Source organism: Nostoc sp. FACHB-110 (assembly GCF_014697425.1).
In the GTDB taxonomy this organism is placed as follows: Bacteria; Cyanobacteriota; Cyanobacteriia; order Cyanobacteriales; family Nostocaceae; genus Nostoc_B.
On record NZ_JACJRU010000031.1, the window covers coordinates 1 to 89,571 of the forward strand.

71 protein-coding genes, 2 tRNA genes and 1 pseudogene are annotated in these 89,571 nt (G+C 40.8%); 39 read left to right on the plus strand and 35 right to left on the minus strand.

Annotated features, from left to right (window positions below; all coding sequences use genetic code 11):
• Positions 1-248: 248 nt before the first annotated feature.
• Positions 249-431, plus strand: coding sequence for a hypothetical protein (locus H6G69_RS23310; RefSeq protein WP_190691511.1), 183 nt, complete (start codon positions 249-251; stop codon positions 429-431).
• A 149-nt stretch (positions 432-580) separates the two neighbouring features.
• On the opposite strand, the gene H6G69_RS23315 is transcribed toward H6G69_RS23310, so the two are convergent.
• The 6 genes from H6G69_RS23315 to H6G69_RS23340 all read right to left on the minus strand — a co-directional run bounded on the left by H6G69_RS23315 (position 581) and on the right by H6G69_RS23340 (position 9,015).
• The gene (locus tag H6G69_RS23315) at positions 581-2,152 is read right to left on the minus strand and encodes a metallophosphoesterase (RefSeq protein ID WP_190691512.1); all 1,572 of its coding nucleotides are present in this window, start codon (positions 2,150-2,152) and stop codon (positions 581-583) included.
• Between the two features lie 504 nt (positions 2,153-2,656).
• Positions 2,657-3,907, minus strand: coding sequence for an ABC transporter substrate-binding protein (locus H6G69_RS23320; protein ID WP_190691513.1), 1,251 nt, complete (start codon positions 3,905-3,907; stop codon positions 2,657-2,659).
• Between the two features lie 37 nt (positions 3,908-3,944).
• On the minus strand, positions 3,945-4,373 hold the full coding sequence (locus H6G69_RS23325; protein WP_190691514.1) for a GFA family protein: 429 nt from the start codon (positions 4,371-4,373) through the stop codon (positions 3,945-3,947).
• Positions 4,374-4,625: 252 nt separating this feature from the next.
• Positions 4,626-5,153 carry a cytochrome C gene (locus H6G69_RS23330; protein WP_190691515.1) on the minus strand — a complete coding sequence of 176 codons (528 nt, stop codon included), beginning with the start codon at positions 5,151-5,153 and terminating at the stop codon, positions 4,626-4,628.
• A 188-nt stretch (positions 5,154-5,341) separates the two neighbouring features.
• Positions 5,342-6,286, minus strand: coding sequence for a DUF4351 domain-containing protein (locus tag H6G69_RS23335; RefSeq protein ID WP_190691516.1), 945 nt, complete (start codon positions 6,284-6,286; stop codon positions 5,342-5,344).
• 83 nt (positions 6,287-6,369) lie between these two features.
• Entirely contained in the window at positions 6,370-9,015 is a 2,646-nt protein-coding gene (locus tag H6G69_RS23340; protein ID WP_190691517.1) for a chloride channel protein, read from the minus strand.
• Positions 9,016-9,286: 271 nt separating this feature from the next.
• Here H6G69_RS23340 and H6G69_RS23345 point away from each other — a divergent pair, with 271 nt between their 5' ends.
• Together H6G69_RS23345 and H6G69_RS23350 are read left to right on the plus strand one after the other, a co-directional pair.
• Complete coding sequence (locus tag H6G69_RS23345) at positions 9,287-11,236, plus strand: protein phosphatase 2C domain-containing protein (protein ID WP_190691574.1); 1,950 nt, start codon at positions 9,287-9,289, stop codon at positions 11,234-11,236.
• Positions 11,237-11,779: 543 nt separating this feature from the next.
• On the plus strand, positions 11,780-12,052 hold the full coding sequence (locus tag H6G69_RS23350; protein WP_190691518.1) for a ferredoxin-thioredoxin reductase variable chain: 273 nt from the start codon (positions 11,780-11,782) through the stop codon (positions 12,050-12,052).
• 5 nt (positions 12,053-12,057) lie between these two features.
• Here H6G69_RS23350 and H6G69_RS23355 read toward each other — a convergent pair whose 3' ends face one another.
• The 8 genes from H6G69_RS23355 to ruvB form a co-directional block, all read right to left on the minus strand.
• Complete coding sequence (locus H6G69_RS23355) at positions 12,058-12,279, minus strand: hypothetical protein (protein WP_190691519.1); 222 nt, start codon at positions 12,277-12,279, stop codon at positions 12,058-12,060.
• A 175-nt stretch (positions 12,280-12,454) separates the two neighbouring features.
• Positions 12,455-13,246 carry a YdcF family protein gene (locus H6G69_RS23360; RefSeq protein ID WP_190691520.1) on the minus strand — a complete coding sequence of 264 codons (792 nt, stop codon included), beginning with the start codon at positions 13,244-13,246 and terminating at the stop codon, positions 12,455-12,457.
• Between the two features lie 216 nt (positions 13,247-13,462).
• Positions 13,463-13,957: a hypothetical protein gene (locus H6G69_RS23365; protein ID WP_190691521.1), complete on the minus strand. Its 495-nt coding sequence runs from the start codon at positions 13,955-13,957 to the stop codon at positions 13,463-13,465.
• 128 nt (positions 13,958-14,085) lie between these two features.
• On the minus strand, positions 14,086-15,636 hold the full coding sequence (locus H6G69_RS23370) for an AAA family ATPase (RefSeq protein WP_190691522.1): 1,551 nt from the start codon (positions 15,634-15,636) through the stop codon (positions 14,086-14,088).
• Between the two features lie 266 nt (positions 15,637-15,902).
• Positions 15,903-16,202 (minus strand): 50S ribosomal protein L25, encoded by a 300-nt coding sequence (gene rplY / locus H6G69_RS23375; protein WP_190691523.1) that lies wholly within the window; start codon positions 16,200-16,202, stop codon positions 15,903-15,905.
• Between the two features lie 64 nt (positions 16,203-16,266).
• A complete protein-coding gene (locus tag H6G69_RS23380; protein ID WP_190691524.1) occupies positions 16,267-17,610 on the minus strand; it encodes an adenylosuccinate synthase in 1,344 nt (447 codons plus the stop codon).
• Positions 17,611-17,684: 74 nt separating this feature from the next.
• Positions 17,685-17,825, minus strand: a complete 141-nt coding sequence (locus H6G69_RS23385) for a hypothetical protein (RefSeq protein WP_190691525.1) — start codon at positions 17,823-17,825, stop codon at positions 17,685-17,687.
• Positions 17,822-18,922: a Holliday junction branch migration DNA helicase RuvB gene (gene ruvB / locus H6G69_RS23390; protein WP_190691526.1), complete on the minus strand. Its 1,101-nt coding sequence runs from the start codon at positions 18,920-18,922 to the stop codon at positions 17,822-17,824. The genes H6G69_RS23385 and ruvB overlap by 4 nt, the downstream gene beginning before the upstream one ends.
• Positions 18,923-19,079: 157 nt before the next feature.
• On the opposite strand from ruvB, the gene hisF reads away from it, so the two are divergent.
• The 3 genes from hisF (at position 19,080) to H6G69_RS23405 (ending at position 20,327) form a co-directional block, all read left to right on the plus strand.
• Positions 19,080-19,853 carry an imidazole glycerol phosphate synthase subunit HisF gene (gene hisF / locus H6G69_RS23395; protein WP_190589180.1) on the plus strand — a complete coding sequence of 258 codons (774 nt, stop codon included), beginning with the start codon at positions 19,080-19,082 and terminating at the stop codon, positions 19,851-19,853.
• Between the two features lie 105 nt (positions 19,854-19,958).
• On the plus strand, positions 19,959-20,150 hold the full coding sequence (locus tag H6G69_RS23400) for a hypothetical protein (protein ID WP_015113328.1): 192 nt from the start codon (positions 19,959-19,961) through the stop codon (positions 20,148-20,150).
• A 104-nt stretch (positions 20,151-20,254) separates the two neighbouring features.
• Positions 20,255-20,327: transfer RNA gene (locus H6G69_RS23405), tRNA-Ala, on the plus strand.
• A 69-nt stretch (positions 20,328-20,396) separates the two neighbouring features.
• Here the strand turns inward: H6G69_RS23405 and H6G69_RS23410 are convergent.
• From H6G69_RS23410 to H6G69_RS23420, 3 genes and pseudogenes are all read right to left on the minus strand, one after another.
• Positions 20,397-20,591 (minus strand): hypothetical protein, encoded by a 195-nt coding sequence (locus H6G69_RS23410; protein WP_199336251.1) that lies wholly within the window; start codon positions 20,589-20,591, stop codon positions 20,397-20,399.
• 309 nt (positions 20,592-20,900) lie between these two features.
• Positions 20,901-21,059: pseudogene (locus tag H6G69_RS34050) on the minus strand (IS630 family transposase); the annotation flags it as partial.
• Between the two features lie 114 nt (positions 21,060-21,173).
• Positions 21,174-24,716 (minus strand): CHAT domain-containing protein, encoded by a 3,543-nt coding sequence (locus H6G69_RS23420; RefSeq protein ID WP_242072155.1) that lies wholly within the window; start codon positions 24,714-24,716, stop codon positions 21,174-21,176.
• Between the two features lie 267 nt (positions 24,717-24,983).
• On the opposite strand from H6G69_RS23420, the gene H6G69_RS23425 reads away from it, so the two are divergent.
• The 5 genes from H6G69_RS23425 to H6G69_RS34840 all read left to right on the plus strand — a co-directional run bounded on the left by H6G69_RS23425 (position 24,984) and on the right by H6G69_RS34840 (position 30,880).
• Positions 24,984-25,307, plus strand: a complete 324-nt coding sequence (locus H6G69_RS23425) for a hypothetical protein (RefSeq protein WP_190691529.1) — start codon at positions 24,984-24,986, stop codon at positions 25,305-25,307.
• Positions 25,308-25,586: 279 nt separating this feature from the next.
• On the plus strand, positions 25,587-25,913 hold the full coding sequence (locus H6G69_RS23430; RefSeq protein WP_190691530.1) for a hypothetical protein: 327 nt from the start codon (positions 25,587-25,589) through the stop codon (positions 25,911-25,913).
• Positions 25,914-26,296: 383 nt separating this feature from the next.
• The gene (locus tag H6G69_RS23435) at positions 26,297-27,196 is read left to right on the plus strand and encodes a hypothetical protein (protein ID WP_190691531.1); all 900 of its coding nucleotides are present in this window, start codon (positions 26,297-26,299) and stop codon (positions 27,194-27,196) included.
• Entirely contained in the window at positions 27,193-29,139 is a 1,947-nt protein-coding gene (locus H6G69_RS23440; RefSeq protein WP_190691532.1) for an Hsp70 family protein, read from the plus strand. The genes H6G69_RS23435 and H6G69_RS23440 overlap by 4 nt, the downstream gene beginning before the upstream one ends.
• A gap of 970 nt (positions 29,140-30,109) precedes the next feature.
• Positions 30,110-30,880: a WGxxGxxG-CTERM domain-containing protein gene (locus H6G69_RS34840; protein WP_190691533.1), complete on the plus strand. Its 771-nt coding sequence runs from the start codon at positions 30,110-30,112 to the stop codon at positions 30,878-30,880.
• A 245-nt stretch (positions 30,881-31,125) separates the two neighbouring features.
• Here H6G69_RS34840 and H6G69_RS23450 read toward each other — a convergent pair whose 3' ends face one another.
• The 4 genes from H6G69_RS23450 to H6G69_RS23465 form a co-directional block, all read right to left on the minus strand.
• Positions 31,126-31,491 carry a phage holin family protein gene (locus H6G69_RS23450; RefSeq protein ID WP_190691534.1) on the minus strand — a complete coding sequence of 122 codons (366 nt, stop codon included), beginning with the start codon at positions 31,489-31,491 and terminating at the stop codon, positions 31,126-31,128.
• Between the two features lie 234 nt (positions 31,492-31,725).
• Positions 31,726-32,376, minus strand: coding sequence for a biopolymer transporter ExbD (locus H6G69_RS23455; RefSeq protein WP_190691535.1), 651 nt, complete (start codon positions 32,374-32,376; stop codon positions 31,726-31,728).
• 17 nt (positions 32,377-32,393) lie between these two features.
• Positions 32,394-33,146 carry a MotA/TolQ/ExbB proton channel family protein gene (locus H6G69_RS23460; protein ID WP_190691536.1) on the minus strand — a complete coding sequence of 251 codons (753 nt, stop codon included), beginning with the start codon at positions 33,144-33,146 and terminating at the stop codon, positions 32,394-32,396.
• 194 nt (positions 33,147-33,340) lie between these two features.
• Positions 33,341-35,530 carry an ATP-binding protein gene (locus tag H6G69_RS23465; protein ID WP_190691537.1) on the minus strand — a complete coding sequence of 730 codons (2,190 nt, stop codon included), beginning with the start codon at positions 35,528-35,530 and terminating at the stop codon, positions 33,341-33,343.
• A gap of 219 nt (positions 35,531-35,749) precedes the next feature.
• On the opposite strand from H6G69_RS23465, the gene H6G69_RS23470 reads away from it, so the two are divergent.
• Both H6G69_RS23470 and H6G69_RS23475 read left to right on the plus strand, forming a co-directional pair.
• Complete coding sequence (locus H6G69_RS23470; RefSeq protein ID WP_190691538.1) at positions 35,750-36,064, plus strand: YkvA family protein; 315 nt, start codon at positions 35,750-35,752, stop codon at positions 36,062-36,064.
• A 579-nt stretch (positions 36,065-36,643) separates the two neighbouring features.
• Positions 36,644-37,435 (plus strand): triacylglycerol lipase, encoded by a 792-nt coding sequence (locus H6G69_RS23475; RefSeq protein WP_190691539.1) that lies wholly within the window; start codon positions 36,644-36,646, stop codon positions 37,433-37,435.
• A 198-nt stretch (positions 37,436-37,633) separates the two neighbouring features.
• On the opposite strand, the gene H6G69_RS23480 is transcribed toward H6G69_RS23475, so the two are convergent.
• Complete coding sequence (locus H6G69_RS23480; RefSeq protein ID WP_190691540.1) at positions 37,634-40,846, minus strand: glycoside hydrolase family 15 protein; 3,213 nt, start codon at positions 40,844-40,846, stop codon at positions 37,634-37,636.
• Positions 40,847-41,169: 323 nt separating this feature from the next.
• Between H6G69_RS23480 and H6G69_RS34465 the strand changes: the two genes are divergently transcribed.
• From H6G69_RS34465 to H6G69_RS23505, 6 genes are all read left to right on the plus strand, one after another.
• Positions 41,170-41,304, plus strand: coding sequence for a hypothetical protein (locus tag H6G69_RS34465; RefSeq protein ID WP_277883442.1), 135 nt, complete (start codon positions 41,170-41,172; stop codon positions 41,302-41,304).
• A gap of 342 nt (positions 41,305-41,646) precedes the next feature.
• Entirely contained in the window at positions 41,647-41,919 is a 273-nt protein-coding gene (locus H6G69_RS23485) for a ribbon-helix-helix domain-containing protein (RefSeq protein ID WP_190691541.1), read from the plus strand.
• Complete coding sequence (locus H6G69_RS23490) at positions 41,919-42,275, plus strand: type II toxin-antitoxin system PemK/MazF family toxin (RefSeq protein ID WP_190691542.1); 357 nt, start codon at positions 41,919-41,921, stop codon at positions 42,273-42,275. The genes H6G69_RS23485 and H6G69_RS23490 overlap by 1 nt, the downstream gene beginning before the upstream one ends.
• Positions 42,276-42,757: 482 nt before the next feature.
• Positions 42,758-44,110, plus strand: a complete 1,353-nt coding sequence (mgtE, locus tag H6G69_RS23495) for a magnesium transporter (protein ID WP_190691543.1) — start codon at positions 42,758-42,760, stop codon at positions 44,108-44,110.
• Between the two features lie 1,065 nt (positions 44,111-45,175).
• Positions 45,176-47,581 (plus strand): di-heme oxidoredictase family protein, encoded by a 2,406-nt coding sequence (locus tag H6G69_RS23500; RefSeq protein WP_190691544.1) that lies wholly within the window; start codon positions 45,176-45,178, stop codon positions 47,579-47,581.
• Positions 47,582-47,772: 191 nt separating this feature from the next.
• Positions 47,773-48,777, plus strand: a complete 1,005-nt coding sequence (locus H6G69_RS23505; RefSeq protein WP_190691545.1) for an aspartate carbamoyltransferase catalytic subunit — start codon at positions 47,773-47,775, stop codon at positions 48,775-48,777.
• A gap of 21 nt (positions 48,778-48,798) precedes the next feature.
• On the opposite strand, the gene H6G69_RS23510 is transcribed toward H6G69_RS23505, so the two are convergent.
• The 4 genes from H6G69_RS23510 to hisG all read right to left on the minus strand — a co-directional run bounded on the left by H6G69_RS23510 (position 48,799) and on the right by hisG (position 54,612).
• Entirely contained in the window at positions 48,799-51,066 is a 2,268-nt protein-coding gene (locus H6G69_RS23510; RefSeq protein ID WP_190691546.1) for a response regulator, read from the minus strand.
• A gap of 5 nt (positions 51,067-51,071) precedes the next feature.
• Complete coding sequence (locus tag H6G69_RS23515; RefSeq protein ID WP_190691547.1) at positions 51,072-51,497, minus strand: response regulator; 426 nt, start codon at positions 51,495-51,497, stop codon at positions 51,072-51,074.
• Between the two features lie 17 nt (positions 51,498-51,514).
• Positions 51,515-53,722: a GAF domain-containing protein gene (locus H6G69_RS23520; RefSeq protein WP_190691548.1), complete on the minus strand. Its 2,208-nt coding sequence runs from the start codon at positions 53,720-53,722 to the stop codon at positions 51,515-51,517.
• Between the two features lie 245 nt (positions 53,723-53,967).
• On the minus strand, positions 53,968-54,612 hold the full coding sequence (gene hisG, locus H6G69_RS23525) for an ATP phosphoribosyltransferase (protein ID WP_190691549.1): 645 nt from the start codon (positions 54,610-54,612) through the stop codon (positions 53,968-53,970).
• Between the two features lie 76 nt (positions 54,613-54,688).
• Here hisG and rppA point away from each other — a divergent pair, with 76 nt between their 5' ends.
• Together rppA and H6G69_RS23535 are read left to right on the plus strand one after the other, a co-directional pair.
• The gene (rppA, locus tag H6G69_RS23530; RefSeq protein ID WP_190691550.1) at positions 54,689-55,387 is read left to right on the plus strand and encodes a two-component system response regulator RppA; all 699 of its coding nucleotides are present in this window, start codon (positions 54,689-54,691) and stop codon (positions 55,385-55,387) included.
• 124 nt (positions 55,388-55,511) lie between these two features.
• On the plus strand, positions 55,512-56,636 hold the full coding sequence (locus tag H6G69_RS23535) for a quinone-dependent dihydroorotate dehydrogenase (RefSeq protein ID WP_190691551.1): 1,125 nt from the start codon (positions 55,512-55,514) through the stop codon (positions 56,634-56,636).
• A 280-nt stretch (positions 56,637-56,916) separates the two neighbouring features.
• Here the strand turns inward: H6G69_RS23535 and H6G69_RS23540 are convergent, their stop codons facing one another.
• Positions 56,917-57,642 (minus strand): hypothetical protein, encoded by a 726-nt coding sequence (locus H6G69_RS23540; protein WP_190691552.1) that lies wholly within the window; start codon positions 57,640-57,642, stop codon positions 56,917-56,919.
• Positions 57,643-58,244: 602 nt separating this feature from the next.
• On the opposite strand from H6G69_RS23540, the gene H6G69_RS23545 reads away from it, so the two are divergent.
• The 3 genes from H6G69_RS23545 (at position 58,245) to H6G69_RS23555 (ending at position 60,640) form a co-directional block, all read left to right on the plus strand.
• Positions 58,245-58,367, plus strand: a tRNA-OTHER gene (locus H6G69_RS23545).
• A gap of 37 nt (positions 58,368-58,404) precedes the next feature.
• Entirely contained in the window at positions 58,405-60,006 is a 1,602-nt protein-coding gene (locus H6G69_RS23550) for a TROVE domain-containing protein (RefSeq protein ID WP_190691553.1), read from the plus strand.
• Between the two features lie 298 nt (positions 60,007-60,304).
• Positions 60,305-60,640, plus strand: coding sequence for a XisI protein (locus H6G69_RS23555; RefSeq protein ID WP_190691554.1), 336 nt, complete (start codon positions 60,305-60,307; stop codon positions 60,638-60,640).
• A gap of 250 nt (positions 60,641-60,890) precedes the next feature.
• Here H6G69_RS23555 and H6G69_RS23560 read toward each other — a convergent pair whose 3' ends face one another.
• Positions 60,891-63,218 carry a CHASE2 domain-containing serine/threonine-protein kinase gene (locus H6G69_RS23560; RefSeq protein ID WP_190691555.1) on the minus strand — a complete coding sequence of 776 codons (2,328 nt, stop codon included), beginning with the start codon at positions 63,216-63,218 and terminating at the stop codon, positions 60,891-60,893.
• 824 nt (positions 63,219-64,042) lie between these two features.
• On the opposite strand from H6G69_RS23560, the gene H6G69_RS23565 reads away from it, so the two are divergent.
• The 4 genes from H6G69_RS23565 (at position 64,043) to H6G69_RS23580 (ending at position 68,658) form a co-directional block, all read left to right on the plus strand.
• Positions 64,043-64,573 carry an NYN domain-containing protein gene (locus H6G69_RS23565; protein ID WP_015114631.1) on the plus strand — a complete coding sequence of 177 codons (531 nt, stop codon included), beginning with the start codon at positions 64,043-64,045 and terminating at the stop codon, positions 64,571-64,573.
• A gap of 91 nt (positions 64,574-64,664) precedes the next feature.
• Entirely contained in the window at positions 64,665-66,257 is a 1,593-nt protein-coding gene (locus H6G69_RS23570) for a 2-isopropylmalate synthase (protein ID WP_190691556.1), read from the plus strand.
• A gap of 109 nt (positions 66,258-66,366) precedes the next feature.
• Entirely contained in the window at positions 66,367-67,068 is a 702-nt protein-coding gene (locus tag H6G69_RS23575; RefSeq protein WP_190691557.1) for a Uma2 family endonuclease, read from the plus strand.
• Between the two features lie 147 nt (positions 67,069-67,215).
• Complete coding sequence (locus tag H6G69_RS23580) at positions 67,216-68,658, plus strand: ATP-dependent DNA helicase RecQ (protein WP_190691558.1); 1,443 nt, start codon at positions 67,216-67,218, stop codon at positions 68,656-68,658.
• Between the two features lie 287 nt (positions 68,659-68,945).
• Here H6G69_RS23580 and H6G69_RS23585 read toward each other — a convergent pair whose 3' ends face one another.
• Together H6G69_RS23585 and pheS are read right to left on the minus strand one after the other, a co-directional pair.
• Complete coding sequence (locus H6G69_RS23585) at positions 68,946-69,521, minus strand: Uma2 family endonuclease (protein ID WP_190691559.1); 576 nt, start codon at positions 69,519-69,521, stop codon at positions 68,946-68,948.
• A 123-nt stretch (positions 69,522-69,644) separates the two neighbouring features.
• Positions 69,645-70,637, minus strand: coding sequence for a phenylalanine--tRNA ligase subunit alpha (gene pheS / locus H6G69_RS23590; protein WP_190691560.1), 993 nt, complete (start codon positions 70,635-70,637; stop codon positions 69,645-69,647).
• Positions 70,638-71,022: 385 nt separating this feature from the next.
• On the opposite strand from pheS, the gene surE reads away from it, so the two are divergent.
• The 5 genes from surE (at position 71,023) to H6G69_RS33670 (ending at position 75,612) form a co-directional block, all read left to right on the plus strand.
• On the plus strand, positions 71,023-71,820 hold the full coding sequence (gene surE, locus H6G69_RS23595) for a 5'/3'-nucleotidase SurE (protein WP_190691561.1): 798 nt from the start codon (positions 71,023-71,025) through the stop codon (positions 71,818-71,820).
• Between the two features lie 363 nt (positions 71,821-72,183).
• On the plus strand, positions 72,184-73,080 hold the full coding sequence (locus H6G69_RS23600; protein ID WP_190691562.1) for an MBL fold metallo-hydrolase: 897 nt from the start codon (positions 72,184-72,186) through the stop codon (positions 73,078-73,080).
• 249 nt (positions 73,081-73,329) lie between these two features.
• Positions 73,330-74,403 (plus strand): bifunctional riboflavin kinase/FAD synthetase, encoded by a 1,074-nt coding sequence (locus H6G69_RS23605; RefSeq protein WP_190691563.1) that lies wholly within the window; start codon positions 73,330-73,332, stop codon positions 74,401-74,403.
• Positions 74,404-74,496: 93 nt separating this feature from the next.
• Positions 74,497-75,402: a MoxR family ATPase gene (locus H6G69_RS23610; RefSeq protein WP_190691564.1), complete on the plus strand. Its 906-nt coding sequence runs from the start codon at positions 74,497-74,499 to the stop codon at positions 75,400-75,402.
• A gap of 9 nt (positions 75,403-75,411) precedes the next feature.
• Positions 75,412-75,612, plus strand: a complete 201-nt coding sequence (locus H6G69_RS33670) for a hypothetical protein (RefSeq protein WP_206757649.1) — start codon at positions 75,412-75,414, stop codon at positions 75,610-75,612.
• Here the strand turns inward: H6G69_RS33670 and H6G69_RS23615 are convergent.
• Positions 75,609-76,655 (minus strand): hypothetical protein, encoded by a 1,047-nt coding sequence (locus H6G69_RS23615; RefSeq protein WP_190691575.1) that lies wholly within the window; start codon positions 76,653-76,655, stop codon positions 75,609-75,611. The genes H6G69_RS33670 and H6G69_RS23615 overlap by 4 nt on opposite strands.
• Positions 76,656-77,687: 1,032 nt before the next feature.
• On the opposite strand from H6G69_RS23615, the gene H6G69_RS23620 reads away from it, so the two are divergent.
• The 3 genes from H6G69_RS23620 (at position 77,688) to H6G69_RS23630 (ending at position 82,084) form a co-directional block, all read left to right on the plus strand.
• Positions 77,688-79,616 (plus strand): alpha-amylase family glycosyl hydrolase, encoded by a 1,929-nt coding sequence (locus H6G69_RS23620; protein WP_190691565.1) that lies wholly within the window; start codon positions 77,688-77,690, stop codon positions 79,614-79,616.
• Between the two features lie 377 nt (positions 79,617-79,993).
• Positions 79,994-81,478 carry a site-2 protease family protein gene (locus tag H6G69_RS23625; RefSeq protein ID WP_190691566.1) on the plus strand — a complete coding sequence of 495 codons (1,485 nt, stop codon included), beginning with the start codon at positions 79,994-79,996 and terminating at the stop codon, positions 81,476-81,478.
• A 162-nt stretch (positions 81,479-81,640) separates the two neighbouring features.
• On the plus strand, positions 81,641-82,084 hold the full coding sequence (locus tag H6G69_RS23630) for an aspartyl protease family protein (protein ID WP_190691567.1): 444 nt from the start codon (positions 81,641-81,643) through the stop codon (positions 82,082-82,084).
• A 50-nt stretch (positions 82,085-82,134) separates the two neighbouring features.
• Here H6G69_RS23630 and H6G69_RS23635 read toward each other — a convergent pair whose 3' ends face one another.
• Positions 82,135-84,120 (minus strand): TrkA family potassium uptake protein, encoded by a 1,986-nt coding sequence (locus tag H6G69_RS23635; protein ID WP_190691568.1) that lies wholly within the window; start codon positions 84,118-84,120, stop codon positions 82,135-82,137.
• Between the two features lie 144 nt (positions 84,121-84,264).
• Positions 84,265-85,515 (minus strand): glycoside hydrolase family 10 protein, encoded by a 1,251-nt coding sequence (locus H6G69_RS23640; RefSeq protein ID WP_190691569.1) that lies wholly within the window; start codon positions 85,513-85,515, stop codon positions 84,265-84,267.
• A 382-nt stretch (positions 85,516-85,897) separates the two neighbouring features.
• On the opposite strand from H6G69_RS23640, the gene H6G69_RS23645 reads away from it, so the two are divergent.
• The 3 genes from H6G69_RS23645 (at position 85,898) to H6G69_RS23655 (ending at position 88,107) form a co-directional block, all read left to right on the plus strand.
• Positions 85,898-86,386 carry a hypothetical protein gene (locus H6G69_RS23645; RefSeq protein ID WP_190691570.1) on the plus strand — a complete coding sequence of 163 codons (489 nt, stop codon included), beginning with the start codon at positions 85,898-85,900 and terminating at the stop codon, positions 86,384-86,386.
• Between the two features lie 410 nt (positions 86,387-86,796).
• Complete coding sequence (locus tag H6G69_RS23650) at positions 86,797-87,918, plus strand: hypothetical protein (RefSeq protein WP_190691571.1); 1,122 nt, start codon at positions 86,797-86,799, stop codon at positions 87,916-87,918.
• A gap of 3 nt (positions 87,919-87,921) precedes the next feature.
• Positions 87,922-88,107: a hypothetical protein gene (locus tag H6G69_RS23655; protein ID WP_190691572.1), complete on the plus strand. Its 186-nt coding sequence runs from the start codon at positions 87,922-87,924 to the stop codon at positions 88,105-88,107.
• A 64-nt stretch (positions 88,108-88,171) separates the two neighbouring features.
• Here the strand turns inward: H6G69_RS23655 and H6G69_RS23660 are convergent, their stop codons facing one another.
• Both H6G69_RS23660 and H6G69_RS23665 read right to left on the minus strand, forming a co-directional pair.
• Positions 88,172-88,936 (minus strand): group II intron maturase-specific domain-containing protein, encoded by a 765-nt coding sequence (locus H6G69_RS23660; protein ID WP_190691573.1) that lies wholly within the window; start codon positions 88,934-88,936, stop codon positions 88,172-88,174.
• A 533-nt stretch (positions 88,937-89,469) separates the two neighbouring features.
• The coding region (locus tag H6G69_RS23665) for a transposase (RefSeq protein ID WP_190686431.1) at positions 89,470-89,571 on the minus strand (102 nt) is incomplete at its 5' end.

The window sequence follows — 89,571 nt, forward strand, 5'->3', positions numbered from 1 at the left end:
CGAAATGCCTACTAAATTACCAAACTCCGATACTTTCCACATCAACTTCCTCACAATAGCTAGCTATGAGTAAGTTTAGACAAGAGTTTGGCTACTTAGTCAAGCTCCTGGAGTTGTAGAGAAGTGCGATCGCTAGCCCTGTCCCAAAAATGAGAAAATTGGTTAATCTTGCTGCTGATTTCAAAGTGCTAATGGGGAACAGAAAAACATGAGATAACCTGTTAAAAACCTATTATGTTTACTTTGACATGAAAGTAGGGCAAAGTATGATTGCTTTTAGATATTTTGCATTCTTTGTACTACTATTAGCAGCACTTTTATCAGCAATTAAGCAAATGAGTCTTGCTTTAGATGACGGAAATCTTGAGCAATTCACTCTTTGGACAAGTGTTGCCTCTTTTCTTGCGGGTTTACCACTGATCTTGTGGTAAAAATCATAGCCAGGAGTAGGAAATAGGAAACAGATTGAACTAACAATTATGCTTCCCTTCCACACTACCCTTCTCCCCAATGGAGACGCTACGCGAACGGGAAGCCGCGCAAAGCCCGTATACACACTTCACACTTCACACTTCACACTTCACACTTCACACTTCTCCATCTCATATCGATACCATTGTTGAGCAACTCGTTCAGCGATTAATGGTCTAACAATAAATTTGGGTGGACAGCCATCACGAACATCAACTCGCACGCAAGAATAAGGTAAGCGAGTTTGAGAACCGTAACCATACCTACCAACATAAAGTAGGGAGTCTGCAACTTTGCGCGTTGGACTATTGGGAAGGTTTGTAAAAGTCTCCATTAATTCTCTTCCCTCACTGCGCTGACGGCGGGGACGGCGACCACTACCACCAGAGACAATGCAAGGAATATGAGAATCAGCATAGCCTGTATCTACGGTGCGGATATATTCTAAACAGTGCGCGTGACCGTTAAAGATTAAATCAACAATAGGACGGTCTTGTACTAAAGAACCGAGGCTTGCTTTAACTTGTTCTAATACCCAACGCAGGCGGTGACGTACTGCTAAAGTTTGGGCTTGACTCCATTTTGTGGCTTCGGTGACGTAGGGAGGATGGTGAAAAAACAGAATGCGTCCTCGAATTTCGGAAGTATGCCAAGATTCAATCAGCTTGTCGCGCAACCATTCTAGTTGTTCAATGTCAATGGTTGGCGGTTGGTGGGAGGCTAATTGTTTTTCGATGTCAATTTTGACTTCGTTAATTTGGTCTAATTTAGCACTGAGGTCATCGAGTTGTTCCGCATCTTCTGGGTTATCGGGATTGAGGCGATCGCTGATTGCCAAAATCTCTTCTTCTTCTCTATCTATTTCCTGGCGGCGTTTTTGCAGTTCTCGACGATAATTATCTCCGGCTTTTGTGGTCGGTAAAGGTGAGGGCGCATTAAAGGTGTTAGAATCAAGTGCAAAAAAATCTATACCACCATACTGAAATGTGTAATAACGATTGGGTATACGGGTAAACTCGCCTGGGATATAACGCAAACAGCGGCCCGCGTCAGTTTTTCCGGTATAGTGCTGGTCTAAATGATACTGCAACTCTTCTGGGGCATTAATGCTGGCAAGATAATCTAAAAAAGCTCGCGCATAAGCATCACCTTGGTTAGAACCATGCCAACCAATTTCAAAATCTTTGTAACGCAGCATTCGCCGCAATCGTAACGTACTACCAGTAATTAACCGATACATTAACGGCACATCATAATAATCATGATTGCCGAGAACTGGTAAAAACGGTAAATTAAAAGTCATGCGATCGTAAGCAATATTTTTTGGCTTTTCACCACCAAGCAAAAACTCACGATAAGGTTCAATAAAATTGGCTGGGTAATATTCATGCGAACCCACCACATAAATGACATCGCCAGTGTGCAACACAAAACGGCAATCATCTTTATGTTCCAGCATTAATTGGGCTACTTCGCGTTGCGGGTGATGTCCGTAATGAGATTTTGTCCCACTATCGCCGATAACCAAAAATGAAAAGTCGGGAGTTTCATTTTTACCATCATCTATAATCATGCTGGTTTGGTCGATGCCAGACTGCACAATATTGTTGTGTCTCCACCGTACCCTTTCTTTCATTTTTTGAATTTTGACAGGAATTGGTGGTTCAGAAATCAATCTCATAACTGCTTGATGGGAGATTCGTAACTTGCTTAAAATGCCTTCCTACCGCATCCCAATTGTAGCGATTTGTTTTGGTTAATAGAAAAAAATCAGGACTGCCAGATATCCCGCTTCTTTGAGGAAGTCGAGGAGCTAATGAATCACAAATGTTTTAGCACTGACAAATGAATTTCTACCTACTGAATAATGAATGATGAATTGGATGTTCAATCTCAACTTCTTTACTCCGTCTGATAATTTGCTTGCGGATTTCATCGGCAACTAAAATTAAGGTTGGACATATCAGTAACACTAACCATTGAATAGGATGTAAACTTACTAAAGTTAGAGTATGAACAAAGAGTTTCCGAATCTGTAGAGAAGTTACAATGCAACGTCTCTAATAATTATCTTATTTGAACTGTATTGGATGATAAAATCATAAATATTGGCAACTGGGCATTAGATGAAGAAATACCAACACCAAATTTTTATTCATAGTTCTATATCTGGTTCATACTACAGTTATTTTATATTTAAAAATGCAAATTTTCCCTTGACACCGTTGGGTTCCATCTTCAATTGAGCAACATAAAACTCTTTTTGAATTACATCACCCACAGGTGTAAAAGCAATTTCACCGAGAGGAGTTTGATAAGTTAATCCTAATATTTCTTTATTCAATTCTTGACGTAACTGGCGTAAAGCTAAATCATTAATTCGTCTTTTCTGATCTAAAGATTTCAGTGCTTCCACATATATCTGCAAAGCTGCAAAAGCTTGCGCGCTGACTTGGGGTGGTTCTCTGTTATATTGCTGAATATAAGCTTGACGAAATGCAGCATTAATTTCATTTTTATATTCAGGGCTATAAGCTTGAGCAATAATCACACCTTCACACAATGCTCTACATACTGAAAATATATGAGATGTATTAAAACCATTTCCCCCCACAATTAAACCTTTATAACCAAGTTCGCGCAGTTGTTTGACTAAATTACCACCATCAACCGCTAACCCAGATATAATCGCTAAATCTGGTTTTAAATTAATAGCACTACTGGCTTGAGTTTGAAAATCTGTATCTGTAGTTTGAAATTTTTGGACAGTAACTAAATCTAAACCTAAGTCTTTAACTGTTTTCTGAAAAATTTCGGTTTCTGACTTATTAAATGCATCATTTTGAGCATAGAATACCGCCACTCTTTTGAGTTGAGGATTTTGTTTTATTGCGGCTTTGACTGCATAAGGAGCGACGACAGCCACAGATGAAGATACACGCGCAACATAATCACCAATTTCTGGAATACCTTTAGCAGTATTAGACGCTCCAATTACTGGAACTTGATGACGTTCTGCGATGGGGTCAGCACTAAAAGCTTGTTGTGATAAAGTAGGGCCAATAATCCCCACAACGTTATTTTGATTAATTAAAGTTTGAAAGGCATTAATCGCTCCAACTTCATCACCACCAGTATCTTGAAAGATTAATTTAATTTGTTTGCCATTAATCCCTCCTTTGCTATTAAAATACTTTTCAGCAATTTTTACTCCATCAGTTCCCTCTTGGCCAAGTAATGCCACATTACTAGTTTGGGCAAAGGCAATACCAATAGGAATAGTATTAGTTGTACTTGTTGAGGTTGGGGTATTATTAGCAGATACTCCAAGGTTGTTACTTTTACCACAGGCTGTAAGTATTAAAGTGCAGACAAATAATAATTTTGTGCTACGAAAGATATCAACGCACAGCCTAATTGTGAGCGGATTTTTCATAGATTTTACTGGTGAAAAGATAATGTGAGAGTTAGCGTTAATTAGTTGGGGGAGCAAACTGAGCAAAAAATTCGGCTCCTGTCATATTATGTGTTTCATTAGCAAAGCAATAATAGGCTGGTTTTTCATCAATAAATATCTGATGCTCGAAAACAAAATCTTGCGGCTGTTCAAATAGCCCAACAGGGATGAAGTATTGCTGGTTTTCTTTCAGTCTATAAAATAAGTGAGTGCCACATTGATGACAAAAGCCACGTTCAGCCCATGCGGATGAATTAAAAGCAGTAATATTTTCTTCACCTGCAAATGTAACATCATTACCGCAATCTACTACTAATAAAGGGCCACCTCCCCATTTTCTACATATTTGACAATGACATCCGCCAATATTTTTATTCATTGTTTTGACAAATATATGCGTTTCTCCACAAAGGCAGCTACCTTTTCCTTCATATTGATTTGACATATTGCCTCGCAATTTTGATGAGATGAAATACGCTGAAAGCAACTTTTTTAATATTCACCTTTAAATTAGCGATAAATGAGAGTTTTGGTTACAATAATTAATAAATTCAGGTTAATGCAAAAGGAATCTAGTATCCAATGGGCGCACAAGATGTCCAACCCATAAGAGTTTGATGTAATTGCCAGATGCAAACTAGAAGTTTTTTAGCTTAGTAGACAGAGAAAGAGTTGGACTTTTCTTTCCTGTATGTGCTTACTCTGAAGAAAGGCGACGAAAATTAAACTCACTAGCACTGGGATGACAACTCACACAGCTATCAAGTTGCACTGGACGCGGTAATTTCACTTTGGGATGTAAAGCACTGAAGAATCGTGATTTGTTGAGGCGATAAGGCGTTTCTTCATCTTGAAGTTGAGTGCGAGAGAAAGTAGAAAGATATCTCCACACTAAAATGCGACCAGGATCAACTAGTGGTTGGACTTGAGTACCATAGTGTTGCGAGTCTTCTAGAAGATTTTTCCAGGTTTGGGTAGGTAGAACTTCTGGCGGAATGGCAATGTGACAAGTCCCACAATTTTCTCTGTAAATTTCTTGTCCTAGTTGATACTGCGACGGTACTACATCAACTGTCCCCACTTCGGAATTAGGTGTTGCGCTGTAGACGCTGGTTGCAGAAGCAAATAGCCAACCCATTACTAGACTCCAAGCCACAATGATGAGCATAAAACCAAATGGTTGGCGTTTGAGTCTGCGGGATTTGCGCTTAAACAGATTTAACATTCGTGCCATTCCCAAATACTTAGTTCCAGAGCTTGTAGCTAATCATAAGACTTAGGCAACCCTGGTGATGTTGCATATTTCCCCTAAGTATTTTAATTTTTCCGAGCGCCTGGGTTAGGGAATGTTATCTATAATTTGCGGCAGTACACTGAGTTATTGTATTGAGGCGATCGCACATCAATCACAATTTACTGATTTTTTGTGACTTGTTGTTGATTTAACCATACTTCTAAATCGGCAACAGTTAAAAAATCTAACAATGCTTCCCCCAGTGATTCTAACTGTTCAATAGACAACCCTTGAACTTGCTCAATTAAAGATGCATCTATTTGTCCCAACCGCCGATTCAATTGGCGTAGAATTAACTGTTGTTCTCCTTGTTGTAAACCTTGTTGTAAGCCTTGTTGCACACCTTGTTGTAAACCTTCTTGTCTAGCTTGTTCTCTATCTTGTTGATATAGTGGTGCTAACCTCATCACTAACTCCCGATCTTCTGGTTCTATATTCTGATTTATTTGCAGATTTTGTTGCAAATTATAAAGTAATTCTAGCGTTACTTTCACAAATGGATGAGTTGCTGGAAGTGCTGTTAATTCATCAATTGCTTGGCGTTGTACTCTTCCACGTCCCAATATTCTCAGCCACAGTGTTTCTGGCGTTGATGGTAACTGGTGTATTGCAACTATGGCTGTGCAGAAATGTTTTGGTAAAAAGTATACTCCCGTTATCCAGCCTAATTTTTGCTGTCCACCAAACCCGGAGATTATATTTTTTGATGCTGTAGGTGTGAGTATCCACAGTTGGGGAATTTCTGAGGCTGTTATTTTAATTTTATTGCGCTTGGCTTCTCGCTGCATTGCGCTTTTAACTTCTGATAATTTTGATATACAGTCGTTAATTTCTTCTATTGATGCTGGATTGCGGAATGGTTCAAATATAGCTGGGGTTGTCGCCATTTTCCCTAATAATCCTAATGTTTCTAAGTTGGCTGTTGGTGTGGGAATCGGCGAAAATAATACGTCTATTTCTTTTACTTCGGCGGCGACTCGGCTTGGTGCTTGAACTGTTCCAAATGGTTTTAGTAGTTCTTCTAAATAGTCTTTGGAGAATTGGTCATGGATGAATCGCGTCATTCAGTTGGCTTAGACAAGGAGAATTGATGATATTTTACCAAAGCGATCGCCCTGGGATATCTTTGGAGGAGTTTAATTCTTCTTTACTTATTAATTGCGCCCCTGACTAAAATTACTGTACTCTCTACACCAGAAGCGATCGCTTCGGGAATATTACCTTGAATTGCTTGTTGTAATAATCCTTCCCGGGTAGCACCTACCACGACAACATCAAAGCGTTGTGTTTTGACTAAGTTAATTACCCCCTCAGCCACCGAATCAGCTTGGACTGGCGTAGCGACAAATACTGTATTAGACAATGGACGACGGCGCATAAGTTGGTGAATAGCTTGTTCTAAAATTTTCAGGTCTGGCTTTAAATCTGATGGTTTAAATACCTGAGTCAAATGAATTTCTGGCTGATTTCCTAAACTCAACAATGCAGGTAACAATTTAATTGCAACTCTAGAATTAGGGCCACCAGCCATTGGTATTAGCCAACGGTTAAATTGAGGAGTGGGGGTAATTGTGGACAATTGACTATTGACTACTGACTCTGGAGTATTACCTAATTTCACTAGCACTACATCACAGCTGGCTTGACGAATAATAGTATCAACGATGTTGCCAAAAATGCGTCCAGGCGTTGAGGTGTTGCCTTTCCAGCCCATTAAAATGAGGTCTATATGGCGTTCTTGGATAGTTTCTAAGATTGCTTGGGCGGAATCATGGGCGACGCGAATTTGTGTATGTAGGGGAATGCGCCACTTTTTGGCCATAACTTCGGCTTGTCGCAATAAGCGCCGACTTTTGGCTGTTCTGACTGGGGTTTCGCATGGGGAACTGTGGCGCGAAATCAACATGATTTGGACGCACTCAATTTCGTAGTGACGATCGCGGGCAATCGCCGCCGCCATTTGTAGTAAAGTAGTAGCAGTTTCGGGGTTCGCTATTGGTACTAATAATCTGCCTCTGCCCACACTCGGCGATCGCGTTTGATAAACTACATAAGATGGTTCCGGTTGTGGCCCTGGGGTGGTATTTCGACCATTGAGATGATCTGCTTCAGCACGGATAATATCTGCACGGGTAATAATCCCAATTAATTTTCTGCCTTCCACCACTGGCAAACGACTGATTTGATAGCGGTCAAGTAAATACAACACGTTACTTAAATTGTGTATGGGTGTCACCGTCATGGGGGCGGAGGTCATGATTTCTTTTAATAAAGTATCTTTTGGTAGGTGACTATGAGAGATTTTTGTCAAATCTGATTGTGTAATAATGCCTACTAATTTGTTATTTTTCACTACAGGAAAACCGCGATGATGGGAATTAGAAAATGCTTGTTTAGTTTCTTCTAAAGTCATATCTGCATCTAAAGTTTCTACCTGCTGCTGCATAACATCTTTAGCAGTTAAGGTTGATAAAATTCCTTCCGAAGATACTGTTTTGCTAAGAGTAATACCTTTTAATTGCAAAAGTTTATCGTACAGTGATCCAGGCATGACCTTATCAGCAACTAGGTAAGCGACTACAGCCACAATCATCAAAGGTAAAACGAGATTGAAATCTGTAGTCATTTCAAACACAATGACAATAGCGGTGATGGGGACTTTAGAAACGGCACTAAAAAATCCCCCCATTCCAGCTAAAGCATAGGTAGGTAGAGAACCTACACCTAATAGATGGGATTCCCAAATCCCTACAAAATGTCCTAAGCAAGAACCTAAAATGAGACTAGGGGCAAATAATCCTCCCGGCGCACCAGAACCAAATGCTATTAACGTGAGAATAAACTGGGCAATAAAAGCGATCGCGGCAACTGAAGCACTAGATTCACTCGTAATAATATATTCTCTTAAACCAGTATTATTACGATAATATTCTGGTAGCATAGCAACTATCACACCAGAAATAAATCCGGCTAAAGCCACTTTTAGCGGCAAACTTATATGTAAATTTTGATAAGATTTGATACTAAAAACTATCCCGCGATTAAATAACGCACCTAATAACCCAGCCAAGATTCCTAATATGACAAAAAAGGGAATCTCCGGCAGAGAAAATTGACTAGCAGAATGGATCAATTGCAGATTTAAATGCAGACTGCGACCACCTAATAACCGCGATACGACTCCGCCAATAAATGAAGCAATAATCGCAGTGCCTAAAGTTATCCCTGATAAATCTTGCAGTAATTCTTCGACAATAAATATGACACCCGCCAAGGGAGCATTAAAGGCAGCTGCTAACCCAGCACCAGCACCAGCCGCAATCATTTGTCGCCGATGATCTGGCGAAGTCGGCACTAAACGACTCATCCCTGCAGCTAAACTTGCCCCTACTTGGACAGTCGGCCCTTGTCTACCTAAAGTTAGCCCTGAACCAATGACAATCATGGCACTAAGTAACTTCACTGCCGCCACTCGCCAAGACAATTTCATTGGTACATTAGCCAGAGTCGCCTTGACTTGCGGAATACCACTACCAGAAGCTTCTGGTGCTAATCGCTGTACTAACCAACCAGCCAAGTAGCCAAAAACTAAACCAACTACAGGCAAAGCTATCCAGGCAGGGAAAATATGGGAAGTATGAACACGCCACGCCCCCAACCATCCCGAACCAACTTTCAAAAATACCGCAGATAAAGCAGCTACAAGACCGATAATAGAAGCTTCAGCGATCGCTAAACCTTTCCTAGGCTGCCACCAATGGCGCAAGCTCTGATTCAGAACAGGAAGCGACATAAGATAAATTTCACAATTTATTTATAATTCCTGTTCCAGTTATACCTTGAAAAGAGGCGTTAGAGGTTAGGGGTTAGGGGCTAGTCCTATTTGTAAAACTTACAGCATTTTTGATATGGATGATACCGTTTCACTTTAAATTTGATACAAATGAGTCGCAGGGGGGCAGGGAGATGTAATTACGAATTAAGAATTACAAATTAGTATGAGTCCTATAATGATTGCCAATATCTCGACAAAATTTTTTGTCAATGCGTAAGTTTTATTTATGATGCTTTCTACTGAGCGAATAATTTACTGCATAAATCCAACATGCGATCGCCCGGCTAACTTTATAGGCGAACGAATTTGTGCTAATTGTCAAGCTCCCTTAATTTATCGTTACCTCTGGGCTACTGGTACTTTAGCTACTACTATTCCACCAGAAACAATAGTGGCAGAGCGATACGAGGTTATCACGCAGCAAATCTGGTTAGATACGCAACCAGGTCTACCACCAGCAGCCCCACAAAATTTACCACCAGAAGTCACACCCTACTTAAAACTATATCAACAGCATTTACATCTTCCCCAAGCCTATGGGTTTGTTTCTTCCCCCACAGAGGACGGCGATATTTTTTTACTAGAAAATGTCCCTGTAGATGAAACAGGTAATCTTTACCCAACCATAGCCAGTACTTGGGAACAAGCCACAGCCGTTAGACAAGTTTATTGGTTATGGCAAATTCTCCAACTTTGGCAACCTTTATCGGAATTAGCGGTTGCCCAAAGTTTACTCATTCCCGATAACTTACGTGTTCAAGGTTGGTGTGTGCGTTTATTAGAACTTCATCCCACCCCACCTGAGGAAAAAATCAGTTTGCGTGAATTAGGGCAATTTTGGCAACCTTGGATAGCCTCAGCCCAACCACAAGTAGCTCAAGGCTTGCAAAATATAATTGAGCAAATGTGTGATGATGCCGCAGATTTCGAGACCATTACTACCCAACTGAATACTTTTTTACTTTCCGCCGCCGCAGAATTACCCCTCAGCTTGAGAGTTGCCGGAAGTACCGATACAGGGACAGAACTTGCCCAAAATGAGGATACTTGTTACCCCAATACAAATGAACCCTACGACCCACTAATACCTCGGTTGTCAATGGTTTGCGATGGTATTGGTGGACACCAAGGTGGTGAAGTAGCAAGTCAAATGGCCGTACAATCGCTCAAATTGCAGACGCGTGCTTTATTAGCTGAAGTTGCCGAACAAACTGAACCTGTATTGCCAAACTTATTACGAGAACAACTAGAAGCCAGCTTACGAGTAGTTAATAACTTAATTTGCGCCCGCAATGATGAACAAAAACGCCAAGGAAGAGAAAGGATGGCAACTACCTTGGTAATGGCACTGCAACTACCGCAACGAGTTGTCACACTGTCTGGATGGCCTTCCCACAATGCCCATGAACTTTATTTAGTCAACATTGGTGATAGCCGGGCTTACTGGATAACACGCAACTACTGTCAGCTATTAACAGTAGATGATGATGTTGCATGGCGAGAAGTTCGCCATCTCAGGAGTTTGTATCGGCAAGCACTCCAAAGACCGGATGCTACCGCTTTAACGCAAGCCTTGGGAACAAAAGATGCTGATTCTTTGCGCGTCACAATCCAACGCTTGATTATTGATGAAGAGGGTTTACTATTACTATGTTCTGATGGTTTAAGTGACAATAATTGGGTAGAACACTCTTGGCAGGATTTTGCCACACCTTTGCTCACAGGGGAAATTTCCGTGGAAGAAGTGGTCGAAAATTTAATTAATCTAGCCAACCAAAAAAATGGTCACGATAACACCTCAGTTGTTCTCACTCTTTGCCAACTGTCTAAAGAATATTTGGTTCCAGTGATTTCTACCCCGCCGCCAGTCGAGATCATAGAAGTCGCAACACCAGAAATAGAAATCGAAGAACCAGCTTTCGCCCAAAGCAGTCAAGCTTTGCTAGATATCACTCTCACAGATGACCCAACCCCATCAACACACAGCCCATCACCAGTTCAAAAACCCAGCAAACAGCAGCGTCAACCATTAGTTTTCCTTGGGGGATTATTAGCGGTGTTAGTTGGAACTACAGGTTTGGGATGGTTTGCCTTATGGCAATTAAACCCCCAAGCATTACAACAGATATGTCAGAAATTACCGCAAACGTTACAATCTCTTTGTCCTCAACCTAAATAAGTAGTTATACACAGTTAAATTGTTGGTGTATTTCGACAACAGACAAATAGCTGTCAAATCATTTTTTTTTAGGTACTTAATACTAGTTAACTTTTAGGTAATTACAAAAAATAGATTGTCAATAAGTAATATATAGCTGAGATTCAAAGAATAAGTTTATTTTGCATCATTTATTGATTTTGATATCACCTAACTAAATAATCGTCACTATAAGACATCGCATATAGGAACAGGTTATCCATTTGATGTAGAATTGGAACTGTTGTTAAATAGCACAGCAAAATTGTGACGGGTTTTTTTAGCCCGTTAGCCTACTAGTCCTCAAAAATCGCTGATGAGACAAATCTAAGCTTAAGCAGTTGCATTTGAGGAGGTAAAAGCAGTGAGGCATTTGTCGCTGATTAACCATTATCAAAGCCTGCATGGGCAGGCTTTGTTTGTATTACAGTTGCAGATGCCTAAAACATAGCGTGTGTCTAGATTAAATATGAAAAATTAACTGTTATTGACAGTTGATTTTTCAGCAAGTAAGTTCGATGAGGGATGGCTGTGGAGATTGTTGTAGAACCGCAAAAGCTAGGTGTAAATGTTGTTATGAAAGTTGGCGATCGCGTCCGTGTTAATAAATCGGTTGTAGTTTATCATCATCCTGAACATCGCGGTCAAGCTTTTGACCTCAAAGGCTCAGAAGGCGACATTGTGGAATTGGTGACACAATGGCAAGGTAGACCTGTAAGTGCGAACTTGCCGATATTAGTGCAGTTTAGTAAAAAGTTTAAAGCCCATTTACGTGAAAATGAGTTAGAAATCATTTAACTTTTTTAGAAGCGGCGAAACCATCTCAAAATATTTAGTTCGCCGCGCATTTTTTGTAATTCTTGCCGGTGATGTGCTGCTGTTGTGTAATACCATTCACAATAACGTTGAAATTCTAGCCGCGCCTGCACTTCGTGATAAAATTCATGAGTTGTTTGATAAACACTAAAATTATCTTCAGTTTCAGGTTGCGGTGATGGAATAATATGCGGTAATTCTTGAGACATAATTAATCAAAAATTAGTTTTTATGATCTGAGGATTGCCAGCAAAATTCTGATGGCTATTTCTCATGATGACAACATCAATCAACGATTAAACTTATACAATACAAGGCTTTTCAGCCTGTAAGCTAGCAAATATTTGCGGACATATCATTTATTTAGCCAGAAAATTATACGTTTTATAGCCAACCTCGTAAACGATAAATAAAATTACCCAGATATTCTTTTAAGGCTAACGTAAATTGATGCAGATTGTTGGTATCAGGCAATAAATTCAGTAAAGCACCTTTAGGTGTACTAGAAAGTTCTTGCAATTCGCCTTTAGTTACCAAAAAGTCGGTAGGTGCAGGAATTACATCAATACCCAGACGCTGGAAAATTTTGAGCGATCGCGGCATATGCATCGCAGATGTAACTAATAATACTTGTTGAATGCCCCGGGTCTGCAAAATTTTCTTCACATTCACTGCATTCTGATAGGTATTCAGAGAATCTGGTTCTTCAATAATTGCCTCAGACGGTATTCCAAGCGAGGTCAAAATACTGGCCATATCCGCCGATTCTGATGCGCCGCTACCACGCCAATCAATGCGCCCACCACTGAGAATAATTTTAGGAGCTTTTTTTTGCCGATATAATTGTGCCGCATAAATGACGCGATCGCCTGTTTCGCTTAAATCTACACCAGGGCGAGGATAAAACGCTGATTTAGTCGCCCCACCTAAAACTACAATTGCTTCGGCATTAGGTATTGGCCCTGAAGGAATATTTTGCCATTCTAGGGAGCGTACCAGTAATTTAGCTGTCCAAGCATTACTGCAAACTAGTAATAAAAATAAGGATAAGGCGATCGCTGCCATTGCAATACGCGGTCTTTTACGCAGAGTCACCAATGCTACTACTAAACTGACACTAGCTAAACCCAAAGGGTAAAAAAATAGTGGTAGCAACTTGGAAAGATATAAAAACATATTCAGCTAGGACTATCAGTTAAAAGTTTGGGACTTACGCAAAAACTCTCCAATCCTCATTTCTCCATGAACTCTGTGCGTAAGTCCTCAAGTTAAAAAATGTAAGTCAAAAATTTTTAACGGGGGAGAGGGAACGAACAGACAAACTGTTTCCCTCTCCCGTTAGCGCAGCCTCTCGTAGAGAAGGGAGTTGACTTTTGACTTTTAACTTTTTGACTATCTTTGCCAAAATCGAAAATTAAAACCTCTCTCACGGCGAAAACGGCGATTAGTCCTTCTTTTTTGTTGTTTAGTAATTCTCGTACTAGGTCTTTCCTCACCTTCTGGTATAACTTCAACTGGTAGCTGAGTTCTCGTTTCTTCTTTGCTACCCCACCAAGCAATAATCCAGCCTGCACCAATAGCCCCCATACCACCTAGCAAGATACTCAACGGTGCAGAATATCCCAACCATACAAAGCCTAACAAGAAAAATAACCAGTATTTTAGTCCAGCATCAATACCATCATTAGAGGCAACACTTGGTGCTTGAGGACTATTTTTATTAACATTAGTTAGCCAGCCTAAAGTAAAACCAGCCAGAATTCCCAAAAAGATACTTAAAGATATTGGAGAACCCGCAATAATTAAAATGAATGTGAGAAATGAGCCAAATATTAGCTGAGAAATAAACTCAGAAGAGAAATTGAATAAGTTGTTATTGTTTGACATGATTTCACTGGTTAAAGGTTTAGGGTAACAAAGGTCAGGACTTACGCACAAAGGTTAGTTGTGGAGATTTGGTGTCAATGTTCTTCACACCTACGCCCCTCCACCCCTAAACCCCTACACCCTTTCCTTCACACCCTTTTCTCACTCAAAGATTGTAATTGTGTCTCTGGCGGTTGAGTGGTATCCCACGTAATAACATAGGGTTTTTCCGACTCAGCAAAAGATTCAGCGTGCTTGAGTTGAGATGCTAATAAATCTACAGTAGCGTCAGCAATATCACCAGTACGCTTCACAAGCCGTTGTTGAATTACTTCTATCGGTGCAGTGCAATGGATAATCTGCACAGGAAGTTGGTAATTTTGGGCTTGGGAAATTGCCGCTTGTCGCAGTTTTTCTTGGTCATACTTAGCATCTAATATCACGGTAAAGCCTTGATTAGCTAGTATAGTTCCCAAGTTTAATAACCGTGCATAAGTTTTTTGCGTCATTTCCGGCGTATACAAATCATCACCACCACGTTCTGATAGTAGGATACCGCCTAAATGTTTCCGCACTGCATCTGAACGGATATGAATTGCATTAAATTGGCGGGCTAAATATTTAGCAGTCGTACTCTTCCCGGAACCTGACAACCCCGACATTAAAATTAGTCGGCCTTGTTTGGGTTGCGTATATTGCCAAGCCAGTTGGTAATATTTGGCTGCGGTTTTGGCAGCTTCTTCTTTCACATCTGCTGGTACACCAGGATCATCTAGCAAAAATGAAGTTACCTTGGCTCTTACATAAGACTGCCGATTTAAATATATGGGCAGTACTTCTAAGCCTTCCCAGTCACCAGTCTGTTCTAGATAAGTATTTAAATAAGCATTACTTAAGTCTGGACGCTCTTGTGCTTCCAAATCCATTACCGCATAAGCAATATCGAACATGACATCGACAAAGCGAAATGGCTCGTTAAATTCTATGCAATCAAATAACAAAATTTTCTCTTGCCACCGACAAATATTGCGTAGGTGTAAATCTCCGTGACATTCTCGAATATAGTTGTTTTCAATTCTTTTTTGAAATAACTCTGCTTTTTCCGCAAAGAATTTGTCTGTATAGGCTTTAGTTTCATCAAATTGCTGCTGTGTTTGCGGGCCACCAATATATTTTTCAGTTTGCTCGTAGTTTTCATCAAACGCAGCACGCACTTGCGGTACTTCACCAAAACTACGAATGTAATCATTAGTTTCAGTTTTTGTATGGTACTGAGCTACAACCTTACCCAGTTCTTCCAAATGAACCTCATTTAACTTGCCTTGGGCAAACAAGTTGCTCAATAATGTGTCTTGGGGAAACTCACGCATTTTGACTACATACTCGGCAGGCTCAACCGTTCCCCCTAAATGATATTGTTCTCCTTCTAGCGTCACTGGCAGAACTTCTAAATACAGTTCTGCTGCACCTCGTCGGTTGAGTCTTAACTCTTCTTGGCAAAAATGCTGGCGTTTTTCTAAAGTAGAAAAATCCAAAAAGCCAAAATTCACTGGTTTTTTTAACTTATAGGCGTAATCTCCTGTAAGCAGCACATAAGAAATGTGAGTTTGACTTAATTTAATTGGTTCTGTTACAGCGTGAGGGTAAAATCCTGGCTGTAACATCTGCTGAATTAAAGCTGGAAGAGTGACTTCTGTCATGTTTTTTATTTAGAGACTAAAGACTAGGAGTTAGGGGCTAGGAAAGAAGGATGTTTTTATGTTTAGAGACTAGCAATTAGGTGCTAGGGAATAGAACAAAGGAAAAAGATATTTTTATGTTTGTGAAAAATACTAGCCTCTCGCCTCTAGTCCTTAGCCCCTTTTTCATCTTTAGTAGCTTACCAAAAAACCAGGGTTTTACCCCTGGCATGATCAGCAATTATTCCAAAATTCCAGTATTAATCAACACAGACGATTAGTCTGTTCTAGCCTTTGGCAGTGGCATAGAAACTGAGGTGGTAAGGTGTACCTTTTGCTGGATGAACTTGAACTTCCTTGAGGACAGTTTTACCAGTCCATTGCAAATCAGGAATGTTGAGTTCTATTTCTGTTTGATTAACAGCAGCCTTTTTTAGTAGGCGTTCAACGACTTTGGCATCAACTACCAAAGAAATAGATTCGGCTCCATTGTGGCCATACAAATTAGCGGGGATTAAACCAGAACGACGCAAAGCATTGGGCTTACTGCCTTCTGGTCGCTTGTGAGATTCAACTGTCACAGTCATGTTGATTGTCCTTTGTCATTTGTTTTTGGTCATTGGTCATTTACTAATCACCAATGACTAATTATTAAGCACTCAGCAAGGAGGCAGGTGTGCCGTCTGCGTGCAGTAATGCACGTTTGGGGCCGTGAATGGGGTCTTCTACAATTATGGTTTGATCGCGGCTGGCTCCTAAGGAAACGATCGCAATCGGGACTTCCATCAATTCTGCTAAGAATTTTAGGTAGTCTAGTGCTTGCTGTGGCAAGTCTTCTAGGGTGCGGCAGTCGCTTGTTGACTTCTGCCATCCTGGTAAGGTTTTGTAGATGGGGCGACAACGGGCAAACTGACGAGCGCTAGTGGGAAAGTGTTCGCAACGTTCGCCATCTATTTCGTAGGCGACACAAACTTGAATTTCTGCTAATTCATCCAGAACGTCGAGTTTGGTAATCGCCATACAGTCCATACCATTAATCCGGACAGCATAACGACCGATGACCGCATCAAACCAACCGCAACGCCGTTTTCGTCCGGTGGTTGTGCCAAATTCCGCACCGCGATCGCACAAATGTTCGCCTAGTTCCCCGTCTAACTCTGTGGGAAAAGGCCCTTCGCCCACACGGGTTGTGTAGGCTTTTGACACCCCAATTACCCGATCTATCATTGTCGGCCCTAATCCTGTACCTACGCAAGCTCCACCCGCAACAGGGTTAGACGAGGTAACATAAGGATAAGTCCCATGATCTAAATCCAGAAGTGTACCTTGCGCTCCTTCAAATAAGATGTTGCGCCGCTTTTGAATTGAATCGTATATTTTTAACGATGTATCAACAACATAAGGACGCAGGCGCTCGGCATACCCCAAATACTGCTCTATTACTTCTTTGGGGTCTAGGGGTGGCAAGTTGTAAAGTTTTTCTAAAATGACGTTTTTATAATTGATTGTCCACTCTAACTGGTCGCGCAGACCGTTTGAGTCCATCAAATCTAATACCCTGATGCCTGTGCGCTCTGATTTATCAGCATAAGTCGGGCCAATTCCTCGCCCAGTTGTGCCGATTTTATGGTTTCCCCGCCGTTCTTCTGATGCCTTATCAATCAATCGATGGTATGGCATCGTGACATGTGCTGTCTCAGAAATCAACAGTTTGGCAGTGGAAATATTGAGTTCTTCTAGTTGGTCGAGTTCTGCTATCAAAACCTGTGGATCAATGACTGTCCCACAGCCGATGATGCACTCGGTATCTGGATACAAAATACCAGAGGGAATCAGGTGAAGTTTAAAAGTTTGACCCTGGACTACGATTGTATGTCCAGCATTCACCCCCCCTTGATAACGTACCACTACATCTGCGGAGCGGCTGAGTAAGTCAGTTATTTTACCTTTCCCTTCGTCGCCCCACTGGGCACCTATGACAATGACGTTAGCCAAGCGTTTATATTAAGAGGTAAAGTTTCCACAAACTATTATTTTATACATATATTGAAAAATATGTCAATAAAATATTAAAAAATGAAGAATTCTGGTTGCGCAAGCGATCGCGTCATCTCCAGATATTCATCAATATTATTGATAGCTAAGAAAATTAAAGCCAGATAATTGCGATCGCTATTAATATAGTCTGCGATCGCACTCTTTCCCTTCACAAAAGAGACAACTGCTCATTTGGTGGCATAAAATTCATGTGCTTATATGCAGCTTTAGTCGCAATCCGACCTCGTGGTGTGCGGCTTAAATAACCAATCTGCATCAGATAAGGTTCATAAACTTCTTCAATAGTTTGCGGATCTTCACCTGTGGCGGCGGCGATAGTTTCTAAACCCACCGGGCCACCATTAAACTGCTCAATAATCACACTGAGCATTTTCCGGTCTGTCCAATCTAAGCCGCACGGGTCTACTTGGAATAGTTCTAGGGCTTCGGCGGCAACACTCTCGGTAACTTCTGGCTGTTTTTTCACTTCCGCAAAATCACGTACTCGCTTGAGTAATCTATTCGCAATCCGTGGTGTACCTCGGGAACGACGGGCAATTTCTGTTGCTCCATCGGGTGTAACGTTAGTTTGTAGTAGCTGAGAACTGCGGAGAACGATTTGACTCAGTTCCTCTACTTCATAAAAGCGTAACTTCTGCACCAAGCCAAAGCGATCGCGTAATGGTGAAGTTAAAGCACCCACACGGGTTGTTGCTCCCACCAAGGTAAATTTCGCCAAAGGCAAACTTCTAATCCGGGCGCTCGTACCCTTGCCAATGGTAATATCTAAGCGATAATCCTCCATAGCTGGATAGAGAATTTCCTCAGTCATCCGCGAAAGACGGTGAATTTCGTCGATGAAGATGATATCTCCGGGTTTTAAGTTAACTAATAACCCAACAATATCTCTAGGGCGTTCTAACGCTGGCGCACTCGTAATTTTATAGTTGACACCCATTTCTGATGCTAAAATCATTGCCATTGTCGTTTTCCCCAAACCTGGTGGGCCGTATAACAACAAGTGATCTAGCACTTCCCCCCGTGATTTTGCGGCTTTGATGGCAATTTCTAGCACATCCTTTAAGTCTTTCTGCCCAATATAATCGGCAAATCGCTGCGGTCTGATACTCTCTTCTTGCTTACCTTGCTCGTCAAACGCCGCTTCGGGTTGCAAAATTTTTTCTTGGTCAGATGCTTTGACTGATTCTTGTTGCTCCTTGGGTTTTTTATTGGGTTCTGGAGGCTGTTTTTTTGAGGAGATTATCGCCATAATTCAGCTATTAATGTGACTTGAGGAATGATTGAGTGCCATCAATATCGCAATCCTTGAGAATAAACCTCGAGATGCGAAAATTTGCGTTTGAGAATACACGTACCAATTTAAAATTTAAATTCCGGGCAATGAAGGAAGGAGTTGAGAATTTATTATGTTGTCTAAAAGAATCTTACCTTGCTTGGATGTGAAGGCGGGACGGGTTGTAAAAGGAGTTAACTTTGTTGATCTCAAAGATGCCGGTGATCCTGTGGAGTTGGCAAAGGTTTACAACGATGCTGGGGCAGATGAGTTAGTATTTCTGGATATTACAGCCACTCATGAAGACCGAGGCATAATTCTGGATGTTGTTTACCGGACTGCTGAACAGGTCTTTATTCCACTCACTGTAGGCGGTGGCATTCAAACCTTAGAAAATGTTAAAGCTTTGTTACGAGCTGGAGCAGACAAGGTTAGTATTAACTCTGCGGCAGTACGCGACCCAGACTTGATCAATCGGGCAAGCGATCGCTTTGGTAATCAGTGCATAGTAGTTGCCATTGATGCCAGACGCAGAGTAGACCCCCAAAATCCCGGCTGGGATGTGTATGTGCGTGGCGGCAGGGAAAACACGGGTTTAGATGCCCTCAAATGGGCTGTCGAAGTTGAGCAACGTGGTGCAGGAGAACTTTTAGTTACAAGTATGGACGCAGATGGAACTCAAGCCGGCTACGACTTAGAGTTAACCAAAGCGATCGCTCAATTAGTCCAAATTCCAGTTATTGCCTCCGGTGGAGCAGGCAATTGTGAACATATCTATCAAGCTGTAACTGAAGGCAAAGCCGAAGCTGCATTATTAGCTTCGTTACTGCACTATGGGCAATTAAGCGTTTCAGAAATTAAACATTATTTGCGCGATCGCTCCATACCAGTACGTTTGTACTCTTAACGCCAAAGATAACATTAAAATCCCACTACCTGCCACCGAAATTAACTACACTTCTGAAAATCGATGTTAATATTAGTTTATAAGTATTAATAAATATTAAGAAATATGTTGATTCCTATTTTATTATTTGATGTAGCACTGGTGGCATGGTCACTGCATTTAATGGAAAAAGCCTATGAAAATAAAGAATTCTCACTCATGCTGGCTGGCACATTGGTAGCTCTTGCTGCTGCTGCCATGTTAGTAGTTTACTTTCTTATGGGTCACTGTATGACCTACTTGTTACAAGTCTCGTAGAAATTACGATGTATTAGATTAGGTTTTGACAACCATTTAATATAGATAATTCATCCGACTTGACAAACGATAAATTATTTAGCCATAATATAAAATGGCTTTATGGGGTTATAGCTCAGTTGGTAGAGCGCTGCAATGGCATTGCAGAGGTCAGCGGTTCGAACCCGCTTAGCTCCATTTGTACATTAAATAATTATTGTCAGTTTTAAATGTCACTGGAGGCATAATATCTCCGTGACGGAAAGCTTATGCTTCCAATTTTTTGGATTTGACAAAAACATTGTACAGTATAATTCTTTGGTAAGGTAATCCAGAAGCGCGGCTACTGGCTTGTCCACCTAACCAATGATAGGTGGTGGATTTTGAGATAGAGCAGATTTTGGCAAGTTCTTCATAACCTAATCCCCAACGGTAGCTAAAGTCTTGGGGGGATATGAACATTTGATTGTGGAGTTCTAGTAACTACTGATGTTGAGCTTCAGGCATGATTGCCTCTGAGCCGTTCCCAGGATGGCTGGTCTAAGGGTTCGATATCTTCCTCAAAGGCAAAGTCGCAGGAGCAGATTTCACGGGAGGGACTGCGCTTATCTAAAAGAACTAAGTAGTGTAAGCCAGTGGCGATACAACTGGCTTGGTGGGTGTAGATAACGCCAATAATACGACCAAAGTCGCCGTTAGGGACTTAAAACCAGCGCACCCATTCACCAAGGCTGAATTTCTGTTGGGGTAAGTGTTGAGGGATTCAGAAATTTGAAAGTGAGCAGCTATTTTTTCCACGTACCAACCATGTGCGCTTAACCTAATTATTTCTGCTCGGTCTTTGACTTTCTGTGGTACGTCCGCTTTTCTCAAATTTCAAAGGTTTTGGTCTTGTTTACTAGTCAGGAATACTGTTAAACGAGTGCCCATATACAAGTTCCCTTGGTAGTTGCATTCCCCGTATTTACTTATCTTTACATAGTTGGGTTTTTTCGTACCTACTTACTTAAAAAAGGAAATTCACTCAGTGAAGTAGCGAAAACTTTATTGCCATTCTCCCTGCAACGTAAATGCAGCCCAATAATAAGGTGCAGCATAATTTTGCTGACGAGACATTTCTATTTGTGCGGCTCTTAAGGCTGCCGCAGGTTTTAAATTTTTCTGCAACATATTGGTATAAAATTTCTTCATTAATTCTGCTGTCGCCTCGTCATCCACACTCCACAAACTCACAACCACACGCGGGCTTCCCGCATACATAAATCCTCTCGTCAAACCAACTAATCCCTCTCCTTTAACTTCTTCACCCAAACCTGTTTCACAAGCACTCAGAACTACCAACTCTGCTGGCAAACTCAGGTTAAAAATATCGTGGAGGCGGAGAAAACCATTTTGGGGTATGCCTTGATTATCAAACAGCGACAGCACTACCCCAGATAATTCTGGATTCGTACTATTCAGGATGCCGTGGGTAGCAAAATGTACAATTTGATATTTACCTAATTCGGGACTAGTAGCAATATCCCGGCTAGCACTAAAATCTAAGGCTTGCTTGCGTTCTTGGCTGGGTACGAGAGCAAGAATTTGTTCGGCTTCTTTGCGGGTAAACCGCAGGCGTTCAAAACTAATATCTGCTTCTCTGGCAGAACGAGCTAATTGTTTTTGGTCGAAGGTATCTAAATCTGGGATAATCGATAGTCGATTTGAGCGTTGACCTTGCAAGCGTTCATCATCTCGGGAAAATACCGGATCTGCTAATACGGCTATGGTTTTGGGGGCTTTGGGGCGATTTTTGAATTCTTGGCGTAAGAGTGCCAATGTTGAGGCTGAGGGTAAAGAGATAATTTCGTGTTCTGTAATTAATGGTTGATAATTTTGATTGTTGGGTATTGCCAAGGCACTGATTGGTACGTATTGCAAAGCACCATCACCCACAACAATCAAGCGTTTTTTTCCTAGCTGCTGGGCGGCGGGCGCAAGTATCATCTGGCTAAGGACGGCGGCTGGTTTGGCGATTTTGGTGGTACTAGTTCTTTGGGATGGAGCGGTTAAGGTGTTGCGAAATTCCTGCACAGCTTTTTCGATGTCTGTGCGTTTTGGGAGTTGATAACTAGTAATACTATTTTTGCTGACAACCCAGAGATAACTGCGCTCTTCGCCCAAGGAATATTCTAAGAGCAAAGTATCATTGTCTAACACCTGCTGCTGAATTTGTTGCAATGATAAAGGTTCGGGTTGGGTTAAGGCGGCGTACCGAGGGCTGGTGGCTCTAATTTTTGCTTGAATTTGCTCGTATTGTTTGAGTAGTTCTTCTGTTTGTTTACTTAAATTTTGGATTTGACTGTCGCTGTAGTTACTACTTAATAGTTGAATGCGGAATTTTTCTCGAGCATCAAGTTGCTGTTGCAAGTTACGTTCTGTTTGCAGCAGCTGGGGATTTACGCCCTGGCGGATGTCTGCGTTGGCTTCGGTGAGCAAGTCTAAAAGACTGCGCGCCCTAGCACGTTCGCTGACTTGTAATGCTTGGGCGTTATATCCTTTAGATGGTTGCTTTTGGTGGAGCTGCATCAACAGGTCGATGTAGAACTGATAATATTTCTGGACGGATGCAAAGTATGATGTTCGCAAATCTTGGCTGGTAACGTTGGTGCGGATATCTTCAACAATGTTAATGGTGTTTTCGATTTGGGTGAGGGCGGCGTTGAGATTGCCCCGATCGCGTTCTGTTTGAGCTATATAATACAGTGTGTCTGCTGCTCCGGTGCGATCGCCTATAGACTGACGCAATTTTAATTCTTGATTATAAGTAGCGAGTGCCTGTTGTGGTTGTTTTAAGGCGTTGTAAGTGCGAGCAATATTCCCAATAACGTTAGCTTGGGCAACTTTTTGAGCTAATTTTTGCCAACCAGTAGCTGCTTTTTGGGATAAATCTAGAGCTTTTTGATAATCACCTGATGCTAAATAAACTCTACCTAAAAAAGCATAGGCACTAGTTTCTGCAAAGTTATTTTGTTTTTGTTTGGCTAAGGTCAAAATTTGGTTAGCAGCATCTAAAGCTTTGGGATAATCTTTTAAAGCTTCGTAGACTCTGACTTTGCCACTAATAGCACTAACTTCGCCAATAATATTTCCTTGTTCGCGCCTTGCTTGTTGCGCTTGGTTGTAATAATCTAAAGCTCGGGGATAATCTGCTAAAGCACGGTATTCACTACCAATATTATCTAAAGTTTGCGCTAGTTGATCGCGATCGCCTGTGCTTTTAAATTTCTCTAGGGCTTGATTATAAGTTTCAATACTCAATTTATGATCGCCCAACAAACTATAAACTAAAGCAATATGTTTGAGGGTATCTCCTTCCCCTGAAACATCATTAACTTTGCGTTCAATATCTAGGGCTTGGTTGTAAAAATTGATGGCTTTTTGATAATCGCCTAATGAGGCATAAATTCCCCCAATCGTATCTAGTGTAAAAGCTTCCCGATTTTGATTTTTTGTACTCCGTTGCAATGTCAATGCTTGATTTAAAACATCAAGGGCTTTTTGCTTTTCACCTAACCTATCGTAAACTAGAGCCACTTGTCCGAGTACTTCTGCTTCAGCGTTGGGACTACCTGCTTTTTGTAATAGCGATCGCGCTTGGTTATAGTAGTTTAGGGCTGTCTGCGGTTCATTAAAAGAATAAGCCCCAGCAATAGCCGTTAAAATAGCAGCTTGTTTGCTAAGATTAAATGCTAAATCTGCTCCTGACAAATTACCTTGGATTTGTTGTTGGAGTTTCAAAGCTTGATTAAGATTTAAAAGTGCATTTTTCTCATCACCAATAGAGAAATAAACCACGCCAATGGTGTTCAGAGCATCAGCTTGCCCACTTACATCTTTTCTCGTCTTTTGAATTTCTAAGGCTTGCTGAAAACTAGCTAAAGCTTTTTGTGTTTCCCCTAAATTTGTATAGGCAATCCCAATAACTTGTAACGTATGTGCTTGCCCATCTAAATTTTTTTGCTCACGCTGAATTACCAATGCTTGATTATAAGCTTCTAAGGCTTTTTGCGTTTGCCCAGAATTAAAATAAACTCCACCAATCCCAATTAAAGCATTGGTAATAAAATAAGGTTTTTTCTCAGCTTGAAATAATGGCAATGCTTGGTTATAAAATGATAGTGCATTTTGTGGCTGACCTAAATTAGCGTAAGCATTAGCAATAGAATTCAACATCACAGCTTCACCAAAACGGTCTTTTTGTTCGCGGCGAATTGTCAGACCTTGCTGAAAATATGCCAATGCTTTTTGGTTATCATTTTGCGTATAGTACAGTGTACCAATAGCGAGGAGTGTTGTTGCTTCGTAATTGCGATCGCCTATTTGCCGCCAAAGTTTTAATGCTTCTTCATATTTTGCGATCGCTGCTTGTCGAGAGGTGGCTGTACCCTGTTCATAGAGTTGTTGTGCTTCTTGCAGCAGTTTTTGTGCTTGGGCTGCGACTGTTTGTTTATCAGAGTTGGGGTTTTGCGACGTAGAATTTGCCTGCTGGGCGATGTTGATACTAGCTGTTGCTGTCGCCGTTAATAGCTCTGAAGAAACTAGCATACTAACAAAGAGAACAAGTGCGCGATGTGTGAATCTTTGATTTCTCTTTGTCATAGCTACTCCTAAAAATTAGAATTAATCAATTGTTAGTGGTTGACTGTGATACTAATAGCCAAATAGTTGCTTGTTTCCTATATCCTGTCATTTGCTATGCGCAACATGGCACTCAACAAACAATTAGTTATTCTACATTTTTTAATGTGATTCTCCGGGTCTGCCTAAATCTAACTGAATAATACTTAATATAAAATTTCTACACCAAAACCTATGGAACTGCCTCAGCGCGTATCGATTCGCTACAAAGACACTTCCTACACCATGAGTGAGATACGCTTAAAAACCTTTCAACTTGCATTCAAAATTTGGGAAGAACAAAGCAAACCCAAAAAAACTGAGCTTTATGAGTTTCTTATGTCTTGCTTAAAACAGTTTGATCGCCAAGACCGCTTTATTATTTCACATTTATTTATAGAATTGGCAGATATGATTCGTAATTCTTCTTTAGATAGAAGTATGAGAGAAGTTCTCATTAAAATCTCCTTCAGAGAATTTGCTTGTGCATTGACAGACTTTGAAAATGCTGAAAAATGATAAGAGGGAACGGGAAACAGGCAAAACTCATGCTATTTCCCACTCCTTTGTAGAAAGAGTCTACTAACCTGCGGGTTGATGCTAGCCCATCAGTCCTCCATAATGAAACTGAATGGTACAAGTCCCAGATTTATCTGTGGTCTTAATCGCAAAATCATGCCAATTAAGGAGTTAGCAGAATCGAAAATAGTTGCTTCAACTTTGACAACCAAAGTAAAGTACTGTCATCTGAGTTAGCTGACTCCAAAATCCCAACTCCAAAATCGTTTGACCAAACCAATGCCAGAAAAGTTTGAAGATAAGTATCCAGCGTCTGAAGAACGAGAAAAGTTCTACCCCACCCAACACTTAAAAATCTACCAAACCAGCGATGCGGGACAGTTAATAATTTGTGAATGTCGCAATTGTTCAACTCCACTATCAATTGATGTTCAGTTTTTAACACCAAAAAATTCTAAACCCCGGCCGAAAAACAAGCCTGATACTCCACAAGATGATGGGATAAAATGCCCTAATTGTGGTCGAGTTCCTATATTTTTAGAAGGTTGTGCCGTACAGTCAATTGCTCAATTACCTTCTTCGCCGTGGCAACCAAAAGAAGAGTAAAGTGTAAAATATCACAATCAAAGCCTAAGTTCGGATTTTGTTGATGGCTGAAATCCCTAATCTGAGTGCCTACTCAGCACTTTGCTTTAATTGTCTACTGCACTCATATCAAATTCTCTGCCCACTGGCTTTAAAATAGCGATCGCTATGCCAAAGTCGTGCTTAAAGTTCCGCTCACAGTCACAGCCGGAACTTTAGAGCAAAATTTTTATACTCCAAAATTTTATACTTGCGACTAAAAATATATATCCCAAGAAGAATATTTTTATTTTGCCGAGGCTTGTGTCATCCTATCTGGGTAAGACGCAGATTAACAGCGTGCCAGACTAAGCTTAATATACAATCCACTGTAATTGAATAACGTTACAGTCTTAGTCAATGTAATGAAAACTATCAGCGCACTTTTTAGCGAAGAACGTCAACAACTGCAAACAGAAATTGATCACTCAATTAGTGTTGAGCAAGTAGTTAAGCTAGTACAAAGCCGTCTCGATAATTTAGAAAGAGCCTATATTAGTGAGCTAAATCTCACGCAAGTGCGTTTAGCTGCCTTTATTTTGGATATGCTGCGACAGTCTATCGCTACTCTTGCTGCAGCGAATCAATCTTCCGTGACTTCCCAACAGCAAAAGCCAATTTCTGATTTAGATTTAGCTAAGTTTTCCCCCAATAGATTGATATTAAAGTCGCTTAAAGCACTTATTTATGTGGGAATTTTAGGTTCGTTGTTTTCGTTAACTAAGATTAACGCCAGTGCTTGGATGGCTATATTGCTGACTTCCCTGCTGATAGGCTTAGAAATTGTCCTGCAACTTGACAAAAATCATCCTGCTACTGAATTATTAGAACTACCCCAGCCAGTGTTGCGAGTTGATAGCAAGATTCTGCTGGATAACCTTGCTGATGCTCTTCATACTATCGATTTAGCTGTGGCGAGATTTGCAGAAGGTAATCAAGCCGAAGACGATCGCACTATTGAAGAATTACCAGAATTACTCAACTTTTTGCAACGGCTAATGGGAGCATCATATCTCGATCAACCCCAAATGGCGATCGCACTAGCTAAAATGCTGCCACAAATTTTAATGTCTCAAGGAATCCAGGCGCAAATTTATCAACCACAAGCCGCACTTAGTGGCAGAGAATATTTTGATTTTGAGCCAAGTATCGACCCTGATACTCAAGATTACGTTACCATTACGCCTGCTTTAATCAAAGGCGATCGCTTGTTGCGACGCGGAAGGGTAATTGAGCCGGCGTATTCCCAAGCGAGAGAATCATGAAAATCATCGAAACAATTGGTTTTGATTTGGGACACGGTGAAACTGCGGTAGCCAAAGCTATCGTAGAAAGTATTGAACCGCCCCAAATGTTAGAAGTTAATCATAAGAAAAATCAAATTACGGCTTTAGGTTGGCATCCTCAACTGGGTTATTTAGTGGGTGAACAAGCTTTAATTCAAGCTGGGGTGACTCAACTGACAATTTCTTTTAAACAAAAACCCAACAACGATCCTGAATATAAAAAGATAATTTCTACATTTCTCGCTACCTACTACCGCCTACTCCAAGACAGTAAACAAATTGAAGGAGAAGCAAGTAGCTATTTTTACGTTGGTTGTCCTTCGGGATGGACAGCAAGCGATCGCGCCGAATATCAAAAGCTCCTACAAGCAGCCGGCATTACTCAACTGAATGTTATACCCGAATCACGAGCGGCTTTTATGCAAGCCAAAGAAGCCGGGAAATTAGAGTACGATAAACTACTCTCATCGGTATTAATTGTTGATATTGGTTCCTCAACCACAGATTTTACCTTGGTTAAAAGCTTACATGAAGTACCAGTAGATTTCGGTAGTAATGCTCTAGGAGCATCTTTAATTGACAAAGCCATTTTTGCCTGGACTCTAGCGCAACATCAACAAAAAACCTTGCTAGAAAAAGTATTTCAAGAATATCCTCATCACCAAGCGCGCTGCGAACTTGCTTGTCGTAAAGCCAAAGAAGATTTCTTTTCTAACGAACAGCTATATCATGACCCAAAATCTTTTGCCCGTGGCTTTGAGTCTATCAACGAGCAGATTTATTTTATTCCTCAAGTCAATAAATTATTGATGGAGGAGATTTTAAATCAACCTCTAGCTGAATTGGGCAATAAAAGTTGGCTACAAGCCTTTAAAGACTCAGTAAATGAAGCGAAACAAAAGCTTGAACATTTAGGCATTGTGCCAAAACTTGTGTTGATGACTGGTGGTGCATCACGGATGAAATTTACCCACCAAATTTGTCAACAAATTTTTCCCGAACCAGAAACACTTCTGCGCCCCGATCCTGAACCAGAACGCTGTATTGCCCTGGGTTTAGCCCGTGTAGGTCGTTGGGATTTACGCGCCACAGCCTTTGAGCAAGAAGTTAATAAACTGTTAGATTCACAAAAACTCAAACAACTGATTAGTAGGCATATCCCCGAGTTAGTGGAATTATTAACTCAGCCTTTAGCTGATGGTTTGATTGAAAACGCCGTCAAACCAGGAGTCAAAGACTGGCAACAAAACAAAATCCGTACTTTAGCAGATTTAGAAGTGTCGATGAAAAAGCGAGCCGAACAATGGCTAAAAAGCGAGTCCCCAAGGGATAGCTCCGCTTCACGCTCTGGGCAGATAATTAACAAACAATGCATTAGTTGGTTTAACAATAAAATTCAACCCGACTTAGCCGCAGAAACAGATCCCATCTGTCGAAAGTTTCAAATACCCAGAAGCAGCTTAAGGTTTGAAGACAGCATTGAGCCGAATTTTGTTAACCCAGAACTCCGTATAGGAGATGCCATTCTTGCCGACACAGTGGGGTTTATTGTCAATTTAGTGATTGGTGGAGGCACACTAGCAAGTATTATCACCTTGATTCTTACAGGACACTTGACTTGGCCGATCGCTTTAGTATACGGTGCTTCGGTCATGGCTGCTGGTATGGAACTAAATCGCAAATCTGTTCAAGAAGTCATCAAAGCAAATTTGGATCTGCCTACTTGGATTCGTTCTAGCTTTATGAACGACAAAAAGATTGAAGATATGTCCAACCAAATCAAACCTGAATTAGAGAAAGTTCTGCGAGAACAATTAACAACAAATCAAGCAGCTTTTGAGCAACTGATTGAAAAAGTTGAAAAAGGACTTCACACAGCACTGTCTACCAAAGTTCAAGAAGCAATTATTCTCATTCAATAGAATATTTTCAACCATAAATTATTCATTGTTATGCGGTGGGTACGATGCCCACCTTGCAATTAAAAAAAAGCTTGCCTAAGCTCGGCTTTATCCATTTTTTTCGCCATACAATCACTAATGCTAAAACCTATACGGGGTCTTAGTTTTACTTTTTCGATTTCACCGTGAATCAGTGACGTAGAAAAAGTATTTGCCAAAAAGCCAGGGTTTTTGACAGATAAAGAAAACCGAGTTCTTAATTTTGGATAAAGCCGAGCTAAAAAGCTGAACAAAAATTTTGGATACTTTTTTATTTATATGTTTTTATTTCTTACTTGATAAATCAATACGGTTCAGTTAAGAGAATAGTAGGTTGGGTGTAGCGATAGCGTAACCCAACAAAGTATGCGTGAATGTTGGGTTCCGTTCCTCCACCCAACCTACACCAGTCTAAGTTGTTGCCTTAACTGAACTGTATTGCTTGATAAATCTAATAGTGTAACTGTCCTAGGGCTGAATTTTTTTGAAGAATGTATTGAACCATAACACTATTGACTCACGCTAAATCTAACTGTAAACAAAGCACAGATTGGTTTGTTTTATTTGTCTGTTTACTACCTCAGATGCCCAGTGATTTTATGCCTACAGAAAGAGGTTCAACTGTTAATCGTTGGCGACAATTTAACTTGACTTGAGAAGTGGAAATATTTTTGTATTTCAATTGCCAAAAAACGCAAATTAACTATCAGATTTTTCAGGGAAAAATAAATTAGCAAATTTTTAAAATTTTCTCAAAAAAAATAGCTATATACACAAGCTCGCTAGAACTAGAGGACGCAAATTGCTTTTCTAATTAAAGTATCTAATATCTAATTAAAATTAAGCCTAATTATAGAGTATTTGACATTCAAATTAATGTTAGAAAATCAATAGCAATTTTTTTGAAGAACCCAGAAACAAAAACATACAGAACATTTAAGGAACTATTAGCATGAAATCTGTTAAATTATCTAAATCTATTTGGGCAAGCTTGTTTGCTATAAGTTTTGCCTCTGTTTTGACAATCCCTGTTGCCGCACAAACAGGTAGCGGCGGTGGTAGTAGTGGCAGCAGTAGTGGTACAGGTACAACGGGTACAACAGGTACAGGCAGCACGGGTACAGGAACAACAGGTACTAGCGGTACAGGTAGTACAGGTTTAGGTACAGGCACAGGTACTAGCGGTACAGGTAGTACAGGCTTAGGTACAGGCACAGGTACTAGCGGTACAGGTACTGGTGGTACTACTGGTACTGGTACTGGCGGTACAGGTAGTACAGGTTTAGGTACAGGTACTGGCGGCACTACTGGTACTGGTACAGGTACAGGTACTAGCGGTACAGGCAGCACAGGTTTAGGTACAGGTACTGGCGGTACTACTGGTACAGGTAGCACAGGTTTAGGCACAGGTACTGACGGTACTACTGGTACTGGCACAGGTTTAGGTACAGGCACGGGTACTGGTGGTACTACTGGTACAGATAGCACAGGTACAACAGGTACAGATTCATATGGTACAAGCGGTTCCACTGGTGCTGGCACAACTACAGGTGGTAGCTCTTATCAAGGAACTAGTGATGTCAGAGGCGATCGCGGTTCTAACAATTGGGGTTGGTTAGGTTTACTGGGTTTAGCAGGTTTAGCAGGCTTGGCTCGTAAACGTGAAGAACCCAAAGTTTACCGCGACCCTAATGAAGTAACAGGAACTCGCTCCCGATTTTAATTGTTGAATTTCACCTCCAGCGTGAGCAGAAATTCAACAATTAAAATAGCAGCAGTGCGTTAGTAATACCAACGCACTGCTTTTATCAAGCTGATAGAGATGAGATATCCGCTGAAGTGAGAAATCAGTTGTAATAATGGGTTATGCGATTGTAAACGATTGAAAAAATACAAACTGTGAAAGACCATTTCAACACAAATGCGATGAATGGGCTGTTACAATTATCATCTTCAATCTGAGGTGTTTTAAACACCTAATAATCTGTAAATTAAGCTGTTGATAATAGTCAGGGCAAACGCGCCTAGCACCGCACTCCAAATACCGAAGCGCAAGCGAAAGCCCTCTACTAACCATGCAGCAATGCTAAAACAAACAACGGCAATCATGAATGTAAAGATGCCGGATAACAAATCAAAAGTCAGAAAATTTGGAACTGCAAATATCAAGCGTAAAATCGGTCTCACAATCGCAGTAACAATACCGAGAACTGCTGCCGAAATCAATGCTTTTTTGGGAGAGTCAACCTCAACTCCTAAAGGGAGTTTACTAATAAGTAACAAGCTGATAGATGTTACTACCCAAACAATTAAAAGTGTCACAATTACATTCATTGCCATAACCCTTGAAACGCGAATGGCGATTGGCGATCGCTTACTCAAGTAACCGATCTATGAATCTTTGAAGTTTAGCCAATTATCTGTAAGTTAGCAGATTTTTTTATCTAGATAGAATTTATTTTGTATCTCTTTAGGTTTAGGCAATGAAGAGAGTGCAGCACTTTCAGTAAGACATGAGAAGGGAAAGTCACAAAAAGCAAGTTATTTCCCATTCCCTTTGTCTCATTTTTACCTTTGAGGTGTAGAATTACTTTGCCCTGGTGCGTTAGGAATAGCAGGAGTAAGATTCACATTCGGGTTAATGGGACTCACACCTTGTCCAGCCGGAGTTTGCACAGGAGCCGAAGGTATTGAGTTAGGTGTAAAATTGCCTGGTTGATTAATGTCGGGAATTGGAGCAGTTGGTATCCCAGGATTAGATGGTAAATAGGGGTTTGTCGGCAAGTTAGGCGCAGAAGTAGATGTTTGAGTAGGCCCTGGTATAATTCCCAGAGAAACGCGATCGCCTCCTACTTGACGCAATATATCTAATGTCTCAATCACATCATTGTAAGTTGTCGTCCGAGACGCATTTAATACCAAAATTCCATCGGGATTCTGCTGAAGATATTGCTTTAAATTCTCTGCTAATTCCTCCCGTTTGACAGGTTGTTTTTCGATATAAGTATTGCCTACTGCATCAATAGTGACAATCCGACTAGCATTCTGCCCCGCAGGTGTACCTGTAGCAGCTTTCGGTAAATCAACATTAATAGCTTGTTGGCGAGTAAATTGCAAAGCTGCTAACAAAAAAAACGTCAAAATGCAAAAAACAACATCAATTAATGGAATGATCTGGATTTGTACTTCTTCAACTGGAGTATGCAGATTAACTTTCATCGTCTTTGAATTTTTGGTTATTGCTCAGGATCTAGTGAATCATTCACATTGGGTGATTCGGGAGGTTTAGTAAATGAATTTCTCGCCGGTTTACGTGGTGGTGTAAAGCTATCTCGTGTAGCTTCCGCAATTGAGCCACTCTTACTAAACTCTGGTGGAGATTGGCGGTAAAGTAATTCCAACTCATTACCAGCACTGCGAAAAACTTTGACTTGGTTAACCAAAAAACTTTGAAATAAGCGATAAAACGCCAAACTCACAATTGCAACTATTAACCCTGTAGCAGTACTAATTAGGGATTCACCAATCCCAGTAGTTACCCCAGCCGTTGATTCTGTGCCTAAATCACCAATGCGAATCGATCGCAAAGAATGAATCAAACCTAACACAGTACCCAACAATCCTAACAAAGGAGATAGGGCGATTACGGCTTCTAACAATTTTTCACCGCGGCGCATCCCAGCTAATTCATCTTCAGCCGTGGCTTCTAATGCTAAACGAAAAGTTTCTAAATCTACTTTTAATAAGCGTAAAGGTGCGTAGAGAAACCGCCCAATTGGTTGATCTGTAGCTTGTTTGGCAATATCCGCAGCTACATCCCAATCTTCTTGAGCCGCATCCAGCACCCGATTAACTATTTCCTTTTCTTGATTTAAAATCCGCAGCCAGAACCACAAACGTTCTAAAATTACACTTAAAGCTAAAACTGATAAAACAGCCAAAGGCCACATTGCTGGGCCACCTTTTTGAAACAGGTCTAAAATATCCACTGTTTAATTTTCCTCCCTCCGTTCCTTAAGCAATTATCCCAAAGCATTTTTATTCTAAAGATTAACGTGCAGTTAGGAACTTAGATCAAACAAATTTCATCAGAGACAGGAAATACAGTGAATAAATATTTTTACTCAGCACTCAACACTCAGCACGGGCTAAACGCCCCGCTACCGCTAACAGCACTCAGCATTTACTGTTTTACAGGAATTTGAATTTTAAATTCAGTTCCTTGGCCTGGGGTAGACACACAAATTAGCTTGCCGTTATGTCTTTCAGTAATAATTTGGTAGCTAATTGCCATACCCATACCTGTACCTTTACCTACTGGTTTAGTCGTAAAGAATGGGTCAAAGACACGGTTTTTCACTTGTTCTGGCATTCCTGGGCCATTATCTGCGATCGCAATTTCTACCCATTGAGTATCAATAACTGATGTCCGGATCGTAATTTGCGGTTCGATGAGTAAGTCGGGATTTTGCCCTGTTGAGTCTTGACTTTTGATTATTGACTCTTCTAAAGCATCAATCGCATTTACCAAAATATTCATCAAAACTTGATTAAGTTGACCAGGAAAGCACTCTACTAGTGGCAAGTTACTAAAGTCTCGCACAACTTCCACTCCAGGAGAGTCTGGCTTATCTTTCAGACGATGTTGCAAAATTAATAGTGTGCTTTCAATACCTTCATGAATGTCAACGGTTTTAAATTCCGATTCATCCATCCGCGAAAAATTTCGCAGCGATAGCACAATATTACGAATCCTCTGTGTTCCCATCTTCATCGAAGGTAAAATCTTCTGTAAATCTTCGATCACAAACTCTAAATCGACTTCTTCCGCGAATGCTTGAATCTCTTGGTCATCAGGATAACGTTTTTGATAAATATCCAGCATTTTGACCATATTTTCTACGTATTCGCTCAGATGCACTATATTACCGTGAATAAAGTTGACGGGGTTGTTGATTTCATGGGCAACTCCGGCTACTAGTTGACCAAGGCTCGACATTTTTTCGTTTTGAATGACTTGTGCTTGCGTGCGTTGTAATTCAATTAATGTAGTTTTCAGTTCATTTGTTCGTTCTGATACTCTATCTTCTAATTCTGCTTTACTCGCTTCTAAGGCGGCAAAAGATTGACGCAATTGCTCTGCCATGTAATTAAAAGATTGTGCTAGTGTGTTGAGTTCTTCAATAGAACTCATACGTACGGTTTGTTCTAAATTACCAAATGCCATTGCTTGACTAGCACGATTAATCCGCAAAATTGGCTGTATTAACCAGCGAGAAGTAAAATAGCCAATAACAATTGCTAAAATTAATGCTCCAAAACAAAACAAAACTGTAATTTGAGTGTTAGTAATAATTCTGTCCATAAAAGCTCTTTCTGGCACACTTACTACTACTAACCAATCAAGTCCATATTGATCGCGCCAAGGGGTAACATATACAAAGTTTGTTTCTTGCTGAAACTTCAATTGAAGTTTTTTTGGTTCGGTAATCGACTCAAAACCGTTGAATTTTTTTTGAATCTGTTTAGCAATATTTTGAATTGTTATATCTGGGCTTTCTGTAGCTTTTATGCGTTGAATTTGATTATTTTTGAGAGTAAAAGGTTCTTGTTTGCTAGAGTTAGCAATTAACATCCCATCTCGTTCTAAAATAAACACCCGTCCAACATGACTAACATCTAAACTTCGCAAAAATTCACTCAATTTCAACAAATGAATATCTGCAGCAATCATCCCTAATAGTTGATTTTGCTGATCATATATGGGGCGAGCGGCTGAAGCAGCAATATATGGATATTTGTAATTAATAGTAACGATACGTGACCAAATTGGTTTACCGGCTTTGATGGGTTCGGTATACCAGGGTTCTTGGAAGTTATTCCAATCAATTTTATCCAAAACTTTAGTACGATTGCCTTGATTATCTGTTGCGTATGTGTGCCAATTTTTAGGCGGTTTAGCAGTCCAATCATCAATGGTGATTGTTTTGCCATCGTATCGACTGGCTCCTGCACCTTCACCTGTGGTTAATCCGAAGCCTATATAGGATAAATCATAGGCTTGCATTTGTTTCCAGAAAAACTTACTAACTGTTTGGCGATCGCGTACATTCAATAATCCCATTTTTACAGCCTCTGCATTTATCTGATTTACCTTTTGGGGAATAGATAAATAAGCATCTAGGTGTTGATCAACCATTGTGTTGGTTCTATCCATCAGCTGATTTGCTAAATTATTGACTGCTTTCTGCCCATTTTTAAAAGATAAATAGCCCACTAAACCAACTGCACCGAATATTTGTAAAGCAAACGGCACAATCAAAACCAATTGTAAAGGAAACGCTTTCATCCGGTGAGTGTTCGGTCTATCCATCAAATTCGCTCCTCTAACCCTGGATAGATGAAAATTGTATTTACCGCCCCTAGTGTTCCCAGTTACCAAATTTCAATTAACATTCCAACAAAAATATATTTTTGTAAACTATTCCTGATTTGCTTGTATCGCATCTTCCTAACCCATTGAGGACGGTTATTCCCACCAGAATTTATCTACAGGATTTGCCAAAATGAAAGGTAACTAGAGGGAGAAAAAATGAAATTTTCTATTGATTCTGTTTACAATTGGTATCGCAATTTAATCCGTAATCCTAAGTACCGCTGGTGGGTAATTCTCGGAACGCTAGTTTACTTTATCAGTCCTATTGATATCGTTCCTGATGTTTTCCCTATCGTTGGCGAAATTGACGATATTTTGCTGATGACTTTGTTAGTCACTGAAGTTTCTGGGCTAGTGCTTGAAGGCTGGAAAGCTCGTAAAGGCGTTACCACAAATCCTGCCAATCCTCCGGAAGATGCTACTACTGATACGGCAAAAACAGTCGATGTTGATGCTGTTTCTGTCAAATAATTGCTTATCTCAAATTGTTTTTACAAAAACCCTGTTCTGGCTGGTTATTTGCTGGAGCAGGGATAATTTTTTGAATTAAGCTTCATGCTTCCTGCCTGCTCCTGAAGCTCAATGTTGGTCAAAGTAGAACGGGAGAAATACAAATTCTGCGACAGCATCCTTGATTAACATCTTCGGTATACTAGTAAATATACTGAAAATTTATCAAAAACTTAATAAAAACTCAATAATGACACTATTATTTTAGTTGTTAAAAAGATAATATATTAGATATGGAATTTTACTTAGACTAATATAAAGGCTATATCATTAACATGATGTGAAATAGCAACTAATTCCCATAATTCAGGTAAAAAATTTAAGTTTGCTAGCCCCATAGAAAATTTACTATGACAACATGGCAAAGTTAGCTAAAATTTTTAATTAAAAAATACACAATTGCCCGGATTACTTTAAGTAAGATTGACTATTGTTTTAAGAGTAAATTCTGGCACTATACAAAATTAGATATGATGCGATCGCCATAATATCAACTGCATTTAAATGGGGAACTAGTGCGTGAGCAAATTCAATGTGCTAATGAAAATATCTGGCTGTGACAACTCAAAACGAGTAGGAGATGTCATCTTTATCCACGGACTGATGGGAGATCCTTGGGATACTTGGCACAGTGGACAAGGACAAAAGGAGAATTTTTGGCCAGCGTGGCTAGGTGAAGAATTCCCAGAACTCGGCATTTGGTCGCTAGGATACGAAATTGAACCTTGGGCTTGGAACGAAAATACAATGCCTTTAGTGGAGCGAGCTATTAACATACTGGCACTATTAGATGCATATGATATAGGCGATCGCCCCTTGATGTTCATTACTCATAGCATGGGAGGTCTATTAGCCAAACAAATTCTACATCATGCCTTTGATTGTGCAACCGCAAAATGGCAAGCACTTGTCCAACAAACCAAAGGAATTGTTTATCTTTCTACGCCCAATTCTAGTCATAATTTTACTAATTGGATTAACTATATTGGCACGCTTCTCGGTGATGATGTCAACTTGAAAGAGTTAGAAGCAAAGTATGGTCAATTGCGGCAACTTAACTTGTTATATCACCATCATCAACACCTCAGTAAAATTCCTCTGGCAGTTTATTGTGAAACTCAAAAAACGGGCGATATTTTAGTAGTTGATCAAATGAGTGCCAATCCTGAGATTCCTGGAATTCAGCCCATCCCCATAGAAGAAAACCATATTTCGATTTCTCAGCCTGCATCAAAAGATAGTTTGCTTTATGAGCAAGTCAAGCAGTTTATTCAGCAACAAATCAATCAAGGAATTAAACCTCAACTACTAGAAACTATCAATCCTAATTAAAGCATTGCCTAATCTGTTGAAGGACTGAATACATTGCTAGTAAAAATGGGTAAACCTTTGCGTTTATTTGCGTTTGACTCCGCGTCCCTCTGCGTTAAAAACATTATTTTTGTACCTCACGAACTGGGAATTGCGATAAATGAATTCTATGCAGCTTTATAAAGAATTGGTATTACCGTAGACGAGTGAAATTTTCTCTTAAACCACACTCACATCACCAAACTTAGTTAAGAACCTAAAAGCTTTGAGGATATAAGTTGCACAATCTTGAGGAGATGTGTTGTAAAATGATCGCCAAGCATTTGCTTTATCTTCATCATAGCGATCGCCACGTTCTGAATGTACTTCTAACCAGGCCAAGCGCACAGCATGACCAATTAACACATCTAAGACAATATATTCTTCGATTTGCAAACTGGGGTTTTTCGATGCGATCGCACCTAATTCAATTAATGCTTCAATATTAACTTGGCGATATTCTGGTGCTTCAATTTTATTCAATAAATGCTCAATCCGCAGTGCAAAATTCTTTTCGCCAGAGGTCATTTCTGATAACATCAACTCGCTATCTAAACGGTTACGCCGCTCTAGTTTGTCACCAATGACCAATCCCTTACAATGTTGCATTAATAGCCAAACTTGCTGAAAAAAGTTTTTCGGGACGCGGTTTAACGCTCCTTCAGCTTGGCGAAAGCGTCGCCACCCCCCTGCAGGTACTTCAATTTCTTCAGGAATTGTTGGTAACACTACCCAATTAATATCGCTTTCTTTTTGCTTAACGTGCAGTGATTCTTGCTGGCGTAACAAGTTACTCATCCCGGTATAACCAGTTAACACCTGACGCAAGCGCATTTTGATTTCAAAGGGCGAAAGTTCCATTAACTGTTCGTAGGCTTCATCTTGAGTTACACGTAACTCTTGTGCTAATTCGCTAGTAATTAATAAGATGAGGTAGCCAACTCTTAAAGTTAACAGCCCTTGAAATAATTCTGGTTCCGAGCGAATCATACTCCCAAGATACAGTAATATTTCTTGTGTAAGTACGCGATCGCGGATATCTTCTCGACAGAAATTATTAATTTTCTCAGCAATTTCATTGTGGGGCATCGGTATAGTAATCAATGATGCTTCGCTATAGGCTCTGCCTACAGCAGCTTGCTTGCCACGTACCAAAATACTCGTGACGGCATCTGTTAAAGCAATATCAACCATCTGTAGCAACCCCGCCGCCCGACGGACTACGCCCCAAATACCCAAATCTCCAGCTTTGGTGTAAACTTCATCCAGCAAATTTGCTACTGTTACGCGAATATCAGGGCCACCAAACCCAGTGTCAAAATCTAATCCTTGTAAGCGCTTTAAAGTCTGCAATAACTCAATTTGTTCATAGAGATTCTCTGAACCCCGCAATGAAGAAAGCAACAAACCCAAATTAGTTTCATACTCCATTTGGAATTCTTGAGTATGCCCTAAACGCCAACTCTTTCCCGGATGGTAAGCCAAGTAATAACAATGAGGTGCAGCATCTTGCATTGCTGATTGATAAAATTCGGCATCTTGGAGAAAATCAATTCTTTGAATAGCACCAGTCAGCATTAATTGATTCAGTCTGCCGAGTTTAACGCGCACACCATTGCAAATCCCATCTTTAAGTTCTTGCATTAATTCTAGTAATGCCTCAGCACCAATTTCTAACATAGTGTGAGTCAGCATTAAAGTTAAAATCGGACGACCTAAATCACTCCAATATTGTTGAATATAAGCCAGTTCACTTCTAATTTGATCAACTAAAAAATGATAATCCAGCGTTAAATAAAACTGCTGTGCATCTAAAAATGACGGTAAAAATACTACTGTTTCACCACAAATGCGATAGATGCGTGATGTAGTTAAACTCCGCAATCTGCGCACTGGCCGCCCAGTCAAACCGAGTTTATCGTTCCGTCCAATTTGAGTGTAAATAGTTGATAATTCCCCGGCTTGTCTCACTTGAATTGGTTCTACTTGCTTGGGTGTTTGAGTTTCAATACCGTGAACTTCTAATTTTGCTTGTAAGTCATCATCTTCAGCTAACAGAGCAATTTGTACTAAGGCTTCGCGGTTTTTTCCCACAGATAAATGTCTAGCTAAAGGGTCAATATCCCCGACAGCTAGTAACCCTTCACTTAACATTTGTCCGAGAAAATATAAACTTTGCGCCCACACTAAGGGGATATTTTCATTGGGCAACCGGGGTTGACTTTGGGGGGCTAATTTTTCGGCTTCGACGTTTTCGGCTGGTACGTAATAAAGTTCTGGCAATAAACCATAACCGTCACGTTCTACTAAGAGCTTTTCTAAAATTTCTTGGTATTGTTGAATTTGCTTTTGATTATTACGGAATAAACCATCAAGTAATAAATAAGTGAAAAATAAGGGCCATTCACATTCAATATGCTCAAATTGTTTTAATTCCCAAGGTTCATAGTGCAAGCGTTGGTTATCTTCTAAAACCGTTTGATGTCCATCGCGTAAAAAGCGTTTGCAACCGTATTTGCCTTGGAGTTTATTGATAATATCGTTAAAAGTGCGATCGCGTAACTCTAAATTCTCCACCGCAAAAGCAGGATAGCTAATAATACTCAAAAGTGCCGCATCAATTTCTTTAGAAGCCGACTCTCTCGGTAACAAAGATTCTAAAGTACTTCTAGCACGGGCAATCTCATCAGGTAACACATGAATTACCGAAGCTTGACTACCACGCACCCCAAATAAATCTAATTCATTCATCGCTTCTAATGCTGCTTTTGCCATCCCCACAGAACTGGCATTCAACTCAGCATTACCATGATTAATTTTATTCCCCCGCTCCCAAATCCCATAATCTGGTGTGCGGTAAGCGCGTCCAATGTAGTAAACCAAATTCTGGACAAAGTTTACTTCATCAATCGTATAAATAATCTGCAATCCCGAAGCAGTCATTTGCGCCAGCATCAGTAAAAATATTGATGTGGCATCTAGTTGTAAATGTCCCCACTCATCATCACCAACGACAATATCCCCCGTAGCCGTGTTGTATTTAGCGTGTAAACCATCTAAAGGTGACTGAGTATGTTTAAATTGCTCAACTTTATGCGCCTGTCGCATCATCGCAAACAGCAACCCACGCATCAGCTTAATTACACTGTGTTCTAGTTCGTAAGTGCGTCCTTTATCTTCATCAACTTTGCGATAAGCCAGCGCTAAACCCCAAACCGCCAAAATACTGTAAACATTGTCTCTTACCCAAGCATCAGTATAATCACCGTGGGCAGTAATAGCAGTACTCGCAGGTAGCAAACCAGTAATCGGATTTTGACGCGTTAGGATGATAGTTTTGATTTGTTGGTAATAATGCTCCAGTCGAGTTTGTAATTCAGTAGCTGTTTTCATACTTAGGTTAAGGGATGCTGGCGAAATTTCACCCTGTAGCTTAAGGAGAATGGAGTTACAGCTAAGGGTGTAGGGATTACTTATTATCTCGCGTTACTAGCCATTTAGTTACACAGCTATGAATGAATTCTCCGTATAAGTTGAGATTTGTTGAAATCTTTACATATACGGTGTGCATTTTATACTAATTTTTATCATTTGTTTGTTAGTAATAGAAGCAACAAACCTTGAAAGGATGTACTCTTCACTCAGAACTTAACTTAGTCAATCAAAAGTATTAAAAAAAACTAAATGCAGCCAATTTGTCATCGAGGGGTTTTATTATGTGTTTGCGTTACAACGAAAATCATGCTCAGTTAGTGAAAGTAGTTTATTCCCAAATTAAAGTTAACGGCAAAATCGAATTAGTTCCGCTTGAACTTTATGCTGATGGTTCACTCAAGCGATCGGTGGTTTAAGCCAGAGTCACAAAAAAAATTCCATTTTCTGCCTAATTACTGACCATTACCATAAACTTAACTCTTTCCACGTAAGTAGTACATGATAGCTCATTCCCAGTCCAGATTCCCAAAATTCAGGCGGAATCTGGACTTTGAACATGAATAAATTTTGCAAGTCAATGTGTAATGTGAACTCGTTATCGCTGAGGTCAAAGGTCTTTTCTACGACTGATTAGGTACTACTGTAGGGTGGAATTTTTAGTTGTTACATAGGCTTCAGTAGAACTCCAAGGGTCGGAGTACGATTAAGAGTGATATCATAGAAGTCGTCACTGAAGACATCAAAATAATCATCACTACATGAAAGCCGAATCCGTTCGCACGACACTAGCAATACCACGGGAGCTTTTAGAAGCAACTGACAAGGCAGTTTTAGAAGGCAAAGCAAGAAGTCGTAATGATTTTATGGTGCAAGCGTTACGTCGAGAACTAGCAGCACAAAAAAGAGCAGCCATTGATGCGGCTTTGACAGAAATGGTCAGCGACCCTGATTATCAAGCAGAAGTACTCAAACTAGAAACTGAATTCGCCGCTGCTCAGTGGGAGGCATTTCTGTTAGAGGAATCTCTGTAATGAGAAGGGGTGAGGTCTATGATGCTCGCCTAGAATCAACCGAAGGTTCAGAGCAAGGAGGGACTCGCCCAGTAATTATTGTCAGTCGTGATGCAATTAATTCGTCGAGTCCGGTTGTTTTAGCAGTTCCCTGCACTACTTATCAATCAGGAAAGCGAGTCTATCCAACCCAGGTGTTAATTTTAGCACCTGATGGGGGACTCAAGAGAGATTCGATCGCAATGGCAGATCAAGTGCGGGTGTTATCTAAAACCCGCTTTTTGCGTTTAAGAGGTGCAGTTTCTCATTCAGTCATGCTTCATTTGTCTCAGGCGTTGTTGATAGCTCTAGATTTACCTATGTCCGAAGAAGAATAAAATAGATCACACAGGTTAGGTAAAGGCGTAGAAGAGATACTCACAGCAACAAGGTTAATCTCTATGCGCCGTAACCCAACACAAAATGGTGATTTTTGGGTTTGTTTTGTTTCACCCAACCTAGGAAAGATGGCGCAAATTAATGGCTGTCTGTAAATATTTTGACTTGATAAAGTTTGCTGGCAAATCGCTACATTTGCTTGACACAAATTTGAGCAATAGTAAAATCGACACTAATCACAAAAAAAATCAGGGCAATCATCAGGGTGTTAGTACGGAAAATTACTAATTCCGCTATCCGCACTTAAAATTGATCAGATCGTACTATTTCAGGTTACGATGATTACTTAGCAATGCCTTGATTGGCTATTGATGTTGAGTTTCTAGGATTTTATGGACAAAAGTCCACAAGACGGCAGTACAAACCTCCTCTAAGCTGGTGAGCGTGTCTCTCGGCGCGGGGGAGGCACATAGGAGGTATCATGCTTACACAAGAAATTCGTGATTCACTGCTTGATGTCACTGATTTAAATCAGCTTAAATTTGATTTAAATCGGCTCCAACCTGTGGATGTTGGAGAATATATTGCCCAATTACCCGAAAAACAGCGCGCGATCGCTTTTCGGCTGTTAAATAAATCTCAAGCTATTGATGTCTTTGAATATCTACCAACAGAGTTGCAGGAAGAACTAATTCATTCTCTGCATAATGTCCAGGTAGCACAAATTATGGAGGCGATGAGTCCCGATGAACGGGCAGAATTATTTGATGAATTACCTGCTGGGGTAGTTAAAAGATTACTACAACAATTAAGCCCAGAACAAAGGCAAGCTACAGCCACGATTCTTGGTTATCCTGAAGGTACGGCTGGCCGGGTAATGACAACTGAATATGTACGGTTGCAAGAAGGATTAACCGTAGGTGAAGCCTTAAGTAAAATCCGTCGCCAAGATGAAGACAAAGAGACAATTTACTACGCCTACGTCACTGACAATAACCGCAAACTTGTCAGAGTAGTTTCACTGCGTCAGTTATTGTTTACGTTTCCTGATGTTTATATCCGCGATATTGCGAGCGATCGCGTTCTTAAGGTAAAAACCGAAACTCCGCAAGAAGAAGTAGCCCAAATCATGAAGCGTTACGACTTAATCGCTATCCCTGTAGTCGATAGGGAAGAGAGATTAGTCGGCATCATCACCATTGATGATGTAGTCGATATTTTGGAAGAAGAAGCCACCGAAGATATTCAAAAGTTAGCTGGTGTGAGTGGTGATGAAGAGGCTTTGTCTCCACCACTAGTTACGATGCGTAATCGTTTACCTTGGTTGCTGGCAATTATGGCATTGTACATTGGTGCGGCTAGTGCGATCGCTCCTTTTCAATCAGTAATTGCTGCTGTACCCGTCTTAGCAGTTATTATGCCGATTTTTTCCAATACAGGTGGGACTGTAGGCATTCAAGCCTTAACTGTAACCATTCGAGGTTTGGGTGTAGGTGAAGTCACATCTAAAGATACTTTGAAAATTCTGCGCAAAGAAATTCTTGCTGGTTTAGGTACAGCCTTAGTTCTAGGCGTAACTATGATGGCACTGTCCATGATTTGGGCTAAACCTCAAGAACGGTGGGTAGGATTAGTGGCAGGTACAGTTATGGCCACTAATACAATGGTGGCTGTGACCCTTGGTACTCTCTTACCAATGGGTTTGAAACGCCTCAAACTTGACCCAGCCTTAGTTAGCGGGCCCTTGGTCACTACAATGCTAGATACAATAGGCTTTTTGACATTTCTGACCTTAATTTCTCTAGCTTTACAGGTTATGCATCTACCACAATAATCTGCTGCGGTGATAGTCCATAATTTATACATACCTAGCTTGAAGACTCAGGCTAGGTTAACAAAGGGGAGTAGGGAGTATTGGACTGACACAGCTAAAATGTTGCATTAAAATTCGTTTGTGGTGTAGGCTTCTAGCCCGTCCGGCCAAGCCATAATATAAGTTATATTTTGTACACTACTGTAGTCTAGATACGCCACTACATACACTGTATTGTCTGATGTCTCATCAAATCGGATTTCTCTCTATTGAATAAGACTAATCTTGTTTAAGAATATCAAAATCAGATTAAACAAGATAAATAGGACTTACTCAGACATAGAGAATTTATATTTGATTGTTAACAAATTTATCTATACTTACAAAGTCTTATTTGCTCCTATTATCTACTTCCTATTTCTCAACTTTGCTGTTTGTTGAGAAATCAAATAGGATGCTTAGGAATATAAATAAAGTATTAAAAAACTTTATCCTGACAAATGTAAATAAACTATTAAGCAGGTAACTTTCCAAGCACAAGTAAAACCATGTGAGCGTTAGCTGCTTTTTTACTGTATTTTTGTTCTTCAGTCTATGATTAACTGGTACTATGGTTTACACAATCTTAATATTTTTTTATATATAAATCCTAGAGCAACGTAGATAGGGGTAAATTCCACAATAACTATACTGCAAGGCTTTCGTTCTATATATGTTTGTTTAAACACCTGAAAAAACCGTAGTTATTCCTGATTAAAATAGTGTTTCAAATTGATAAACAAATTAACTTTAATTTAGTGACATAATTTCTCCATGAATATGACATTAATTTTACAGTTTCTTGATATACATAGGTTTTATCTATTGTTTATGTAGAAATATTTAATGGTAGATAGTGTAACTTTCTTTTTGTAGTAATGTATGTAATTACGCTGGTATTTCCGGAATCAAAGTCAGCGTATTGATATCAATACTTGTTTGTTTACTTCAGTAATCAGCTACGCCAAGGCTATCAATCCTATATGGAATCAATAGCCTTAACTTTCACTTACTCAAATATTAAATAAGACTGAAAAAACTCAATTAATGCGAAAACCAAAACTCCTCTTATTAATGGTGGGTTTGTCGTTGAGCATTTCACTGCTCATCGCGTATATTGACCCACAAAAAGTCTTCGGTCAGGTTGGTACTAACGTTCCTGACGATGCAACATTAGTTGCACGGCGACAAGTCGAAGTTACATCCGGCTTTGTAGTTGACCCTCCGAACCAGCCTCTTCGCCCCGCAGAGCGGTTGCGGCGTGATAATTATGGTGATGTCGGACTTAAACCTTTAAGTACCGCAGCTCAGTTAGATAGATTGCTTTATCCTTCTGTTCCACAATCGACTCGCCAAAAATTAGTGGAAGGGGCTTCATTTTTTACTACCCCACACACTGCTGCGGAAGGTGCAGGCTCAATGGCTAACCAAACTCGATGTGCAGGTTGTCACCTGAATAACATAGAGTCGGTTTCAGGAGCAGGACTACTTACGGGTACTTCTAATGTCAGCCGTGCGGGACGTACAACTCCTACTAACTTCAGCTATACCTCAGGCGATACCCAAAATGGTGGTAAAGCTGCTGGTGAACGGTTAGATCCGGTCAACCCAGATGGTTCTGTTGACTTAAGTATCATTAGTCAAGCAGATCCTTCCTTAGATGCCAGCAATAACACTGGAAGAGGCGCAGCTTTTACTATATTTGGCGACTTTTCACCATCCCAAGAAGCCAATAATCCAAACAAAAACAGATCATACGACCCTTTGGATGGTACTAGCAATGTCAACGGTATTGCCCAGAATTTTGGTGGTTTTGTCCAACATACCCGTCCTCCGATTAAGGAACTCAAAGAACTCGATCCGACTATCGATTGCAAACCAGATGCTATCCCCAGCATTGCCGAAGATAAAAACCTGGTGGGTGGGATAGATCCCAAAACAGGGCTAAGTGCGAGTGGATTTCGTCGTGGTGTGGCTGAACGTGCTGGCCCTCCCTACATTGGTCGGGGATTGATGGAGGCTATTCCCACCGTAGATATTACAAGCGCGGCCGACCCAAGTGATAGCAGAGGCGGTTATTCCTCTTTGAACACTGGTTTCTTCCAATGTATTGGTGATTGTGTGACAGGTAATGTCAATATGATTGATGCCAATGCAACAGCTGATAAACCTAATGCTTTAGCTGCTGGAGTTGGCAGGTTCGGCTTACGTGCTAATGGTGCAGAAATGCTCCAATTTATCATTGGGGGCTTGCAAGGTGAGCTTGGTCTGACTAGCTTGGCTAACAATACAGAGATTAATATTGCTGACCCCTCTATTGCTCCTTACAATAAAAACTGCCGAAATCCAGTAACTGATCCTGAGTTTCATCTGAGTACACCGTTTAGTGAGCGCAACTTCTTGCGTTTGACTGCTCCCCCAGAATTTGGCCCTAATCTCTTAACTGTGCTAAATTCCAAAGATCCTTCTCAACCAATCAAGGGTAATAGCCCAGCTGCCAGAGTACAAAGAGGAGCAGAGCTTTTTGGTATCGATTTATTGGCTTTTTCTAATCGGATGATTCCTGGCCGGATGCCTAGTGGTGGTGATGGTCTGGATGTCCATGCCATTAACCAGACAGATAAATTTGTGGGTTGTGTAACTTGTCATACACCCGTTCAAAGAACTGGTAAATCACCTGCTGATGGCGACCCAGCTTTGGGTTCTGATGCTGCAAAAGTTGTGGATATTCTCAGCTACCGTTGGGCGCCAATTTTCTCAGATTTGATTCTGCATAAAGGCCCCACGATTGATGCGGAACGGTTTGCACCAACTCCACGCGATCCAATTATCATCAGACGCGCTAAAGTTGTGAAACGCGATCGCAATGGTAAAGGTCAAGATGATGCTCGTGGAGGTAATTTCGTTCAGGCTTACATGACCTACGATTTGCCACGGAACTTAACTGATGACATCTTCTCTAACCGCAAAGCAACTGCTAAGGGTGAAGAGTTCCGCACACCACCGTTGATGGGTATTGGTAAGGTTGGCCCACCATTTTTACATGATGCTCGCGTTTATTTGAGTACCTTAACTCGGAACTTAACTCCTGCGGGTACTGTAACTACTAATAGTGAAGTCACCAATGCACCTTTAGTAGTTCGTTCAGTCGATGAAGCGATTTTAGCCGCGATTGAATTACATGACTTACCTGCACCAGATGATTCTACTAAGACTTCCAAACTGCCTGGTGGCGGATGTCCTGTTCCTCCAGATGGCAAAGTCACCAATAAAATTGGCAATGTCATCAACTACAACTTATATGGCGCACCAGCTAAAGATGTGATTTGCCCGCCATATAATAGTCAGCTTTCGACTACTAATCGCAGTGAAGCACGGGAAGTTATTGCTCGTTTCCGTTCACTGACACCTGATGATCAACAAGCAATGATTGATTTCTTGAAAGAGTTGTAAAGCTTCTCCAATTAATCAGAAGTTGAGTATTGGATAACTTAGTTATGGGGACGTGATCAAAACGTCCCTTTTTTCATGATAAATATGAGTTCTGAAGTTGAAAGCAGGTGCTATTATTATCTCTGCATACTGAAAGTCAATCTTGGTAGACACATATCTTGCACAAGAGCGACGCAAACGAATAAATATCTATGCCCACTACCACCTGGAATCGTCATCACGTAATTTCCCTAGCTGATTTTACTACTGCTGAATACAATACTGTTTTGCAAACAGCAGCGAGTTTTCGAGAAGTACTATCACGGCGAACAAAGAAAGTTCCAACTTTGCAAGGACAGGTAGTGGCAAATTTATTTTTTGAACCGTCTACCCGTACTCGTAGTAGTTTTGAACTGGCTGCTAAACGTTTAAGCGCCGATACCTTAAACTTTGCAGCTTCAACTTCTTCAATGACTAAGGGCGAGACAATTCTCGATACAGCAAAAACTTATTTGGCGATGGGTACTGATATTATGGTCATCCGCCATAAAGAAGCAGGTGTACCAAATGCCATCGCCCAAGAAATGGATCGTTTAGGGGTGCGAGTTAGTATCTTGAATGCAGGTGATGGTCAACACGAACATCCTTCCCAAGCATTGCTGGATTTATTTACTATCTGTACTTTAATTGATCCAGAAAATCCCCACATTGAAATGTTAGCAGGGAAAAAAATTGCGATCGTGGGTGATATTTTACATTCTCGTGTCGCGCGATCGAATATTTGGAGCTTGATTGCTAGCGGCGCACAAGTGCATCTGGCTGCACCACCTACCTTGTTACCCAAATTATTTGCTGAGTATATATATCAAGAGACAACCGATACACTCAAGGGTCAATTATTTTTGCATTGGCAACTAGAACCAGCCTTGCAGGATGCTGATTTTGTAATGACTTTGCGTCTGCAAAAAGAAAGAATGACTGCACATTTATTGCCAAGTTTGCGAGAATATCATCAGTTATTTGGGATTACTCGCCAAAAGTTGCAGCTGTGCAAACCTGATGTCAAAGTTTTACACCCTGGCCCAGTCAATCGCGGTGTCGAAATTAGCTCTGATTTAATGGATGACCCAGAATTTAGCTTAATTCAGGCCCAAGTAACTAGTGGTGTAGCGGTACGGATGGCACTGCTGTATTTGATTGGTAGTGGTAAGGTTTAATCAGAGGTGTAAGAAAAATAATTAACCTCCTTCATGAAAAATTTCCTGCAACCTGAGCAATAATTCATTGACTGTGTAGGGCTTGGACAAAAATTTATTGACACCAGTTTTCATGATTTCTCCTAACTTAGTTTTAGACATGAGTCCACTGGTAGCAATAATTTTGACTTGGGGATTAATTTTTTGTAAGGTACGGATAGCGGTTAATCCATCTAAGGAAGGCAGCATAATATCCATTAGCACGACACTAATTTTATCGGCATGTTTGGCGTATTGGGCGATCGCCTCAATGCCATCACTAGCAATTAAAGTTTTATAGTGATGCGTTTCTAATGATGTTCTGGTAATTTCTTGAATCGAAGGTTCATCATCCACAATCAGAACTAATTCTCCGTGACCTGTTTGGGGTAATATTTCGGTTTTGCTTAAGGTTTCCGTTTCCCCCACAGCTGGTAGATAAACTCGAAAGCAAGTACCATTACCTACTTGGCTTTGGACACTGACAAAGCCACCATGACTTTTCACAATTCCCAGAACCGTTGAAAGTCCTAAGCCTGTACCTTGTCCGACGGCTTTAGTAGTAAAAAATGGCTCAAAAATTCGATCTAAAATTTCCTCAGGAACGCCAATACCTGTGTCGCAGACACTAATCACTATGTAGGGGCCAACCTTGGCATCTAGGTTCATCTGGACATAATTTGCATCGATCCATAAATTTTCGGTAGTTATAGTTAAACTCCCACCATCGGGCATGGCATCACGGGCGTTAACGCAGAGATTCATCAAAACTTGATGGAGTTGGGTACTATCTCCTGAAACCATCCACAAGTCGTGGGATAAGTCTAGGCGCACTTCAATCGATTTGGGTAAGGTCTCTTTTAAAATCTTGGCTACTTCGACAATTAAGTGTCTTGGTTGCAAGTTGATCCTTTGCCCTTCCACACCGCGTGCAAAGGATAATACTTGTTTAACTAAGTCTGCGCCTCGTTTGGCATTAATTTCTAAAATTTCTAACAAATGTTGGGTGCGCTCGTCAGCATCGGGGAATTTTAATGGTAAGAGTTGCGCCCCCGCTAAAATTGGTGTGAGGATATTGTTGAGGTCGTGGGCGATACCACTAGCTAAGGTTCCGATACTTTCCATTCGCTGGGCGCGAAATAGTTGGGATTCTAGGCGCTTTTTGTCAGTAATATCTGTATCAACAGTCAAGATTGATTGCGGTCTTCCTTGAGAATCACAGACCAAACTCCAGCGACTAGCAACTAAGACTTCTTTACCGGTTTTGGTTAACTTTGTTAATTCACCTTGCCAGTTACCTTTACTAATCACATTTAACCAAGCTGCTTCCGATTCTGGGCATGGTTCATTAAACAATAACTCACTGGCATTTTTTCCCCAGGCTTCTTGTGCTGGCCAACCATAGAGATTTTCTGCACCTTTATTCCAAAAAAGGATTGTATTTTCTAAGTCGCGTACACAAATAGCATCGGTGGTAATATCTAATAATGCTGCTTGTTCGCGGATTTTTTTTTCAGCTTGTTTGCGATCGCTAATGTCGATACTCGCACAAGTTATCCCTTCAATATCTTGCGACTCATTGCGTAACGGCTCAACAGTCAAATCATAGTAGCGAATGCCTTGGGGCGTATTGAGCGATACTTCGGCTCTTGTACCTATACCAGTACTCAACACACTATTTTTAATCTTAGTTAAATTTTGCGCATCTTCGGCGGGGATAAGTTCTGAGTCATGTTTGCCCAACATATCTTCTGTTGTCCACCCAGAAATTGAGTTATACACCCAGGTGTAGCGCAAATCTCGATCTTGATTGAAAACAAAAATCGGCGAATTTTTTAGAGCAACGCGAAATCGCTCTTCACTTTGGCGTAGGGCATCTTCAATACGTTGACGCTCAATCGCATAGCGCATAGAACGCACTAATAAATCACCCGTTACTTGCCCTTTAACTAGATAATCTTGCGCTCCTTCTTGCATGGCGCGCAATGCTAAAGTTTCATCATCTAAACCTGTAAGTACGATAATTGGGGTAGCTTTGGCTTGGCGAGTAGCACTTAAAAAAGTTCCAATACCTTGACTATCAGGAAGAGACAGGTCTAACAATATAACATCAAAATTATCATGCACTAACAAGTGAAGTGCTTCCGATAGTCGCTCTACAGGACGCAACGCTACTTTTGCTGTGTTGACTTCCTTTAATAACTCCTGTAACAGAAATACATCACCAGGGTTATCTTCTACTAATAAGACTTTGATTAATTCTCCTGCCATTGCCATTACTCCGGTGGCAGTTTTACGATCGCAAACCAGAAGTTTTCTATAGATTGTACAATTTTTACGAACTGATCAAAATCCACCGGTTTAGTAATATAACAATTAGCAGCTAAATTATAAGCTCTGAGAATATCTTCTTCCGATTGAGAAGTTGTCAGCACAACCACAGGGATTCGCTTGAGATGGTCATCAGATTTAATTTCTGCCAGTACCTCCCTACCATCTTTTCTGGGTAAGTTTAAATCTAACAATACAATATCAGGATGAGGTTTTTTGGCGTAGTTATTTTGCTTGCGTAAAAATGCCATAGCCTCCACACCATCTTCAACAACATTTAGGTTAATTGAGATTTTGCTATCTTGTAGAGCAATGCGTGTAAGTTCAGCATCCCCAGGATTGTCTTCGACTAACAAAACCTCAATTGGCATAATATTTGGTGGATGATTCACGATTGTTGATCTGCTTGATCTGGAATTGTGAAATAGAAGTTCGAGCCTTCACCCGGTTCTGACTCAACCCAGATACGTCCGCCGTGACGTTCTATAATTTTCTTACAAATTGCCAAACCAATACCAGTACCCGGATACTTACTTCTACCATGTAAACGCTGAAAGATGACAAAAATACGTTCAGCGTATTGTGATTCTAAGCCAATGCCATTATCACTAACGGAGAATAGCCAGTATTGGGGAGTGGAAAGAGGAAAGGTGGCTGGGGGCTGGGGGCTGGGGGCTGAGGATAAATTTTCTCTCCCCTGCTCCCCTGCTTGTGTTGCGACTGCGCTAATATGAATGCGTGGTGGTAGTTCTCGGCGAAATTTGATGGCGTTACCGATGAGGTTTTGCAAGACTTGTGTTAGTTGTATAGGGTCGCCTGTGATGACAGGTAAAGGGTTATAGGTAATTTCTGCACCACTATCTTCGATCGCTAATTTGAGGTTAGCGATCGCCTGGGCTAAAATCTCTGTACAATCAACTTGTACAAAAGGTTGTCCGCGCGTACTCACTCGGGAATAGTTCAACAAGTCGTTGATCAGGTTTTGCATCCGCCGCGCCCCATCTACGGCATAGTTAATAAACTGATCAGCAGTTTCATCAAGTTGGTTGCTGTATTTCCTTTCTAGTAGTTGCAAATAACTTGTCACCATCCGCAATGGTTCTTGCAAATCGTGAGAAGCAACATAAGCAAACTGTTCTAATTCGGAATTAGAACGTGCTAATTCTTGAACGTTGCGGGTTTGTTGTTCTAATAGTTGTGCTTGGGATAAAGCTATGCCAATTTGATTAGCTAACTGAAGCAATAATTGGGTTTCAAATTGATTCCAGTGGCGTTGATGGGCGCACTGATGGGCAATTAATAAGCCCCAAATGCCATCTCGAATCAGAATTGGAACTACGAGGTTAGCCTTGACACCAAACTGTCGCAGAAATTCTTTATGGCAGTCTTGAATGTCGGCTTTTTCAATATCTAAAATGGCACTGATGCGTCCTTGACGATATTTCTCTATGTAATTTTGTTGAAAACAAGGGTCGAGGATGTCTTGTCCTAAAACTACAGGCCAACCAGGTAAAACCGCTTCTTGCACTACTGTACCTGAACCATCAGGCCAAAGCCGAAAAATTAATACTCGGTCAGCTTGCAGCAGTTGTTGTACTTCTTTAACTGTAGTTTCGAGTATTTCTTCTAATTGGAGTGATTCTCTTATTTTGAGCGTAATTTCGGCAAATAATTGCGATCGCAAATTTTGGCGTTTTAATTCTTCCTCTACTTGCTTGCGTTCGGTGACATCTGATGTTACACCAATCATCCGAATTGGCTGATTATCGGCATCATAAATGACTTTACCGCGTGCTAATATCCAGTGAATGCTGTTATTTGGCCAAATGCAGCGATATTCAGCTTCATAATCGCTGTGATCCTCTATGGCTTGTCTGACCGACTCTTGCATATAAGAGCGATCGTCAGGATGAATGCATTCTAACAATGTACTGTAGGTAAAATCGGCTTCTGGCTCCCGACCAAAGTTAAGATTACATTGGTTGGATGTTGATAACTCCATAGTTTTGATTTCAAGTTGCCAAGAACCAAGTTTTGCAGATTGTAATGCAAGCTTCAGCCTTTGCTCACTTTCACGCAAAAACTCCTCAGTTTGCTGTCTTTGGGCTAAATTTCGCCTGAGTTCTAATTGGCTAATGACCTGTTCCCCTAAAGCCTGCAAAGCTTCTAGTTGTTGTTGATTGAGTTCTCTAGGTGATGGGTCAATGGCACAGAGTGTACCTAATATTTGTCCATCTGGCGAAATTAGCGGTACACCAGCATAAAAACGCACGTAAGGATAGCCTGTGACAACGGGATTTGCCGCGTATTCTGCATTTTCTAGAGTATCTTGGATGACTACTATCTCCTTGCGTTCTAAGCAAAGATAAGATAACCCAACATTACGGGGCATTTCTGGCACATCTATACCTAGTTTGGCTTTAAACCACTGACGATTTTCATCAATGAAATTCACCAAGGCGATGGAAGTACCACAAATAAAGGCTGCTAATCGAGCCAGATTGTCATAAGCGGGTTCTGGTTGAGTGTCTAAAATTTGATATCGGCGTAAAGCTTCTAACCTCGCCTGCTCAGAATTATACGATTCAGGTTGCATTGATTTTTTGGGAAAAACTGAGAAAAATGATTTGATTCAAATTTTGATTGATTGAATATTGGCTAACTTTACTCAAAAAAATAACCGGGTTTATATTGATATAGGAATAATTTAAATTCAGTTTAATTTTTGAAGACAAGAGCGATCGCATTATCTTGCAACTTTTCTCATACTTCATTCTAGTATAGGGAAAAAAGACCAGAGAGTAGGGAAAAAACACCCAATTCCCCACTCACTAATTTCTCTTAAACTGTTGCTAAAACTGTCGCGTGCAACTTCGCAATTAACTCATTCAAATTACCTGTATTAATCCGATAACTTAAAGGATGAGCAATCAACCTGGCTGTGCTGTGATATAAAGTCTCAATTTCTACTAAGCCATTTTCGCGTAAAGTCCGGCCAGTAGAAACCAAATCTACAATTGCTTCTGACATTCCCGTAATTGGCCCTAGTTCTACAGATCCATAAAGGGGTACAATTTCCACAGGTAAATCTAGACTGTGAAAATATTCACGGGCGCAATTAACATATTTAGAAGCCACCCGACTGTGTGGGGGTAAATCTAAAGGTGATTTATAAGGACTCGATTCTTTCACCGCAACCGACATCCGACAACCACCAAACTGCAAGTCAACTAATTGTGCCACTTGTGGCTGTTTTTCTCTTAGCACATCATAACCAATAATTCCCAACTGCGCCTGACCATACTCTACATAAACAGGCACATCTTGTCCCCTTACCAACAATCCTTTTGCTTGACTGCTAGCATCAAGAATCTGAAGTTGGCGATTTCCAGAATCTAAAAAAGCACTAAAATCCAACCCTACAGATTGCAGCAGACGGATGCTATTTTTGAGGAGTTCCCCTTTTGGTAGTGCAACAGTCAACATTCTCTTTCTTGATATCCTTAGCGTGTTAGCAGTTCATTTATTATTGAGAATAGCTCGATTGCTTACCTCAAGCAGCATGAGAATTTTATTAGTTGATGATGAAGTTGAATTAACAGATCCCCTGAGTCGCGTGTTAACTCGTGAAGGTTACACCGTTGACGCGGTTTATGATGGGACAAATGGTAGTGAATTAGCCGCAACTAGCAGTTATGACTTATTAATTTTAGATTGGATGCTACCAGGAAAAACTGGTCTAGAGATTTGTCAACAACTGCGTCAACAAGGTAAATCTACGCCAGTGCTATTTCTTACCGCCAAAGATACTTTAGACGATCGCGTTGAAGGTTTAGACGCAGGTGCAGATGATTATTTAGTGAAACCCTTTGAATTGCGCGAGTTATTAGCGAGAGTTCGCGCTTTATTGCGTCGGGGTGGTTCTCAAGCCCAGGAAACCACGAATGGAAGGCTAGTAGTTGCTGATTTAGAGCTTGACTGCGACAATCAAGTAGCCTACCGTCAAGGACGCATCATTGAACTATCGCAAAAAGAAAGCCAACTGCTGCAATACTTTATGGAGCATACTGGACAGTTATTAACTCACGCTCAAATTATGGAACATCTGTGGCAAGATGAGGAACAGCCAAGTAGTAATGTAATTGCTGCATTAATTCGCTTATTGCGCCGCAAAATTGAAGTCGGAAAAGAAACTACATTGATTCACACAGTTTACGGTAAAGGTTATCGTTTTGGTACAGCTATAGATTCAGGGCATTAAACAGGACATTTTTACAAGGTGTTTGATCAATGGTCGATGCACTAAGTTGTTTCATCATTAATGAAAGTCACACTCTTGTAATAGCCCAAATCTATCAGCTTCCTTACTCCATTCTCTTCTTCACATGGATATCTATCAAATTGCATTTCGTCCACTACTGTTCAATGTGCTGAAAACAGATGCAGAGTGGTTACATAAGCAGGCTATTCGCAGTCTAGATTGGTTATCGCAAAATCATCATGCTTCTGCTAGTTTAGTCAATCAAACTTTACAGCAGTCTTTGTGTCTGTGCGATCGCCGGCTGGAACAAAATTTGTTTGGGCTAAATTTTCCCAACCCCCTGGGTTTAGCAGCTGGTTTTGATAAAGATGGGGTAGGTGCAAAAATTTGGTCTAACTTTGGTTTTGGCTTCGCTGAGTTGGGAACTGTGACTTTTCATCCCCAACCCGGAAATCCCCAACCAAGGTTATTTCGCTTACCTGTAGACCAAGCTGTTCTGAATCGGATGGGTTTTAATAATCAAGGTGCAGCAATTATGGCTGCTAGGTTAGCAGCACACCAAGATTTCACTCATACAATACCCATCGGCATAAATTTAGGTAAATCGAAAATCACCCCGTTAGAAGCAGCCGCCGCAGACTACCTCAACAGTTTCCGCTTACTCAAAGAATTAGGCGATTATTTTGTGGTGAATGTCTCTTCACCCAATACACCAGGATTGCGATCGCTCCAAGATGCCGCTATGCTCAGTTCTATCTTGGACGTACTACAAACAGAAAACAATACACATAAACCAATATTTGTCAAGATAGCACCTGATTTAGAATGGGAAGCGATCGCCGACATTATTGGCTTGGCTAAAACCTACCAATTAGCAGGAATCATTGCCACAAACACCACAATCAGCCGTGATGGCTTGAAAACCCAGCTAATTCACCCAACTGGGAAACCCCCGCAAGATGAAGCTGGCGGAATTAGTGGTGCGCCATTGCGCGATCGCTCCACAGAAATCATCAAGTTTATTTGGCAGCAAACCCAAGGGCAAATTCCCATTATCGGGGTTGGTGGCATATTTTCCGCAGAAGACGCTTGGGAAAAAATCACTGCGGGAGCCAGCCTTATTCAAGTTTATACAGGCTGGATTTATGAAGGCCCCTTGATGGTGCGCCGAATTTTAACTGATTTGCTAACCAAGTTAGAGCAGCATAAATTAAACTCGATCACCGAAGCGATCGCTTTAGAAGTATGAAAGCTAAAGTATGAAGTCTGAAAATTATAGATGCGTAGTAGCTTGCAGCAAACTAGGCCAAAAAATGAAATTTATATTTTAGGACTTACGCACAAAGATTGTCTGTGAAGACTGGGTTAATCGGTGTCGGGTCTGGGGTGTGAGGGTTTTGGATATATACACCCCTACACCCCTACACCCTTGCCCCCTTCTCTAAACCCTTGATTTTTAGTTTTCATGCTTAAGTCCTGTATTTCATACTTCATACTTCATACTTCATACTTCATACTTCATACTTCATTCATGATTCTTCTATGGGAAAGAACTCTTTTGTTTTTTCCGAGAAACTCCAAGCAATACCATCAGGATCACGGCTGCGAGTCCATTCAGGAAAATCTGGATCATTACGCCGCTTGTAGACAGTGCTGGAATAAACATTCAACCGTTTCGCTAATTCTGATTGAATCAGCGAACCGAAAACTAACTGTTTTGCTAAATTGGGTTGAACTTCTGTATGAGTTGCTGGCGCTGCTAATTCAACTTCGGGTTCTGCCACTAGTGTTTGAGGTGCTGGCGGTGCTAAAAGCGATCGCGCAGCCGTTGTTACAGGTTGAGCAGACAAAGTTTTGACAGGCTCGCTACTGTCAAGAATATTACCCAAAATACTGGCAGTAATAAAGTAATAAACTTCATTGCCTGAACCAGCATTGACTATACTTGCACCAAACTCGGAAGCTTTGCCATCCAGGTAGCGTTTTGCCGTTGGCCCAGGAAAACTACCGCGAATTGCCAAATCCATCGGAGTAATTTTGCCCTGGTTTTCCCGAACTAACTGATGGAAAACCGGGTTAACTCGCTGACACCACTGTTGCCATTGATATTGCTGCCAGATATTGAAACCAATAATCAAAACCAGTAGAGCCAGCAAAAATCTCCAGGTAGAAACCAGGAAAATTATTAAAAACGATATTGGCAAAAGTAGAACGAGAAAACCCTTCCCGCCACTTTCCATTGTTTTTTCACTCATGCCGATTTTTGCCAAGCGAATTTTTTGGGAAATAATATATTATATTGGCAAAAATTGGGACTGGTTTTTGTATCTTTTGGCAAAATTACGGAAAAGAGCAGAAATGCGATCGCTCACTTGCATCACTTCAAACCCAAACTCCCCACATTTCCGGCAAAAACAGGCAAAAATATTTTCCCTAGCAAACTCCACATTGAAAAACAAAATTTTTATATAAACATTAAGAAATATTTCTCTACTCCAATCCCTTAAAACCTCCGCGCCACTCCGCGTAAACCTCAGCGCGACGGCAGTCGCTACAACGAGGGGAACCCCCGCAACGCGCTGCCTCACCTTTGCGTTTAAAAATATATCCCTCTGTTCCCCTTGACATTCAAAATTACACGTATTACATTAATACTACAAGCTGATTTTCCCAAAGGAGTTAGCCTCAGTAGCGGATAGCTCAAATACCAGAGCGCCCACCTTGCCTGCAAAGGCCGACATATCGAGGGTTATCGCAAATAACTTAAAACATCCTTGAGACAAAATTCTGGAGGTGCAGGTGAAAATCCTGCTCCGCTACACCCCAACAAAGTGCTGAGTTAAAAATAATTCTTATGTGGCGGGTAGCTCAGAGGTAGAGCGCCTAAACATCCTTATTCACCCCTTGCCTGCAAAGGCCGAAGAATGAGGGTTATCGCCTTCCACGCGGGATGTCGCAGGTTCAAATCCTGCCCTGCCACCTTTCATTTTTGCCCGCAAGGGCTGGGAGATGAAACCATGAACTACAACTTCTTCACCAGAAACAAAACCAGCACGCCACAAACTCAGCCCATACCCGGACGGGAAGCCGATATGATTCAAGGCCGTTCCGGTGGCTGGATGTTTGATGCTGGCATTTGGCAAATGCTACGGCGTTGTCTGTTAGTTGGGACAGCCCAAAGCACCTATTATGCTGGTAAACAAGAATTAACTGAAGATTTTGTAGCGGTTGTCAACCAAGCTGTCGCTGAAAATCCCGGCCGTGTAGCGGAAGAAATTCTTTATGCCAGCGATGGGCGGGCTATCAATAACAGCGCACCTATCTTGGCTTTGGTCTTGCTGTCGATGGGTGAAACAAAAGAAGCAAAACAAGCTTTTGCTGAAATTTTCCCCCAAGTTGTCCGCACAGGTAGCCACTTCTACGAATGGCTAAACTACACCAAATCTCTGCGGGGCTTTGGTAAAGTTGTGCGGGAAGCAGGTAAAACTTGGCTATCACGGGAAGATGTCAAAGGTTTAGCTTACCAACTCTTGAAATATCAACAACGCCAGGGCTTTACCCACCGCGATGCTTTGCGGTTATTCCACGTCAAACCACCTACAGAAAATCACCGTCAATTATTTGAATGGGTTGTCAGAGGTTGGTCAGAATTACCCACAGAAATACCCTCACAAGCTTTGGCGCAGATTTGGTGGTATGAATGGCTAAAGCGCAACCCTGGACAAACTCACGAAGCCATTTTGCAAGGACGCTTAACCCACGAAATGGCTGCGCCAGTGGGCAATATGGACAAAGCTGCTTGGCAGTTGCTATTTCAAGAAATGCCCATCGGTGCAATGTTACGAAACCTCGGTTCACTAACTGAACTAGGCGTATTACGCGCTGACGAAAGCGCCAACTTAGAGCGTGTTGAAGGAGTTCTCAACAATAAAGAACATCTGCGTAAAGGACGCATCCACCCAATCGATGTTTTAAAAGCTCTCAAAACTTACGAGTCTGGGGGAAGACTAGGACGCAGTAAGAAAACTTGGACTCCCGTTCCTCGCATCGTAGACATCTTAGAAAAAGCCGTTGAGTTGTCTTTTGATGTCGTAGAACCCACAGGCAAAGTTTTTATGCACGCCGTAGACGTTTCCGGTTCGATGGGTAGCTTAGTTGCAGACATGGGACTAAGTTGCTGTGAAATTGCCACAACAATGGCATTAGTCACAGCCAAAGCCGAGAAAAACTACATGATTCGCGGCTTTGCTAATGAATTCCGTGACTTAGATATTACTGCTAAAGATAGTTTTAGTTCGGCGGTGCGTAAAGCCAGCAATCAAAACTTCGGTGGTACAGATGCGTCTGTAGCTTACGACTGGATGATTAAAAATAAGTTCAAAGCCGATGTAGTCTGCTTTTGGACTGACTCAGAAAGCTGGGCTGGTTACAAGCATCCTAGCCAAGCCTTGCAGGAGTACCGAAAAAAAATCAATCCCAATGTCAAGGCTGTATACGTCACCCTGACACCATACCGCATCACCTTGGTAGATCCTCAAGATCCACTGTCTTGGGATTTAGCAGGATTTGACCCTGGTACACCTCGCATCATCCAAATGTTAGCAACAGGTGAACTGTAAAAAGTCAGAAGGCTGAAGTATAAAATTTCATACTTCAGACTTCACACTTTACACTTCTTGGCGGGTTATCCCTTATTCAAAACTTGCCCTTTCGGGACGAAGAATGTAGGGTTATCGGTTAACGTCTCCACCATCTCCGGGGACTAGCGGGTTCAATTCCCGCACCCGCCTTTATACTTTTTTTGAATTAAATATTACCGCTATAGGTCTTTGCTAAAATACCCTTAAAAGCGACAGTCATTCAACGTAGTCAAGTCAATTTATTGATTTTTGATGACGAAAAAGAAGAGGTTGTGCTATGGCAAAGCTAGATATCTATCGAGAGTATATCCAAAGATTACTCAAAGAATATGCAGCGCGAGATTTAGGAGAAGATAATGTAGAAGTACAACTGATTTTTGATACTGAACACGACCATTATCAGCTTTTTTATGTTGGTTGGCGAAATCGAAGACGTGTTTATGGCCCTGTCATACATTTAGACATTAAAAATGAAAAAATTTGGCTGCAATGGAATGGTACAGAAGATGATATTGCTGCTGATTTAGTAGAATTGGGTGTACCCAAGCAAGATATTGTTTTAGGTTTTCATTCGCCTTATATGCGTCAGTTTACTGATTATGCTGTTGGTTAAATTTTGAGTTTTTTGTACAATTCAGCCATAAATATTTATAGCAAAGTGCTGTTAGCTGTAGCGGGGCGTTTAGCCCGTGCTGAGTTAATATCCAGTCTGTGAGAAGTTTTGAGTCAGGACTTACGCAAAAGTATGAAGAAACGAACCGCAAAGGACGCAAAGGACACGAAGTTATAAGAGTTAGAGAGAGTTTTTGCGTAAGTCCTATGAGTAATCAAGAATGCCCTAACCTATACTTCGACTACTATACTTATAAATTTTCAGCAGAACTATCTGGCCAAGGTGTGGTAGGCACATCTGCTAGCTGTAAGTGGGTTGTATGGGGAGTTGGTAAATTATCTAGTGCAATCAGAACTTCTGCGGCTGATTGATATCTTTGTTTAAAGTCATCTAGTACCATTTTGCTCAATATTTCAGCTAAAGCATCACTGACAAATGCCTTATCTTTCCATTCCCACTCACCATCTTCATTTCTGTCGATTTCATGGGGGGCAATACCTGTTAAAGCTCGAATGCCAATCATACCGATTGCATAGATATCACTACTGTATTGCGGACGACCAAAACATTGTTCGCTAGGTGCATAACCCTTAGTCCCAATGCCAATGGTAAAAGGAGATTGCTCGGAATGCTCAACTTGAGGCGTAGATAGTTCTTTGACTGCACCAAAGTCAATCAATACAAGTTTTTTATCGGAATGTCGCCTAATGATATTGCTGGGTTTAATATCTCGGTGAATTACTTTGTTTTCATGAACAAATACTAATATTTGTAATAATTCCCTGATAATTTTGGTGACTGTAGTTTCTGATAAACCTTGACCTAAAGGTAGTTCTTTAATTAAGGAATGACCAACTATATATTCTTGTACTAAATAAAATTCATCGTCTTGTTCAAAATACGCTAACAGTTGGGGAATTTGAGGGTAAGTTCCTAATTTTTCGAGCGTTTCTGCTTCTGAGTGAAATAAACGTCTGGCTAGCTGTAAATTTTTAGCTTGGGTGTTGGCTGGCTTTAATTGTTTGACAACACAGTGGGGATAACCAGGACGTTGCATATCTTCAGCAATGTAAGTCTCACTGAACCCACCAGAACCAAGAACTTTGACAATTTTATAGCGTCCGGCGAGGATTTTGCCTGATAAGGCGATATCCCTTTGCTGGAGTAAATCTTGTAGGTCATTTTGTTGGCTAATAATCTCTTGTACAACAGGAGATGTTTTATATTTTTGAAAAATAGTTACTAGTTGGCGCGTTCTCATCTTTTCTTTGGCGATTTCTGCTCCCAAAAAAGATAAGCCGTTACCAGCGATCGCTATTATTGGTATAGCGGTGGGGAAAATTAATTGACCATATATAAAGCTGATATAGCTAATTCCTCCCCATACACTAGCACAGAGTATACTTGCTAAAAATCTTTTGATATAGTTTTTTGTTCTGGTGACAATGTAGAGTGTAGTACCCACTAAAACAAATACAAATAATCCTTGCAAAGCTCGACTAGAAATTGCTTGAGCGATCGCTTTATTTTCCATTAAAGTAGCGATCGCATTGGCGTGAATTTCTACTCCCGACATCCGTTCAGAAGAATTACCAACAGCCACTGGATGATAATCATTATGTAATTTTTCTGTTGAGCCAATCAAAACTATCTTGTTTTGAAAAACTCTTCCTTGCTGCAAATAGTTATTCCAGTTTTGTGCATCTAGAACATACCATAATGGTATTTGTTCAAATGTTCCGGCTGTCCCCCAAAAATAAATGCGCTCGCCTTTTGGCTGCGGATATTTGATGTTGGCTGAGGCTAAAACAGCTTCATCAAAAGATGAGACTTTCTCTTGTAAATCACTATCTGCTGTTAACAGCTTAGAAAATTCACTAGCTAATTTGTGAATTTTGCCATCAGCATCTAAAGGAAAATTTACTGTACCATACACAACCCCACCAACTTGAAACATCTCTTGTGGTACAGTCAACTGCATAAAAGAACCTTGATGGCTCTCAAAGGTTTCATATAACGCTGCTAAAGCAACTTTATGACCATACTTTTTTAAAGCTGCTTGGAGTTGGCGATCGTCCGTAATGCCATAACTGCTTGGCGTATCGAATACTACGTCAAGTGCCACAGACCGCGCCCCAGCTTTGACTAATTTTTCGATAATTTGGGCATAAGCAGCCCGTTTAAACGGAAAAGATTTCAGTGGTTCTAGGTAGGCATACTGTTGTGGATCTGAATTATAGTACTGTTCGGGAACTGAAATTGACTGGTCATCAATAGCTAATATCACGATATCGGCTGGCGGTGCGATCGTCAAAGACGTTGCTCCGGTTATCGCACCTCGCAGTTGAAAAAATGCCGAAAGTGTCTGACTTTCACTCAAATCAACCCATCCCACACTAAAAGCAGTCATGAATGCCGCCCCAATTGTGGAAGCAGCTACTAAAAAATGGCTGAAGCGCGCTACTAGCTTAGATTGGTAGGCAGATGCTGTCAGAGTTACTTTTGTCGGTTTGCCGGAAGCTATATTGGCAGTAGAGACATATTTTTTAGTGAAGGTAGATGTAGGTTCCTCTGCCATATTGTGTTAATAATTGGTTTACGTACAACTTGAATTTATTCAGTCCCTTAAGAGTAAAAATACATTGATATTAGAGTTAAATGAGAATCTTATACTTTTGTAATCTATCTTCTGTTTGGCTGCACAGTTTAATGAGTCTAACTGAATTTCACTCCTTTTCAGTCCAGTAAATGTCTAAATGACTCTTGAATTCACATCCCAGTAGAGATTGAGCCATTGTTTGGATCTGCACATATTTCGATTCTGCATTGGTTGACTGGGGGATTTTCATCTGTTTAGATAAAACAAGCTTTCTAGAAAAAATATCCAGAAAGCTTATTTTCATGGGATTTCTCCCTTTGACATTCAGTCGGATATCCTAAAAATCCGATCTTTTGTTAACAGTAAAACCTATAAGTAGATTAATATATTTGAAATCTCTGTTTAATTCCCTGCTCTTATGCTTTGCCTAATTTCCTTAACAGATAACTTAACTTAACTCAACTATATTCATATATGGACATCAGCCAATATCTTCCCTTGAGACCTATGTCTTACCTCTTTAGGAGTAAAATTGACACTTATATAACTAACAATGCTGTTACTCAGTTAACTTTATTGGTAGATTTTGATTGTAGTACGTATTTATATAGTGTTAGAGGTTAAACTGTTGAACACCCAGCAGCTTGGGTTTATGTGGATGCAAAATTTATGCTTTGTAAGATGTAGGATAAAACCTATACATGAAAAGTTCCGTCAGCGATATTAAGAAAATTATGATTTAAGAGTTGCTATAATCTATTGTTCAATCTAAATTCATTTCTATATATTAGGTGTAAATTTTTATGGGTTCCCCTATGAATCGTCTGTCTATTTTTGTAGATGGAAATAATATGTTCTATGCTCAACAAAAAAATGGTTGGTTTTTTGACCCTCGGCGAGTTTTAGAATATTTTAAACACGAGCAATCAGAAACAACTTTAATTAATGCCTTTTGGTACACTGGCTTAAAAGACCCACAAGATCAAAGAGGTTTTCGAGATGCTCTCATTAGTTTAGGATATACAGTCCGAACGAAAATCCTCAAGGAATATTACGATGATACTTCCGGTCGCTATTCACAAAAAGCGAATTTAGATATAGAAATTGTTGTTGATATGTTTAATACTGTAGATCAGTACGACCGGGTAGTTTTATTTAGCGGTGATGGAGATTTTGAAAGAGCTATTGAATTATTACGCTCTAAAAATACACATATTACAGTAGTATCTACAGAAGGAATGATCGCTAGAGAATTGCGTAATGCTACGGATAGATATATAGATTTAAATGATATTAGAGACCAAATAGAAAAAGTAGACGGTCAAGTGCCTTAGTCATAAATATTTACAAAAATTAGAGTAAAGCCCTAAGGTTACAAATATTTAAAGCAAAATAAAAATTAGAACTAAACAACGAGCTAAAAAGATGACTACACCAGAAAGAATTATCATTTTTGACACGACACTCCGAGATGGCGAACAATGTCCAGGCGCAACACTAAATATCGATGAAAAGTTGGCAATAGCCAAGCAACTAGCCCGTTTAGGCGTAGATGTGATTGAAGCGGGTTTTGCCTTTGCCAGTCCAGGAGATTTTGAAGCAGTCAGCAAAATTGCTCAAATTGTAGGAACAGAAGATGGCCCGGTAATTTGTAGTTTAGCCAGAGCCAGACACGACGATATTAAAACAGCAGCAGAAGCAATTAAAGGGGCGGCAAAGGGCAGAATCCATACATTTATTGCGACTTCTGATATCCACTTGCAATACAAATTGAAAAAAACCAGGTCAGAAGTCATTGCGATCGCCGAAGAAATGGTCGCTTATGCTAAAAGTTTCACTGATGATGTGGAATTTTCTCCTGAAGATGCAGGACGTTCCGACCCAGAGTTTTTATATCAGGTATTAGAACGGGCGATCGCCGCTGGCGCAACTACAGTGAATATCCCTGATACTGTAGGTTACACCACACCTAGTGAATTTGGCGCGTTAATTAAGGGCATTAAAGAAAATGTCCCTAACATCAATCAAGCAATTATTTCTGTTCACGGCCATAACGATTTAGGTTTAGCAGTAGCCAACTTTTTAGAAGCAGTTAAAAATGGCGCACGCCAATTAGAATGCACCATTAATGGTATTGGTGAACGTGCTGGAAATGCCGCTTTAGAAGAATTAGTCATGGCATTACACGTCCGCAGACAATATTTCAATCCCTTCTTAGGAAGGGCAGTTGAATCTGAAGAACCATTAACTAATATTGACACCAGACAAATTTATAAAACCTCCCGTCAAGTTTCCAGTTTGACAGGAATGTTAGTGCAACCAAATAAAGCAATTGTCGGGGCAAATGCCTTTGCCCATGAATCTGGTATCCATCAAGATGGGGTATTAAAAAATAAACTCACCTACGAAATTATGGATGCTCAATTGATTGGATTAACAGACAATCAAATCGTCTTGGGCAAACATTCCGGCAGAAATGCTTTTCGTACCCGTTTGAAAGAATTAGGTTTTGAATTATCAGAAACAGAATTAAACAAAGCCTTCGTGCGGTTTAAAGAAGTGGCTGATAAAAAGAAAGAAATTTCTGATTGGGACTTAGAAGCGATTGTCAATGATGAAATTCAACAAGCTCCCGATTTATTCCGTGTGGAATTAGTGCAAGTTTCTTGCGGTAGCAACGCTCAACCTACAGCTACAGTCACCCTCCGCACCCCAAGCGGCGAGGAATTAACCGATGCAGCCATTGGTACTGGGCCAGTAGATGCAGTTTACAAAGCCATTAACCGCGTAGTAAATGTGCCTAATCAACTAATTGAATTCTCTGTGCAGTCAGTAACTGCAGGGATTGATGCAATTGGTGAAGTAACCATTCGTTTGCGCTATGAATCGAGAGTATTTTCTGGTCATGCAGCAAACACAGACATTATAGTTGCATCAGCCCAAGCATATGTTAATGCCTTAAATCGTCTTTATGCCTCCTTGCAAACTAAGGCAAAGCAGGAAGAAGTCACTGCATAGAACGAGAAAATATTGAGACAAGGTGTGTGAAATTTCGAGGTGTAAGTGAGCAGAACCCTTACACCTCAAACCCTTGTTAGGATAAAAGTAAACTTTTGCGGCTAAATTTATGCCTCGTTCCCCGATGTCACGTTTGACAGTTCCTCCATTGGAAAATGGCGATCGCTTAACTCGCTTTGAATTTGAACGGCGTTACAATGCTATGCCCAAATTAAAAAAAGCTGAATTGATTGAAGGAACTGTCTATATGGCTTCACCTCTGCGTTTTGAACCCCATGCTGAACCCCACGCCGACTTAATGGGCTGGTTGTGGAATTACAAAATTGTGACCCCAGGAGTGCGTCTGGGCGATAATGCCACTGTTCGCCTTGACTTAGACAATGAACCCCAACCTGATGCCGTGTTATTGATTGATGCTCAAGCAGGTGGACAATCAAGCTTTAGCCAAGATGGTTACGTGGAAGGCGCACCAGAACTAATTGCCGAAATTGCTGCCAGTAGTGCCACAGTTGATTTAGGTGACAAAAAACGTGCTTATCGGCGCAATGGCATCCAAGAATACCTTGTATGGCAAGTATTTGAACAGCGTATTGATTGGTTCCGCCTCGACGCAGGGGAGTATGTAAATCTGCAACCAAATCAAGCAGGTGTGTTTCAAAGCCAAGGTTTTCCTGGATTGTGGTTAGATGCGTCTGCATTGTTACGGGGTGAGATGCAGCAGGTGTTAACTGTATTACAAACAGGGCTGAATTCCACCGAACATCAAGCTTTTGTACAGCAGTTAGCCCAAGCAGTGGAATCGAATGGATAATTGAAGTTGATGCTGCGATCGCCAAAAGGCATCTCCGAAAATAAAATAATAGTGAAATTACTGAAGCTGATGTGAACTAGCAGCAGATATATTCATAACAACCTCATATTCAATGTGGAAAAAAGGGCGCATCTACTATTTTTAACTATGAATCAACCCGTAGCAACATCTTGGCAGGATGTTCGTGCAGCCTTCCAAAAAATTTGGGGTTACGAGGAGTTTCGTCCACCACAGGGAGAAATAATCAGCAGTTTATTAGCACAGAAAGATGCACTGATTATTATGCCAACAGGTGGAGGCAAATCAATTTGTTTTCAGCTACCAGCATTATTACAAACAGGATTAACATTAGTAGTTTCACCCTTGGTAGCACTGATGGAAAACCAAGTAGAAGAACTACGTCAACGCCATCTGAGTGCAGCACTTTTGCACAGTGAATTACCTTCGTCTCAACGTCGTGCAACGCTACAAGCATTAGAAAAACAAACACTGCGATTAATTTATTTATCGCCAGAAACTTTATTAAGTCCACCTGTGTGGGAAAGATTATCTCAGCCGCAATTGCAAATTAACGCCTTAATTTTAGATGAGGCTCATTGTTTAGTGCAATGGGGAGAAACATTTCGCCCAGCTTACCGCAGATTAGGGGCAGTGCGGCCTGCTTTACTCAAATCAAAACCACCAGGAACAAAAATTAGTATTGCGGCTTTTACTGCTACCGCAGACCCATCAGCGCAAAAGATAATTCAAACAGTTTTACAATTACAAAAACCGGAAATTTTTCGCCTGAATCCTTACCGTGCTAATCTACATCCTAGTGTTCGCATTGCTTGGACACCACGAGGAAGACAACAACAATTACTCCAGTTTATTCAAAAGCGATCGCAACAAGCTGGCTTAATTTATGTTCGTACCCGCCGAGATAGCGAAGAATTAGCCGCATGGTTAACCCAGATAGGTTACGCTACCGCTAGTTATCACGCAGGTTTAGGTGCAACCGAACGCCGTGCAGTCGAAGCCAGTTGGTTAGGAGGCAAGATCCCATTTGTGGTTTGTACCTGCGCCTTTGGTATGGGGATAAATAAACCAGATGTGCGCTGGGTAGTACATTTTCACGCACCACATTTACTATCGGAATATGTGCAAGAAATTGGCCGCGCCGGACGAGATGGTAAACCCGCCGAAGCATTGACATTAGTGAGTGAACCTACAGGGTGGTTAGATTCTGGGGATAAACAAAGACAACAGTTTTTTGCTGATAAAATGCGATCGCAACTGCAAACAGCACAAAAATTAGTTAAAAAACTACCAAAAAAAGGCGATATTAATACAGTAACGCGCCAATTTCCTGATGCATCTGTCGCCCTTGCATTACTCCACAGCAGCGGACAACTAAACTGGCTCGATCCTTTCAATTACAGTATTAATTCAAATGTGCAGAAACAGCCATCAACACAATTACAAGCTGTCAAACAAATGCAGCAATATTTAACAACCAAACAATGCCGTTGGCAGTTTTTATTAAATTCCTTTGGTTTCACTCAAGAAGCTACTAACTGGCATTGTGGACATTGTGATAATTGTTGTTAATCTATAGGACTCATATTTGATTTCTGAAAAACCAAATTGGCTAGAAGCTTGCCATACAAAGGTTCGTTTCTCAGTATACTTAGCAATATTCAAGTACGATTCCTATAGGTACTTACTTAATACATTGCTAATAAAATTGGGCAAACCACCGAAGTTTGCGTGGAGAGAAACCTTCTTGGCAACTTCTCTCTGCGGAACTTCGCGTTTGACTCCGCGTTCCTCTACGTTAAAAAAATTATTTTTGTACCTCACTTAACTGGGAGATGCTATGAGTGTTTTATCTTGATTTATTCTGCATTGAGTATTTGCTCTGCTGTTAGCTGTAATTGTGGAAAAATATGAGAAACTATGACCGTATTTCCTAAAAATATACTTTCTTCGTAAAGACCATCAACTAATGTTAGTACAGTAATCTTATTAGCTTGAGGGTCAACAATCCAATATTCAGCAATTCCCCTAGCTGCATACTCAGAACGCTTGTAGCGATAGTCTCGGTCTTCATTAGCTTTGCCAGGCGAAACAACTTCCACAACCAGTGCTGGCGGTGGCATATCTAAAGTAATTGTGGATCTTGTAGTACCTTGTAAAATTGTTGCCAGTTCATCTGTTAGCACAACTAAATCAGGAACGCGCGTTGTGGCACGAAAACCACTGATAACAATTTCAGCTTTATTGCTTAATTGATTGACTGGAACAAATTTAAGGAAATTTACTAATAAAAACAGAGCTATCTGAACATTTTTTGGGCTTTCAGGTGGCATTATAATTAATTCCCCTGCCACTAGTTCATATTGGTTATCAGTTCCATTTTCATACTTTAAATATTCCTCAAGAGTCAGTTTTGTACCAGTGGTTGCACTCATAATCTTACGAGATTTGCATATTGATATTTTAACCTTGGTAGCTGACACAACTAGGATTGCAGAACCAATAATCCAAAATGTAGTCAATAGTCACTTTATTTTGACTATTGACTTTTGACTATTTTAAAACTGCTGTAAAAATCGCAAATCGCTAGCATACAAACGGCGGATATCATCAATTTGATGTAACACCATTGCAAACCGTTCTACACCAAAACCAGCAGCAAATCCCGTGTAAATTTCTGGGTCATAGCCTACAGATTTCAGCACATTTGGATCGACCATACCGCAACCCATCACTTCTAGCCAGCGTCCGTTCCACTGCAAATCTACTTCAGCAGAGGGTTCGGTAAAGGGGAAGTAACTAGCGCGGAAGCGAATCGGCAAGTCACCAAACATGGCCTGCAAAAACATTTTGATTGTGCCTTTGAGGTCGGTAAAAGTTAATCCGTCATCAATGGCTAAAAGTTCTATTTGATGGAAAACTGCTGAGTGGGTTGCATCTACATTGTCGCGTCGATATACTCGCCCTGGAGCCACAACGCGAATAGGTGGTTCCTCTTTTTCCATGTACCGAATTTGCACTGAGGAAGTATGAGTCCGCAGTAAGTTACCGTCCGGCAGGTAAAAAGTATCCTGCATATCCCGGGCGGGGTGGTCTGGTGGAGTATTCAGGGCTTCAAAATTGTAATAGTCGGTTTCCATTTCTGACCCTTGCGCCACCGTGTAGCCCATCCCGACAAAAATATCCAATGCCCGGTCGATAATGCCGTTGAGGGGATGAATGCGACCTTGGGGGCGGAAAATTCCCGGCATAGTCACATCTAGAGTTTCTGCTTCTAGCTGCGCCTGAATTTTTGCGGCTTCCAAAGCAGCACGTTGCTGGTCTAGACTAGTTTGCAGGGATTCTTTGACTGTATTGGCGATCGCACCAATTTTTGGTCTTTCCTCTGCACTCATCTGCCCCATACTTCGCAACAGCGCACCTAGTTGCCCCTTTTTCCCCAGGTAACTAACTCTGAGTTCTTCTAGGCGTTCTAGGGTATCAGCAGCAGCGATCGCTTTTTCTCCTTCCTGCTGTAATGCTAAAAGTTGAGCTTCTAAATTGCTAGTCATTAGTTAATAGTTATTAGTCAATAGTCATTGGTCAATAGTCATTAGTCAACAAAGGGAGACAAATAACCCTATTTCTTTTTACCAGTTTAGAGGCGATCGAGCATGATGAGGATGATTTTCTTTTGTAGTTGTGATATCAAACACTGACAATCAAGCTTTAAGTGTTGATTATTAACTGTTGACCCTCTAAATTTTAGATTTTAAATTTTGGATTTTAGATTACTCTGTCGTTGATGCCCCATACCCTTTGGAGTAAAACAAATCAAAATATCAGCGCGCTCTCGAAGCGGCTGCGTTATCGTCAATCTAAAATGCCCAAGCTGCTTCCCCTTTTGGGCGCAGTCAATCTAAAATCTAAAATCCCAAATCTAAAATTGATTGGCCTATGAGATTACTCATTAGCAATGATGACGGTATTTTTGCCTTAGGTGTGCGTACCCTAGCTAACTCCTTGGCAGAAGCCGGCCATGATGTAACTGTAGTGTGTCCTGATCGAGAGCGATCGGCAACCGGGCATGGGCTAACCTTGCACCAGCCAATTCGCGCGGAAATTGTTGAATCAATTTTTCATCCGGCTGTCAAAGCTTGGGCTTGTGACGGTACTCCTTCAGATTGCGTGAAACTGGCACTTTGGGCTTTACTAGAATCTCCGCCAGACTTGGTGCTTTCTGGGATTAATCAAGGTGCGAATTTGGGAACAGAAATCCTTTATTCAGGTACAGTGTCGGCCGCAATGGAAGGAGTGATTGAAGGCATTCCCAGTATTGCTTTTAGCCTAGCTAGCCACACTTATAAAGATTTTGTGCCGGCGGCGAAGTTTGCCCGAATTTTGGTAGATAAACTAGCCGCCCAACCGCTACCAGATTTAATGTTACTTAATGTTAATGTGCCTCCTGTTCCGTGGGAAGAAATAACGGGAGTCAGGTTCACCCGTCAAGGAGTCAGGCGTTACATTGATGTGTTTGATAAGCGCACAGATCCGCGTGGCAAGACTTATTACTGGTTAACGGGAGAAGTTCTAGAAGATATAGAACCGCCCGAAGAACTGAACTTACCGCACAATTTACCACTTGACGTACATATCATTCGTAAAAACTACATTAGTATTACGCCGTTGCAATACAATCTCACCTATGCAACAGCACTGGAAAAATTATCTTATTGGGAAATTCCTTTAGGATAGATTATTTTATACTCACTTCTACCAAAGGCAACTACAGAATGAATTTGAGCCAACAGACCCAACAAGACTTAGCTTCTGCCTTCTACTTTGTACTTTTAGCTTCTGTGACGAATTAATGCATTACAGCAAAATTTAGGCTATAAAGTAGGAGCAATTTGATAATAGTGATACATATAATCTAGGAAAAAATAACATAACTGCTTTGCAGTATTTTTGCTGTGTTTACACAATTTACCTTAAACAGGGTATGCTGTTTTACCAAGAAACACATTCTCTACCAAATGTGGTAATACAGCATAGACTTTCTCAAACACAAAACATTTATTGTTCTAAATCGCCCGCTCAGTCCAGCAAGCAACACCCATGTCCAGGATAGAGAAACATTTTACAGTGCAATTTTGGGGCGTTCGCGGCAGCATCCCCAGTCCAGGGCCACACACTGTCCGCTATGGCGGGAATACCCCTTGCGTTGAGATGCAAGCGGGCGGTAAACGCTTGATTTTTGATGGTGGTACAGGGCTGCACGTTTTGGGGCAATCTTTATTGCGCCAAATGCCAATAGACGCACACTTATTTTTTACCCATTCTCACTGGGATCATATGCAGGGGTTTCCCTTCTTTGTGCCAGGGTTTGTCAAGGGAAACAACTTTCATATTTATGGCGCGATCGCACCTGACGGTTCCACCATAGAGCAGCGTCTGAATGACCAGATGTTGCACCCTAATTTCCCTGTGCCTTTGCAAATTATGCAAGCTAATTTGCGTTTTTACGATGTCAAACCAGGGCAACCTATCCATATCAATGACATTACCATAGAAACAGCATCTTTAAACCATCCAGGTGAAGCTGTGGGGTATCGAGTGAATTGGGGTGGAAGTGCCGCCGTTTACATTACCGATACCGAGCATTATCCCGACAAGCTAGATGAAAATGTCCTCTGGCTATCGCGGAATGCGGATATTCTCATTTACGATTGCACTTACACTGACGAAGAATATTATTCGCCCAAATCACCGAAAATTGGCTGGGGACATTCCACCTGGCAAGAAGCGGTGAAAATAGCCAAGGCCGCTAACGTTAAGACTTTAGTCATCTTCCACCACGATCCGGCTCACAATGACGATTTTCTCGATGCTGTAGGCGAAGAAGCGACGGCGAAGTTTCCCGGTGCGGTTATGGCACGGGAAGGTATGGTTCTTCAAATACCAGTATCAGCCCCCTTATCAGAATCTTTTTCTGTTAGTAAGTTTTCTGGGTGAAGTTGTTTGCGAAGCGATCGTAGATTTTAGATTAGATTGGTGATCGAGAGCTATCAGCGTGAAAGTGTACCTTAAAAGTATGCCGCAACGACTGGAGAACAGACAGACCAATAGACAATCAACGCCAGAAGATGGTTTAGCGGCTTTATATCTCCAGCCATCTTCCATACAGCTTGTCTGACTCTTAGCGGTGTACCATGAGGTTACTTGTGGCTAATGGCTAAATAAACCTCAAATTCCAGAATCTACGTGCTAAATTTGTCTCAAAATGGATGTTCTGTGTGGATTGCTGCTTCAACCACATCGGTTCTAACGCCAACTACTGTTGCGCTGGGCAAATTTGATGGCGTACATCTTGGCCATCAAAAGGTGATTCAGCCAATTTTGCATTCAGCAATCAGCAAGGCTGAGGAAAGTCAGAGGTGGCAAAATGGCGAAATACCAGCAGATTTCTCCCCAAGCTTAGTAACGCCACAAACCCAATCACAAGAACGGACATATTCGACAGTTGTCACTTTCCATCCGCACCCGCAGGAGTTTTTCACAGGTAAACCCCGGACTTGGTTAACTCCATTGGATGAAAAAGTTCAACAATTGCGATCGCTAGGGGTCGAACAGTTAGTACTATTACCTTTCGACAAAGAACTATCAGCTTTATCCCCTGAAGAATTTGTCGATAAAATTCTGGTACAAACATTAAAGTGTCAACGAATTAGCGTTGGGCAAGATTTTTGTTTTGGTAAACAACGCCAAGGTACTGCTAAAGATTTGCAATTATTTGCAGCTAAGTACAATATTCCTGTTACCATCGTTCCATTACAAATTCACGCTGATCGTCCTACTTTGGAGGCTCCTATTAGCACTTCCCTAATTCGCCAATCTCTGGAAAGCGGCGATATTAAAAGCGCAAATCTCTGCTTAGGCAGACCTTACACTCTCACTGGTGTGGTGATTCAAGGTCAACAGCTAGGTAGAACCATTGGTTTTCCTACTGCTAACCTCCAAATCCCTAGCGATAAATTTTTACCGCGCCAAGGTGTCTACGCTGTGCGAGTGAACATCCTCAGTGACACACCAGAGACAACCACGCCGCCGATTTTGGGAGTCATGAATATTGGTAATCGCCCCACCCTCAACGGTGCTGAATCTTCTGTAGAAGTCCATTTGTTTGATTGGTCTGGTGATTTGTATGGTCAAACACTGGCTGTGCAGCTAATTGAGTTTTTGCGACCAGAGCAGAAATTTCCGTCTTTAGAAGCCTTAAAAACTCAAATTCAACAAGATTGCGTTATTGCTCAAAAAGTTTTGCGTGAGTCATGCTAACTTCTCATGGTGGAATGGGAATACTGTAAGTCAGGGATGGGGAATAAGGCATAGGTTATTCTTCATTCCAATTCTTCACTTATTCTGTAGTGCATGAGAGAACAAATTGAAGTTTTAACGCAAAATCTGGCTCGTACCATTGTCGGTAAAAATGAGGCAATTCGTTTAGTGTTAGTTGCCTTATTAAGTGGTGGTCATGCATTACTAGAAGATGTGCCAGGCGTGGGTAAGACGCTGCTAGCTAAATCTCTAGCGCGTTCTTTAGATGGTAAGTTTCAAAGACTGCAATGCACGCCTGATTTACTACCTACAGATATTACTGGGACTAACATTTGGAACCCAAAAAGCGGCGAATTTACGTTTCTCCCTGGGCCAGTGTTTGCCAATGTACTCCTAGCCGATGAAATTAACCGCGCTACACCCCGTACCCAGTCAGCTTTACTGGAAGTGATGGAAGAAAATCAAGTAACAGTAGATGGTGTTTCGCGTCCTGTTCCTCAGCCGTTTTTTGTGATTGCTACTCAGAACCCAATTGAGTATCAAGGTACGTTTCCCTTGCCAGAAGCCCAAATGGATAGGTTTATGCTGTCTTTGAGTTTGGGTTATCCTTCGGCACAAGAAGAATTAGAAATGTTGCAAAATCTCCAGCAAAATAGAAATACGGAATTACAGCCTTGCATTACTTTGGCAGAGTTACAGGAATTGCGGCGAATCTGTTCTCAGATAAGGGTAGAAACTTCTTTGCAGCAGTATATTCTAGAATTAGTCAGGGCAACACGACATGATGAGGAAATTACTTTAGGTGTAAGTCCTCGCGGTACTGTAGCATTACAAAAAGCGACGCAAGCCTTAGCTTTTATTTCTGGGCGTGATTATGCGATTCCTGATGATGTTAAGTTTTTAGTGCCTTATGTTCTGTGCCATCGTTTGATTCCTAGAGGCGGACGTAATGCCCGAAGTACAGTGGATAGGTTGTTGCGGTCTGTGCCGATTCCTTAGAGATTTTTGATGATCGAACCGCAAAGGACACATAGACGCAATAGCAGTGAAGTACTGCGTTGGGAGGGTTTTCTTCCGCAGACGACTGCTGTTAGTGCAGCATACAGCCTGAATGTATGGCTTCACTTAGAGCGACGCAGATGCGTCACCCCGAGTTGTTTTGCCTGTGTAGCAGCGACTTCAGTCGCCTTTGTGCAAGATATGTGTTAGGAAAACTCTATAGTCTCAACAAAAGACAAAATATTATCCTTAATATATTCGGCTTCTTCATCAATTTCACCAGGCACTTCACCATCTAAAAAGTTGCGTTGAGTGCTAACTATATATAAAAATTCCCCATTGATAAAAGCTATTAATCCGCGATAAGCATTTAATCTTGTGGAAGTGCCGTTATTTTCTTGTTGGGAGATGGTTGAGCCTTTAGGCATATCAACTAAAGCGTAATATGCGCCTGCAAAAATATCTTCTATATACTCGCTATATTTGACTTGAGCATTAGCTACATTTGCAAAAATAGCTTGAGGTACATACTTTTCGACTAAGATGTTTTGCAGATATTCTGCTTGTCCTTGGGCTTCTAGTTCTTCTAATTGTTCTGGAGGGATGGAATAATAATCAATGCGTAGTAAAGTACCAAAATCATCAGAAAAACCCACTACGCCTTCTTGAGTTTGAATTTTTCCTCCTTGTTCTGGATCAACAGGAATAGGAACTGAAAAGTTTCCTAAAGGTGATTCATATATATTATCGGTATATTCTTCGACTGTAACTACATCATCATCATCAAAATATTCTTCTTCGGCTGCTTGAAAAGCAGAAATTATTTCTTTAACGATTTCATCAGCTTCTTCATCTTCAAGCTCTAAGGCTGATTTTAGCTGTTCTAAAAACGGTTGCTTATTTTTAGGAATAATTAATTCTTCTTCGTCTAAAAGTGCAACGACACCAGCCGCAAAACCATCTAATACTAATTCTTCTGTGAGGGATTCATTAGCAGTATTAAATAAAGGCCCAATGCCTTCATTTTCGGCGATATCAATAAGTTTATCAACTATGGCGATAATTTCATCTTCTGAATATTCTTCAAAAACTTCAAATTCCCAAAGAATACCTGCTAAACCTTCGGGATCTATTTCTTCAGCAGCCGCATCGGCAATTGCTGTGACAACTGCGATCGCCGCGACGGCTTCCTCTGGAGTTAAAGTTTCTGCTATCGTTTTTTGTGAGTTAAAAACTTTGTCATATTTAGTCATAATGGCTACATCCGTTGCTTGATTGCTATTTTTGTTCAAGGTGGCGATCGCTTAAAATTTCAATACGACTAATTCCTGTGTATTTAGTTTTCTTATCTTTTCTCATCCTCGGTTATGATATCACCAGTTTTCCCCAATATGTTTTGCTTTTAGTCTTTGTATCCCATCATTTATCCACTGCTAAATGATTACCATAAAAATGGAATTTATATTTTTTTTTAACAGTTCTATAACTTCTCTCAAAAATCTCCAAAATTCCCGATGTATTGACCCTAATTTGCCTTCTCTACCATTTTTACCAAGAAACCAGTAGCATCAATCGTTTCTCTCAAAATCTCAGATGAGTTGCAGAGTAATTATTTGTAATACGGGGGTACTATGGCAGTCCTAAATGAAAGGTAAATAAATTCACTTCCTACTCCCTACTTTCTATTCCTGCCCTCCTTGAGTAATTTGGAAATCAAATACTAGTCCTATATCTTCGTTAAATCTAGGTTAACAACCTTGAAATGATATACAGCATTTATCATTCTCGCTTGCTTCTATCCCCTAGTTTTTAGCCTCTGTCTCCTTCAAAGGTATACGCCACAAAACTGAGAAACGCTCTAGGAATCATATTTGATGTTTAGTTTCTTGTTTTCTGTTCCCTACCTAACATAAGTAGGTTCAAGCTTAAGATTAAATATATGATTTAGATGGATTTGAGCTTGCCTTTATATCATTAAATTTCTATATTCTGATAGTTGTAAATAACGGCTGATTATGCAGATTTTTTATCAGAGAAACTTGATATTTGCCAAGCATAATTTCTTCTAGTAAACAAAAATTTTAGATTTAATTTAATATTGTTGAGCTACCTAGATAAATTAGCTGCTATATACCTGAGTTTTTATCCTCTAGCATCAGAAATATATCTAACGATAGAAATATAAACTAGCTCTCGATAGATTCTCTTGACCAAGAGCAGGATGGCATAATACCGATGTGCAGAACAACACACCGTCGATATTTAAATTAGATTTAAAACTTTTTATGGTTCAAACACCTCCATCTCAATACTCACCAGACCAATACACAGTAGATTCAGCAACGGCAGAAGTCGAAGCAGTTGTCCAAACACCACCTTCAGACACAGAACTGAATTTAGAGTTTCTCTACACCAGAGATATTGAATTTCGCCAAGAAACAATTTACTTTCTTGTTGTAGATCGCTTTCATGATGGCGACCCCGAAAATAGTGAAGGGATTAACTCTGAACTTTATGATCCCACTGGGCAAGATTGGGGTAAATATTGGGGCGGCGATTTGCAAGGTGTCATTGATAAATTAGACTACCTCAAAAATATGGGAGTGACTGCTATTTGGTTAACTCCTTTATTTGAGCAAGTAGAAGAATTATTTGTGGGAAATGCCGCTATACATGGCTATTGGACAAAAGACTTTAAACGCATCAATCCGCGTTACATTGCTCAAGATGAAAACCCTTCGTTAAACGAAACTCAAGAAACAAGAAATACAACATTTGATCGCTTAATTGATGAGTTGCACAAACGCAACATGAAGTTAGTATTAGATATTGTTTGTAACCACAGTACTCCTGATACTAGCGGTAGTAAAGGTGAATTGTATGATGACGGCGTAAAAATTGCTGACTTTAATAATGATGTAAATAACTGGTATCACCATTATGGTGAGGTGCAAAACTGGGAAGATGAATGGCAGGTGCAGAACTGTGAATTAGCAGGTTTGGCAACTTTCAATGAAAATAATAGTGAATATCGGGACTATATCAAATCTGCCATCAAGCAATGGCTAGACCGAGGTGTAGATGCACTGCGGGTAGACACTGTTAAACATATGCCCATCTGGTTTTGGCAAGAATTTACGGGCGATATGTACAAACACAGACCCGATGTATTTATTTTTGGCGAGTGGATTTATAGTGGGCCACAAGACGATCGCTCGATCGAATTTGCCAATAACTCCGGGATGACTATACTAGACTTTGGCTTGTGTGTTGCCATTCGCGCCGCCCTCGCCCAAGGTTCCGAAAATGGTTTCCAGACAATTCAATACATTTTTGACAACGACCATCTTTATAGCGGCGCAACTGAGTTAATTACCTTCATTGATAACCACGATATGCCGCGCTTTCAATCGCTCAATCCCGATCCGGCGATGTTGAGAGTGGCGATCGCTTTAATTATGACATCTCGTGGCATTCCCTGTATTTATTACGGTACAGAACAGTATCTGCATAACGACACTGATGGTGGTAACGACCCATATAACCGCCCCATGATGGAAAAATGGGACAACGATACAGAAATTTATCGTTACATCAGATTACTGTCTGGCTTACGCCGACTCAACCCCGCAATTTCAATGGGGAGTCATTGGCAAAAATATCTGACCCCTGATGTTTACTGCTACATTCGCCGCTATCGTGACTCTTTATGTTTTGTTGCCCTCAACCGTGGTGGAGAAGTAACCTTACCAGAAATCGAAACCGAACTCCCCGACGGCGAACATACTTGTGTCATCACCCGCAATAAATACGAAGTCAAAGATGGCAAAATTTACGACCTGCATTTAGAAGAACGCGGTGTAATTGTCATTAGCCATGTTGGCGAAAGAATTAAAGGTCAAACCATTGTGCGCGTCCAACTCAACGGCGTACAAACCCAACCTGGCGAAACAATTGTGGTTATGGGTGACTGTCCAGAATTAGGCAATTGGGATATTGCGAAAGCTTATCCTCTGGAATACATCAATACGAATACTTGGTTTGCCGAAATTCCTTTCAATGAAAGTGCAGGCAAATTAATCAGTTATAAATATGCCATGTGGCGTGAAGAGCGATCGCCACTACGCGAAAACATCACACCTCGCCGTTGGGTAATAGCCAAAGAAGGCACAGTCAAATGGCGTGACACCTGGGCAACCGGGCGAGAGTCATAGAAGAGTAGGGGGGAATGGCACTCTTGTAAACTTGGGAGTTCACATCTTCTTAATTACCCACACCCCACCCCCGACTCCCCTTTGCCTCATAACTGATTTGGGCGAGAAACAGGTAGCGTTATACATTAATAGATGTATGGCAAGAAGCATAGAGAAGAAGACAGAAAGCGAGAATGCAAGGAATTAAATTCTTACACTTCCTGCCTTCTCTTCTTGAAAGTGCTGAGTGCTGAGTGCTGAGTGCTGAGTAAAAATACCAGTCTCACTTTCATGACTTGGCTATGAAACAAGTTTCATCAAGACTGCCTTTTGCCTTCTGCTATATCTCTCACACCTGACCAACTCAGGCTTGGTCTTTCACAGCGAAGGGTTTGGAAATGTTTGCTTCCTCAGAGACTCCTATAATTGGGACAATTTTATTGGTAGCGTTTGCCATTTTGGGCTGGGGCTTTTATCGCGCCAGACCTTTTGGAAAACTGGGAATCTTAGCCTGGTTGCAGTCAGTGGTTTTAATGGCTCCCTGGCTGTTATTTTTTGGTTTGTTTGCCGCAGGCGTATACATAAATATAGTAGGTGTATTGTTCTTAGTTGTAGCGTCTGCTGGTTTATACATTTATCTTGGTAGACAACTGCGGGCAGCAGGACAAGATGCCATCCTCAAACAACGCGCTACCCAAAGGCTAGCGGCTGATACCCCACAAGAAGGTAACACTGCACAACCACCAGTTGCCCAAATCAACATCGAAGTTGTATCAATTCCTGAAGCCGATTTAACCGCCATTAAAGGAATTTTTGGACTTGACACCTTTTTTGCCACAGAAACGATCGCCTATCAAGAAGGTGCTATTTTTAAAGGTAATCTGCGTGGCGAACCCCAAGAAGTTCACAACCGCCTCAGTGCCAGTTTAAAAGAACGGCTTGGTGAGCAGTATCGTCTGTTTTTAGTCGAAAACACAGATGCTAAACCTGTGGTAATTGTTCTGCCTAGTCGTAACGATCCCCGACCAACCACAGCAGCCCAAAAAGCTTTTGCTGGTATATTGCTAATTGCAACTGTCGCCACCTGTTTTGAGACAGCAGGGTTACTGTTAAATTTTGATTTATTTGCCCACCCCGAACGACTCCCACAAGCCTTACCCATTGGGCTGGGTATCTTTACAATTTTAATAGCCCACGAAATTGGTCACTGGGTACTTGCCCGTCGTTATCAAGTACGCCTCAGCTGGCCTTTCTTGTTACCTGCAGTGCAAATTGGCTCCTTTGGTTCAATTACGCGGTTTGAATCTCTTTTACCCAACCGCACAGCCTTGTTTGATATTGCCTTGGCAGGCCCCGCCGCAGGTGGTATCGTTTCTCTCATCATGTTGATTATTGGGTTATTGCTTTCTCACCCAGGTAGTTTATTTCAATTACCCAATCAGTTTTTCCAAGGTTCGATTTTAGTCGGGAGCTTGGCGCGAGTTGTCCTTGGTTCAGCTTTGCAATCATCTTTAGTCAACGTCCATCCTTTAGTTATTATCGGTTGGTTGGGATTGGTCATCACTGCTTTAAACTTAATGCCAGCCGGCTCTTTAGATGGCGGACGCATAGTGCAAGCTATTTATGGCCGTAAAACTGCTGGTAGAGCATCAGTCGCAACGTTAATTTTGTTGGCGTTGGTTTCTCTCGGTAATAATTTGGCGATGTACTGGGCAATTGTCATTTTGTTTTTACAACGAGATTTAGAACGCCCCAGCTTAAATGAAATCAGCGAACCCGATGATGCCAGAGCCGCTTTAGGTCTTTTAGCATTATTCTTAATGATTGCCACACTTTTACCTTTAACTCCCGGTTTGGCTGGGCGTTTAGGCATTGGCGGATAAGTAGGAAAGCTGAAGTCTGAATAATCTTCAACAAATTAATTGTAGTGGCGTGGGCGAATTTGATTGATTCACGCCACTATCACAAAAAAACTCCGCGTAACTTTGCGTTTACCTCTTCATCCCTTTGCGTTTAACTGAACCTTGTTAGAAGAGGAAAATAATATGACACTTAACAAAAGTGAAAACATGGGCAAAGTAACTACCACAATCACTATTACTAACCAAATTGACCAGACTCTTGCAGAAAGAGGATTTATTTCCCAAGAACAAATACGTTCAATTACTTTACATGATGTTTTAGTGGACACAGGTGCAACCAGACTGTGTTTACCTAAAAATATTATTCGGGATTTAGGATTACCTCTTCAAGGGGAAGTTGACGTAAAAATAGCCACAGGAATACACAAAGCTCGCATTTTTAAAATGCTAAATCTTTCTGTTGAAGGCAGAGAAGGAATATTTAATTGTATTGAATTACCAGAAGGTGCAGATCCTTTGTTAGGATTAATCCCTTTAGAAGATTTAGGATTAGAGCCAGATTTGATTAATCAAAAATTGCGCGTTTTACCAGCAGAAGGCAAAGATACTTATTTAATGGTTTTGTAAATTATTGCTGTCAACATTTCTCATACGCCTCCACCCAACCTACTAGCAAACTACTCGATATGAGCAACAACTTGCGACTTACTCAATTCATGTACTAAACGATGTGCTTGGTGTTTGTAGAGGGGATATTGTAAAGTCGCTGGTAGTTGATTCATTAAAGTTCGGGCTGAGTGCATATCACAACCAGTTACTCGAGAAATGACTGCTGCGCCTTCAAATGCGGCTTCGGGGGAGTTAGCTTTTTCTATTCTCACTAATAATTGACCTGTGGCGATGAGTCCCCGTTCGACGCGGAACAGTCCTTCAATGCTGGCTAAAACTACCAAGCGATCGCCTACAACAAGTATGATATCATCAGAAGGCATAAATTTAGAAGTGTATTGATTAGCCTTGATATACAGAATTGGTACTACTCCATAACCATAGGCAATATCAGCAAGTACTTTGCCATTGAGTGTATCATCATCTGTAATTAGATATTCGGTAACTAGCGTAGTTTGATTATCTAAGCGAAACAAATTTAAAATATTTTCCCCAAAAGCTGCACCCGCAAATGCTTCTGCGGCTAAAGCATAAACCCCCAACACCCTAGCATAAGGTAGCAGTCGCGCGACATTTTCACTAAAACGCGGGTCAAAGGTACGAATTACTAAGTTAGCTTGTGGGTTAACAGTTCGTGCTTTTAAGGCAATTTCTAAATTGGCTACTTCATCATCAGTCAGCACCACAACGCTTTTTGCTGTCTGAAGATTAACTTTAGTTAATGTATTGTGGATATTGCCGATCACTAAAGGCATTTGTGGTAGGATTCCTGGTTCTAAGTCTTTAGTATGCACACCGACCAAAGGTTGTCTCAGTTCTTGTAACAACTGCGAGACTCGGCGCCCCACCCTTCCTATGCCAATTAAAACTACATGATCTAATTTCGGTACTGGGGGACGACGCTTAGAAAACTGGAACCTAGTCGATAAAAGCCGTTCGGTCATGACAGCATAGATAATGCCGACAAAAACTGTCCCAGCTACGCTCATACTGATATTAAATAAATGCAGCCACCAAGGAACCGGAAAAGGAATTTTTAATTGTCCAAATAAATCACCATAACCCCCCAAACTCAATACTAAGGAAACATTGAGAGCATCTTGCCAAGTAATTTGCGGATACTCTAATTTATACAGCAGTGTACCGCAGACAAATAAACTCACAATGACAATGCAAACAACAAAAGCTACACGTCGAGTTTGACTACTTTCTGCCCACAGATGAGTTAATGTTTTGGTGAGATTTTGCCATCTCATTCCTGTGATGATTGCATCTTTGAATTGCCCAACATTATGAATATTGCGAGTGGGTTGAAAACTGAGTTTTTCGGTAACTTCTATATAAAAAATCGAGTCGCCAGGTAAAATTTTTGTATTTGGTTCCCATTGATAAAAACTTTTGGGGATGGGTTTTCCAGCTTGAGCATGAATCAATACTCGGCGGTTGCTACTATTAATTTCATAAAGACGGCAATGACTCCAACGATGAGAACTATTAATATTGACTTCAAATACTCGCAATAGGCGGTTTTCTAAAGTAAAAAAGCCCTTAGTTTCACTACTTAAAGCTGCTAAGGCAAAACTATTAGCTGGTAATTGAGTAGCTTCAAAGGCAACAAAATTACCCAAACTTTCTTGCAGTAATTCATTTAGATTGTCTTGGGCAGAACGAATGACTAAACGAACTTCAGGATTTAGCGATCGCGCCGCAAAAGCAGCAGCTATATTGACGCGCTCATCACTAGTTACAATTAAAATTGACCGACAATGTTTGATTCCTGCCTGTTCTAATATTTTGGTTTGCCGACAATCACCAATCACCAATTTATCTATTAAATCAGGTAATTCAGGAATTTCCCAATTCTGATGCTTGACATCTTCAATTGCATTAACTTTAACACCAAATTCCTTTAACGCAGATACACAATATTGACCTAAACTGCCCAGTCCACAAACTAAGAAAAAGTTCGGATCTATTGCTGCACTCTGTCCCATATATTGATGCTGATAGGTTTTTGGGTGAACATTGTTGAATCCCAAGACACCCAATTTCTGATTATAAAATCTTCAGGAAGGTGTGTTGGCTGCGGTATGGAATTAGTTTATTCTACACGCATAACACACCTCCAAAGGTTGTTGCTAAGGTTTCCAGTCTGCTAACAAACTAGGATATTTTGCTGGGGTGGGGAAGATTTTCTGTAAGCCAGACTGACGAATTGAAGAGGCTTCTTTGCTCAAGTTCCACAGACTTTCGTAGAAAAAGAAAGACACACCAGCAAAGTTGCGATCGCGTACTTTCTGCACCTGGGTTTGAATTTGGGTAATGGGTACGTTTTTGTTCTTCAATCCAGTTATAATACCAACACTCACAGGAATATGACTGCGAGCCGCTTTTACTTCTGGATATTCTAATTCTTTGACAAACACATTTAAATCGTCTCGATATATCTGCAACACTAATTCTTCAACTATTCCCAGACGTTCCCATTTTTGCCAGTCGGCTAAAAAGAATTCGTAAGAAAAACGCTGGGGATTAGGTGCAACAGAAACCAAACAGTTTCTTTTTGTGGTTTTAATCGCGGTGAAAACTCGCTTCATGAAATCGGTGATTTTATTGGCTCGCCAACGCACCCATTCTGGATCTTGGAAATTCTTGGATGGGGCTTTTCCACCGTGTTCTTTTTGATAAAGTGCTACTGTATAGGCATCGTAGCCTAATTCGGAAGGCAAACCAAAATGGTCATCAAATTGAATGCCATCAATATCATAGTTGCGAACAATTTCAACAATTAAATCTTGAATAAACTTTTGTACATCTGGATGGAAAGGATTCAGCCAAACCCGATTATGTATGCCTTCTTTAACAATTTTTGTGCCATTGCTACGACTTGTCAACCATTGGGGACGGTTTTTAGCTAATAAAGAATCAGCCGGAGCCATAAAGCCAAATTCAAACCAAGGAATCACTGTTAAACCTTGTTTATGTCCCTCATCGACAATTTCTTTGAGCATATCTCGCCCTTGCAGCCCTGGTGTGGGATCAAGCGATCGCCCTATGACTTTAGCTGCAACTTTGCTAGGGTAAAGTGTATATCCCCAATTCCACACTGCCGGGTAAACAGTATTAAAGTTTAATTCATCCAGCTTTTGTAAGGCATTTTTAAGACGGTTGCGTTCAAACAACACATCACTATCAATATTTGTTAACCATACTCCTCTTAATTCCGACGCAGGCGATTGAGTCGGAATATTTTTTGCTGCTAAGGGAAATGAAAGCATAAAAGTTGCCATCATACTCAGCATGACAATACCTGCAAATAATGACTGCTTTTTACGCTGATGAGTGTTCCATCTTAATAACTCAACACACCACTTTACAAATCTTTTCATTTTTAATTACGGACAAAATCAGAACTGGAAAAATGACTAGTATATCCACATAGAAGTTGCTTATCGTCTACTATGACAAAACAACAGAGCAAAAATCCAGCATTTATAACTATTTGATTGGGAAAAAACTACTCTTATTTACAAAGTTTGATTCCTTGGTACACTCAGCAAACAAGACTGGTGTATTGTAGCTATAGTTACATATAACTTTATTTATTAATAATTTGTATACCTCTACATATATTGCTTATTTAGGATTATGCTAGGTATTAGCAGGAAAACTTCGCCAACTATCATTCCAATACTTGTAATATAGATAACAAAATTAAAAGTAATCTCACTAGGCTAAATTGCTACTTTTAAGACACAGTATAAAAATCTTATGAATAATCTAAATTTACAAAACAGCACAACTGCTGCCCAGCGGCTAGCAAGGGCGATTATGGTGGCATCTGGCGAGTTTTCCTTGATATTAGCCTGTTGTGACTCTGTGTCTCAACAACAGCAAATAGTCAAATCTTTAAAAGAATGTTCTAAAGTAACTATCAAAGAAATTAGATTATTGCCTACGGATGAGACACTTTACACAACCATTACAAATACTATCAGTATTCCGCATACCGAAGCTTTAATAGTGGATGGTTTAGAGTCAGTATTAGCCATCAATCAATTGCTAATTAGTACCAACCTGATGCGCGATGAATTCCGCAAAAGTTTTCACTTTCCTATGGTGCTGTTTGTCAACAATGATATTTTGAGCAAGTTAGTTTGGTTAGCCCCAGATTTAAAAAATTGGGCAGCAACGACTATTCGGTTTGATGTAGCTCATGATGTATTAGAAGGCAGGAGGCAGACAGTAAAAAATCTATGATTATCTGAGAATTTGTGCTGGCAAAATTTTCTTAGATATACATTAAATTGAGAGTAAAGTAATATTTCTTAACAAATCTTAATATATTATATTAAAGTCTGAATATTCCATAATTTATTTAGATATAGCTGTTGAATCAATCAAAAATTTTATTCACTATAAAACTAATCCAAAATTGTTCAGACGTGCGATCGCGCTACCTAGTTCCGTGTGAAATTTTGGTAAAAATTGAGGAACAATCAATAAGTAAAGCAGCGTCTTGGCTCATATCTGCTTGCTAAGACAGATACTTTCACAATCCCAACCATATATAATTTTGGGACTGTATATTTTTTTGTCATTAATTACTAGATATCAGTTTTTAATGCCTTAAATAGTCACTAACACAGGCATTTTATTGTTGGAAATTTATGCTGAAAAATTATCATATCACCAATCAAGCTCGAATTTTTACTGCATTAGTTTTAACTGGCATTTTATCTGTAGGCAGTGGATTAACACTGGTCAAAAGTGCTGCTGCTAACCCAGCCTTATCACCAGCAATTACTAACGAAGTTTCTACAGCCAAAGCTAAACCAAATCGCTTACCGCCTTCAGTTGCTAACGCCGTACTCAAAGATGCTGCAACCAAAGCCGGAGTATCTATTAGAGAATTACGAATTGTTGATTATAGTCAAAAAACTTGGCGTAATGGTTGCTTAGAACTACCGCAAGCAGATGAATTCTGCACCCAAGCATTAGTTCCCGGTTGGCAAGTTGTGGTTTCTCATAGCAGGCAAAAATGGATTTATCACACTGATAAAAATGGAAGTTCTTTGCGTTTAGCGTCTGCAATCACCCCGTTAAATACCCAACTACCACGAAAAGTGAGAGATGCAGTTTTAAAACAGGCGCAAGAAATATCAGGTTTATCAGCGCGATCGCTCAGTATTATAGATTTTAAAACAACAGATTGGGCAGATGGATGCGATCGCTCCACACCTCCCTATCCTTGCGATCCCATTCTTGTTTCTGGTTGGCAAGTCACCGTAGGTGCAGCAAATCAGCGTTGGGTGTTCTTATCTGACAAAGATGGTTCACGTATCAAACTAGCGCAAAGCAATAACTCAACTAACATCGTTAAACCTGTACCAATTCCAGCTAGCGAATTACCACCACCCCTAGACCAAGGTGTCGTATTTCGCCACATTTCTAGCGGCGGTTTTGCTGGCAGAACCTACGAAACAGTATTACGCGATGATGGAACGATAATTCGTGTACGCATTGGCGACGCTAATGATTCCGAACGCAGTATCCGCCGTGTATCTCGCCAACAGGTGCAACAGTTTGAACAATTGCTACAACGCAACAAAAGGGAATTTAGAAATGTCACTTATCCAGCACCTAGCGGCGCGGCTGACTTTATTACCTACACTCTCACCAGCCGAGATGGTACAGTACAATACAACGATATTTCTCAAGATAGCCTACCCCAAAGTTTACGCCGAGTAGCTAATGCGTGGAATCAGCTTTTAGCTAATCAAGACTTATAAATAATGAGCCTCAGTACCCAACAAGAAGATTTTAGTTACGCTTATGTGTATGCCGTCACTGCAACTGCTGGCTACTCCCTGCAAGCAGCCACACGTAGGTTAGATAATAGCGGCATCGACGCTACAATCACCGTACCAGGAAGACTCAACTCCAAGCGTCTGCCAAGATTTGACCAAAAGAAGGGTTAGGGTCGATGCCCATATTACTATGGGACACCTCCCCTTCAGAACGTAGCGTGCGACTTTCACCGCACTACGCTCCTAGTTTGACATCTACTAAATCAGGGTTAACCTGTTTTTCGGACTCACATCTTCTGCCATGATTGCTTTGATGTAGATGACATTCACGATGCAGTACTTCCAAATTATTGGCTTTCCAATTTGCATGGTTGCCATCTTTATGGTGTAGTTCTGCAATGTCACCCGAATAGAACATTAGACCGCAGTGGGCGCACTTGTGATTCTGTTTCTTCAGGACTTTGTCCGTTATACCGTCGTAATTAGCATTTTCCCTTTTTGACCAGTACGCTAAGTCGCCATCGAACGGGGATTTTGTCCCAGTGACGTTGATAAACCTGCACGCTGCCCATTTTACGGATGGGAATGCTTTCTTCAAAACCTTGTTGGTTTGGTATCGGTCGTATCTTCCTTGTTTGCGGATGAATTTCCAAACCCAGTGGTTTAAACTCCACAGGTCGTGTTGACTCATATCACAGAATCGATGGTAATTTCTCCATCCACGAACTACCGCTTCGCATTTATCGATGCGTTCTTCGAGGGTGAATCGACTATCTTTCATTACTTCTTTCACTTTTGTCTTAATTCCTTTAAGGGATTTTTGACTCGGTGTAGAGATGAACTTGCCGTTGGGTTTAACACAAAAATTCCACCCAAGGAAGTCGAAACCATCGGTGCTTTTGACCACTTTGGTTTTGGCTTCTTTTACTTTTAACCCCCTTGTTGCCAAGAATTGGTCAGCGAGTCCTTGGTTCGCCGATTTTCGAGTGAATCCTACCAACTCTACCTGCTAAACCTTATTTAAGGGTTCCACAACCTCATAGGGTTGAGGGTTGAAAGAGTCGTTTTATTCGTTCCTCAATCTAGTTGTTTTGTAGTTTTAGGTTCCCTCACTTCGCCCACGATTACCCAGAGTTGCATCTGCTGTATCCATCAGCGATACGGGTATATATCGTTGTTCTGCCTTGAGTTTGGCAGGAGGGCTTTGGACGCTTTTTCCGAGGGTTCGGCTGTTGCCTAACCGTGACTACTTGCCTGTACGAGTTACCCCCATCTCAGGTTTGTTTTCCTCGTCCTGTCCCCAGCTTCATTTTCAGAGTTTGTTCTCTGTCTATGTGGGCAGATTTGGCATCACGCCACTCCTAGCGGGTGAGACTTGCTTACTTTAGGTTTTCAGCGCACTCACACCAGATTGAAGTTATCCTTACTTTCTTTTAAGATTTTGGAAATCTAAGGCGGTGTAAGGACTCTAATTCCCATAGCTACAAACTATGTTTCATAGAAACGAACCGCACGGATACAAGCCTCGCCCTTCTAGGGCGAATTTTGATTCTTAATATACGATTTCAAGACTTCAATCGGCGCTCCTCCCACAGAGCAAGCAAAGTAAGAAGGACTCCAGAGATGTTCTGCGTG

Excerpts from the sequence above, each read along its gene's own strand:
- H6G69_RS23310 (WP_190691511.1), top strand. The coding sequence starts at position 249 with ATGAAAGTAGGGCAAAGTATGATTGCTTTTAGATATTTTGCATTCTTT.
- H6G69_RS23315 (WP_190691512.1), bottom strand. The coding sequence starts at position 2,152 with ATGAGATTGATTTCTGAACCACCAATTCCTGTCAAAATTCAAAAAATG.
- H6G69_RS23320 (WP_190691513.1), bottom strand. The coding sequence starts at position 3,907 with ATGAAAAATCCGCTCACAATTAGGCTGTGCGTTGATATCTTTCGTAGC.
- H6G69_RS23325 (WP_190691514.1), bottom strand. The coding sequence starts at position 4,373 with ATGTCAAATCAATATGAAGGAAAAGGTAGCTGCCTTTGTGGAGAAACG.
- H6G69_RS23330 (WP_190691515.1), bottom strand. The coding sequence starts at position 5,153 with ATGTTAAATCTGTTTAAGCGCAAATCCCGCAGACTCAAACGCCAACCA.
- H6G69_RS23335 (WP_190691516.1), bottom strand. The coding sequence starts at position 6,286 with ATGACGCGATTCATCCATGACCAATTCTCCAAAGACTATTTAGAAGAA.
- H6G69_RS23340 (WP_190691517.1), bottom strand. The coding sequence starts at position 9,015 with ATGTCGCTTCCTGTTCTGAATCAGAGCTTGCGCCATTGGTGGCAGCCT.
- H6G69_RS23345 (WP_190691574.1), top strand. The coding sequence starts at position 9,287 with ATGCTTTCTACTGAGCGAATAATTTACTGCATAAATCCAACATGCGAT.
- H6G69_RS23350 (WP_190691518.1), top strand. The coding sequence starts at position 11,780 with ATGGCTGTGGAGATTGTTGTAGAACCGCAAAAGCTAGGTGTAAATGTT.
- H6G69_RS23355 (WP_190691519.1), bottom strand. The coding sequence starts at position 12,279 with ATGTCTCAAGAATTACCGCATATTATTCCATCACCGCAACCTGAAACT.
- H6G69_RS23360 (WP_190691520.1), bottom strand. The coding sequence starts at position 13,246 with ATGTTTTTATATCTTTCCAAGTTGCTACCACTATTTTTTTACCCTTTG.
- H6G69_RS23365 (WP_190691521.1), bottom strand. The coding sequence starts at position 13,957 with ATGTCAAACAATAACAACTTATTCAATTTCTCTTCTGAGTTTATTTCT.
- H6G69_RS23370 (WP_190691522.1), bottom strand. The coding sequence starts at position 15,636 with ATGACAGAAGTCACTCTTCCAGCTTTAATTCAGCAGATGTTACAGCCA.
- rplY (WP_190691523.1), bottom strand. The coding sequence starts at position 16,202 with ATGACTGTGACAGTTGAATCTCACAAGCGACCAGAAGGCAGTAAGCCC.
- ruvB (WP_190691526.1), bottom strand. The coding sequence starts at position 18,922 with ATGGCGATAATCTCCTCAAAAAAACAGCCTCCAGAACCCAATAAAAAA.
- hisF (WP_190589180.1), top strand. The coding sequence starts at position 19,080 with ATGTTGTCTAAAAGAATCTTACCTTGCTTGGATGTGAAGGCGGGACGG.
- H6G69_RS23400 (WP_015113328.1), top strand. The coding sequence starts at position 19,959 with ATGTTGATTCCTATTTTATTATTTGATGTAGCACTGGTGGCATGGTCA.
- H6G69_RS23410 (WP_199336251.1), bottom strand. The coding sequence starts at position 20,591 with ATGTTCATATCCCCCCAAGACTTTAGCTACCGTTGGGGATTAGGTTAT.
- H6G69_RS23420 (WP_242072155.1), bottom strand. The coding sequence starts at position 24,716 with ATGCTAGTTTCTTCAGAGCTATTAACGGCGACAGCAACAGCTAGTATC.
- H6G69_RS23425 (WP_190691529.1), top strand. The coding sequence starts at position 24,984 with ATGGAACTGCCTCAGCGCGTATCGATTCGCTACAAAGACACTTCCTAC.
- H6G69_RS23430 (WP_190691530.1), top strand. The coding sequence starts at position 25,587 with ATGCCAGAAAAGTTTGAAGATAAGTATCCAGCGTCTGAAGAACGAGAA.
- H6G69_RS23435 (WP_190691531.1), top strand. The coding sequence starts at position 26,297 with ATGAAAACTATCAGCGCACTTTTTAGCGAAGAACGTCAACAACTGCAA.
- H6G69_RS23440 (WP_190691532.1), top strand. The coding sequence starts at position 27,193 with ATGAAAATCATCGAAACAATTGGTTTTGATTTGGGACACGGTGAAACT.
- H6G69_RS34840 (WP_190691533.1), top strand. The coding sequence starts at position 30,110 with ATGAAATCTGTTAAATTATCTAAATCTATTTGGGCAAGCTTGTTTGCT.
- H6G69_RS23450 (WP_190691534.1), bottom strand. The coding sequence starts at position 31,491 with ATGAATGTAATTGTGACACTTTTAATTGTTTGGGTAGTAACATCTATC.
- H6G69_RS23455 (WP_190691535.1), bottom strand. The coding sequence starts at position 32,376 with ATGAAAGTTAATCTGCATACTCCAGTTGAAGAAGTACAAATCCAGATC.
- H6G69_RS23465 (WP_190691537.1), bottom strand. The coding sequence starts at position 35,530 with ATGGATAGACCGAACACTCACCGGATGAAAGCGTTTCCTTTACAATTG.
- H6G69_RS23470 (WP_190691538.1), top strand. The coding sequence starts at position 35,750 with ATGAAATTTTCTATTGATTCTGTTTACAATTGGTATCGCAATTTAATC.
- H6G69_RS23475 (WP_190691539.1), top strand. The coding sequence starts at position 36,644 with ATGAAAATATCTGGCTGTGACAACTCAAAACGAGTAGGAGATGTCATC.
- H6G69_RS23480 (WP_190691540.1), bottom strand. The coding sequence starts at position 40,846 with ATGAAAACAGCTACTGAATTACAAACTCGACTGGAGCATTATTACCAA.
- H6G69_RS34465 (WP_277883442.1), top strand. The coding sequence starts at position 41,170 with ATGTGTTTGCGTTACAACGAAAATCATGCTCAGTTAGTGAAAGTAGTT.
- H6G69_RS23485 (WP_190691541.1), top strand. The coding sequence starts at position 41,647 with ATGAAAGCCGAATCCGTTCGCACGACACTAGCAATACCACGGGAGCTT.
- H6G69_RS23490 (WP_190691542.1), top strand. The coding sequence starts at position 41,919 with ATGAGAAGGGGTGAGGTCTATGATGCTCGCCTAGAATCAACCGAAGGT.
- mgtE (WP_190691543.1), top strand. The coding sequence starts at position 42,758 with ATGCTTACACAAGAAATTCGTGATTCACTGCTTGATGTCACTGATTTA.
- H6G69_RS23500 (WP_190691544.1), top strand. The coding sequence starts at position 45,176 with ATGCGAAAACCAAAACTCCTCTTATTAATGGTGGGTTTGTCGTTGAGC.
- H6G69_RS23505 (WP_190691545.1), top strand. The coding sequence starts at position 47,773 with ATGCCCACTACCACCTGGAATCGTCATCACGTAATTTCCCTAGCTGAT.
- H6G69_RS23510 (WP_190691546.1), bottom strand. The coding sequence starts at position 51,066 with ATGGCAGGAGAATTAATCAAAGTCTTATTAGTAGAAGATAACCCTGGT.
- H6G69_RS23515 (WP_190691547.1), bottom strand. The coding sequence starts at position 51,497 with ATGCCAATTGAGGTTTTGTTAGTCGAAGACAATCCTGGGGATGCTGAA.
- H6G69_RS23520 (WP_190691548.1), bottom strand. The coding sequence starts at position 53,722 with ATGCAACCTGAATCGTATAATTCTGAGCAGGCGAGGTTAGAAGCTTTA.
- hisG (WP_190691549.1), bottom strand. The coding sequence starts at position 54,612 with ATGTTGACTGTTGCACTACCAAAAGGGGAACTCCTCAAAAATAGCATC.
- rppA (WP_190691550.1), top strand. The coding sequence starts at position 54,689 with ATGAGAATTTTATTAGTTGATGATGAAGTTGAATTAACAGATCCCCTG.
- H6G69_RS23535 (WP_190691551.1), top strand. The coding sequence starts at position 55,512 with ATGGATATCTATCAAATTGCATTTCGTCCACTACTGTTCAATGTGCTG.
- H6G69_RS23540 (WP_190691552.1), bottom strand. The coding sequence starts at position 57,642 with ATGAGTGAAAAAACAATGGAAAGTGGCGGGAAGGGTTTTCTCGTTCTA.
- H6G69_RS23550 (WP_190691553.1), top strand. The coding sequence starts at position 58,405 with ATGAACTACAACTTCTTCACCAGAAACAAAACCAGCACGCCACAAACT.
- H6G69_RS23555 (WP_190691554.1), top strand. The coding sequence starts at position 60,305 with ATGGCAAAGCTAGATATCTATCGAGAGTATATCCAAAGATTACTCAAA.
- H6G69_RS23560 (WP_190691555.1), bottom strand. The coding sequence starts at position 63,218 with ATGGCAGAGGAACCTACATCTACCTTCACTAAAAAATATGTCTCTACT.
- H6G69_RS23565 (WP_015114631.1), top strand. The coding sequence starts at position 64,043 with ATGGGTTCCCCTATGAATCGTCTGTCTATTTTTGTAGATGGAAATAAT.
- H6G69_RS23570 (WP_190691556.1), top strand. The coding sequence starts at position 64,665 with ATGACTACACCAGAAAGAATTATCATTTTTGACACGACACTCCGAGAT.
- H6G69_RS23575 (WP_190691557.1), top strand. The coding sequence starts at position 66,367 with ATGCCTCGTTCCCCGATGTCACGTTTGACAGTTCCTCCATTGGAAAAT.
- H6G69_RS23580 (WP_190691558.1), top strand. The coding sequence starts at position 67,216 with ATGAATCAACCCGTAGCAACATCTTGGCAGGATGTTCGTGCAGCCTTC.
- H6G69_RS23585 (WP_190691559.1), bottom strand. The coding sequence starts at position 69,521 with ATGAGTGCAACCACTGGTACAAAACTGACTCTTGAGGAATATTTAAAG.
- pheS (WP_190691560.1), bottom strand. The coding sequence starts at position 70,637 with ATGACTAGCAATTTAGAAGCTCAACTTTTAGCATTACAGCAGGAAGGA.
- surE (WP_190691561.1), top strand. The coding sequence starts at position 71,023 with ATGAGATTACTCATTAGCAATGATGACGGTATTTTTGCCTTAGGTGTG.
- H6G69_RS23600 (WP_190691562.1), top strand. The coding sequence starts at position 72,184 with ATGTCCAGGATAGAGAAACATTTTACAGTGCAATTTTGGGGCGTTCGC.
- H6G69_RS23610 (WP_190691564.1), top strand. The coding sequence starts at position 74,497 with ATGAGAGAACAAATTGAAGTTTTAACGCAAAATCTGGCTCGTACCATT.
- H6G69_RS33670 (WP_206757649.1), top strand. The coding sequence starts at position 75,412 with ATGATCGAACCGCAAAGGACACATAGACGCAATAGCAGTGAAGTACTG.
- H6G69_RS23615 (WP_190691575.1), bottom strand. The coding sequence starts at position 76,655 with ATGACTAAATATGACAAAGTTTTTAACTCACAAAAAACGATAGCAGAA.
- H6G69_RS23620 (WP_190691565.1), top strand. The coding sequence starts at position 77,688 with ATGGTTCAAACACCTCCATCTCAATACTCACCAGACCAATACACAGTA.
- H6G69_RS23625 (WP_190691566.1), top strand. The coding sequence starts at position 79,994 with ATGTTTGCTTCCTCAGAGACTCCTATAATTGGGACAATTTTATTGGTA.
- H6G69_RS23630 (WP_190691567.1), top strand. The coding sequence starts at position 81,641 with ATGACACTTAACAAAAGTGAAAACATGGGCAAAGTAACTACCACAATC.
- H6G69_RS23635 (WP_190691568.1), bottom strand. The coding sequence starts at position 84,120 with ATGGGACAGAGTGCAGCAATAGATCCGAACTTTTTCTTAGTTTGTGGA.
- H6G69_RS23640 (WP_190691569.1), bottom strand. The coding sequence starts at position 85,515 with ATGAAAAGATTTGTAAAGTGGTGTGTTGAGTTATTAAGATGGAACACT.
- H6G69_RS23645 (WP_190691570.1), top strand. The coding sequence starts at position 85,898 with ATGAATAATCTAAATTTACAAAACAGCACAACTGCTGCCCAGCGGCTA.
- H6G69_RS23650 (WP_190691571.1), top strand. The coding sequence starts at position 86,797 with ATGCTGAAAAATTATCATATCACCAATCAAGCTCGAATTTTTACTGCA.
- H6G69_RS23655 (WP_190691572.1), top strand. The coding sequence starts at position 87,922 with ATGAGCCTCAGTACCCAACAAGAAGATTTTAGTTACGCTTATGTGTAT.